Origin of the sequence: Rathayibacter sp. PhB127 (genome assembly GCF_003751665.1) — a bacterium.
Classification (GTDB): Bacteria; Actinomycetota; Actinomycetes; order Actinomycetales; family Microbacteriaceae; genus Rathayibacter; species Rathayibacter festucae.
The window spans coordinates 193,385-303,718 of sequence record NZ_RKHW01000003.1 but is presented as its reverse complement, the minus strand read 5'-3'; the positions used below and the strand labels follow the sequence as shown (position 1 = coordinate 303,718).

Here is a 110,334-nt window from a genome sequence, read left to right as displayed (position 1 = left end):
GCTCGCCGCGGGCCCGGCCCTGCTCGCCCACCTGCGCTGACGCCCCGCCGCCACTCCTGAGTGCCCGCCCACTCCTGAGTGCCCGTCCACTCCCGAGTGCCCGCCCACTCTCCAAAAGTTGTCGTACTCGAGCGCCCGATACGACAACTTTTGAGGTGTGGCCGAGGGGGCCGCGCGCCGGAGTTAACAGGATCGACCCACGCCCGAAAAGAACCGCGACCGAGCGCGCGGCAGGATCCGTGTCTATCAACCGATAGAAACACCCCGCCGCACCACCCAGCAGCTCGGAGCACGCATGATCATCCTCGGAGTGGGGATCACCGTCGTGGTGATCCTCGCCGTCGGCATCGCGGTCGCCCGCAAGATCGACGGCGACAGCGCCAACTACCTCGTCGCCGGACGCCGCCTCGGCATCCCGCTCGTCGCCGTCAGCCTCACCGCCGCCGCGGTCGACTCGAACGCCACCGTCGGCAACACCGACCTCACCTCGCAGTTCGGCTTCTGGGCGGGCGCCTCGCTCGCGATCGGCCTGGCGATCTGCCTCCTGATCACGGGCCTCTTCCTCGCCAAGCCGATGAACGCGATGAAGCTCTTCACCCTCGCCGACTTCTTCCGGATGCGCTACGACCGCACCACCGAGGTCGTCGCCTCGGTGATCATGGTCTTCTCCTTCACGATCCTGCTGGCCGGCAACCTGGTGGCCTGCGGCTTCCTGCTCGAGCGCTTCGCCGGCATCCCGTACGCCTGGGGCGTGATCCTCTCGGTCGCCCTCGTCCTCAGCTACACGATCGCCGGCGGCCTCTTCTCCGACGCCTACACCGCGGCCATCCAGACCGTGATCACCGTCGTCGCGGCGGTCTCGCTGCTGGTCTGGGTCGCGCTCGCCTACGGCATCGTCATCCCCGAGGGCATGGGGCCGTTCGACTTCGAGCAGCTCACCGACCCGGCGATGGGCGCCCCCGTCAACTGGGCCACCCTCGTCGCCCTCGGCATCGGCGACCTCGTCGCGATCGACTTCATGCAGCGGATCTTCGGCGCCAAGTCGCCCGAGGTCGCCCGCCGCGCCTGCTACGCCGCCGCCGTCGGCACCGCGGCGATCGGCTCGATCTTCGCGATCGTCGCCCTCAGCGCCACCGCCGTCCTGGGGCTCTCGGCCGCCGACGGCCCGGTGCTGTTCACGGTGCTCGACGACTACGCGCCGCCGGTCATCGCGATCCTGGTGCTCTCCGGAGTCGTCGCCGCGTCGTTCTCGACGGCGTCCGGCGCCATCCTCGCCACCTCGGCGATCGTCGTCCGCAACGTGCTCTCGGTCCGCCGCCACTCCGGCAGCGGCCCGGACCCGCTGCTGCGCTGGACCCGCGTCGCCATGGTGCCGATCGTGATCCTCGGCTCGTTCCTCGCGATCCGGGTCAGCCAGACCGGCATCCTGCTGACGCTCGCGTTCGACATCATGCTCGCCTGCCTGGCCGCGCCGTTCCTGCTCGGGGTGTTCTGGAAGCGCCCCGGAGTCGTCGCCGCGCTCACCGCCGCGGGCGTCGGCCTGGTCGTCCGCCTGGTCTTCCTGGCGCTCACCCCGACGCTCTACGGCGTGCCGAACGACATCCTCTACGTCCCGAACGACCTGATCGGCGCCGGCTTCGACGGCTACGCCACCCTCGTCGCCGCGGCGATCGGCTTCGGCACCTTCATCGTGGTCGGCCTCCTGGCCCCGCGCACCCCGCGCGAGCTCGCCGGCGAGCGCTCGGTCCGCACCGAGCTCGACCGCGAGCAGCAGGGAGCTCTGGAGCCCGCGGGAGTCTGACCCCCGCCGCGAGTCCGCCTCCTCCCGCGAGATGCCACTTGTGAGCGCTTTCCACGGCGTGTCGCGCTCATAAGTGGCATCTCGCGGGGAGGGGGTCACGGGAGGGGGAGCAGGACCGTCGGGGCGGGGGCGGCCTCGCGGCCCTCGAAGGCGACGGGCTGGCAGACCATCAGGTAGTCGCCGGGCTCGACCTGCGCGAGGTCCGCGTTCTCGAGGATCACGACGCCGGCGCCGCAGAGGATCACGTGCGTCGGCCACTCCTCGGTGTGCGCGGGCGCCTCCATCGTCATGTAGTCCAGGCCCGCGAAGAGCACGCCGTGCTCGACCAGCCAGCGCGCACCGCTCGGCGCCAGTCCGACCCAGGTCTTCGACTTCACCGCGCGGGTCAGCGCGTCGGTCGAGTTGCGCGTGCGGAACAGCACGCGCACGGCCCCCTCGGCACCGGCCGCGACGAGGTCCTCGTCCGTGATCTCCTCCGCGACGTGCCGCAGATCGAGCACCCGCACCGGTCCGACCACGCTCTCCAGCGCGATCTCGTCGACGGTCGCGCCGCCCGGCACGAAGTGCGACGGCGCGTCGACGTGCGTGCCGGTGTGCGCGCCGATCAGCCAGCGCGAGACGTCGGAGGGGTACCCGTCGACGATCTGCTCGACCATCTCGTAGGTCGGCCGACGGCCCCAGTGGAGCATCTCGGTGGTGATCGGGATGTTGATCGGGATGGCGCCGGTCATGCGAGCCCTCGTCTCGTGCGGAAGGATGGTCGTGGATTCATTCACAACTATATTGGATCCAATCCGAAGAGCTGCAGGAGGTTCCCGTGATCGCCGACGACTCCCCGACCGGCCTTCCGCTCGGCCGCCCCCGCCGCCTCGTCCCGCTCGTACTCGGCCACGAGCCGATCGCGGAGTCGATCTCGCTCCGCGGCGGCGACCCGGCGCGCTTCCTGCTCGAGCCGGTCACCGGCGCCGCGATCGACCTCGGCGACTCCTGGATCCTGATCGACGGCGGATTCCACCTCGACCGCGTCCGCGACCCCGCCCAGCGCGCCGCGCACTACGACTACGAGAGCTACACCGCCGTCGTCCCGCCGGGCGACGCGCTCGCCGAGCAGGTCGCGGCGGCCGGCCTGCGCTGGGAGGACCTCGCCCTCGTCGCCCTCTCGCACCTGCACCTCGACCACACCGGCGGGCTGCGCCTCGCTCCGGCCGGCACCCCGGTCGCCCTGCAGCGGCGCGAGTGGGAGTGGCTCGGCGAGGGCCTCGGCCGCCGCGAGACCGTCGTCCCGGCCGACCTTCTCGACGCCGACGTCCGGGTGGTGCTCCTCGACGGCGAGACCGAGCTGGCCCCCGGCGTCACCGCGCTCGACACCCGCGGGCACACCCCCGGCCACCAGTCGTTCCGGATCGACCTCGCCGACCGCTCGATCGTGCTCGCCTGCGACGCGGCGGACCTCCGCCGCAACCTCGACGAGCGCACCGCCTGCGGATGGACGGCGCGTTCCGGCGACGCCGAGGCGGCCCAGCGCTCGATCGAGCGCCTCGCCGACCTCGCGGCGGAGCCCGGCGTCGAGGTCTGGCCCGGTCACGACCCCGGCTGGCCCGCCTGGCGGCGCTGATCCTCGCGTCTCCCGCGCATCCGGTGCACAAAGAAGGCTGGATGCTCCGAATCCGGCGGTTTCGCTCCGATTCGGGGCGTTCAGCCTTGCTTGTGTACGCCCGCGACCCCGGTCAGCCCGCCCGGCGGGGTTTCCTCGAGGTTCGCTGAGACGCCCTTGCGATGACGCTCCCGCCGTTGTAAATACTTGTGTGTCACCGGCGAAAAGCCCGGTGGCGAGGCATTTCAGAACACGTGAGGAGACCATCATGCTTCTGCAGCAGGACCCGTTCCGCGACCTCGACCGCTTCAGCCGGCAGGTCTTCGGCACGGCCGCCCGACCGACCGTGATGCCCCTGGACGCCTGGCGCGAGGGCGACGACTTCGTCGTCGAGCTCGACCTGCCCGGCGTCCGGCCCGAGCGGATCGACATCGATGTCGAGAGGAACGTGCTGACCGTGCGCGCCGAGCGCACCGGCCACCTCCCCGAGGGCGCCGACCCCGTCGCCGCCGAGCGGCAGTGGGGCGTCTTCAGCCGCCAGCTCGTCCTCGGCGACTCCCTCGATACCGAGAGCGTGCACGCCGACTACACGGCGGGCGTGCTGACGCTGCGCATCCCGATCGCCGCGAAGGCGAAGCCGCGCCGGATCAGCCTCGCGTCGAGCGACGTGGGAGCGAGCGACGTGACGGTGACCGACGAGGGGTCGGCCGACGCGGTGGCGAGCCCCGACCCCGGCGCGCAGCGCACGATCGACGCCTGACCGGCGTCACTCCGCGGCGCGGCCCGAGTCCTCGATCAGCCGGACCTTCACGTTCACGGCGAGCGGGCCGGTCACCGACGGCTCGGCGTCGAGCAGGCGCCGCAGCTCCTCGCCGACCGCGCGCAGGGTCTCGGGCGCGGGCAGCGCCGCGGTCGCCGCGATGTGCGCGCTCACCGTGGTGAAGCCGTCCGAGCGGTCGATGTCGACCAGCACGTCCGGCTGCCGCAGGGCGAGCTTCACGGCCAGCGCATCGGCGGCCGCCTCGAGGATCGGCTGGGCCGGATAGACGCCGGTGACCCCCTCGGAGTCGCGGATCGCCGCGGTGAGGCGCTGCGAGAGCGCGGTGTCGTCGTTGGCGGGGTCGTCGCGGGCCGTGTCGTCCCGGGCGCTGTCGTCGAGAGCGCTGTCGTCGGTCCCGGTGCTGTCGGTCCCGGTGCTGTCGGTCGCAGTGCTGTCGGTCACGGCTGGTCCTCCCTGCTCGGGTACACGTCGTCCACGGTCACGTCGATCGCACCGATGACGAGCTCGGTGTGCCGCTCGAGGGCGTAGCGGATCCGCTCGCGCAGGCGGTCCGCGACCGTCGCGACGGGGATCCCGAACTCGAGCGCGAAGGTGACGTCGACCCGGATCACCGCGCCCGGGGTCCCGACGTCGCCGTCGAGGGTGCAGCGGCCCATGATGACGCCGCCCATGGTGTCGCCCGCGCGCCGGATCATCCCGCGCACGGCCGCCTCGGTGAGGGCGAGCCGCAGCGTCGGGTCGGGGTGGCGGATCGGCACGTCGCGCCCGGAGCGCACCTCGGACCGGATCGTGTCGAGCAGCCCGGCGATCCAGACCTCGTCGCGGTCCGGCTCCTCGTCGGCGCGGCGGCGCAGCGCGCTCGCCGACAGCTCGTTCAGGCGGGTGAGGTTCGCGAGCGCCAGGCGGCAGGCCGCGGAGCCCTCGATGGAGGGATCGACCGGGGTGCGCCCGCGGTCGAGGTACTCGCCGAGCTCCTCCAGCGTGTGGCCGTCGAGGTCGTCGTCGGGCGCGGCGTTCTCGGGCACGGCGTCGACCGGCACGGCGTTGTCGTCCGGCTCGGCGGTGGGCATGTCGTCGGTGGTCATCGCCATGCCTCCAGTTCGTGGAGCAGGAAGCGGCGGGCTCGGGCGAGCAGGCCGCGGACCGTCGAGACGGGGAGTTCGAGAGCGTCGGCGATCTCCTGGTAGCTGTAGCCGGCGGTCTCGCGGAGCAGCCAACAGCGTCGCTGATCGGGAGGCAATCGGTCCAGTGCCTCCCAGACGGCGTCCAGCTGGAGCCGCGCCTCGACGATCCGCTCGGGCGAGCTCTCGGCGGGCGCCGGCGGGTCCCAGTCGTCGATGTCGTCGTGGCGGCGCCGGACGCGGATCCGGTCGATCGCCTTGTGCGAGACGATCCGCATCAGCCAGTTGCGGATGTGCGCGGGGCTGTCGAGGTCGCCGAGGCGGCGCCAGCCGGTGAGGAACGCCTCCTGCACGATGTCGTCGGACTCCGCCTCGGAGCCGAGCAGCTTGGCGGCGTACACCCGCATCAGCGCGCCGTGGCGCCGGGCGAGCTGCTCGAACGCGGCGACGTCGCCGTCCACGGCCCGCGAGGCGAGCGTGGCGTCGGAGGCTCGGAGCAGCGGGTCGTCGGGCTGCGCGTCGTCGGGCCGGGCGTCATCGGGCTGGGCGTCATCGGGCTGGGCGTCGTCGGGCTGGGCGTCGTCGGGCTGCTCCGCGGGCAGTGCCTCCGCCACGATCGCCACCTCCCGCCGTTCCGCCGTCGTTGCGCGCCTGCGGGCGTTCTCCGCAGGCGCCGCTCCGAATGCCTATCAGCCTCCACCCTCCCCGGCGAATCCGCTGGCCGGATTGCGAGCACGCCCCGGATCCGTGACGTTTCCGGCCGTCGACCCGTCTGTATCTGTAGAGCCCCGAGGCCCACCCCCGTCCGCCTCTGATCTCCCAGACCCCCGAGAGAAGCCCGACCATGCACACCTCCCCTCCACCGACGGCACGCCCGGCCGTCCCCGGCTCGACCGCGACTCCCGGCTCGACCTTCACGATGGGCAGCCCCTTCGCCTCCGCCGGCGACCTCTCCGGCGGCACCGAGCGGCGCTTCGAGGCCGCCGGAGGCGACCCCGCCGAGGCGTCCGCGGTCTACGCCGAGGCGTACGGCGGCGGCTCGTTCCGCGTGGAGCCGGGCTCGCGCGGCTTCTCCTTCCGCTACGCCTACCGGGGGAGCGAGCGGGTCACCCTCCGCACCTCCGACTGCGCGGGCGCGCTGACCGGCGAGATCGCGCACCTGCGCGAGTACGTCGTCGGCTGGTTCCGCGCCGGCGGCGGCCAGCTCAACCTCCGCCCCTTCACCCGCACCGGAGCCGCGTCCGCGCCGTTCCTGCTGCCCGCCGAGCGCCAGTTCGGCCTGGCCTACCAGCCGCACCGCCAGAACCTCGTGCACTTCGCGCCCGGCTTCCTCGAGGACGTCGCGACCGAGTCGCACTCCGGCCCGCGCCAGCCCGTCTCCTTCGACCACGAGGCCGACGCCGACCCCGGAGTGCTCGCCCGCTGGCGGACCGCCGTGACCGACGCGACGGCGGCGCTCGCGAGCGCCGCGATCGCCCCGCTGGTGCGCTTCACCGCCGAGCTCAACCTCGCCCGCGCGCTGCTGCTGCTCTTCCCGTGGCGCGCCTGGGACGTCCCCGCCGTGCTGCGCCGCCCCTCCGCCTCGCGCACCCGCGTCGCCCTCGACTTCCTGCAGCACCACGCACACGAGCCGATCACCCCGGCCGACGCCGCCCGCGCCGCCGGCCTGCACACCCGCACCCTGCAGCAGGCCACCCAGCGCCACCTCGGCGTCTCGCCGTCGGTCTACCTGCGCGACGTCCGCCTCGACCGCGCCCACCACGACCTCGTCGAGGGCGACCCCTGCTCGACGACCGTCGCCGCCGTCGCCCGCGACTGGGGCTTCGGCAACCTCGGCCGCTTCGCGAGCGCCTACCAGACCCGCTTCCAGGAGCTGCCGAGCCACACGCTGCGCCACTGAGCGCGCGGCCGCCGCGCCGCGGACGTCACTGCCCGGCGATCATCGCGAGCGACGGCGCACGGCCTTTCTCGATGTGGGTGAAGGCGATCGACTCGGCGAGGCGGTCGTTGCCCGCGCGGATCGCGTCGAGAAGGCCGTGGTGCTCGTCGGACTGCTGGCGCTGGTCGCGAGCGCTGGTCAGGTAGAACAGCCAGGTCATCCGGCCGGTGACGGCGCGCATCAGCGAGGAGAGCAGGGCGCTGCCGGCCACCTCGACGATCGCCTCGTGCACGACGGTCGAGGTCTCGGCGACCTCCAGCCAGTCCTCGCTGTCGAGGGCGCGGTGCTCGGCGTCGATCGCGTCGAGCAGCGGAGCGAGGGAGGCGCCGCGGGCGACGGCCTGCGCCGCGAGGCGCGCGGCGAGCGTCTCGAGGCTCAGCCGGACGTCGAAGAGCTCGACCACGTCCTCGACGCTCCACTGCGCGACGCGGGTGGAGCGACGGGGCAGCATCCGCACGAAGCCCTCGTTGGCCAGCTGCGGCACGGCCTCGCGCACCGGCAGCCGCGAGACGTGCAGCTCGGCGGCCAGTGAGGCCTCGACGAGCCGCGACCCCTGCGGGTGCTGGCCGAGGATGATCTGCCGGCGCAGCGTCCGGTAGGTCTGGCTGGCGAGCGACTCCTCGGTGCTGGCGAGTGTCATGACGGTCCTCCTCGCGACGCCGGTGCGACCATTCAACACGCTCGGCCGACCCGGTGCGCTCGCCGTCCGGAGGCGCTCAGCCGCCGGGCCAGCTGCGCTCCTTCGGCAGCGGCCGGGCGTAGCTGTCGATCCGGCTGGTGCCGAGCCGCTGGCGGACGAGGGTCTCGACGAGCGCGGCCGCCGCGGCGACCCCGTCGACGACCGGCACCGGCAGCCGCGCGCCGACGTGCTCCTCGAGCCCCGCCATGCCCGCGCAGCCGAGGCAGATCACCTCGGCGCCGCGGGCGATCGCGCGCTCGCCGGCGGCGACGAAGGCATCGAGGGTGGCCTGCGGATCCTCCTCCAGCTCGAGGACGCCGAGCCCCGTGTCCTCGATCGCGGCGCAGTGCGCGATCAGGCCGGCGGTGGTGAGGCTGTCCTCGATCTGGCCGACCGCGCGGCGGACCGTGGTGACCACCCCGTAGCGGCGGCCGAGCAGCATCGCGAGATGCGCCGACGCCTCCGTGATGTCCACGACGGGCACGTCGAGCAGCTCGCGCGCGCCCTCGCGGCCGTGCTCGCCGAAGCCGGCCATCACGACGCCGTCGATGCCGGCCGGCAGCCGCTCCAGGGTGTGCAGGACGGCGGCGGCGCTGAGGAAGCTGTCGTACCAGCCCTCGGCCGAGGCGACGCCCCAGCTCGGCGTGATCGCGACGATCTCGGTGCCCGGCCCGACGGCGAGCCGGGCGCGGGCGGCGGCCGTCTCGGTCATCGACTCGGTCGTGTTGCAGTTGACGACGGCGATGCGCATCAGCGGCCCGCCGCCGCGGGGACGCCGGACAGCCGGACAGTGCTGCCCGCGTCCCGCAGCCGCGCCAGGTCGATCAGCGCGGCGGCGACGGCGAGGTCCTGCGCGGCGAGGCCGACGGAGTCGAACACGGTGATCTCCTCCGCGCGCGTGCGGCCGGGAGCGGTGCCGGCCACGACGTCACCGAGCTCGAGCAGCCCGGCCGCGGCGTCGAGGGCGCCCTCCGCGATCGCGAGGACGAGGTCGCCGGACTTCGCCCGCGCGGTGGCGGCGCTGTCGACGACGAGCGTGCCGATCGCCATCGCCGCGGAGTCGAGCTCGCGGTGCTCCGGCCGCGGGCGGGCGCCCACAGCGTTCACGTGCTGGCCGGCGTGCAGCCAGGCCCCGCGCACGATCGGCTCGACCGACGGCGTCAGCGTGCAGAGCACGTCGGAGCGCTCGGCGACGGCCCGCGGATTGGTGGCGCGGGTCACGGAGCGCCCCACCGCCTCCTCGAACCGGTCGAGCGTCGCGTCCGACCGCGACCAGACCACGATTTCGTCCAGGTCGCGCACCGCCTGCAGCGCGCGGACGTGCGCGACGGCGAGGTTGCCGGCGCCGATCAGCCCGAGGACCCGGCTGTCCGCCCGGGCGAGGTGCCGGGTGGCGACCGCGGAGGCGGCGGCGGTGCGGGCCCGGGTGATCAGCGCTCCGTCCAGGACGGCCACGCACTCCCCGGTGAGCAGCGAGGTGACCAGGATCGTCGAGCGCTGCGTCGGCAGCCCTCGCGCCGCATTGCCGGGCAGGTCGGCCATCAACTTCACGGCGGCCAGGCCCAGGGCGTCGGAGCGAACGGCCATCGGCAGGATCAGCCCGTCGTCCTCGCCCGCGAGGGCCGTCGGCGCGCCCTGGTGCAGCGCGCCGGAGCCGAGGTCCGCGAACACCTGCTCGACCGCGCCGAGCACATCGACGTCGGGGAGCAGTCCGGCGATCTGCTCGGAGGCGAGGACGAGCGTCATCAGCGCGCGCCGACCGTCGTGCGGCCGGTCAGCTCGGCGAGCGAGGGGGCGCGGGTGACGAGCCCGGCCTCCGCGAGGATCCGCATCCAGCGGTCGGAGGCGGCCTCGTCGATCACGGTCGTGTCCCAGACCCCGCCGGCGGCCATCTCCTCGGCGGCCTCGTGCAGCAGCACCGGGTCGCGGTCCGGCCAGCGGGCGGCGAGCACCGCGTCGATCTCGGCACCGGCCTGGCCCGCAGTGATCCGCTGCATCGCCGTCTCGATCGCGTCGACGAAGCGCTCGGTGCGGTCGGCGAGCTCCTCGACGCGCTCGGTGCGGGTGTAGTAGACGCTGTTGGGCATCACGCCCGCGTCGAGGTGGCGGAAGACGATCTGCCCGCCGCCGGCCGCGACGAGCTCCTTCGCCGAGAGCAGGTCGAGCACGATCGCGTCGCCGAGGCCGTCGCGGTAGAGCTCGAGCATCATCGCCGTGGACAGGTCGCGCGCCCAGCGGGTGGCGGAGACGTCGAGCCCGGCCTCGCGGATCAGGCCCGCGGTGAACTCGAACGGCGCGCTGCCGCCGGCGCCCGGGGCGAGGACGACCTTGCCGGCCAGCCAGTCGAGGCCGACCGGTCCGGAGCCGTCGCGGGCCACGATCGTCATCGGGAAGCGGTGGTTGAGCTGGCCGACGACGGTCAGCTCCCGGCTGGTGCCGGCGTACATCCCGGGGACCCAGAGCCCGCCGAGGGCGAGGTCGGCGGCGCCGGAGTCGAGGTCGTCGAGGACGCCGGTCCAGGGGTCGCAGGCGGTGGCGGTGACGGCGAGGCCGCGCTCGGCGAACAGGCCGCCGACGTCGGCGACGTACTCGGGGAGGTAGTTGAGTCCGTTGGCGGTGGCCGAGACGGTGAGGGTGTCCATGGTGCTCCTTGAGGTGCTGTCCGGTGGTGGGTCGCGCCCCCGGCGCCGGAGCGCCGGGGGCACGGGTGGGTCAGTGGGCGGCGGCGGCGATCGCGTTCTCGTTGACGTCCTCGAGCGAGCGTCCCCGGGTCTCCGGGGCGAAGCGGGAGGCGACGACGAGCACCGCGTACATCACGGCGGCGAGGCCGAAGACGCCGGCGAAGGCGAACGAGCCGTAGAGCGCGACGGCGAGGAACGGCATGACCGCTCCGGCGATGTTGCCGATGCCGTTGACGATCGAGGCGCCGGAGGCGCGGATCGCGGTCGGGAAGATCTCGGCGGTCCAGGTGGCGAGGGTCGTGTTGGTGACCATCGTGAAGAACTGGAAGAGCGCGCCGAGCACGAGGATCGCTCCGGTGCCGTTGCCGAAGCCGGCGAAGGCGAGCGCGGTGAGGCAGCCGAGGACTCCGGCGGCGCCGACGGCGGTGCGGCGGCCGACGCGACCGGCGATCAGGGCCGCGGTCGTCGCTCCGAGGAGCGAGCCGATGTTCATGATCATCGTGTAGAGCAGGCTCTCCGAGACGGAGTAGCCGCGCTCGACCAGCAGGGTCGGCATCAGGAAGTTCAGCGTGACCTGCGAGCCGAAGGCCATCCAGGACGCGATGCCGAGGGCGGCGGTGCGGCGGATCACCGGGCGGCTGAAGACGGCAGCGGGGGAGGCGGACATCCGCACGGGCGGCAGGTCGTCGGGCGAGAGCTCGACGGGCGGGCGGGCGGTGGTGGGGGTGAGCGAGTTCGAGGCGAGGATCGCGAGCGAGCGGTTCGCCTCCTCCGTGCGGCCCTGCGAGAGCAGCCAGCGCGGCGTCTCCGGCAGCTTGCGGCGGTAGAAGACGACCAGCAGTGCGGGGACCGCGAGGATCACGAACGACCAGCGCCACACCGAGTCGGGGCCGCCGAGCGGGGTCTCCAGCGGGCCGAGCAGCAGCAGGAACAGGCCGTAGGAGAGGAAGTTTCCCAGGCCGCCGGCGCCGACGTTGACGGCGCCGATCGCGGTGCCGCGGAAGCGGGTGGAGACCATCTCGGAGAGCATGACCAGGCCGATCATGAACTCGCCGCCGATGCCGATGCCGACGATCAGGCGGCTGACGAGCAGCATCTCGTAGTTCATCGCGACGGCGCTGAGCAGTCCGCCGAGCGTGTAGATCAGCAGGTTCAGGCTGAGCGAGAAGCGGCGGCCGTAGCGGTCGGCGAGGTAGCCGGCCAGCAGGCGGCCGATCAGTCCGCCGATGACCGTGGCGGTGTTGATCGTCGTGAGCTGGATGTCGCCGATCTGCAGCGTCTCCTTGATGTGGCTGCCCATGGCACCCACCGAGTTCTGCTCGAGCGTGTTGAAGAACTCCCCGGCGAGGATCAGCAGGAAGATCCAGAACTGCGCGCGGGTGAAGCCGATGGAGTCGAGGACGGAGGCGACCGTGTGTCCGGAGGCGGGCGGAGCGGTGGTGCGGGATACAGCTGACATGTGTAGCTCCCAGCAGGGCGAGGGGTGAGGCGGCTCCAGAGTGATGGTCACCGCGAGGACTCCTCTTTTGTATCCCAAACACCGTTTCGGGCAGGTTTCCACGATGCTACAACCTGCGCACGCGGGCGTCGAACCGGGCGAGAGGGCGCTTTCGGTGCGGTGATTCCGCACCTGCTGTATACAAAACGGGTCTGAACGCAGTGCGGAGCCCGCCCCGCGACTGCGCGGAGTCCGCCCGGAGCCCGCCCGAACGCTCGCACGGACGCCCGTGTCGCCGACAGCTGCCGCGCATCTCCCCGGCCTGTGGACGGCGCTGGCCGCAGAGCGCGTCGTCGCTCGACGTTTCCTGCGCACTGGCTGATCCGGCGGGACGATCCCGAAGCCGCGCACGTCTGATTCATGTGCGACGGATCGTCGTCACCGCGACCGAGTCGCGCATCACCTTCTACCAGGGAGAGCATCATGACCAACGTCACCCCCAGCACCCTCGCCACCACCTCGGCCAAGCACGGCACCGAGACCTCGACCGGCAAGAACACGATCGCCGACGGCGTCGTCGAGAAGGTCGCCGGCATCGCCGCCCGCCAGGTCGCCGGCGTCCACGACCTCGGTGGCGGAGCCGCCCGCGCCATCGGCGCCATCCGCAACGCGATCAACGCGCAGGACCGCGGCCAGGGCATCTCCGTCGAGGTCGGCGAGAAGCAGGTCGCCGCCGACATCACGGTCGTCGCCGAGTACCCCGTCGCGCTGCAGAAGCTCGCCGACAGCATCCGCTCCGCCGTCTCCGAGGCCATCTCCTCGGTCGTCGGCATGGAGGTCACCGAGGTCAACGTGACCATCGCCGACGTCTACATCCCCTCGGACGACAAGGACGAGGACACCGAGAGCCGCGTCAAGTGACTCCGTCCCACCTCGGCCTGATCCTGGGCGCCGTCCTCGCCGTCACCGGCCTGGTCTTCGGCTTCTGGGCACTCCTCTGGGTCGCCCTCGCCATGGCCGTCGGCTACGGCGTCGGCCGCGTCGTCGAGGGCAAGCTCGACCTGAGCTCGCTCGCCGACACCCTCCGCGGGCGGCGGTCCTCGTGACCGCGGCGGTGATGGCCGACCAGGCCCGCCACGGCCGCACGACGATCACCTCGCGCGCCGTGCGCAGGGTCGTGTCGGCCGTCACCGCGGAGGCGCTCGACGTCGACGCGTCGGACGTCTCGGTCGAGCTGGACGACGACGGGGGGAAGCTGCACGTCACCGCGCAGGCCCCCCTGCGCATCCGTCCGCTCGGCGAGGAGGACCGCCGCTCCGGCACCGTCCTCAGCCGTCTCAGCACGGCCCAGTCCACCATCCGCACCCGCTGCCTCGAGCTGACCGGGTCCACCATCGGGCGCGTCGACCTCCGGATCACCGGGGCCGACCTGCGCGAGCGAAGGAGAGTCTCGTGACGACCCCCGCAGCATCAGGGACCCGCTCCACGGGCGCGCTGTACCCCAGGCTCGTCCGGCGCGAGATCACCTCGTCCCGCTCCACCTCGGCGATCGTCCTCGCGGTCCTGCTCATCCTCGTCTTCGCGTGGATCGGCACGGAGGCGGTGCTCGCCGCCCTCGGGCAGCCCGCGCTGCTCGTCGCCCCACAGGACGGAGCGGCCGCGGTGCTCGGCGCCGCGAGCGCTCCCGTCCCGCTGATCGTGGCCGGCGGAGTGGTCGCCGCGCTGATCGGGCTCGTCCTGATCGTCGTGTCCTTCTCCCCGGGCCGTCGCGGCCGCCGCCGCGCCGCCGCCGACCGCACCGCGGCCGTCATCGACGACCGCGTGATCGCGCAGAGCCTCGCCCGCACCGCCGCCTACGCCGGCGACGTCGACCCCGACCAGGTGTCGGTGTCGATCGGCGGACGCACGGCCGGTGTCACCGTCGGCCGCACCTCCGGGCGCAGCCTCGACGTCGGCACCATCCGCGAGGCGGTCGACGCCGAGCTCGCCGGCTACGACATCAGCCCGAAGCTCACGGCCCGCGTGCGCCTGTCCGAGAAGGGGACGGTCCGATGACCACCACCAACCGGTTCCTCAACCGCCTCCTCCTGTTCGTCGTGGGCCTCGTGCTCCTGCTCGCCGGCGGTGCCGTCGCGGCGGGAGCGCTGTTCCCCGACATCCAGGAGACGGTCTCCACCGGCGCGGAGGACGCGACGCAGCCCACCACCGACGCCCTCTCCGGCGGGCAGCCCTGGATCCTCTGGGTCTCGGCCGTGGTCGCCCTCGTGCTGATCCTGCTGCTGATGCGCTTCATCGTGCGCCAGGGCCGGGGACGCACGTCGACCCTGCTGCGCGTGGGCTCCGGCTCCGGCGCGGGCACGCCGACCGGCGGCTCCGTCACCATCGACGCGAAGGTCGCCGAGCACGTCCTCGAGGAGGCGCTGTCGCACGATCCCTCGATCGTCGCGCTCGACGTCACCGCCTTCGAGGTCAAGCACCGCACCGTCCTCCGCGTCACCGCGCACACCCGCCGCGGCGTCTCGCCGATGCGGACCCGCCGCGCGATCGACGACGCGGTGAAGAGCTGGGACGCCGTGCTGGGCGAGGAGACCCCCGTGGTCATCCAGATCGTCAGCGGCCTCCGCACCAGGATGAGCAGCAGCGCCCGCGTGCAGTAGCGGCGTCCGCGCCGCCCCGTGCCGCGCACCCGCCGCACCGGACGATCCGGCCCTCCCGCTCGGGAGGGCCGGAAGACCACTGAGGAGTACCCCATGACCGACACCGTCGGAACGAACGACCTCCGCGCCATCGACGGCGCGCACCCGGAGGACGAGTCGATCGAGCGACTGCTCGCGACCGCCGCCGCGGAGACCACCGCCGGTGTCACCGGCGTCCACCACCTCGGCGGCACCGCCGCCCGCACCCTCGACCGCGCGACCCGCGCCGTCCTGGGCACCAGCACGAGCCCCGGCGTGAGCATCGCCCGCGTCGACGGCGCGCTCGTCCTCGACCTCGACCTGGTGTCGGAGTACCCGCGCCCCGTCCAGGAGGTCATCGATGCCGTCCGCGAGCAGGTCGGCAAGGCCGCTGCGCAGCTGACCCGCGAGCGCGTCGTCGTCAACGTCAACGTGACCGACGTGCACGGCCCCTTCGACCCGATCGAGGTGCCCGACTCGGAGCGCGAGGACGGCCCCTCGCTGGTCGAGAAGGCCGGCGACGCGATGGACTCCGCCCGCGAGAAGGGCGGCGCCGCCCTCGACTCCGCCCGCGAGAAGGGCGCGGCAGCGCTCGACACCGCCCGCGAGCGGACCGCCGACGCGCTCGACGACGCCTCGGACCGCCTCGACGAGGCCGCCGACCGCGCCGCCGCGTCGGACGCCACCGCGGACTCGCTGTCCGACGAGGTCGCGACCCGGCCGGCCCGCGTGGAGCGCTCCGCCGACGTCGACGCGGACTCCGACTCCGACGCCGTCGAGACCGTCGTCGTCACCGCCGATGCTCCCGCCGCCGAGTTCGTCGTCCGCGTCGAGGTCGAGCCGGTGGAGGCCGACACCTCGGCCACCGATGCTTCGGCCGCCGACACCTCTGCCGACGGCTCCGACGTCGCCGACGCCGAGCGCCGCGGGTCGGAGTAGGCCGTGCGCACCCGCTCCTACGGCTCGCGCCGGAAGCCGCGCGCGGCCTGGGCCGCCCTCGCCACCGGCGTCGTCGTCAGCTTCCTGATCGTCGTCGGCGTGCTGCTGCCGGTGCTCGGCCTGATCGGCGCGGCCGACGCGACGACCGCGGGCGTCCTCGACGTCCCGGTCGGCGCGATCACCCTCTCGATCGTGCTCAGCTACCTGGTCGCCCTGGCGTTCCTCGCGCTGGCTCTCGTCTCCCGCAACGCCGCCCTCGCCTGGGTCGCCGCGGTCGCCGCCGTGATCGCGACCCTCGTCGGCTCGCTCTGGCCGCTGCTCGCCACCGCCTTCGCGAGCGTCGACCAGGCCGGCGACGTCATCCCCTTCATCCAGGACCTGATCGCCCGCGTCACCGGCTGAGCCCGGCGCCGCATCCCGCCGGTCGAGGAGGCGGAGCCGCTTCGCGCCTCGGCGATGGGGAGTGGACCCTCCTGGTCGATCAGCCCCACAGGGGCATGTCGAGTCTCATGCTGGTCGATCAGGCACACAGGGGCATGTCGAGTCTCATGCTGGTCGAGTAGCCCCGAAGGGGCGTATCGAGACCCGCCGTCATCCGCACGGCAGTCTGCGGACTCGTCTTCCGACGCGAGCGGACCTCCACGTGCCCGCTGCGCATGCTGTGCGATCAGCAGAGAAGCCGCTCGAACGGCGTGGAGCGCTCGATCGCTGCAGAACATCAGCTGAGAAGGGGTGGCCTCCGCTGTCAGGGGAGGCCCCCTGCTCTCAGCTGATGTTGTGCGCACCCCTGCCGGTCGAGGAGCCAGCAGGGGTGTCTCGAGACCCGCCGTCACCAGCTCGGCGGCTCTGCAGACTCGTGTTCTGACATCGGAGGATCACCGGGAAGAGACGCCGGCGAACATGCTGGTCGAGTAGCCCCGCAGGGGCGTATCGAGACCCGCCGTCCTCAGAGCGGTGGGTCTGCAGACTCATGTTCTGACGTCGGTGGATCTCGATACGCCCGCTCCGCGGGCTACTCGATCAGCATGGGCACCCCGAGGCGATCTGCGCTCGCCGCCCGTAGCGTGGTGGGATGACCACCAGCACCGACCCCGACGACCTCCGTGCCCAGTACCTGCGCGTCTACGACGAGCAGCTCCGCACCGACGCCGAGACGCCGAGCGCCGTGGCGGTGACGCTCGTCGGCCCGCTCCGGCTGGTGACCTTCGCCGGCGGGCGCGGCTTCGTCACCTACCGCGACCTCGGCGGGGCGGACGAGGCGGCGATCGACGCCCTCGTCGCCGCGGCCCGCGCGCACTTCGACGCCGACCCGGAGATCCGGAAGGTCGAGTGGAAGACCCGCGGCCACGACCGCGCACCCGGCCTGCACGAGGCGCTGCTGCGGCACGGCTTCGCCGCCGAGGAGACCGAGTCGATCATGATCGGCCCGCTCGAGGCGCTGACCCGCGACGCCCCGGTGCCCGACGGCGCGACCCTGCGCCGCGTCGTCGACGAGCCGGACGTCCGCGCGTTCAGCGCGATGATCGACGCCGCCTTCGGCGAGGACGTCGACACGGACATCGCCGACGCGCTGGTCGCACGGCTGGCTCGCGGCGACGGCATGGAGCTGTGGGTCGCCGAGGTCGACGGCCGCATGGTCGGCGGCGGCCGGCTCGAGCCGGTCGCGGACTCCGACGTCATCGGCATCTGGGGCGGCGCCGTGCTCGAGGAGTACCGCGGCCGCGGCATCTACCGCACGCTGACGGCCGCGCGCGCCGCCTCCGCGCTCGAGTCGGGCCGCACCCTCGTGCACAGCGACTCGACCGAGTACTCCCGCCCCATCCTCGAGCGCTCTGGCCTCGTCAAAGTCTCGACGACGACCCCGTACCTCTGGCGCCGCCCGTGAGAGGCACGCCTTTCATGCTGATCGAGTAGCCCGCGAAGCGGGCGTATCGAGATCCACCGTCGTCCGATGGGTGGGTCTCGATACGCCCCTGCGGGGCTACTCGACCGGCATGCGCTGCGCTCAGCTCGGCGAGCTGATCTCCAGCGCGATGTTGTCGGGGTCGCGGAACTCGAGGATGCTCTGGCCGCCGGCGTCCTTGATCGGCTCGTGCGCGATGCCGAGCTCGTCGAGCGCGGCGGCGGCGGCCTTCAGGGCGTCGAGGTCGGCGACGGCGAAGCTGAGGTGGTCGAGGCCGATGCGGTCCTCGTCGAAGCGGTCGCCCGCGTCGGCGACCGGGCGCAGGCCCAGCAGTCCGCCCGGGAACTGGTAGATCACGCCACCGAAGAGGAACGCGAGCTGCTCCTTCTGCTCCTCGGGGGCGTCCGCGGGCGGCGCCTCGAAGGCGACGTCGAAGCCGAAGACGGAGTCGTAGAAGGCGCGCGACACGGCGATGTCGCGGACGGTCAGGCGGATGTGGGCGTAGTCGACAGCGGGGATCGGCACGGTGGTTCCTCTCGGGAGCGGAGGGCGGAGTCGCCCTGTCTTCATGATTCGGAGCGGGCGCCGCACCCGGTGAGGGCTGGCGCCGCGCCCCGGGATCGGGTAGCGCCGCTCACTCCAGCTCGGCGGGCCGCGCCGGCTCGGCCAGCAGCGCCCGCGCCGCCATCCCGATCACCGCGCTGTACGTCGGGTAGGCGAACCGCACGTTCGCGAGGGTCGCGACGTCGACGCCGGCCGCCATCGCGGTGGTCACCGACTGCACGACCTCGATCGCGTTCTCGCCGACGGCGTGCGCGCCGAGCAGCAGCTCGCGGCGGCGGTCGGCGATCAGCGTCAAGAACCCGCCCTCGCGGTCGTCGATCACGGCGCGGTCGACGCTCGAGAACGGCACCGAGGCAACGATGCACTGCGGGTCGCGCTCGCGCGCCTGCTCCTGGGTGAAGCCCACGCCCGCGTAGTCCGGGTCCGTGAAGCCGCCGGCCGGCAGCAGGAACTGCGGAGTGCGCCGGTTGGCGCCCAGCACCGCGTTCTCGGCCGCCGCCTCGGCCTCGAACTGCGCCGCCTGCACGAGCATGTCGCGCCCGTTCGCGTCGCCGACCGCGAAGACGTGCGGCACGACCGTCCGGAAGTACTGATCGGCCGGGATCGCCGAGCGGACGACCTCGATGCCGGCGTTCTCGAGCCCCAGGTCCTCGACGTCGGCGGGCCAGCCGGTCGCCATGATCACGGCGTCGACGCCCTCGGTGCGCGCGGAGCCGGCCTCGCGCCAGGTGATGTCGATCGAGCCGCCCTCCGCGCGCTCGAGGCGCTCGATCGTCTCGATGCCCAGGTGCACGCGCACGCCCTGGCGCTCGAAGGCGCCGGCGACGTGCTCCGAGATGCTCGCGTCCGAGGTGGTCAGGATCCGCGGCGCGACGTCGAGCAGCGTCACCTCCGACCCGAAGGCGTTGAACACCGTGACGAGCTGCGCGCCGGTGTTGCCGCCGCCGATGACCGCGACCCGGCGGGGGAGGGTCGGCAGCGCCAGCACGTCCTCGGGGACGGTGGCGAGCTCGGCGCCCGGGATCGGCAGGCGGCGCGAGTGGCCGCCGACGCAGATCAGGATCGAGCGGGCGCGGATCCGCCGACCGCTGTCCAGGACGAGGGTGCTCTCGTCGACGAAGCGCGCGCGGCCCTCGTGGATCAGCTCGACTCCCGCCTCCTCGAAGCGCTGCGCCTCGCGCTTGATCGAGCGGACCTTGTCGACCCGCGCGTGCACGTGGCGGACGGTCGCGGCCCAGTCGACGACGGGCGTGCCGACGTCGACGCCGTAGTCGCCGGCGGTGCGAGCCTCGCGGACGATGCGCGCGGTCTTCGCGAGCACGCGGGTGGGCACGCAGCCGGTGTTGACGCAGGTGCCGCCGACGCGGCCGGCCTCGAGCACGACCACCTTCGCGCCGAGCTCGGCGGCGCGGAGGGCGGCGGCGGTGCCGGCCGGGCCCGCGCCGATCACGGCGACGTCGTACTCCTGGGGCGCGGTGGTGCCGGGGTCGGTGGCGGCGGTGGCGTTCTGGGTGCTGGCGGGCACGGCGGGGCCTCTCGGGTCGGTGCTCGGCGGAGCGGGCGGTGTCCCCGCATCCTGGCGCCCGCGCCCTCGGTTTCTCTGAGCGCCCGCGCTGGCTTGACAGCGGCTCTGTCCGCTCGCGCCGTCAGGACCGCCGGGCGCGGAGGAGCAGCTCCCGGTGAGCGCGATCGGCGCCCTGGGCCTCCGTCGCCGAGATCGGCCGCGCCGAGTAGCCCGCCTTGGTCTTCAGCGAGAGGAGCCGCTCCAGGTGCTTGGCCGCCTCCGGATCGGCGCGACGGAGCAGCGCGACGGCCTCGGCGTGCGAGCCGGTGGGCGAGTAACGCCCGAGGCGGCGGATGCAGATCACGTCGCTCGCGGCGATCCCCGCGTGCACGGCCATCGTCGTGAACGCGTCGGTGCTCTCGATCGTGCCGTCCGAGCCGACGAAGACCGCAGCGGCGTCGGCGAACTCCTCCGCCTTCGAGAGGCGGCCTGCGGCGACGGCCGGGTCGGCGTCGCGATCCGCCGTCATCGCGCGCCCACGAGCCGGCGGAAGGCGAGGGGCGAGCCGATCAGAGGGATGCCCTCGTCGACGATGGATCGGAGCACCGGCTCGTCCGCGGCGGCGTCGCGCAGCTCGCCCTCGGACATCTCGAGGACGCGCGGGTCGTTCCCGGTCCAGGCCTTCGCGTCGCGCACGAGGGCGGACACCTGCTCGTGCCAGGCGTCCGTCGGTGCCGCGGGCTGCTGGAGGAAGAGGTCGAGGTCGCTGCCCGCCCGCATCTCCCCGCGGGCGGCGGAGCCGAACATCGCCGCGTAGTCCGGCTGGTGCGCCCAGCCCTCGAGGGTCGAGACGAGGCGCTCGTGCAGCGTCTCGTCGAGGCGCGCGAGCTCCATGATCGCGCCGGCGGCCAGATGGGAGCGATTGAGCCGGTAGATCGTCGTCCTGCCGACCGCCTGGCTCGTGACGATCCCCTCCTCGACGAGGCGGGTGAGCGTGCGTCGGATTCCTTCGAGTGAGCGGCCGCCGATCCGGCTGCGCAGCTCGCCGACGGTGAACCAGTCGTCGGCGCGCGCCAGAACGGTCAGGACGTCGCCGTCGACGGACGCGGTCACGACGGCGAGTGGGCTCTGCGTCCGCATGCGGCGCTCCTCACTCAGAAAAGTTGGTGACCACCAATAATAATACGCTTCCTGGGCCGAACAGCGAGCTCGAGCGTCGTGATGGCGCGATCTACGCCTCAGGCCCCGGCGTCGCGACCAGCTGGAAGCCGCCCTCGATGCTGCCGTCGGGGCGGAGGGTGACGCGCGTGTACACCGGGGTGTCGTCGCCGGTCACCGTGCCGACGACGTCGAGCGCGTCGCCGGCGAAGAAGGCCTCGAGGCCGGTGCAGCCGGCCGAGAGCGAGCCGTCGGGGCGCTCGAGGGCGAGGCAGATCCGGGTGGCGTCGGGCGCCGTGAGCAGCAGCCGGTCGTTCTGGGTGGTCTCGAAGGTCGGGCTGTAGACCTCGGCGTCGCCCGAGATCAGCGAGAGACCGGTGGGGATGTCGGTGGTGACGGCCCAGCGCTCGACGAGCGCGGCGAAGCGGTCGGTCGCGCGCGGGGTCGGGGTCCCGGTCGCCGTTGCGGGCCCGCTCGAGGACCGCTGCGGGACGGCCACGCCGATGACGGAGGCGGTGGCCGCGCCGATCGCGAGCCCGCCGACGAGCAGCCCGGCGCCGAGGAGGACGAGGCGCGACCGGGCGGGGGGTGCGGCGGGCGAGGGTCCGCTCGCCGTCCGCGCGGGTCCGGCGGCTCGTGGGGCGGGCTGCGCCTCCGCGGCGGCGGCGGCCACGAGTCGGCGCTGCGCCTCGGCCCGCTGCGCCTCGATCCGCTGCGCTTCGGCCCGCAGTGCTTCGTCGCGGTCGTCCCCGGTCGGGCGGGCGTAGAGCGCGCGCTCGAGATCCTGGCGCTCGTCGTCCTCGTCCTGCACGCCGTCAGTATGCCGGAGCGTCGCCCGGCCGGCGGGTCGATCGGCGCCTCAGGGCCCCATCGTCCCAGTGCCGGGCGTCCCGTCGACCCGCAGGTACTGCAGGCGCACGACTCCGCGCGGTGAGGTGACGGCCGGCCCGTCGAGCCGCAGGTTCGTCGGCACGGCACCGCCGCCGAAGACCGGCTTGCCGGAGCCCAGCAGGATCGGGTGCAGCCACAGGGTGAGCCGGTCGAAGAGCTGCTCCGCGAGCAGCGTCTGCACCAGGTCGAGGCTGCCGATCACGTGCACGGCGGAGTGGCGCTCGCGCACCTCGCGGACGGCGGCCGGCAGGTCGGCGCCGAGCTGCACCGAGCCGGACCAGGGGAGTGGCGGCGTGCCGCGGGAGGCGACGTACTTCGGGATCCGGTTGAACAGCTCCGCGATCGGCCCCTGCTGCTGCGGCCAGTAGCCCGCGAAGATCTCGTAGGTGCGCCGTCCGAGCAGCAGGGCGTCCATGCCGGCCATCCCGTCCAGGACCTGCTCGCCGACCGTCTCGTCGACCAGCGGCGCCTGCCAGCCGCCGAACGCGAAGCCGCCGCCCGGGTCCTCCTCCGGTCCGCCGGGCGCCTGCGCGACCCCGTCGACGGTGCTGAACAGATCGATGTCGAGGGTTCCCACGGTGCGCTCCTCTGCGTCGGCGGCTGCGGCTGCGGCCCACGGTCCCACTCGAGCGGGGGCGGGGCAAGAGGCCGCCGCGTCATCGTGGCCTCGGCCGCATCACGTGTCCGGGGACACCGGTGCAACGGCACGCAGTCCCCCGTTAGGGTGACAATCCGTCGATCCGCGCCCGGATCCCCGGCAGATCCGCGCCGGGCCGGCGATCGCGCCCTGTACTCCTGCTCAAGCCCGGGGCTACGGTTCGACTCCACTCACCTCGGGTGTCACGAGCCCACGCTGTCGTGGGCGGATCGCTGCGCAACGATGCCGCACGGAACTCCTTCCCACGTCCGACGAGACCGGGCCCGTTGGAAGGTGGGGATCGCGGCGTCGACCGGGATCCTGCTCCTGTCCGCGGGGCTCCTCTCCGCCACCGCCGCCCAGGCGGCCACGGCGCCGACCCTCGGGAGGGCCGGGCACTTCTCGGTCCTCGGCGGATCGACCGTCACCAACACCGGCGACACCCTCCTGCCGCTCGACCTCGGCGTGAGCCCCGGCACCGCGATCACCGGCTTCCCGCCCGGCGAGGTCCTCGGCGCGACGCACGCCGCGGACGCCGACGCGATCGGCGCGCAGTCCGACCTGGTCAAGGCCTACGACCAGCTGACCTCGCAGGCCACCACCGAGTCCGTCGCCGGCGACCTCGTCGGCCGCACCTTCACTCCCGGCGTCTACACCGCCTCCGGCCCGATCGGAGTCACGGGCACCGTGACCCTCGACGCCGAGGGCGCGAACGGCGCCGTCTTCGTCTTCAAGGCCGCCTCGACCCTCATCACGGGCTCCGGGAGCCGGATCGAGCTGATCAACGGCGCGCAGGCCTGCAACGTCTTCTGGCAGGTCGGCAGCTCCGCGACCCTCGGCACCTCCTCCGACTTCGCGGGCTCGATCCTCGCGCTGACCTCGATCACCGTGACCAACGCCGTCACCGTCGACGGCCGCGCCCTCGCCCGCAACGGCGCCGTGACCCTCGACGACGACACCTTCGTCTCGTCCTCCTGCACCCCGGCGACCACCGCCCCGCCGACGACCGCGCCGACCACGGCGCCGCCGACGACGCCGCCGACGACGCCGCCTACGACTCCGCCGACCACGCCGCCGACGACGCCGCCGACGACGCCTCCGACGACGCCGCCGACGACGCCGCCGACGACTCCGCCGACGACTCCGCCGACGACGCCGCCGACGACTCCGCCGACGACTCCGCCGACGACGCCTCCGACGACGCCTCCGACGACGCCTCCGACGACGCCGCCGACCACGCCGCCCACGACGCCGCCCACGACGCCGCCGACGACGCCTCCGACCACGCCGCCCACGACGCCGCCGACCACGCCTCCGACGACGCCGCCGACGACGCCGCCCGTCGTGACGCCGACCCCGACGCCCACGCCGACCCCGACGCCCACGCCGACCCCGACGCCCACGCCGACCCCGACGCCCACGCCGACGGTCCAGCCCACGCCCCGGGCCTCCACTCCGCCGGTGATCCCGGCGAAGTCCGGGACGCCGCCGACCAGCGGACTCGCCTCGACCGGAGTCGAGACCGGTGCGGGTCTGTCGCTCGCGTTCCTCGCCCTGGGTGGCGGCGCACTGCTGCTGCTCCAGCAGCGACGAGCACGACGCCGCAACCGCAGCTGATCGCCGCGACGCGGCGCTGTCGCTGAGAGGGGGAGCCGAGCCTCCCCCTCCCGGCCGGCGGGTGCCGTGGTGACAGCACCGCGGCACCCGCAGAACACAGGCTGAGAGCGCCGGATCCCCGACTAGCAGGGGGTCCGGCGCTCTCGGCCTTCTCTGCGCCGTGCGGCGCGCGCCCGGTTCAGCCGGACGGGTTCTCGACCGGGTCGCCCTCGGGGTCGGTCGCCGTCTCGGGGTCGACCTCGTCGGGCTCGACCGGCTGGGTGTCGGGGGTGCTCGTGTCCGTCATGGGATCCTCCTCATTGCTCCTTCCGCGGTCGGTCCTGCTCCCGCGGCTGTTCGGATCGTGCGTCGGCCACGCTACGGTCCGCCCGGTCCGCCGTGACCCCCGTTGACGCGAGCGGGGAGAGCGTGAGCGGGCCGTTCCGCGCGTGTCCCGCGCAGAGTCCGCGAGCGCGCGTGGCAGTCCGCCGCCTCCTCCGCAAGGCCTGGCTGCACTTCGGCGCGATTCGTAGGGTGAGGGCTCCCGAGTCGAGGAGCAGGCGCGCCAGATGATCCGAACCACCGTCACCATCGAGGGCAAGACCTACGGACTCTCCCAGGGGACGGACGTCGACGATCTCAAGGAGTCCGCGACCCGCGCGACCCAGGCCGGCGGTGGGCTCATCGACTTCGTCGTGGTCGGCAACCGCCAGGTCAGCGTGCTGATCTCCTCCGGCGTGCCGGTGATCTTCGAAGAGGTGCAGGTCCCCGATGACGACCGCGACACCGGCGACCTGCAGGAGCCGTGGGACGACATCGACTACCTCGACTGACCCCGACCTCCGCCCGGACGCCTCCCGAGGGAGCGCCGCCCCCGCGGTCTCAGACGCCTGAGGGGCGCCGCCGGCTGGACCCGGCGTCCCTCGGGCTCCTTCTCTCCTGCACCCGCCGCTGCGATCCGCGTGTCAGAGGGCGGCGGACTCGGCGTCCTCCGCGCCGGCGTCGGCCAGCTCGCCCGCGACGAGGATCGCCGCAGCGCTGCCGAGCGCCGAGCGCACCTGCTCGGCGCTGATCTCGAGGAGGTCGGCGATCACCGCGACGTCGTGCCCGCCGGTGTGGCGCAGCAGCCAGCACTGGCGCTCGAGGGCGGGCAGGCCGTGCAGGCGGCGGTGGAACGCGGAGCGGAGCAGGTCGTCCTCGCGGAGCCCGACCGGAGCGGACGCCGGAACGAGCGCAGCGCGGCGGCCGACGCTGTGACGGCCGATCTCCGTCCGTGCGATCTCGAGGGCCGACTGCTCGTCGACGACCCGCGGTGATCCCGAGCGGAGGGTGACCGCGGCCTGGTGCAGGGCGGCGGTGGCCATCGACTCCGAGAGCGTGAGCCGGTAGGCGTAGGCGTAGAGGCCGGCGGTGCGGTTCAGCGCGGGGGACTGCGCCTTCTCCGCTCTCGCGGGCTGGGCCGTCGCGGGCAGGGCCGTCGTGGGCAGGGCGTTCGCGCTCACGGGTCTCTCCTCGTCTCTGCGCGGCCGGGGCGGGCTCGCGTCGAAGCCGATGCTAGAGGTGTCGAGAACGATCGTTCTACCCTTGACTTTCTCAGGCGATCATCGATACATATGCATCTTCGCTCTCCGTCACTCGCGCGCGGAGAGGATGCAGAACTCGTTCCCCTCCGGATCCGCGAGCACCACCCACGACTGCTCGCCCTGGCCGACGTCGATCCGGGTGGCGCCCAGCGCGATCAGCCGGTCGACCTCCGCCGCCTGATCGTCGGGCACGAAGTCGAGGTGCAGGCGGTTCTTCACGGTCTTCCGCTCCGGCACGTCGAGGAAGAGGAGACTCGGGCCGCGGCCGGACGCGGGCAGCAACTCGATCCCCTCGTCGTCCTCATCGACGATGTCCCAGCCGAGCGCCTCCTGCCACCAGTGCCCCAGGGCGCGGAAGTCGGTGCAGTCGACGATGATCTCTTCGAAGCTCAGGCTCATGCCGCCGACGCTAATCGGCGTTCGCGGTGTCGCGGAAGGGGTCGCGGAGATCGGTGGAGAGAGCCCCGCACTCGGCGCCTGGGGAGGAGTCCGTGCCGAAGCGGCACGACGGCTGGCTCCGGAGCGCGCGGTCCGGCATCCTCGAGCGGAGCCGGACGCACGCGCCGCGCTCGCCGGAGGGAACGACATGAGCAGCGAGCACGAGCACCGCACCGAGCAGGACACCGAGCCCGGGACCGCCCGCGAGCACTGGGAGGCGCGCTACTCCGACTCCGACCGCGTCTGGTCGGGCCGGCCGAACGCGACCCTCGTCGAGCTCGTCGGCGACCTGACTCCCGGCCGCGCCCTCGACCTGGGCTGCGGCGAGGGCGGCGACGTCCTCTGGCTGGCGGCGCAGGGCTGGACCGTCACCGGCCTCGACCTCTCCGAGACCGCGCTCGAGCGCGCCCGGGCCGAGGCGCTCGCCCGGGGTCTCGTGATCGACGTCCGCCAGGCGGATCTCGGCGCCGACTGGCCGGTCGAGGGCGTCTTCGACCTGGTCGCGTCGAGCTTCCTGCACTCGATGGTGGAGTTGCCGCGGATCCCCATCCTGCGCCGTGCCGCCGAGCTCGTGGCGCCCGGCGGAGTCCTCGCGGTCGTCTCGCACGCGGCCGCGCCGCCCTGGTCCGCGCACGCGCACCGGCATGAGGGCGGACCCGTCCTCGCCTCGCCCGAGGAGGAGCTCGCCGCCCTCGCCCTCGATCCGGCGGAGTGGACGCCCCGGGTCGTCGAGACCCGCGAGCGGACGGCGACCGGCCCCGACGGCGAGGACACGGTCCTCCTGGACGGGGTCCTCCTCCTCGAGCGCGCGGCGCCTGCACGCTGAGGCGCCCGAGCCGCCGCTGACGCTCCTCCACAGGAGCTCCTTCGCGGAGTTGTCTGAGGGCTGATCGAAATCGCCCCGCGGCTGTCGGCGGTCCCTGATTTGATACCCGTATGGATGAGATCAGCGACGCGAGCAGCGCGGAGGAACCGACCGGGCCGGTCGCCGCGGTCGGCGCGGTGCTCGGCGTCGCCGCCGATCTCGGTGTCACGTCGGCGCGGTTCCTGCTCACGCGGGCCGAGGCCGTGCACCTGGCGTACCGCACGGCGCTCACCGCTCCCGAGGAGTTCGCGCGGGGCGGCGGCCTGTCCCGGAGTGAGGCGAGCAGCCTCGTCGAGCGGTCGATCCGAGCGCAGTTCGCGGTCGCGCTGCGCCTGTCGGAGCGGGCGGCGTCGAAGGTGATCGATCACGCGATCCTGCTGGTCGAGGAGCTGCCCCGCACGCGCGCTCTGCTGGCCGAGGGGCGGTTGCTGTGGGAGGCGGGCGAGGTGATCTCCGCGATAGCCGCGACCCTGCCTCCGACGTCGCGTGCCGCGTTCGACGAGCGCGCGGCCGAGGTCGCTCCGGAGGTGACGCCGACGCAGCTGAGGAGGATCGTCGGCCGCTTGCGTGATGAGCTGCACGAGGAGCCACTCGTCCAGCGCCATGCCCGCGCCCGCGAGGACCGCGCCGTCTGGATCACGCCCGACGTCGATGGAATGGCCACGCTCTGCGCGCTCCTCCCCGCGCCGGACGCGATGGGCATCGGGGATCGTCTCGACCGCATCGCCCGCTCCCTCCGGGAGGGCGGCGACGAGCGCACCCTGGCGCAGCTGAAGGCCGACGCCCTCACCGATCTGCTCAGCGACGGCGACATCGCCGGTACCACTCCCGCGAGCGACGGGCCTCAGCTGTCCGCGTCGTACGTGCCCGGGATTCACGCGGAGGTGCGGCTCACGCTCGCCGCGTCGACCGCCGCCGGTCTCGACGACGCACCCGCGGACCTCGACGGCTACGGCCTCATCCCGGCCGACCTCGCCCGCGCGCTGGTCGAGACCGGCGCCTCCTTCACCCGCGTCCTCACAGATCCGGACACCCGCGCGGTCGTCTCCGTCGGCCGCACCTACCGGGTCCCGCCCCCGCAGATGCGCCTGCATCTGCAGCTCCGAGACCAGACCTGCCGCTTCCCCGGCTGCACCCGCTCCGCATCGAGGTCGGAGGCGGACCACACGATCGAGTGGCGCAACGGCGGCGAGACGTCCCTGGAGAACCTCGTCTCCCTCTGCACATCGCACCACCACGTGCGCCACGGCGATCGGTGGTCCTACGTCCCCCGCCCCGACGGCGGCATCGTCTGGACGACCCCGACCGGCCGCACCGTCACGATCCGCCCGCCCGCCCTGGCCGGGGCGCCGCCGGGCCCCCGCTTCGAGGACGTCCCGCCGCCGTTCTGACGCGCGAGTCTCGATACGCGCTGCGCGCTACTCGACCAGCATGGTCCGCCCCGCGGACACCGGGCTGGAGAGATCCATGCTGATCGAGTAGCCCTCGGAGAGGGCGTATCGAGATCCACCGTTCTGCAGAGGGCGGGTCTCGATACGTGCTGCGCGCTACCCGACCCGCATGGGTGATCCATGCTGTTCGAGCAGCCCTCGGAGAGGGCGTCTCGAGGTCCACCCTCCGGCAGAACGCTGGCTACCGTGGTCTCCGTATCCCGCACCCTCCAGGAGGCACCGTTGCCGCTCGATCCCTACCTCGCCGCCCGCCTGCCGCTGCTCGACGGGGTCGCCTACCCGCTCGACGCGGCGCAGGCGGCAAAGGTCGCCGAGTTCGAGGAGGACCCCGGCCCGTGGACGCTCCCCGAGGGCGTCACCGTCTCCGACGCCGCGATCGACGGCCCGCACGGCCCGATCCCGCTCCGGGTCTACGCGTCCGCAGAGCCCGCTGCCCCCGCCCTGCTCTGGGTGCACGGCGGCGGCTTCCAGGCCGGCGACCTCGAGATGCGCGAGTCGCACGTCGTCTCCGCCGAGCTCGCCGCCCGCGCCGGCGCTCGCGTCGTGTCGGTCGGCTACCGCCTCGCCAGCGCCGAGGTCCGCTTCCCCGTCCCGCTCGACGACGTGCAGGCCGCCTGGCGCCACCTCCGCGCGGAGACCCCCGACGCGCTGCCCGTCGCGATCGGCGGCGCCAGCGCCGGCGCCGCCCTGGCCCTCGCCGCGACGCTCCGCGAGCGCGACGCCGGCGCCCGCCTCCCGGACCACGTGCTGCTCGCCTACCCGTTCGCGCACTTCCCGAACCCGGCACTCGACGACTCCGTGATCCGCGAGCTGCTCCCGCTCCCGCCGCTGCTGCGCTTCCCGACCGCCGGGATCGAGGACATGGTCCGCACCTACGTCGGGCGACTCTCCGACCTGCCCCCGCACGCGCTCCCCGGCGCGGCGCCGCTGCACGGACTGCCGCCGACCTCGGTCCTCGTCAACGAGTTCGACGAGCTCCGCGGCTCGGCCGAGCTCCTGCTCCGCCAGCTCGCGGAGGCGGGCGTCGCCGCGACCGGCTACCTCGCGCAGGGCATGCCGCACGGGCACCTCAACCGCACGCCCGCGCTGCCCGAGGTCGACCGCTCGCTCGCCTTCTTCGCGGCCCAGCTGCGCGCGCTGACGCAGGACAGGCGGTGAGGTCCCCGAACCCGCCCTCGGCGCCCCGGCCAGCACGTGGTGATGAGATGTCCTGTCTGCGCGGTCACCGGTCGTCGGTGCTGGGCTGTGAGTGATGGCCGGAGCCGTACGCTGCCCACCGCGTGACAGTGGGCCGGATTGACCGCCGGCCCGACGGTGTGTGCTCGCTCCGGTGCGCCTACCGACTCACCGCCCGACCGCGCCCCGCAGGGCGCTCCGGCTCACTCCTGCAGCAGATCGACCTCCCAGTTGGTGCGCTGGATCGCCGCGTCCAGGTCGCGCAGCTCACGGGCGAGCACGTCGGCCCGCGCGCGCAGCTCGCGCACCGGCAGCGCCGGCAGCCGCCGCAGCTCGCTGCGCAGCTGCCGGTAGCCGCGATCGCCCGCCGCCGCGTCGGCCGCGCGCACGACGATGCTGTGCTGCGACCGGAGCGACTCGCGCCGGGCGAGCGCCGCGGTCAGCCGCACGCCGTCGGGCGTGGTCGCCGTCGTGTTCGTCAGATTGACCGCGGTCACCAGCCGCTCCAGCGCGTCCAGCGCGCGCAGGCACTCGGCCAGCAGCTCCGACGGGTCCTCCGTCGGCTCCTCGCCCTCCTGGTAGGAGGCGTTCGCGACGATCCGCGACTGGAGGGCCTCGATCCGCTTCTGCAGATCGGCCCGCTCGAGGAGTGCTTCGGCAAGCTTCATGCCCCCAGGCAACCACACGCGCGGCGTCCTCGCTGCCCGTCTAGGCTGCCGATCGTGCCGCTGCAGAATCACCCGGGAGACGTCGAGTTCCCCGTGCGCTCCCGCCTGCGCTACGCGCGTGCCGCGGACGCGCACCGGCGCGCTCCCGGCGGCGGGATCGGCCGCCGCGCCCTGCTGGTCACGGCCGTCGCCGCTCCGCTCGGGATCGTCGGCTTCGTGCTCGGTCTCGCGAGCGCGGACGGCAGCACCGGACTGCCGATCTTCACCTTCGGCATCGGCCTCGTCCTCGGGCTGGCCCTCGCGTCGATCACCTTCCAGATCCGCGACGCCGGAGCGCCCCGCCGGCAGCAGCTCGCCTACCGCGCCGAGGCGCGGACGCCCGCGCCGACCCTGCGCCAGCAGCAGCTGCTCGCCCTCGACGCCGTCAGCGACTTCTCCTTCGGCGGCTGGAACTCCTCGCTCGCCTTCCAGCCCACCTGGGCCGAGCTGCCCGCCGAGCTGCGCGCCCGCTTCGCCGACGGCGCCAAGGGCTCGCCCTGGCCGGAGCTGCCGATGCCCGCGCTCACCGAGCAGCGCGGCGCGCTCGACCGCGACTTCCGCATCGCCTCCGCGGAGGACGTCGAGCTGTTCGTCGCCGACGTCCTCGCCCGCGGTCCGCTGTCGACGCGCTTCGCCGAGGTCTCCGCGTCGGAGGACGCCGAGCGGATGCGCTCCCGCATCGCCGCCCTCACCGGCGAGAGCGAGTTCCACCTCCTCGAGCGCGCGCAGCCGGTCGGCGGCCGCCCGCCCGTGCTGCTGCTCGCCGGCGACGCCGAGCGCACGATCGGAGCGATCCGCTACGCCTACGTCGCCGGCTACCTGACCGCCGACCGGGCCTGGGAGCTGCTGGAGAGCATCGGCTCCCGCGTCTTCGCGCAGTACAGCGGCTGGGAGGGCTACTGGCGCGACGCCGCCGTCGCGATCGCGTTCCGCACCGACTCGCTCAGCGCCGTGCAGCAGTACCACCGGCTGCGCGGCGAGCTGCTGGCCTCGGACTGGCCGGCGGCGAGCACGCCGTATCCGGAGAGCGCATCGTGACCGAGTCGCGTCACGATCGAGACGCCCACGATCCCGACGTCCCCGACGACCGCGATCCCGCCCAGCAGGCGCTCGAGGCGATCCAGCGGATCAGCAGCGGAGGCGATCCCGCCGCGGCGGCCTTCGCGCTGTCCAACGCGTGGACCGACCGGCAGGTCGACCGGCTCAAGGCCTTCTGGCGGCGTTCGCGCCGGGACACCAGCGGCTCCTGACATCGGAGGCTCATAGGCGACGCAAAGGGTCCCGCCTGCCGCGCCGGTCACTCTGGGGTTCCCCGAGCCCCCCGAGTGACAAGGATCCCCCGATGTCCCGCATCCCCGAGCCCGACCGCACCCCCGACGGCCTCCGCTACGAGGGCCGCGCCCTCGTCCGCCCCGACGACGAGGTCGTCGACCAGGGCCTCTCCTTCGACGTCGGCACCCTGCTGAGCCGCCGGATGTTCGATCGCCGCCGCGTGCTCGGCCTGATCGGGGTCGGCGCCGCCACCACGGCGCTGGCCGCGTGCTCGGCCGTCGCGGGCAGCGCCTCCGGAACCGCGACGAGCAGCGCGAGCAGCAGCGCCGCCGCGACCACCGGCGAGATCCCCGACGAGACCGCCGGTCCCTACCCCGGCGACGGCTCGAACGGCCCCGACGTGCTGAGCGACTCCGGCATCGTCCGCAGCGACATCCGCTCGAGCATCGACGGCGGCGCCACCGCGGCCGGCGTGCCGCTCGCCTTCACCCTGACGATCCTCGACACTGCGAACGGCGGCGTCCCGTTCGAGAACGCCGCTGTCTACGTCTGGCACTGCGACGCGTCCGGCGGCTACTCGATGTACTCCGACGGCATCACCGAGGAGACCTACCTCCGCGGCGTGCAGGTCGCCGACGCGAACGGCGAGGTCACGTACACCTCGATCTTCCCGGCCTGCTACTCCGGCCGCTGGCCGCACATCCACTTCGAGGTCTACCCCGACGTCGACTCGATCAGCGACTCCGGCAACGCGATCGCGACCTCGCAGCTGGCCGTCCCCGAGGACGCCTGCACCGCGGTCTACGCGCTCAGCGGCTACGAGGGCTCGAGCGAGAACCTCGCCCAGGTGAGCCTCGACGACGACAACGTCTTCGGCGACGACGGCGGTGAGCTGCAGCTGCCGACCGCGACCGGCGACGCCACCTCCGGCTACCGCTTCGCCCTCACGGTCCGCGTCGACACGACGACGGAGCCGACCGGCGGGTCGGTGCCCTCGGGCGGCGGCGGCGCGGGCGGGGGACGTCCGCCCTCGGCCTGACGGCGCTCGGCGTGCCAGGCTTGCCGCATGGCTGTCGAGGTGGGTGCGGATCTCGAGGTGTCCGCGCGCCTGACGATCCCCGCGTCCGAGCTGCAGTGGCGGTTCTCCCGCTCCTCCGGCCCGGGCGGGCAGCACGTCAACACGTCCGACAGCCGCGTGCAGCTCACCTGGAGCGTCGCGGAGTCCGCCGCGCTCACGGACGAGCAGGGGGAGCGCCTCCTCCAGCGGCTCGCCCAGCGCCTTGTCTCCGGAGCGATCACCGTCACGGTCTCGCAGGAGCGCTCGCAGCTGCGCAACCGCGAGGTCGCCCGCACGACCCTCCGCGACCTCGTCGCCGCGGCCCTCGCCCCGCCCGCCGCCGCGCGCCGGCCGACCCGCCCCACCCGCGGCTCCGGCCGCCGCCACCTCGCGAGCAAGCAGCAGCGCTCCGCCACGAAGCAGCAGCGCCGCCGCCCGACCGGCGACTCGTGACCGAGGCGGATTCATGAGCGAGGCGGAGGTGCGCGACGCCTACGGCGCCCGGGCGGACGAGTACACCGCCCTGCTCGGCTCCGTCGACGACGCCGACCCGCGCGACCGCGCGCTGATCGACGGCTGGGCCGCCGGGTTGACCGGTCCGGTCCTCGACGCGGGCTGCGGTCCCGGCCACTGGACCGCGTTCCTTCGGCAGCGCGGTCTCGAGGCGGAGGGCGTCGACCTCGTACCGGAGTTCGTCGCGGTCGCACGACGGCGCTTCCCCGGTGTTCCGTTCCGGACGGGCACCCTGCGCGAGCCGGGAGCCGCCGCCTCACTCGGCGGGATCCTCGCCTGGTACTCGCTCATCCATCTCCCGCCCGCCGAGCTGCCCGAGGTCCTCGGCGGCTTCGCCCGCGCGCTGCGGCCCGGCGGCGGACTGCTGATCGGCTTCTTCGAGGGCGCCCCGCAGCGGGAGTTCGCGCATGCGGTCCTGCCGGCCTGGTTCCACCCGCTCGCGAGCATGCGGGCCGCCGTTGCGGACGCGGGCTTCGAGGTCGTCGCGGCGGCGGCGCGCACGAGCCCGGGCGTCCGCGACCACGGCGAGATCGTCGCCCGGAAGCTCTAGGAGCGGCCGGCCGGGACGGCGGCGCTAGAGCCGGTCGCTCCGCCACTCCGCCGCGAGCTCCTCGCCGCGGGCGAAGGCCTGCTCCTCGCGCTCGCGCAGCTCGACGCGGCGGATCTTGCCCGAGATGGTCTTGGGCAGCTCGTGGAACTCGATCCGGCGCACCCGCTCGAAGGACGAGAGCAGCTCGTCGGTGTGGCGGAAGATCGCCGCGGCGGTCTCGGCGGTCGGCTCCCAGCCGTCCGCCAGCGCGACGTAGGCCTTGACCACGCTGTGCCGGGTCGGGTCGGGCGCCGGGACGACCGCGGACTCGGCGACGGCCGGGTGCTGCAGCAGCACGCTCTCGACCTCGAAGGGCGAGATCTTGAAGTCGGACGACTTGAAGATGTCGTCGGTCCGGCCGAGGAAGGTGATGGTGCCGTCGACGGCGCGGACGGCGACGTCGCCGGTGTGGAAGTAGCCGTCGGCCCGCGCGCGGGAGGTGCGCTCGTCGTCGCCGTGGTAGCCGGACATCAGGTTGACGGGTTCTGTGGACAGGTCGAGGCAGATCTCGCCGGTGGCGGAGGACTCGCCGGTGACCGGGTCGATCAGCGCGATCGCGACGCCCGGCAGCGGCCGGCCCATTGCTCCGGAGACGACCGCGGCGCCGGGCGGGTTGGCGATGATCGCCGTGGTCTCGGTCTGGCCGTAGCCGTCGCGGATGGTGAGGCCCCAGTCGCGTTCGACGGTCGCGATCACCTCGGGGTTCAGCGGCTCGCCGGCCGAGAGGATCTCGCTGAGAGCACGCGGGCGGGCACCGAGGTCGGACTGGATCAGCATCCGCCAGACCGTCGGCGGCGCGCAGAAGGTGGTGACGCCCGCGCGGTCCAGCTGCTCGCGCAGCGCGACCGGCGAGAACCGCGAGTAGTTGTAGACGAACACGGTCGCCTCGGCGTTCCACGGCGCGAAGAAGCAGCTCCAGGCGTGCTTGCCCCAGCCGGGCGAGCTGATCGCCGAGTGCACGTCGCCCGGCTGCACGCCGAGCCAGTACATCGTGCTGAGGTGCCCGACCGGGTAGGACTCGTGGGTGTGCACGACCATCTTCGGCTTCGAGGTGGTCCCCGAGGTGAAGTAGATCAGGCAGGCGTCGGTGCTGTCGACGACGACGCTCGGGGCGATTCCCGGGGCCTCGATCGAGTCGGCGTAGTCGAGCCAGCCGTCGGGCACGGCGCCGCCGGGGCCGCCGACCGCGATCAGTCCGACGTCCTCCGTGAGGCCCTCGAACTTCGCGGTCTCGGTCGCGTCCGCGATCACGTGCGCGACCTCGCCGCGCTCGAGGCGGTCGGCGAGGTCCGCGGGGGAGAGGAGCGTCGTGGTGGGCAGGATGACCGCGCCGAGCTTCATGATCGCGAGCATCGACTCCCACAGCTCGAGCCGGTTGCCGAGCATGAGCATCACGTGGTCGCCCTGCTCGACGCCGACGGAGTGCAGCCAGGCGGCGACCTCGTCGGAGCGCCAGCGCATCTCGTCGAAGGAGACCTTCGTCTCCGAGCCGTCCTCCTCGACGATCCAGAGGGCGGTCTTCTCGTTGCCGATGGCGATCTCGTCGAACCAGTCGACGGCCCAGTTGAAGTGCGGGCCGACGTCCGGCCAGCGGAAGGCGTCCGTGGCGGCCGCCGCGTCGGTGCGGTGCTCGAGCAGGGTGTCGCGCGCGGCGCGGAGGCGCCCGGTGGGGTTCATCCGACCATCCTCTCGCGCCGCGGCGGCTTCGAGGTGAGGGCTCAGTACTTGATCGACTGCCCGCCGTCGATCGGCAGCACGACCGCGTTGATGTAGGAGGCGTCGTCCGAGAGCAGGAAGGCGACGACCGAGGCGATCTCGGCGGCCTCGCCGTAGCGCTTGGTCGGGTTCACCTGGATGAACTCCTCGGCGGCCTTGCGCGGGTTCTCGGCGTCGAGCTGCTTCATCGAGTTCTCGACCATCGGCGTCCAGATGGCGCCCGGGGCGATCGCGTTGATGCGGATGCCGTACTGCCCGTACTCGATGCCGGAGTTGCGGGTGAGGCCGACGACGCCGTGCTTCGCGGCCGCGTAGCCGGACTGGTTGCCGATGCCGGTGATGCCGCCGACGCTCGCGGTGTTGACGACCATGCCCGAGCCCTGCTCGCGCATCACCTTCAGCACCTTCTCGAGGCCGAGGAACACGCCGCGGAGGTTGATCGCGACGACCTTGTCGAACTCGTCGGCGGTGAAGTCCTCGGTGAGGTTCTGGCGGCCCTCGATGCCGGCGTTGTTGAAGAAGCCGTCGATGCGGCCGAAGCGCGCGAGGGTCTGCGCGACGTAGTCGTCGACGTCGGACGCCTTCGACACGTCCGCGATCACGGTGAGCGACTCGGTGCCCTCGGGGAGCGCCTCGACGGTCGCGGCGAGTCCCTGCTCGGAGACGTCGACGAGGGCGAGCTTCGCGCCCTCCGCGGCGAGGCGGACGGCGGTGGCGCGGCCGAGGCCGGAGCCGCCGCCGGTGATGAGGACGACGCGGTCGGTGAAGCGGGTGCTGCTGATATCCATAGGTGCACTATATACCTAGTGGTACTCGGGAATCTGGGCGCCGGCTCCGTGGATCGACGGCTCGGATCCGCCGCGTCCGGTTCTCCGTCTCCCTGGCAACCGCCGCAGAGACCGTCCCGCTCGGCGACCGTCTCGGGTAGACCGGAGGGGCCGACACGACCGCCGACACGAGCAGGGGGAGCCGTGAAGAGCAGGAGAAGAACGATGACCACCGGCGCCGCGCTGGCCCTCACCGGGCTGGCGCTGGCCGCCTGCACCGCCCCGGCGGAGAGCGGAGCGGAGGCGTCGCCGACCGTCTCGGAGGCGCCCGCGGCCTCCTCGACCGCCTCCGCCTCCGCCTCGCCGGGTGACCGCCCGATCGGACCCGTCCGGCTGCCCGAGGGGGCGACCGCCGCCGTCGAGTGGGTCGACGAGATCGGCGCCGTCGAGCCGCAGACCGTGCGTATCACCGGCGAGCCGCTCTACGTGACCGTCTCGGTCGCCTGCGACACCGCCGACGCCGAGGTGACCGTCGAGGTCGAGGGCCTGATGACCACCGGCTCGTCCTGCGTCTACGACCCGGGCACCACCCGGACGACGAGCAACGGCGGCGGCAACACCGGCTCGATGGAGATCGCCGTCGACCAGGACGCGCGCATCACCGTGACGACCGACCCCGCCGACGCCCACTGGTCCGGCGCGGTCTCGACCGGCCCGCGCACCGTGCCGCTGGGCTGACGCGCAGTCCGGCTCGGCTCTAGCCCAGGGGCACGCCCAGCGCGGCCATGAACGGCACGGCGTCGACCGCCTCGCCGTCGACGCGGGTCTCGAAGTGCAGGTGGCAGCCGGTGGAGGCGCCGGTCGAGCCGCGGGTCGCGATGACCTCGCCCGCGACGACGGTGTCCCCGACGTCGACGAGCAGGTCGGTGTTGTGCGCGTAGCCGGTCTCGATGCCGTCGCCGTTGTCGAGCAGGATCCAGTTGCCGTAGCTGCCGGAGTAGGCCGCCTCCTCGACGGTGCCGCTCGCGGCCGCGAGGACCGGGGTCCCGCAGGCGCCGGCGAGGTCGGTGCCCTTGTGGAAGAGGTTCACGCCGGCGACCGGCTGGTCCGGGCGGGGGCCGTAGCTGCTGCTGATGTGGCCGGCGATCGGGAGCACCCAGGTGCCGGAGACCCCGGCGGCCGCGGCGGTCGACTCGCCCGCGCCGACGGTGATCGCGTCGAGGGAGGCGGTGGGCACGAGGACCTCGGGCTTGGCCTCGGCGGCGAAGGCGTCGCGGGTGACGCTCTGCTGCACGACGCCCGCGGCGACGAAGCTCTGCGGGCGGGCCGCGGCGACGGCGTTCGCGGTGTCGGTCGCGACGGCGGACTCCGGGGTGTCGCCGACGGCGAAGGCGGGCATCGTCGAGGTGACGGCCAGGCCGACCACGAAGGTCATCGCGGCGAAGGCGGACACGCGGCGCGTCGAGGGGCGGCGGACGGCGGTGCTCCGGGCCGCGCTGCGCGCGGCGGCGGTGCGGGCGGCGGCGGTGCGGGCGACGCCGCGCGCGGCGACCTGCTCGGCCTCGCGCTGCTCGCGCAGCTGCCGGCGGGTCGGGAGGGCCTGCGCGGTCGCGGCGGAGACGGGGGCCGGGGCGTGGTCGGAGTGGTGCATGCAGTCGTGATTTCCGGGTCGTTCGCCGCGAGGGAACGGGGGCGCGGCAGGGCGGGTCGGGGCGGCGGAGCGCTCAGCAGCGCTCAGCAGGTGGTGCTCAGGGGGGTGTCAGCCGGGGCTCAGGGGACCGCGCGGCGACCCTCCAGAGTACCTGCGCAGCTCCGGAACGCCACTGGGAGAATGCCGAGCGGTGCACGGTATCGACGTCTCGCGCTCAGGCGAGCGCCTCCGCGCAGTGGCGGAGCAGGGCGTGCAGCTCGCGGATCCGCGCCCCGTCCAGCCCCGTCAGCATGCGCTCCTCGACCGCTCGGACGGCCGCGCTCGCCTCGCCGAGGAGCTCCTCGCCGGACGCCGTGAGCCGGATCGGCAGCGCCCGACCGCTCGGCGCCGTCTCGGCCCGGATCAGGTGACCGTCGCGCTCGAGCGACTGCAGCAGCACGTGCATCGACTGCCGGGTCACGAACGCGCCCCGCGCCAGCTCGGAGCTGGACAGCCCCGGCCGGTGCGCCAGCAGCTCCAGGCAGGAGTAGGCGGTGACCGTGATCCCGAGCGGCCGCAGCGCCGCCTCCATCGCGACGCGCAGGGCGCTCGACGCCTCCTTCAGCACGTAGCCGACGGAGGTGTCCAGCTCGATCCGTGCCGTGCTCTCGCCGTGTTGACTCATGTCAGTAGTCTGACATACGCTCGATGTAAGGAAACTGACACCCACCCCGACGAAAGGCGCTCTCATGGCGATCACCGGCCCCGACTTCCTCTCCCTCCAGGTCCGCGACCTCGAGCGCTCCGCCGAGTTCTACGAGACCCGCCTCGGCCTCTCCCGCCGCCCCGGCCCGCCGCACGCCGTCGTCTTCGACACCGCGCCGATCCCCTTCGCGATCCGCACTGTGCTCATTCCCTTCGCGTCCCGCGACAACCTCCCCGGCACCGAGCTCCCCGCCGAGCCCGGCCGCGGCGTCGCACTCTGGCTGCACGCCACCGAGGTGGCCGCCCTGCACGACGACCTCGCCGCCGCCGGCGTCCCGATCACGTCGGCCCCCGCCGAGGGCCCCTTCGGCCTCACCTTCACCTTCGCCGACCCGGACGGCTACCTGATCACCCTTCACGACCGCGCCTGACGCGCGGTGCCGTCCGGGTGCGCCGGGCGGCTAGGCGTCCGCGCCCGCCGGCTGCCAGAGCTGCAGGCGGTTGCCCTCGGGGTCGTGCAGGTCGGCGAAGCGGCCGTTCGGGTAGGTCTCGGGGTGGATCTCGACGGTGATGCCCGCGGCGCGGAGCTGGGCGACGAGCGCGTCGAGCGAGTGGACGCGGAGGTTCAGGGTCCAGCCGGCGGGGCCGAGCGGCTCGGAGCCGGCCGGCATCGGGGCGAGGACGGTGGTGCCGGCGTCCTGACGCCACGAGGGGGCGCCGTACTCGGTCGGCACCTCGTCGATGCCGAGGTGCTCGGCGTACCAGCGCGCCAGCGCCTCCGGGTCGCGCGCGGCGAAGAAGAAGCCGCCGATGCCCGTGACCCTCTCGCGCGACACGATCAGTACCGGCCGCTCGTGAAGACCAGCAGGGCGATCAGGCCCGCGACGGTCGCGGCGACGCCGGAGCCCAGGCGCCACCACATCCAGCGGTCGCGCTTGGGGCCGCGCATCGGGCGGCGCAGGGCGTTCCGGCCGGGGTAGCCGCCGGGGTTCGGAGTGAAGACCATGACTCCAGCCTGCCTCACGAGGCGCGCCGGGTCACGGCCTCACGCGCTCCACTCGCTGTCGTCCCGCCAGGGCGCGAGATCGACCTCGTTGCCCTCCGGGTCCGCGAGGGTCCACCACTCCGGCGCGTTCGAGTCGTCGACGACGCGGCCGCCCGCGGCGAGGGCCGCGGCGAGGCGGGCGTCGACGACGTCGCGCGGCAGGTAGAGGTCGAGGTGGATCGTGTTGCGCTCCGGGCGCGGGCCCTCTATCCGCTGGATCCAGAGGTTCGGGCCGAGGGCGCGCGGGTCGGCGAGGTCGGCGTCCTCGACGGGGGAGTAGCCGAGCACGGCCCGCCAGAAGGCGCGGACGGCGGCGACGTCGACGGCGTCGATGGCGATCTGCAGGCTCTGCACCGCGGCCGGCTCGGCGGCGAGGCCGAGTTCGCGGGCGGCGGCGGAGATCTCGCGAGCGAGGGCCAGGTCGCGCTCGCTGATGTCGCCGACGTCGTGGCTGATCAGGCGCACGCCGACGCCGCCGTAGCGCAGATCGACGTCGGGGTGGTGGCCGGCTTCCTCGGCGAGGGCGGCGATCGCGGTGACCAGGGCGGCTCCCGCGGCGAAGGAGCCGGCCCCGAGACCGCCCGTGCGGAAGTAGGCGCGGGCGCCGTCGCCGACGACCCGCCAGTCGGCGGTGCCGGGGGCGGCGCGGAAGTCGCGCGGGGAGATCGCATCGGTCATGCGGCAGTTGTACTCCCCGGCCGGCCGTTCTGCCCAGGCCCGGCTGCCCAGGCCCCGTGCGGTGCCCGCTCGCTACGGTGGACCCACGACCGATCGGGTCGACGAGTGTGAGGAGCCAGCATGGCGCAGAAGAAGAAGTCGGATTCGAAGAAGTCGTCGCAGAAGACCGACGACAAGGCCGCGCAGAAGCGCGCGAAGAAGGCCCTCGCCAAGGCGGAGAAGTCGGTCCGTGCGGCCCACGACGCCGTCCGCGACTCCAGCAAGAAGCTGCGCAAGAAGGCCCGCAAGCTCGCCGAGCAGACCGACAAGCTCAAGCGCCGGCAGGAGAAGGCCGCGAAGAAGGCCGCCCAGGCCGAGAAGCGCAGCGCGCCCTCCGCGCCCAAGCACGTGGTCGAGCGCGAGCGCGTCGCCGTCGGCGCGGCCGACCCGTCGGTCACGCCCGACTTCACGCCGCCGCTGCCGAGCGCGGCGCACGACGAGCAGGACCAGGAGCAGGCTCCCGAGGAGCAGGCCGAGGAGCAGGCCGAGGAGCAGCCCGAACAGCAGCCCGACGCCGACCCCGAGCACGTGCCGGACCTCACGCCGCCGCTGCCGCACTCCTCGCACTGAGCGGGCCCCGCGGGACGCCCCTACCCTGAGAAACCGCACAGGGTAGCCCGGCGCGCCGCTCGGAGAGGTGAACAGCCGGTGAACGCCCCGGCGAACCCTTCCGAGCGGCCTGCGCGGGCGGGAGGATCTCCTCCGTGGATCCCTTCATCCTTCTCGCGCTCGTCATCGTCACCGCTCTGGCGTTCGATTTCACCAACGGCTTCCACGACACGGCGAACGCGATGGCCACATCCATCGCGACCGGCGCGTTGAAGCCGAAGGTGGCCGTCACGCTCTCCGCCGTCCTCAATCTGGTCGGCGCGTTCCTCAGCATCGAGGTGGCGCTGACCGTCACCAACGCGGTCGTCAAGATCCAGGACTCCACCGGCGCGCCTGACCCGGCGCTGCTCGAGGGCGGCGGCTCGGCGCTCCTGCTGATCGTGCTCGCCGGCCTCATCGGCGGCATCGTCTGGAACCTCCTCACCTGGCTGCTCGGTCTGCCCTCCAGCTCGTCACACGCCCTCTTCGGTGGCCTGATCGGCTCGGCGCTCGCCGGCCTCGGCCTCAACGGCGTCAACTGGGCCGGCGACGGCTCGAAGCTCGACGGCGTCGTCGGCAAGGTGATCCTGCCCGCACTGATGTCGCCGGTGCTCGCCGGTGCGGTCGCCGCGATCGGCACCTGGCTCGTCTTCCGCGTGATCGGGAACCTCGCCGACCGCCGCATCCACCGCGGCTTCCGGATCGGCCAGATCGGCAGCGCCTCGCTCGTCTCGCTCGCGCACGGCACCAACGACGCGCAGAAGACCATGGGCGTCATCACCCTCGCGCTGATCGCCGCGGGCGGCTGGAGCGACACCGAGTCCGTCCCGTTCTGGGTCAAGCTCAGCTGCGCGCTCGCCATCTCGCTCGGCACCTACATCGGCGGCTGGCGCATCATCCGCACCGTCGGCAAGGGCCTCGTCGAGATCGACACCCCGCAGGGCATGGCCGCCGAGAGCGCCTCCGCCGCGGTCATCCTCGCCTCCAGCCACCTCGGCTTCGCCCTCTCGACCACGCACGTCGCGACCGGCTCGATCCTCGGCTCCGGCGTCGGCCGCCCCGGCGCGCAGGTCCGCTGGCGCGTGGCGCTGCGGATGGTGATCGCCTGGGTGATCACGCTTCCCGCCGCCGCCCTGATGGGCGCCGTGATGTGGTGGATCGGTCACCTGGTCGGCGGAGCCGCCGGCGGCATCCTGATGACCGCCGTCCTCGTCGCCGTCGCGATCGTCATCTACGTCCGCTCGCGCCGCGACAGCATCGGCGCGCACAACGTCAACGACGAGTGGTCGGACGCGGGCACCGCGGCCGAGCAGCCCGCCGGCGCCCTGCGCTGACCCCTCTCCACTCCAGCGACTGAAAGGACCGACCCGTGCTCTCCCTCTTCTTCGGTGCCGCCGGCCAGGTGGCGCTCATCGCCGTGCTCCTCGGAGCGGGCCTGCCCGTGCTCTTCGCCGTCGGCGTCCGCTCGTTCGCCCTCGCCGGCGGTGACGGATCAACCGGAGCAGCGGTCTCGACCGCGCAGGCTCCCGGCCTCCCCGCGCCGCTGCTGCGCGCACTCGGCGTGCTCTGCTTCGTGATCGTGGTCGCCGCCGTGGCGGTGGGCCTCAGCATCATCATCGCGACCGGCCTCGGCCAGGCCGTGAGCTTCGAGCACGTCTTCCCGACGTTCGTCCCCAAGGGCTGAGCATGGCGGCGACCGGCCCGGCGGCGCCCGACGCGGCGGCTCCCGCTCAGGCGGACGGCGTCGTCGCGCGGGTGGTCAGCTGGCTCCGTGCGGGCTACCCGACCGGGGTCCCCGAGACCGACTACCTGCCGTTGCTGGGCATCCTCCAGCGCAGCCTCACCCGGGACGAGCTGGAGCAGGTCGTCCGCGAGCTGCTCTCCGACGCCGTCCGCGCCGATGCGGCCGGCGAGGAGCTCTCGGCGGCCCGGATGCGCGCGCGCATCGAGGAGACGCTCCTCGGACCCGCGCTGCCCGAGGACCTCGTCCGGGTGTCGGCGCGGCTCGCGAGCGCGGGCTGGCCGCTCGCCCGCCCGGAGGAGCTCGCCGAGCCGGAGCGCCCGGCCTCGGAGCGCGCCGGACTCGTCACGCGCGTCGTCCGCTGGCTGCGCGCGGGCTACCCCGCGGGGCTGCCCGAGCAGGACTTCGTGCCGCTGATCGCGCTGCTGCGCCGCCGGCTCTCCGACGAGGAGGTCGCCGAGGTCGCGACGCGCCTGGCCGCCGAGGGCGGGCTGCCGGCCAGCCGCGTCGACGTCGGCACGGCGATCGCCGCGGTCACCTCGGAGCTGCCGTCGGACGCCGACATCGAGCGGGTCCGGCTCTCGCTGGCCGAGCACGACCGGCCGGAGGAGTTCGCGAGCTGAGCGCGCCGGTGCAGCCGGCTCAGGCCAGCAGCACGCGCTCCGGGTAGGGGTCGTGGCTGAAGCACAGCGTGATCCCCGCGGCCTCGAGGCGCTCCAGCTCGAGCGACGTGCGGTGGTGCGCCTCCGCGTCGTGGCTGATCAGCCGGGGGAGGAAGCGCAGCCGGTCCGACCAGATCAGGAACTCGCGGCCCCAGGCCGCGTCGCCGGCCAGCAGCACGCGGCCCTCGATCAGCGCGCCGAGGTGGCCGCTCGCGTGCCCGGGCAGCGGGGTGATCACGAAGCGGCCGTCGCCGAAGAGGTCGTAGCCGGCGACGCCGCTGGGAGTGGTCGCCACCGGCTGGTCGTCGACGAGCGTCGCCGTGTCCGCCCGGGTCGGGATCAGCGCCGCGAAGACGCCGTCGGTGATCCGGCTCCGCTCGATCGTCTCGAGCTGGCCGCGCGAGAGCACGAGCGTCGCGTCCGGGAACCAGCGCAGGCCCCCGACGTGGTCGGGGTGCAGGTGCGAGAGCGCGACCGTGTCGATGTCGGACGGCGCGAGGTCGACGGCCGCGAGCCGCCGGTCGATCGTCTCGTCGGCGCCGACGCGCGCCGGGAGGATCCGCCGGTAGAGCGCGCCGACGGCCCCCGTGCCGCGCAGGGTCGGCGGGTAGCCGGTGTCGAAGAGCACGCGCCGGCCGCTCGGGTGCGTGTAGAGGAAGACGGCAGAAGGGAAGGTGCGCCGCGCGGGGCTCCCGCCGCGGAAGACGCGGGAGAGCGGGAAGCTCGTCTCGCCGCAGGCGAAGACCTGGAGGGCCGGCCCGTGCTCACTCATGGGTCCTCCGGTAGTGCTCGCCGACCCTCCGCAGGCCCTCCGCGAGCGGCACCCGCGGCGCGTAGCCGAGCTCGGCGCGCGCCCGCGAGATGTCGAGGGTCTGCGCGTAGGCGAGGGTGGCGACCGTGTAGCGGGTGAACGGCGGCTCCGCGCCGCCGGGGAGCGCGGAGTACACGCGCTCGAGGACGACCGCGAGCGCGCTGAGTACCCGCAGATCCACCGTCAGGTAGCGCGGCTCCTCGCCCATCGCGGCGAAGAAGCGGTCCAGCAGGTCGCCGAGCGGAGCCGGCTCGCCGTTGGTGATGTTGTAGACGCCGCCGGCCGCGACCGGGGCGTCGGCGGCGAGGCGGAGTGCGAGGGCCGCGTTCTCGACGCAGGTGATGTCGACCGGGTTCCGGCCGCCGTCGAAGAGCGGGACGCCGCGGCGACGGCTCGCGGCGACGAAGCGGGGGATGAGGCTCGGGTCGCCGACGCCGATCAGTCCGCGCGGGCGCAGGATCACCAGCTCCGGGATCCGGCCGGCGGCGTGCGCCTCCTGCAGCAGCCGCTCGGCGGCGATCTTGCTCCGGATGTAGAGGCTCATCCGGCTGCGGTTGTCGACGTCCTCCTCGCGGATGCCGAGCCGGTGGCGCCGGGCCGAGTAGATGCTCGGCGAGGAGACGAAGACGATCCGGCGGATCCCGCAGCGCTCGGCGAGGTCGATCATCGCCGCGGTGCCCGCGACGTTCGCCGCGTGGAACTCGCGCCAGCGGCCCCAGGGGCTGGAGAGGGCGGCGGCGTGCACGAGCACGTCGGCGCGGACGTCGCGCGTCGCGAGCTCGGCGAGGTCGGCCGCGATCGTCTCGGCGCCCGTCGCGCGCAGGCGGGCGAGCGCGTCGGCGTTCCGGCCGGTCGCGATCACCTCGTCGCCCGCGGCCAGGAACTCGGCGACAGTGTGGCCGCCGAGGAAGCCGGTGGCCCCGGTGACCAGGACCCGGCGGGGCCCGGGCTGCTCAGCGGACTCCCGCGCGTCAGCGGACATCGACGACCTCCGCGACGCCCGCGCGGCCCCAGCGCTTGCGACCCCAGTACCAGAGCAGGATCCCGAGGTAGCCGAGCGCCTTGCCCTTGCGGATCGACATCCGCACGACCGCCTTCCGGTCGAGCCGGGCCTGCGCCCGCGGGATCACCCGGCAGACCTTCAGGTGCAGCTCCAGGTCCTCGTCGGTGTCGTCGATGCTCGAGCGCGGGAAGCCGCCGACCTCGAGGTAGAGCGCGGCGTCGATCGCGAGGTTCGAGCCGGCCGCCATGAACATCCGGTAGCGCTGGCCGGGCCGGCGGTAGAAGACTCCGGGAGCGTGCTCCATCAGGCGGATCATCGCGGTGCCGATCACGCCGTCATACCAGCGGTAGACCGGCTCGTCGGTGCGCGGCACGAGCCGGCCGCCGACGAAGCGGGCGCCGTCGGCGGCGTCCGCTTTCAGCCGCGCCACCCAGTCGGGCGCGGGCAGGCAGTCCGCGTCGGTGCGCGCGACCGTCGTGGCGCCGTGCGCGATGGCGTGGCGGAAGCCGGTGTCCGAGGCGGCTCCGGTGCCCTTCTGCGGCTCGTCGATCACGACGAGCGGGCGGTCGGGGCGCCGGGCCCGGAACGCGTCGATCACCGCGCGGGAGCGGTCGGTGCTGCCGTTGTCGACGAGCAGCAGGGTGAAGCCGGGGTCGGTCTGGTCGGCGAGGGCGTCGAGGGCGCCGCCGAGCAGCTTCTCCTCGTCGTAGAAGGGCACGACCACCCAGAACGCGCCACTCGTCGACTCGGTCACGCCGGACCCCCCTTCCGTCCCGCCGGAGCCTAGCGCGAGCGGGCACGGGCTCATCGGCGCTATACAGGACCGTGGCCGACGCGCTCCCGCTCCTGCTGCCCGTCCGTGTCCTCGGCACCGGCGAGGCACTGCCGTCGCGCGTCGTGCCGACCGCCGAGGTCGCCGCGCTCTGCGGCATCGACGCGGAGGAGGCCGCGCGCCGCTCCGGAGTGCTGACCCGGCACTGGCTCGCCGACGACGAGGACCCGCTCGAGCTCGGCCTGCTCGCCGCCCGGCGGGCGCTGGCTGCGGCGGGCATCGACGCGCGCGACGTCGACGTCGTGCTGAACGCCTCCGGGACCCAGCTGCAGGCGATCCCCGACGGCGGGGCGCTGATCGCCGCAGGCCTCGGCCTCGAGGACGTCTCCGCCTACAGCCTGAACGCGACCTGCCTCTCGTTCCTCTTCGCGCTGCAGGAGGCCGGCTTCCTGCTCGCGACCGGCCGCGCCGAGCGGGTGCTCGTCGTCTCGACCGAGGGCGGCAGCCGCGGCATCGACGTCCGGCAGCCCGAGAGCGCGCTGCTCTTCGGCGACGCGGCGGCCGCCGTCGTCCTCGGCCGTGCCGAGCGCCCGGACCAGGGCATCGTCACCTCGCGCTTCGAGACCCGGCCGAGCGGCGTCCGGCACGCCGAGATCCGCGGCTTCGGCTCGCGCATCCGGATCGAGGACGCCCCGGGCCGGCTCGACGACTTCCGCTTCGACATGCACGGCGGCGCGCTGCTCGTGGACGCGCTCCGGCACTTCCCGGCCTTCCTCGAGCGGGTGCGGCCGGGCCTCGGCACCGGCCTGCCGGGCATCGACCGCGTCGTGCCGCACCAGACCAGCAAGGCCGGCCTCGACGGCATGGCCCGGCTCTGGGGCCGCGAGCGGATGGTGATCACCCTCCCCGAGGTCGGCAACACCATCGGCGCGGCGATCCCGCTCGCTCTGCACCGCGCCCGTGTGCAGCAGGGCGAGTCGGTGCTGCTGGTCGGCACCGGCGCGGGGACGCACTACGGCGCGGTGATCCTGCAGGCCTGAGGCCCGTCGGATCGAGCGCTCACCAGGTGCTGACGGTCGTGCGGGTGATCACCCACTCGTCGCCGACCGGCACCAGCCGGCTGGTGAGCTGCAGCCGCCAGGTGGCGTGCAGCGAGCCGATCGTCGCCTCGGTCAGGGTGCGCGAGACGAGCACCGGGTGCGCGGCCGTGCCGGAGACCGCGCTCTCGACGTGGTCGATGGCGTGGTACTCCTTCAGGCACTCGGCGATGTCGTCCATCCAGTCGAGCTTCGACTGCACGAGCCCGGTCGGGTGCTCGATCACGAAGCGGGTGTCGAGCAGCGCGTCGAGCACGGGGAGGTCGACGAACACCAGCGCGTCGAAGAGCTCGTCGTGCGCGTCGCGGGGCTCGGCCCCGCCCTCGCCCGGTGTCAGGTCGTCCGGTGTCAGCGCGTCCGGCATCAGGGTGTCCTCCGCATCGAGGGCGGCGCGGTCGTCGCGCGCCGCACCAGCTGGGTCGGCAGCTGCACGTGCAGCGAGGCGGGGGTGCCGCCCGCCATCAGCGTGATCAGCATCTCGGCGGCCGTCGCGCCGAGCGTCTGCATCGGCTGCCGGATCGTGGTCAGCGGCGGATCGAAGCGGGCCGCCTCGGGCACGTCGTCGAAGCCGACCACCGAGAGGTCCCGCGGCACGTCGAGCCCGAGGTGCGCGGCCGTCTCGATGATCGCCAGGGCGGAGACGTCGTTCGCGGCGAAGACGGCGGTCGGCCGGTCGGCCAGCGAGAGCATCGTCGAGGCCGGAAGACGCGCCGTGTCGTGGTGGTAGCTGCCCACCCGGAGCAGCCGCTCGTCGAAGGCGATCCCCGCCTCCGAGAGCCCGGCGCGGTAGCCGGCCTCGCGCAGCCGGGCGGAGCGGAGGTCGACGCGGCCGGCGACGAAGCCGATGCGCCGGTGGCCGAGGGCGACGAGGTGGCGCACGGCCTGGAGGGCGCCGCCGAAGCTGTCGGACTCGACGGTCGGCACGTCGGCGCGGCCCGTGTGCGGGTCGACGGCGACCAGCGGGATGTCCGACGGCGTGCTCACCACCGAGGGCGTCACCACGATCGCTCCGTCGATCAGGGTGCCGCTGAGCCGGCTGAGCGAGCGCCGCTCCCAGCCCTCCTGCTCGCCCTCGTGCGAGCCGCTGTAGGCGAGCAGGTCGAACCGCGACCGGCGCAGCACCGAGCCGACGCCCTTCAGGATCTCCGCGCTGAACGGCTCGAAGCCGGCCACCAGCACGCCGATCACCCCGGTGCGCCGGGAGCGCATGCTGCTGGCGACCAGGCTCGACTCGTAGCCGAGCTCGCGCACGATCTCGAGCACGCGGTTCGCCGTCGCGGGCGCGATGCCGTAGCGGCCGTTCATCGCCTTCGACACGGTCGCGACCGAGACGCCGGCGGCGGCGGCGACGTCGTGGATGGTCGGGCGGAGGGACATGCGGTCGACCCTAGACCCCGGAAGCGCGCCGGTGAGAGCGCGATCCGGATCCGGAGCCCCGCGCATGGAAAATGGTTTCGAAAACGTTTGCCGATCCTTTCGGCCGCTCTGAGACTGATCGGGCCCGTCCTGGACGGGCGCACCCCGGCGCCGCTCTCCCTGGCGGCGCCTCTCAGCGAAGAGAACGGTTCGAACGATGAAGTTCACGAGAACAGCATTCAGGAAGACGGCGGTGGCCACCGTGGCCCTGCTCGGCGCGGCGGCGGCCCTCAGCGGCTGCTCCGCCCAGGACGCGGGATCCTCCGACGGCACTGTCGCGATGACCCTGTGGCAGAACTCCACCACCGGCCCCGGCCAGGAGTTCTGGGAGAAGACGATCGCCGACTTCGAGGCCGCCAACCCGGGCGTCACCATCGAGTCGCAGGCCATCCAGAACGAGGACCTGGACGGCAAGCTGCAGACGGCGCTCAACTCGGGCGACGCCCCGGACATCTTCCTCCAGCGCGGCGGCGGCAAGCTCGCCGCGATGGTCGCGGGCGGCCTGGTCAAGGACCTCACCGGCGGCATCTCGGACCAGGCGCGCAGCGAGATCCCCGAGGGCTCGTTCCTGGCGAACACGCTCGACGACAAGGTCTGGGCGATGCCCGTGGCCGTGCTCCCCGGCGGCCTCTTCTACAGCCAGGACCTCTTCACCGAGGCCGGCATCACCGAGACGCCGAAGACCCTCGACGAGCTCGACTCCGCGGTCACCGCGCTCAAGAGCGCCGGAGCGCAGCCGATCGCGCTCGGCGCGAAGGACGCCTGGCCCGCCGCGCACTGGTTCTACTTCTTCGCCCTGCGCGAGTGCAGCGCGGACACCATGGCCGAGGCGGCCGACTCCAAGGACTTCTCGGACGACTGCTGGCTGAAGGCGGGCGAGGACCTGCAGTCCTTCGCCGGCACCGAGCCGTTCAACGAGGGCTTCCTCACCACCGCCGCCCAGCAGGGCGCCGGATCCTCGGCCGGACTCCTGGCCAACCACCAGGCCGGCATGGAGCTGATGGGCGCCTGGAACCCCGGCGTCATCGCCTCGCTCACTCCCGACGAGAAGCCCCTGCCCGACCTCGGCTGGTTCCCCTTCCCCGAGGTGGACGGCGGCGCCGGCGCGCCCGGCTCGATCATGGGCGGCGTCGACGGCTACTCCTGCTCCACCGCGGCGCCCGACGAGTGCGTCGACTTCCTGAACTACCTCGCCACCTCCGACGTGCAGAAGGAGTACTACGCCGCCTTCAACGCGCCGCCGGTGAACACCGTCGCGCAGGAGGCCGTCACCGAGCCGTACCTGAAGGACATCCTCGCCGCGTACAACTCGGCGCCCTACGTCTCGCAGTGGCTCGACACCGTCTACGGCCAGAACGTCGGCAACGCGCTGAACGTCGCCGTCGTCGACCTGCTCGCCGGCAAGAGCGACCCGGAGCAGCTCGTCGAGGCTGTCAACGCGGCCGCGGCCAAGGCCTGACCGTGACGACCACAGCGCTCCGCGAGGATGCGCGCCAGGAGGTCCCGGTGGTGCGACGCCGCCGCCGGGGCCTCGGCTGGTCCGGCCGCCTCGAGGTCGCGATCCTCGTCGGCCCGGCGCTGATCGTCTTCCTCGCCTTCGTGATCTTCCCGGTCGTGATGGCGGCCTACTACGGCTTCTTCAGCTGGCAGGGCTACGGCGTCCCGACCGACTTCGTCGGCTTCAAGAACTACCTGACGATCCTGCAGGACCCCACCTTCCACGAGGCGCTCAGCCACAACGGCACGATCGTGGTGCTCTCGCTCGTCCTGCAGGGGCCGGCCGCGATCCTGATCGCGCTGCTGCTCAACCGCAAGCTGCGCGGGCAGTCGATCATCCGCGTCCTGATCTTCGTGCCCTACGTGATCTCCGAGGTCGTCGTCGGCACCGGCTGGAGCCTCATGCTCCAGACCAGCGGCGCCGTCAACGGCTTCCTCGAGAAGGTCGGGCTCGGCGCACTGAAGCAGGACTGGCTCTCGGACCCCTCGATCGCCCTCTGGACCCTGATGCTGATCATCACGTGGAAGTACATCGGCTTCGCCGTGATCCTCTTCCTCGCGGGCCTCCAGGGCATCCCGGAGGAGCTGTCCGAGGCCGCGTCGATCGACGGAGCGTCCTACTGGCAGGTGCAGCGGCGGATCACCCTGCCGCTGCTCGCGCCGACGCTGCGGATCTGGGCGTTCCTGTCGATCATCGGCGCGCTGCAGCTGTTCGACCTCGTCTACATCATCTGGGGACAGTACGTGTCCTCGACCGCCGGCACCTCGACCATGGCGACGTACCTCGTCACCAACGGCCGCAACGCCGGCAACTACGGCTACGGCAACGCGGTCGCCGTGGTCCTGTTCCTCGTCTCGCTGATCGTCGCGCTGCTCTACCAGCGCTTCGTGCTGCGGCGGGACACCGAAGGTGCCCTCACGGGAGACACGAGGAAGGCCGGAGCCAAGAGATGACGACCCTGACAGCAGTGCCCCCGGGCACGAAGCCGCCCACCGCGACCACGCCGCTCTCGCCGCGGCCGCCCAAGCCCCGCCGCCGACCGCTGGGGCGCGGCACGATCATCGCCTACGTCGTCGCGATCGTCGTGATCGCCCTGATGCTCGCGCCGGTGGCGTACATCATCATCGGCGGGTTCCGCACGAACGCGCAGATCACCACCGACCCGTCCGGGTTCCCCGCGCCGTGGAACGTGCAGAACTACCTCGACGTGATCACCGGCGGCATCTTCTGGCGCGAGGTCGGCAACTCCGCCATCGCGGCCGGAGCGACCACGCTCGGCGTCGTCGTGCTGGGTCTGATGGCGAGCTACGTGCTCGCCCGCTACAGCTTCAGCGGCCGCGGCGTGTTCTACGCGCTCTTCGCGGCCGGACTGATGTTCCCGATGACCGTCGCGATCACCCCGCTCTACCTGGTGATCAAGAGCCTCGGCCTGATGAACTCGCTCGCCGGCGTCGTGCTCCCGCAGATCGCGTTCGGCCTGCCGACGACGATCATCATCCTGGTGCCGTTCCTGCGGGCGATCCCCGACGAGATCCAGGAGGCGGCCTTCATCGACGGCTGCAGCCGGATCGGGTTCTTCTGGCGGATGGTCGTCCGCCTGGCGATGCCGGGCGTGATCACGACGGGCATCCTCGCCTTCATCGCGAGCTGGAACAGCTACCTGCTGCCGCTGTTCATCCTCAGCGACGAGTCGAGCTTCACCCTGCCGCTGGGCGTGCAGGCCTTCTCGTCGCAGTACTCCGTCGACACCGCGAAGGTGCTCGCCTTCGTGTCGCTGTCGATGATCCCGGCGCTGATCTTCTTCAGCGTCTTCGAGCGCCGCATCGTCGGCGGACTCACCGGAGCGGTGAAGGGATGACCCCCATGACCCACAGGACCGACAAGAACGAGAGCCCGACCACCGAGACACAGGCCCCCTCCGCCCGCGTCGCCGACCTGATCGGCCGGATGACGCTGGAGGAGAAGCTGACCCAGCTGGTCGGCTACTGGGTCGATCAGGGCGGCGAGGTCGTCGCGCCGCTGGCCGGCGAGATGGCCACCTCCACCGGCTACGCCGACGCGACCCGCGAGGGCATCGGCCAGCTCACCCGCGTCTACGGCACCCGCCCGGTCGACCCGGTCGAGCGCGCGCAGTGGCTGTGGGCCGAGCAGCGCCGGCTGGTCGAGGAGACCCGGCTGGGCATCCCGGCGATCGTGCACGAGGAGTGCCTGACCGGCCTCGCGGCGTGGAAGGCGGCGACCTTCCCCACTCCGCTGGCCTGGGGCGCCTCGTTCGACCCCGAGCTGGTCGAGGAGATGGCCGCGGCCATCGGCGGCTCGATGCGCGAGCTCGGCATCCACCAGGGCCTCGCGCCCGTGCTCGACGTGATCCGCGACCCCCGCTGGGGCCGGGTGGACGAGTGCATCGCCGAGGACCCGTACGTGGTCGGCACGATCGGCACCGCCTACGTGCGCGGACTGCAGTCGGCGGGTGTCGACGCGACACTCAAGCACTTCATCGGCTACTCCGCCTCGCGCGGCGGCCGCAACCACGCGCCGGTGCACGCCGGACCGCGCGAGATCGCCGACGTGCTGCTGCCGCCGTTCGAGATGGCGATCCGCGACGGCGGCGCCCGCTCGGTGATGAACTCCTACGCGGAGATCGACGGCGACCCGGTCGGCGCGACGCCGGCCCACCTCACCGGCGTGCTCCGCGAGCGCTGGGGGTTCGACGGCGTGGTGGTGGCCGACTACTTCGCGGTCGCCTTCCTGCACCTGATGCACGCCGTCGCCGCCGACCTCGGCGAGGCCGCGCAGCTGGCGCTCGAGGCCGGCATCGACGTGGAGCTGCCGACCGGCGACGCCTTCCTCGCGCCGCTCGCCGAGCGGATCCGCTCCGGCGGCGCCGACGAGGCGATCGTCGACCGCGCGCTGCTGCGGGTGCTCGCCCAGAAGGAGCGGCTCGGCCTGCTCGACGCCCGCTTCGACGACCCGCCCGAGTCGATCGACCTGGACTCGCCCGCGCACCGCGACCTCGCCCGCCGCCTGGCCGAGGAGTCGCTCGTGCTGCTGACGAACGACGGGCGACTGCCGCTCGCCCAGCCGCGCCGGATCGCCCTGATCGGCCCGAACGCCGACAGCGCGCCCGCCCTGATGGGCTGCTACTCCTTCGCCAACCACGTGCTGGCGCACCACGAGGGCGTGCCGCTCGGCTTCGAGATCCGCACGGTGCGCGAGGCGCTCGCCGCCGAGTTCCCGGGGAGCGAGCTGCTCCTCGCCGAGGGCTGCTCGGTGGAGGGCGACGACCCCTCCGCCGACAGCGCCTCCGACGACACCGCAGGGATCGCCGAGGCCGTCGAGGCCGCCCGCGACGCGGAGATCGCCGTGGTCGTCGTCGGCGACCGCGCCGGGCTCTTCGGCCGCGGCACCGTCGGCGAGGGCAACGACGTCGAGAGCCTCGAGCTGCCCGGCCGTCAGCGCGAGCTGGTCGAGGCGGTCGTCGCCACCGGCACGCCGGTCGCCCTGGTGCTGCTCACCGGCCGCCCCTACGCGATCGACTGGGCGATCCGCGGCGCCTCCGCCCCCGCGGCGGTGCTGCAGGCGTTCTTCCCGGGGGAGGAGGGGGCCGGCGCGATCACGGGCGTCCTCTCGGGCCGCGTCGCGCCGTCCGGCCGGCTGCCGGTCTCGCTGCCGCGCTCGGCCGGCGCGCAGCCGTTCTCCTACCTGCACCCGATCCTCGGCGGGCCCTCCGACGTGACCAGCGCCGACAGCACGCCCGTCCTGCCGTTCGGGCACGGGCTGGCGTACACGACGTTCAGCCGGTCGGAGCTGGCGCTCGAGTCGACCGATCTCGGAACAGGCGAGGCACCCACCGACGGCGCCTTCACCGCGACCGTGCGGGTGCGCAACACGGGCGAGCGCGACGGCGTCGACGTCGTGCAGCTCTACGCGCGCGACGTGGTCGCCTCGGTCACCCGCCCGGTCGCGCAGCTCCTCGGCTACGCGCGGGTCGAGCTCGCGGCGGGGGAGGAGGCGCTCGTGCGCTTCGACGTCCCCTCCGCGCGGCTCGCCTTCACCGACCGGCGCGGCGTGCGCTCGGTCGAGCCGGGACTCGTCGAGCTCTGGGTGGGCCCGGACTGCGCCACAAAGGAGGCGACCGCCGAGGTCGTGCTGACCGGCGAGGTGTCGCCCGTCGGCGCCGAGACCCGGCGCACCGTGCTGACCGAGGTCGTGCGCGAGGACGCGCGGGTGGCGGTGCTCTGACAGCCGGGCCAGGCTGGAGCGATGAGCAGTGATCAGAGCCCCGTGGATCAGAAAGCCACTCTCCTCCGCTACCTGCAGGAGGGCCGCGACGCCCTCCTGCAGAAGCTCGACGGCCTGGGCGAGTACGACCTCCGCCGGCCGCTGGTACCCACCGGCACCAACCTGCTCGGCCTGGTGAAGCACGTCTCGGGGACGGAGGCCGGCTACCTCGGCGCCGTCTTCGGCCGGCCGTTCCCCGAGCCGATGCCCTGGATGGAGGACGAATCCGAGCCGAACTCCGACATGTGGGCGACGGCGGACGAGTCGCGCGAGCAGGTGGTGGAGCAGTACCGCCGGGTCTGGGCGCACTCCGACGCGACGGTGGCCGCGCTCGACCTCGACGCGCCGGGCGTCGTGCCGTGGTGGACGAACCGCGACGTGACGCTGCACCGGATCCTCGTGCACCTCACCGCCGAGACCCACCGGCACGCGGGGCACGCCGACATCGTCCGCGAGCTGATCGACGGCCGGGTCGGGCTGCGCACGCCGGGCGACAATTTGCCGCCGGTCCCCGCCGAGTGGTGGCCGGAGCACGTCGCCCGCCTGGAGGCGGTGGCGCGCGCGGCGGAGCAGTAGCGCTCCCGGCGGGGCTCCCGCGCCACCTCCCCCGTAGGGGTGGCATCCGGACTGAGAGGGCTCGCAGGGACTCGGCTGGCCATCAGGTGTCGGTTAGCGTGAGCGAGTGTCCCCGGAAGGGGGACGCACCGCGCCGACGTCCGGAGACGACATGACCACCGCCCCCTCCCGCCGCACCATCACATCCAGCGCCATCCCCCGCCGCACCGTCACGACCGCCGCCGCCTGGAGCGTCCCGATCGTCGCGGTCGCCGCCGCCGCCCCGCTCGCCGCGGCCTCGGCCACGCCGCCGCCCGCGCCGTCGGTCCGCTCGGTCGAGTACACCTCCTTCACCGCCGAGAGCTTCCGCGAGGAGCAGATCAACGTCAACCGCCCGCTCGCGATCGCGATCACCGGGCAGCTCACCGCCGGCGAGCTCGTCACCCTGAGCGTCGCGCCGCGGATGACCCGCTCCGGCTCCGGCGACTCGCGCGCGACTCCGCTGCGCATCACCGCCGCCGACGGCCCCAACTTCTCGGTCGTCTCCTCGAGCGTCGGCTCCGACGGCTCGCAGACGCTCCTGCTGCGCACCAACCGCGACCTCGCCGACGGCTCGTACCGCAAGACCATCGCCTGGGTCCCGGTCGACGGCCGGACCCAGGAGCAGACCGCCGACCTGCTGCTGACCTGGCCGCTCGGCACCTACACGGCGCCCATCACGGTGATCGTCGCGGGCGTGGCCGGCAGCGAGCAGGCCTACACCCTCAACCGCACGCCCGTCGGCGGCGCGGAGGAGTAGCGGGAAGGGAGTTCTCGGGCCCTCCGTCAAGGGGGTGGGAGCTCTCAGCGCCGCGTTCTAGCGTCGGATCTCGGCGCGGTCGTGCGCGCGAGAGGGGAAGACGATGCAGAAGCTGTACTACGCGAGCGGATTCGTGCTGCTGGGGGACGCGGTGTGCACCGCGGTCGTCGAGTACGCCCAGGCCCTGGCGAACGTCGGGAAGTCCGACCTCGTCGTCGTCCCGGGGCTCTCCGACGAGGGGCTGCGCGGCGAGACCCGCCTGCTGCTCGGGCCCGCCAGCCAGCTCTTCACCAGCCCGGCACTCGACCGCGGGATCGACCTCGACGACGACGAGGCGGTCGAGTCCATGCGCGACAGGACGCGGCGGCTGCTGCCGGCCCGGCCCACCACGGAGGCCCGCGCGAGCGAGGACCACGACACCGGCGGGGACTTCTTCTAGGCTCCCGTCACTTCTCGAGCGTCGTGCTCGGCCGCTCACCGAAGCGGTGCGCGTACGACGCCGAGAAGCGGCCGAGGTGCGCGAAGCCCCAGCGGTGCGCCACCTCGGTCACGCTGACCTCGCCCGAGGCCTTGGCGCGCAGCTCCTTGCGCACGGCGTCGAGCCGGATGCGGCGCAGGTAGTCGACGGCGGTGAAGCCGAACTCGCGGCGGAACTCCGACTGCAGAGTGCGCAGGCCGACGCCGCAGGCCTCGGCGATGGTCTCGGTGCGGATCGGCTCGTGCGCATGGGCGTACATGAACTCGATCGCGGTGCGCAGGCGCCCGCTGCGCGGCACGGCGAGGTCGGTCGGCGCCGCGAGCGACTCGTGCGGGAACGTCTCGAGCAGCGCGACGGCGACGGCGCGGTCGGCCTCCTGGCGCAGGAGCGCGGAGCTGTCGACGTCGTAGATCACCCGGGCGACCGCGGCGACCGTGGCCGACCAGCGGCGCAGCGCCTCGCCCTCGGGGCGCGCGGTGGTGTCGAACAGCAGTGGTCCACCCGCCGTGCCCTCCACCTCCTGGGCGACGCCCTCGAGGTAGCCGCCGTCGAAATGGATGAGGTTCTGCCGGTAGTCGTGGAACTCGAAGGCGTTCGGCCGGCCGGTCACGAAGATCGCGGGGCGGCCGTAGATCTGGCGCATCGGCGCCTGGTCGAGGTCGGTGACGCCCTCGCCCGCGGTGAGCCAGGAGACGACGTACTCGCCGTCGGTCTGGATCCGGCCCTCGATCGAGCCGGCGAACTGGCTGCCGCGGAGCGTGACGTCGCTGTCGCCGACCGAGGTGTAGCGGTAGGAGAAGTCCTCGCCCGGCTCCACCGAGAAGCGGTGCCCGTTGTACACCGACTCGAGCAGTGCGCGTGCCTGCTCGAAGTCCCGCCCGCCGATGTCGGAGCGGATGACCTCGCCGTTCGAGTCGTCCATCGCCCCCAGCGTCGCATGCGTGCGCATCGAGGTCGAGAGCAGCAGCGCGAAAGTTCGCTGGGCGGATACGGCCTGCGGAGACGGCCTAGGCGGCGGCGCGGCGCTTCCGCGGCCCGAAGGCCTGCGTCATGGCGACCACCGTGGCGCCGCGGAACTGCGAGAGCAGCACGACCGAGTGCCGGGCCCCGGATTCGACGGCGAGCGAGAACGTGCCGCCCGTCGAGGTGTCCCACCAGGAGCGGATGTCGAGCGCCCGCAGCCGGACGGTCGGCTGCGTGCCGCCCAGGACCAGCAGTCCCTCGGTGACGCAGAGCGAGCCGGTGACGCCGTCGAGCGTCGTCGAGCAGGCGAAGTCCGCGTCGTGGTGCGCCGGCCCGGCGAGCCGGAGGAAGTCGGGGGCCCAGTGCTCGGTTCCGTGCATCATCGTCTCCCCGCCCCCCGCCTGCGTGACGGGATCAGGCCGCGGCGGTGGCGACGGCGGAGTCCGGCTGCTGCGCCGGCTCGGGCACGATGCGCAGCCCGCGGCCGCTGTTGGCCTCCTCCATCAGCGCGCGCACCCAGGCGCCGTTGATGGCGGGGACGCGGCTGCCGTGGAAGGAGAACTGCAGCGGGATGGTCGGGTGCAGCCAGAGCGTCTGGCGGCCGGTGCCGTGTGCGCTCGAGGCGTCCAGCTGGAAGGCGAAGGCCTCGTTGCGGCGGAACTTGTTGATCATCACGATCTGCAGGTGCGCGAGTGCGCGGTCGTCGATCTCGTGGGAGGTGGCCGGAGTGCCGTAGAGGAGAGCGCCCATGTGCGGAGCCGCCGTTCTGTGTGGGAGTCGCGGTGTCGGCCGCGACGGGACGTGGGGGAACCGGCGGAGCGCCGGGACGTCGTGCGAGTCGGAGGAGGCCGACCCACCGCCGGGCTCGAAGGGCCCTGGCGGCGACTCCCTCTGCCGGGTGCCGGGCGGAGGGGGGAGTCGAGCGAGTGGTCGCAGGAACGACCGTTCTCCGAAGATACGGGGAGCGGCCCTGGAACGGGGGCCGCTATCCGCTTTGCGAAGCAGCGCCCGGATGCCGCGGGCGGACTCCCAGGAACGCGATGCCGCGTGCTCAGAACGCGTAGCGGACGCGGCAGTAGGGCAGGCGCTCGGCGAGGAGGGCGAGGAAGCGGTCGAGGGCGGCGCGCTTGAGGTCGCGGCGGTAGCGGATGTTGACGGCGCCGTTCTCGGAGACCTTCGACTCCTGCATCCGGGGCGCCCAGAGCAGGTCCTCGGCCTTCGGGTGCCAGCCGAGGTTGACCTCGTGCAGGCCCGCGTTGTGGGTGAGCAGGATCACCTCGGCGGCCAGCTGCGCCTTCGCCCGCGGGTGCAGGGCCGCGTCGAGCTGCTCGAAGAGCTCGGTCCAGTCGCGCTGCCAGGTCTCGGTGAGGATCACCGGGGAGAAGTTGACGTGCACCTCGTAGCCGGCGTCGACGAAGTCGTTGATCGCGGCGATCCGCTCGGCCATCGGCGACGTGCGCACGTCGGTGACCTTCGCCGTCTCGGCGGGCATCAGCGAGAAGCGGATGCGGGTGCGGCCGAGCGGGTCCCACTCGAGCAGCTCGCGGTTGACGTACTTGGTGGCGAACGAGGCCTTGGTGGTCGGCGACATCCGGAAGAGGTCGCAGAGGTCGCGGACGTTGTCGCTCAGCAGCGCGTCCACCGAGCAGTCGCTGTTCTCGCCGATGTCGTAGACCCAGGCCTCGGGGTCGCACTGGTTCGCCTCGGCCTTCACGCCCTGCTTCGCGATGTGGCGGGCGAGGTGGCGCTGGATCTGCTCGATGTTCGCGAAGACCGTGATCGGGTTGCTGTAGCCCTTCCGCCGCGGCACGTAGCAGTAGACGCAGGCCATCGCGCAGCCGTTGGCGGAGGAGGGGGCGATGAAGTCGGCGGAGCGGCCGTTGGGGCGGGTGACCAGCGACTTCTTGACGCCCACGACGAGCGCCTCCGTCTTGATCCGCACCCAGCGCGCGACGTTCGCCTCGTCGCCGTGCACCTCCGGGATGTTCCAGTGCGAGTCGACCGGCACGATCTCGGCCGCGGGCCAGCGCTCGACGATCTCCTGCCCGCGGGGCAGCTCGAGCGCGGCCGGCTCGGCGTAGATGCGCCGGACGTCGAGGAGGGTGCGCTGACGGATGCCGGACATGCGTCCGTTCTACCGGCGACCACCGACAGTGCAGCCCACCGACGGTGCGGGTGACCTCGGGAGTAGAGTCCCGCGCATGGACGCCGCCGCCTCCTCCGCCATCGGCGCCGCCGCCGTCACCGAGCTGCCGCCCGACTTCGTGCTCGCCCTCGGGGCCGTCGGCGAGGCGCTCGCCGCGATGGCCGCGGGCGATGCGGAGCCGTACCGCCGCTGCTGGGCCGACACCGCGGACTCGACCCTCTACGGCGCGTTCGGCACGATCGAGCGGGGCCGCCCGGCGATCGACGAGACGCTCGGCTGGGTCGCGAGCCGGTTCGCTGGCGGCGGGCTGACGCCTCACTACGACCTGATCCATGTCGCCGGCGATCTGGCCTACACGGTGGGCCGCGAGCTCGGCGCGACGCGGATCGACGGGCGCGAGGCGACGCCGCTCGTCATCCGGGTCACCCACGTCTACCGCCGCATCGACGGCCAGGGCTGGCGGATCGTGCATCGGCACGGCGACCACCCGCCGCACCTGGAGCGCTGAGCGGGTCGTCGCGGCAGGTGGGGCATCGCGGAGGATGGAGGCATGGAGCCGACCGCCGACCGCTACCGCCGCGCCGCCGCCGAGCTGGCGCAGACCTCCGAGCTGCAGGTCGAGTGGGCGCTCGCCGTCGCCGGCGACGAGGCGCTGCTGGCGCTGATCGACGAGCTGCCGCCGGCCCACCGGCAGCCGTCGCTGCTGTTATCGGTGGCGCGGCTGCTCGGGGCGCCCTCGGTGGACGGCCCGGGCTTCGCGGAGTGGCTGCGGCGGGAGTGGCCGCGGGTCGCGCCGGTGGCGGCGGAGCGCCTCACCCAGACGAACGAGGCGCTGCGCTGCGTCCCGCTGGTCGCGGCGCTGGAGCGGATCACGGAGCCGGGGGAGCCGGTCGCGCTGATCGAGATCGGCGCATCGGCCGGGCTGTGCCTGGCGCCGGAGCGGTACTCGTACGCGTTCACGGGGGCGGAGGGGACGACTCGGCTGGGGCGGGGCGAGCCGGGGCGGGGCGGGCCGGTGCTCGAGTGCGCGGTGACCGGGGGAGCGGCGCCCTCGCGGCTCCCCGTCGTGGCCTGGCGGCGCGGGCTGGACCTGCGTCCGCTCGACGTCGGGTCCGCCGAGGACCGCGCCTGGCTGGAGGCGCTGCTGCCGCCGGACCGGCCGGAGCGCACCGAGCGGCTCCGGGCCGCCGTGGCGACGCTGCGGGAGGACCCGCCGGAGATCGTCGCGGGTGACGCGGCGGAGGCGCTGCCGGAGGTGCTCGCCGCGGTGCCGCGTGGGCTGCGGACGGTCGTGGTGTCGCTCGGGACGCTGGTGTACCTGCCGTGGGCCGCGCGGGAGCGGGTGCTGGCGGCGGTCGCCGAGTCGGGCGCGAGCCTGGTGACGCTCGAGGCGGAGGCGCTGCTGCCGTCGCTCCGGGAGCGGGCCGCCGCGCTGACGGCGTCCGAGCGCACGCCCTTCCTGCTCGCGGCGGACGACGCACCGCTCGCCTTCGCGGCGCCGCACGGCGGCCGCCTCTCCTGGCTGAGCTGACGCCGACCGCTGCATGTTGATCGAGTAGCCCGCGGAGCGGGCGTATCGAGATCCACCACCGTCAGAACGCGAGTCTGCAGACCCGCCCTGCTGGTGGTGGCGGGTCTCGATACGCCCCTGCGGGGCTACTCGACCACCATGGCGCGGCGCCGCCGCGTCCTTTCCCTCACCACCGAGACGAGAAGCGGCTTCGCGGCTCGATACGCGCTGCGCGCTGCTCGACCGGAAGGGGGTCCGCACAACATCAGCTGAGAGCAGGGTCCCTCCCCTGACAGCCGAGGCCACCCCTTCTCAGCTGATGTTCTGCAGCGCCCGAGCGCTCTCCCTCGCCACTGAGCCGCGCCGCTACAGGGCGTCGACGAAGAGCTGGGTGGCCTGGGGGACGTAGGAGGTGTTCGTCGACGGGTCCCAGCCGACGAGGGCGACGACGTCGCCGCCGACGCGGGTGGTGATGCCGACGAGGGTGAAGGGGGCGCCGCCGACGTCGCCGGTGACGGTCCAGCCGACGGCCTCGTCGGTGCCGGTGATCGTCGGCTCGGTCTGCTCGACGGTGGTCTGCACGGGGGTGCCCTGCAGGGCGAACAGCTCGGAGCCGTCGGCGCAGCGCTCGAGCGCGTCCTCGGCGGAGGCGACGAGGGCGGAGGCGGTGTCCGCGTCGCCGGTGCTCGCGACGACCGAGGTCATCGAGCGGTCGGCGCTCGTGCCGTAGGCGAGACCGGCGTCGGTGAGCGTGTCGTCCGCGTCCCAGCCGACGCCGAACGGCGCGAGGCAGGAGGCGTCCGTCGCGGTGAGCCCCGGGTAGACCGAGCCGAGCATCTCCTCGGTGCTGGTGAACTCCGCGGGCACGAACTGGATGTCGTCGAAGATCGTCGCCAGCTCGGCGTCGGTGTGCTGCGGCAGCGCCTCGGCGGTCGGCTCGGGCTCGGCGGCGGCGGTGCAGCCGGTCAGCGCGAGCAGCAGGGCGCCCGCGAGGGCGACTCCGGCTCGGGCGACTCCGGCTCGGGCGGCGGTGGTGTGCGTCATGGTGGTTCCCCCTCTGCTCCGCCGTGCGTCCGGGCGGAGGCGGCCCGAGGCTAGCAGAGGCCTCGGACACCGCCCCGCCGCTAGACCTCCGTGTGCCCCAGGTCCGCGTGCGCGAGCAGCCGGATCTCCGGCTCCGCGATCGACTCGAACTCCAGCACGACCACCTCGTTGCGACCCACCCGGGTGACCGGCGACGGCACGATCAGCGTGCGCTGCGGCCCGCGCCGCCAGTATCGGCCGAGCAGGAAGCCGTTCACCCAGACCAGGCCCTTGCCCCAGTGCAGCGTGTCGAGGTGCAGGTCGGCCTGCGCGTCGAGCTCGAAGGAGCCGGAGGCGAGCCCCGGTCCGGCCGCGAACGACCCGCTCCCGGGCACCCGGCCGCACTCGGGCAGGCACTCCAGCGCGAGCGGCCGGGCGACCCAGCCGCCCAGCTCCGCGCCGTCGAGCCGCACGCCGCCGATCAGCCCCTTGTGCTCGCCGATCCGCTCGCCGTAGTTCACCCGGCCCTGGTCCTCGACCAGGACCGCCAGCTCGCCGGTGCCGCGGGGCAGGGTGATCGCCCGCTCGTGGTCGTCGCGCGCGAGCACGCCGACCGGGACGCCGTCGAGCAGCACCCAGGCGCGGTCGCGCACCTCCTCGCCGACGACCAGCCGGGCGGGAGCAGTCCCGGCGTCGAGCGTCGTCGTGAACAGCACGAAGCCGTCGCCCTGCCCGAGGTCGTCGAAGGTCGCCATCGTCTCCAGGCGCGTCGCCGGCCCGAAGACCGCGTCGAGCCCGAGCAGCGCGGGCCCCGGCACGAGCGGCGCGGTCAGCACCGGCGCCGGCGGGGACACCGCGGGCACCTCCTCCGGCACCGGCGCGTAGCGCGCGATGACCTCGCGGAAGGCCCAGTACTTGGCAGTCGGGTCGCCGCTCTCGTTCAGCGGGGCGTCGTAGTCGTAGCTCGTGGTGATCGCGGCGTAGCGGCCCTTGTCGTTCGCGCCGCTGGTCAGGCCGAAGTTGGTGCCGCCGTGGAACATGTAGATGTTGACGGAGCCGCCGACCGCGAGCAGCGCGTCGAGCTCGCTCGCGGAGGCCGCCGCGTCCGTGGTGTGGTGCTGGGTGCCCCAGTCGTCGAACCAGCCGCACCAGAACTCCATGCACATCAGCGGTCCGGTCGGCTGGAACTCGCGCAGCGTCGCGAGGCGCTCGGCCGTCCGCGAGCCGAAGGAGCCGGTCAGGTGCAGGCCGGGCAGGCTGCCGTCGGCGAGCATCTGCGGGGTCGGCTGGTCGATCGTCGTGAGCGGCACCGTGATGCCGCTGTCGCGGGTGACGCGGACCAGCTCGGCGAGGTACTCCTTGTCGGAGCCGTACGCGCCGTACTCGTTCTCGATCTGCACGAGCACGACGGGCCCGCCGTTGTCGATCTGGCGCGGTGCCACGATCGCGGAGATCCGCCGGAGGTACTCGCTCACCGCCGCGAGGTAGTGCGGCTCGGAGCGGCGCACGCCCACCTCGGGGTCGCGGAGGAGCCAGGCGGGCAGGCCGCCGTTGCTCCACTCCGCGCAGATGTAGGGGCCGGGGCGCACGATCGCGTGCAGGCCCTCGGCGGCGACCAGGTCGAGGAAGCGGCCGAGGTCGAGCCCGGCGTCCTCGCGCCACGCGCCGCGCTGGGGCTCGTGCGCGTTCCAGGCGACGTAGGTCTCGATGGTGTTCAGGCCCATCAGGCGGGCCTTGCGGATCCGGTCGGCCCAGAGGTCCGGGTGGATCCGGAAGTAGTGCAGCGCTCCCGACAGGATGCGGTGCGGCCTGCCGTCGAGCTCGAAGTCGGTCGCGCCGATGGCGAAGCGGCTCTCGGGCGCAGTGGTCGGCGCAGCGGTCGGCACGTTGGTCGACGCAGTGGAGTCGGGAGCGGTGGTCATGCGGGATCCCCCTCAGGATCATGAGACGGGTCGAGGCCGGCCGGAGCGATCCGACCGGCCTCGAACGCCGCCAGTGCTACTTGAGAACAGTGCTACTCGGAGACCTTGAAGCCCTGAGCGTTGCCGTACTCGACGAGCTTGCTCTGCCAGGCGGCGATGCCGTCGTCGAGGCTCGACTTGTTGGCGTAGGCCTGGCCGACGGTGTCGCCGAAGACGCTGTTCGCGTAGACCTGGAAGGGCAGGTACGACCAGCCGGGACGGACGTCCGTCGAGGCCTGGGTCAGCACCTCGTTGATCTTCTGACCGCCGAAGTACTCGGACTCGGCGCCGGTGAAGTCCGGGCTGCTGAGGTCGGCCGAGGTCGACGGGAATCCGCCGCTCTCGAGGAAGACGTCGACCGAGGCCTCGTCGCTGTTCAGCCAGCGCAGGAACGCGGCGGCCAGCGCCGGGTTCTCGCTCTGCTTGGTGACGGACTGGCCGCCGCCGCCGTTCTCGGCGCTGACGGCGGTGCCGTCGTAGGTCGGGATGGGCGCGACGGCCCAGTCACCGGAGGCGTCGGGGACGCTGGACTCGAGCACGCCGGGCATCCAGGCGCCGGTGATCAGCGAGGCGATCGAGCCGTCGCCGAGGCCCTTGTACCACTCGTCGCCCCACGCGGGGGTGTCGGAGAGGAGGCCGCCCTCGACGAGCTGGTTCCAGACGCCGGTCCACTTCTCGGTGCCCTCGTCCTTGAGGTTCACGGTGACGTTCGTGCCGTCGGTCGTGAAGGGCTCGCCGCCCGCCTGCCAGATCATGCTGGTCGCGAAGCCGGCGTCGCCGGTGTCGGCGGTGATGAACTTCGACGGGTCGGCCGCCTGGAGCGACTTCGCCGCGGCGATGTACTCGTCCCAGGTGGTCGGCACGGCGATGCCGTACTGGTCGAAGACCTTCTTGTTGTAGAACATCGCCATGGGGCCCGAGTCCTGCGGGAGGCCGACGAGCTTGCCGTCGATGTTGACGCTGCCCCAGGTGGACGCCGAGAACTTGTCCTCGAGGTCGCCCATGCCGTACTGCGAGAGGTCGAGCAGCGAGTCCGACAGCGCGAACTGCGGCATGGCGTAGTACTCGATCTGGACGACGTCGGGGGCGCCCGAGCCGGCCTTGATCGCGTTCTCGAGCTTGGTGTACTCGTCCTTGTTCGTGCCGGCGTTGACCAGCTCGACGTCGACCTTCGGGTACGCCTTCTCGAACGCGGCGACCTGGGCCTCGGCGCTGGGGGTCCAGCTCCAGTAGGTGATCTTCCCGCCGGTCTCGAGCGCGGCGTCGAGGTCGGCCGCGGTGCCGGAGGCGGTCGTGCCGCCGCCGGTGGTGCCGCCGGACGAGCAGGCGGCGAGCGAGCCCGCGGCGAGTGCTGCGGCCGCGACGACCGTCAGGGTCCGCCGGAGGGCGGAGTGGGCGATCTTCATGGTGATTCCCTTCACTTCTTCGTGCTGTGGGGTGGTGCGGGTGGAGTGGTGCGGGGCAGGACGCTCCGACCGGGGAGTGGGTACGTGGGGAGGGCCTAGCCCTTGACGCTGCCGGCGCTCAGGCCGGACTGCCAGAAGCGCTGGAGGCCGAGGAACGCGACGACGATCGGGATGATCGTCAGCAGCGAGCCGGTGATCACCAGGTTGTAGATCGGCTGGGCGCTGACGCCGGTGGCCTGCGCGTTCCACTGGTTGAGGCCGACGGTGAGCGGGTACCACTGCGGGTCGCTCAGCATGATCAGCGGGAGGAAGTAGTTGTTCCAGGTCGCGACGACCGAGAACAGCAGCACGGTGACGATGCCGGGGGCGAGCAGGCGGATCGAGATGGTGAAGAAGGTGCGGAACTCGCCCGCGCCGTCCATCCGCGCCGCCTCGAGCAGCTCCGTCGGCACCGACTCCACCGCGTAGACCCAGACCAGGTAGAGGCCGAAGGGGCTGATCAGCGAGGGGATGATGATCGCCCACGGGGTGTTGGTGAGGCCGAGCTGGCTGAACATCAGGAAGGTCGGGACGGCGAGCGCGGTGCCGGGGACGGCGATCGCGCCGAGGACGACCGCGAAGACCGCCTTGCGCCCGGCGAAGCGGAACTTCGCGAGGCCGTAGCCGGCGAGCGTGGCGAGCAGGGTCGCTCCGCCCGCGCCGACCACCACGTAGAGCAGCGTGTTGCCGAGCCAGCGGAGGAAGATGCCGTCGCGGTAGGTGAGCGTCTCGGCGATGTTCTGGAAGAGGACGAAGTCGCCGTCGAACCAGAGGCCGAAGCTCGAGAACAGGCCGGCCTGGGTCTTGGTCGCGTTGATCACGAGCCAGGCGAGCGGCACGAGGCTGTAGAGGATGAACGCCGACATCAGCAGCGTGAAGGCGATCGACTTCTTCGGGGCGACCGAGGAGCCGCGGCGGGCGGGGCGCTTGGCCGGAGCGGTCTTCGTGGGACGGGGTGCGGTTGCGATGGCCATCAGTTCTCCTTGCGCGCGCCGCGGAGCTGCACGACGTAGGCGATCACCGCGGTGATCACGCCCATGACGATGGCGACCGTGGCCGACGCGTTGTACTGCTGACCCGCGAAGGACAGGTTGTAGGCGTACATGTTCGGCGTGAAGTAGGTGGTGATGATGTTCGGCGCGAGCGTCCGGAGGATGTTCGGCTCGTTGAACAGCTGGAAGCTGCCGATGATCGAGAAGATCGAGGCGATGACGATCGCGCCGCGCAGGGCGGGCAGCTTGATCGAGCGGATGACGCGCAGCGGGCCGGCGCCGTCGATCTCGGCGGCCTCGTAGAGCTCGCCGGGGATGGTCTTCAGCGCGGAGTAGAAGATCAGCATGTTGTAGCCGACGAACTCCCACGTGACGATGTTGCCGATCGAGACCAGGATCCAGTCGCGCGAGAACGGCGCGATCAGGTCGGAGCCGAGCAGGTCGTTGACGTTGGCGGTGAGGCCGAAGTTGTCGCCGTAGATGAAGCCCCACATCAGGACCGCGACGACCGCGGGGACCGCGTAGGGGAGGAAGACGACGATGCGGAAGAAGCCGGTGCCGTGCAGCCGGCCGCTGTCGATCGCGAGGGCCGCGACGAGCGCGAGCACGAGCATCACCGGGACCTGGACGACCAGGAACAGCAGGACGCGGCCGAAGCCCTCCCAGAAGTTCGGGTCGCGGAAGATCGCCAGGTAGTTCTCGAAGCCCACGAAGGCGTTGCCGCCGATGAGCTGCTCGCGGAACAGGCTGAGGTAGATCGAGTAGATGACCGGCGCGATGAAGACGAGCAGGAACACCACGAGGAAGGGGGCCACGAAGGCCAGGCCCTTCCACTCGCTCTTCGCGCGACTGCGCGGAACGGCGAGGGGTGCGGCCGGAGGGGTGACCTCGCGCAGCGGGACAGGGGGAGACGTCGTCGTCATCGAGGAGATTCCGTTCGGGGTCGGTTCCGACATGTTCACGTCAACATGGCAGGACGCCACCGTAGCATGGCGACGTCAACACGCGCACGATCCGTTAGGTTTCGATGGGGAAACGATGTTCCGCCACCGGCGCGGGACTCGTGGAGGGACGGCATGGCCATCAAGACGAACGCGGCGACCGCCGTCCCACGCCGACGGAGCGTGTCGATGGCCGACGTCGCGCGACGCGCGAACGTGTCCGGGCAGACCGTCTCGCGGGTGTCCAACGGCAAGCAGAACGTCGACACCGAGACGCGCGAGCGCGTGCTCGAGGCGATGCGCGCCCTCGGCTACCGGCCCAACAGCGCCGCGCGGGCCCTGCGCACCGGCCGCTTCCACAGCATCGGCGTGATCATGTTCACGCTGTCCTCCTTCGGCAACATGCGCACCCTGGACGCCATCGCGGTCGCCGCGGCCGATGCGGGGTACTCGATCACCCTCATCCCCGTGCCGCACCCGACGCAGGGCGAGGTGTCCGTCGCCTTCCACCGCCTGAGCGAGGAGGCGGTCGACGGCGTCATCATCGTCATGGAGGCGCACCTGCTCGACGAGGCCGACATCGTGCTGCCGCCCGATCTGCCCGTCGTGGTCGTCGACTCGGCCGGCGGCGACCGCTACCCGGTCGTCGACACCGACCAGGTCTCGGGCGCGCGCCAGGCCGTCGAGCACCTGCTCGGGCTCGGCCACCGCACCGTCCACCACATCGCCGGGCCGGAGCGCTCCTACTCGGCCGAGCGGCGCCGGGAGGCGTGGGAGTCGACGCTGCGCGCGCAGGGCGCCCCCGTGCCCGAGGCGCTCGTCGGCGACTGGTCGAGCGCGTCGGGGTACCGGATCGGCCGGGAGCTGGCCGCGGATCCGGCCGTGACGGCGGTCTTCGCCGCGAACGACCAGATGGCGCTCGGCGTGCTGCGCGCCCTGCACGACGCGGGCAAGGCGGTGCCGGGCGAGGTCAGCGTCGTCGGCTTCGACGACATGGAGGAGTCGGCGAGCTTCTGGCCGCCGCTGACCACCGTGCACCAGTCGTTCGGCGACACCGGGCGCCGCTCGGTCGACATCCTGCTGCGCGAGCTGGAGTCGGGCGAGCGCTCGGGCGTGACGCTGACGCCGACGGAGCTCGTCGTGCGGGAGAGCACGGGGCCGGCGCCGCGCTGAGGTGCCCGGGCCGCCCGGGCCGCTCGAAGGTGTCGACTGCGGGCGATACTGTGAGGCTTCTCACCCGTCCTCGCTAAGGAGCACCCATGTCGGTCGGCCTGCTCGCCGTCGTCGATGACATCCTCACCGCCGCCCTGAAGGCGAGCGCGAAGACGGCCGGTGTCGTCATCGACGACGCGGCCGTCACTCCGCAGTACGTCCAGGGGCTGACCCCGGCGCGCGAGCTGCCCGTGGTCGGGCGGATCGCGCTCGGCAGCCTCGTCAACAAGTTCGTGATCATCATCCCGATCGCGCTGCTGCTCTCCTCGTTCGCGCCCTGGGTGCTGCCCTACCTGCTGATCGTCGGCGGCGCCTTCCTCTGCTTCGAGGGTGCGGAGAAGGTGCTCGAGTGGTTCGGCGTGCACCACGCGGCGGGCGAGACGGAGGCGCGCGACGAGAAGAAGCTCGTGTTCGGCGCCGTCCGCACCGACCTCATCCTCAGCACCGAGATCATGCTGATCGCCCTCGACGGGCTCGACACCGACCTCGGCTTCGGCGGGACGCTCGGGGCGCTCGCCGTGGTCGGCCTCGGCATGACGCTGCTCGTCTACGGCGCGGTCGCTCTGCTGGTCAAGATCGACGACGTCGGGCTGCGGCTGATGAAGAACGCGGCTCGCGGCGTCCGGCGCTTCGGCGTGCGCATCGTCGCCTCGATGCCGGCCGTCTTCCGCACCATCAGCATCATCGGCACGCTGGCGATGCTCTGGGTCGGCGGGCACCTCGTCACCGCGAACCTGGCCGAGACCTTCTGGCACGGCCCCTACGACCTCGTGCACTTCGTCACCCACGCGGTCGAGGGCGCCGGCCCGGTCGTCGTCTGGATCGCCGACACCTTCGTCTCGATGATCTTCGGCCTCGTGCTCGGCCTGATCGTCGTCGCCGCCGTCACGGGCGTCCGCCGTGTCCTGAAGCGCGGCGAGCCGGCCGAGGCGCACTGACGGGTCGGGTCTCGATACGCCGCTCCGCGGCTACTCGACCAGCATGGGTGGGCCCGCGGCTCTTGCATGCTGCGCCCTCCGACAGGCGGGCCTTCCATGGTGATCGAGTAGCCCCGCAGGGGCGTATCGAGATCCCGCCCCGTCAGACCTCCAGGTGCGAGTACTCCGGCAGCTCGATCGCATCAGCAGGCGGCGTGAAGAACCGCCCCATCGTCCGCCCGATCACCGGCGTCGCCGCGACCTTCACCGCGAGCCCGAACGCCGCCACTCCGAGCCGCGAGACCGGGTTCGCGACCCGCGGCACGCCCGGCGGCAGCGCCTGCGCCTGCTTGACGTAGGGCCGCATGATCCGCTCGTACCCCGCGAAGCCGTCGCGCGGATCCACGTGCGCCGCGAGCTCGCCGGCGAGCACGTACGCGCCCGCGAGCGACAGGCTCGTCCCCATCCCGCTCACCGGGGAGGCGCAGTACGCGGCGTCGCCGACCAGCGCGACCCGCCCGCTCGACCAGCGCGGGGCGTGCACCTGGCCGATCTGCTCGTAGTAGAGGTCGTCGGCCTCGTCGAGCCCGCGGAGGACGCGCTGCGCCTCCCAGCCGGCGTCGCCGAAGACCGCGCGGAGGTGGGCGCGCTGCTCGTCGAGCGAGCGTCGCTCGGTACTCGCGCGGTCGAGGCGGCGGTCGATCACCTGGGAGAGCGCGACGCGGAGGGTGCCGTGCGGGTCCGGACGGAGGGTGATGCTGCGCCCGCCGGCCGCGCTGTACCAGCGCCACCAGTCGTCGTCCGAGGCGGTCCGCGGGACGGTGGCGTAGGAGGTCTCGAGGCCGAGCGAGCGGATCTCCGGCTCCGCGCCGAAGACGAGCCGGCGGGTGCTCGAGCCGATGCCGTCGGCAGCGACGACGAGGTCGAAGCGCTCGTCGGGGGCGTGCTCGAAGGAGACGGTGACGGCGGCTCGGCCGCTGACGTCATTGTCGTCGTCGAGGCCGGTGATGCGGTCGCCGTAGCGGTACTCGGTGTGCTCGACGGTGCGGTCGACGAGGAGCTGCGCGAGGTCGCCGCGGAGGATCTCGAGCTCGGCCGTCGCGCCGCCGCTGTCGGAGGTGCCGGCTGGGAACTCGGCGAGGGTGCGCCCGCCGCGGCCGAGGAAGCGGGTGCCGACCTCGCCGGTCGTCGCGGCGCGGATGTCGTCCTCGAGGCCCATCCGGCGGGCGACCTCGCGGCCGGCGCCGCGGACGTCGACGTTCTGCCCGCCGAGCCGGAGGGCGGGGGCGCGCTCGACGATGGTCGTCTCGACGCCGTAGCGGTGCAGCCAGAACGCGAGGGCGGGTCCGGCGATGCTGGCGCCGGAGATCAGGACACGGGTCATGGTTGCCGCCTTCGTTGATAATCAATGAGATTGGCAATGTACACGAGTACCCTGGCGTGATGACCTCCGAAGTGCCCGATCTCGGCATCCGCACCCGCGTGCGGCAGGTGACGGAGCGGCAGCGGCTCTTCGAGCAGTCGCTGACCCGCGCGCTCGCGGTCGACGCCGTCGGGCTCGACGCGATGACGCACCTGATGTCCGCCGGGCCGCTGACGCCGACCGAGCTCGCGGGGCGCCTCGGCGTCTCGACGGCGGCGACGACCCTGGTGCTGAACCGCCTCGAAGCGGCCGGGCACGTCCGCCGCGACCGGCACCCGACCGATGGCCGCAAGCTGATCGTGACCGCGTCGGAGGAGTCGGCGCGGCGCGCGCAGGAGCGCGTCGCCCCGCTGATCGCGGGCGTCGAGGCGGTCGTCGCCGACCTCGACGAGGCCGAGCGCGCGACGGTGCAGGCCTTCCTCGACCGCCTGCTCGCGGTCTACGACGCGGCGACGGACTGACGCCCGGCGTCCTGGCTGCGGCGGGTCTCGATACGCCGCTGCGCGGCTCCTCGACCAGCATGGGAGGGCGCCGCTGGTCCAGCAGCTGGATCGGGCCCCGGCTTCTCCCGGGTGCTCGCGGACTCATGCTGATCGAGTAGCGCGCGGAGCGCGCGTATCGAGATCCACCTGCGTCAGAACAGGAGTCTGCAGACCCGCCGTGCTGAGGAGGGTGGGTCTCGATACGCCGCTGCGCGGCTACTCGACCAGCATGAAAGGGGCGCTGGTCCTCTGGCATGGATCGCGCCCGGATCCGCGGGCGGAATCATGCTGATCGAGTAGGCCGCGGAGCGGGCGTATCGAGATCCACGTGTTCGGCGGGTGGGTCTCGATACGCCGCTGCGCGGCTACTCGACCAGCATGAGCGCGCCGCTGCGCGGCTGCTCGGACGGCACGCGAATCAGCAGGTGCGGGCTCCGTACGCCGCCGGGATCACCGTGGTGACGGGCTTGCCGTCGACGGTGGCGGTCGCGGTGACGGTGGCCTGGCCGGCGGGCACCGAGGCGGCGCGCGTCGAGAAGGCGGCGGAGGCGTTCTTGCCGGGGAGGATGCCGGTGAACTCCTTCGAGCCGTAGGCGGAGGCGACGGTCATCGAGACGGGGACGGTCGCGTTGTTCTGCGCCGTGACCGTCAGGGTGACCTTGCCGGCGATGCAGCGGGTCGTGGCCGTCGCCGCGACGGCGAGGGCGGCGGGCGCCTTCAGCGTCACGGTCACGGTCGTCGTCTGCGAGACGGTGCCGTCGGCCGACGTGATCGCGATCGTGCCGACTCCGCCGTTCGCGGTGGTCGGCTGCGTGACCCGCACGCGGGCCGCCGAGTCGGTGGCCACCGCGGTGAGCACCGGCATCGTCGTGCCGTCGACGGTCACGGCGTAGGAGCCGCGGGCCGGCTCGAAGCCGGCGACGCCGACTCCGTTCACGCGCAGGGCGCCGAGGGTGGCGACCGCGGCGGGCGAGGCCACCGACTCGTACAGCTTCGTCTCGGAGACGATGAGGTGCGTGTTGGCGTAGGCGTTCATCACGATGCGGAAGGCCTTGGCCGTCACCGGCGCGAAGGTCGCGGTCAGCGTCGGCGCGGTGCCGTCGGCGGGCGCCGCCAGGGCGACCGCGGACTCGTAGCCGGGGACCGCGGTCCACGTGCTGCTCGAGGCGCCCTGGTACTGCAGCTGGTAGCTCTGCGCCCAGCTGGTGCCGCCGTCGCGCTGGAACTGCACCGACGCCTGCTGCACCTGGCGGGTGGCGGGGAAGGTGTAGGTCAGGCTGCTCTGCGCGGCCTTGGTGCCGCTCGTCCAGTTGGACCAGCCCTTGTCGCCGTCGACGCCGTTGCGGGTGCGCTCCGGTCCGTAGCCCGACTCGGACGAGGTCGCGGTCGCGACGATGCCCGCATCGGGGTTGAAGTTCCGCAGCGTGCCCGCGGTGACCAGCACCGTGAGCGTCGCGGGGAGGGTCTGGCCGTCGGCCGTCGCGGTGCCGGAGATCGTCACCGATCCGGGCGCCGCGAGCGAGGCGGTGGTCAGCGGCGTCCAGTCCCAGGTGACCGGCACCGCGAAGGTGCTGGTCGAGGCGCCGACGCGGGTCGGCACGGTGGCGGGGGCCGCGGCCTGCACCGCCGCGACGGAGGCTCCGGCGGCGACGGTGAGCGACGCCGGGTCGGTGGCGGTGAGGCCGCCGACGTCGACGAGCGCGGTGACGGGGATCGACTGGCCGAAGAGGTCGGTCGCGGTGCCGGTCACCTCGACGCGGCCGGCGGCGGCGTAGGCCGAGTCGGCCGGGCGCTGCCAGGTGACGGCGATCGGTGCTCCGGCGCCCCAGGCGTACTGCGGGGCGACCGAGGCGGGCAGGGTCGGCGCGACGCCGACGGTGGTGCGGACGGCGACCGTCTGCGCGGCGGACGGGGCGAGGTCGCGCAGCGTCCAGGACTGGTTCGCTCCGCCGTTCGAGCCGTAGACGCCGACCGTGGTGTTCTCGGTGCTGGACTGGCCGTTGACGTCGAGCGAGAGTCCGATCGACTCGTTGACCAGTGTGTAGGCGGTGCCGTCGGTGGTGCTGACGATCCAGCGGGTGGCGGCGTCGGCCTTGGCGGCGTCGACCGAGAGCGTGCGCAGGTCGGTGCCGGCGCTCGTGGCGCCGAGCACGCGGCCGTCGCTGCTCTGCAGCACGACGCGGCGGGTGGCCTCGCGCTCGCCGGGGGCGACCTCGCGGACGGTCCAGCTCTGCTTGGCGGCGGCGGTGGAGTCGGTGGCGAGGGTGGTGATCGTGGTCGCGGCGCCGGTGGGGTTGCCGGTCAGCGCCTTGCCGCTCTGCGTGCCGACCAGCTGGTAGCGGTGGCCGTCGCGCAGGGCCGGGGCGGAGTCGGCGACGCCGGAGACGCCGTCGATCGAGAAGGAGGTGACCGACTTGGCGGGCACCGTGACGGTCGCGGTGCGCGACTCCCGGTCGATGGTCACCGCGGGCTTCGCGACGAGCGCGTTGCCGGTGGGCGCGGCGGCCGAGGCGGCCTGCGTCGTGACGTAGGGGGTGACCGTCGCGCCGGCGGCGATGCTGCCGAAGCGGGAGAGGTCGAGCACGACGGTCTTCGCGGTCGCGCCGGTGTTGGTGTGCACCACGGTCGCGCCGCTGCCGTCGCCGCGGACGGCGGCGGTGGAGGAGGTGTCGTTCGTGGGCATCAGGTGGTCGCCCTCGTGGACGAACTTGGTGAAGTTGCGGATCGTGTTGAACTTCGAGTTCGTCTCGACGCCGCAGACCGGGGCCTTGGTGGAGTCGCCGCCGGCGTCCGCGACGCGGCGCGCCGACTTCCAGACCTCGGCGCCGCCCTCCTGGTACGGCTTGCAGTCGAGGTCGATGAAGATCGAGCCCCAGTTGAGGTTCTCGCCCTTCGGGCTCATGTTGTAGAGGTCCTCGACCGGCTGCCAGAGCACCCAGGCCTTCGGCTCGAGCTCGCGCAGGTCGTCGTTGATGCGCCCGGCGATGCCGAGGCCGTTCTCGATGTTGACCGGGTCGTAGCCGGCGACCCAGTTGCCCTCGATCTCGCTCATCCAGAGGTCCTTGTCGGCCTGCTTGGCGAGGTCGCGGACGGCGAGGCGGTCGGAGGTGCCGTAGGTGTGCACGTTCATCCGGTCCACCTCGGCGCGGACGGCGGCGGAGTAGGCGGCCCAGTTGGTCTTGAAGATGCTGGGGTTGGTCTCGTCCATTGCGGCGATGCCCGCGTCGCTCGAGGAGGCGTCGAGGGCGGCCGCCACGTCGGGGATCAGGTCGGCCTGGCGGGTCGGGCCCATGTGCATGCCCTCCTGCCGTCCGCCGGTGGGGACGCCGTTGCTGAGCTGGGTGCCCCAGTAGTTGGTGTTCGGCTCGTTGAAGGGGTCGAGGGTGTCGAACTCGATGCCGTACTCGTCCTCCATGTGCGCGGTGACGGTCGCGAGGTACTGCGCGAACTTCGCCTCCGCGGCGGGCTTCAGCTGCTCGCTCGAGGCGTTGAAGCCGCCGGAGACGTAGCCGCTCTCGGTCATGAAGTAGGGGGCGGAGTTGGCGAACGCCTCCCAGTGCGAGATCTGCTTCTCCTCGGCGAGCTTCTCGACCCACCAGCGCTGCGTCTCGTCGCTCGTCCAGTCGTAGGAGGAGGCGTCGCCCGCGTTCCACTTGGCCAGGAGCGCGTCGCGGTCGGCGTAGTTCGTGCTCGTGCCGCCGTAGGTCGCGGCGTCACCGGCCGGGTTCTGCTTCCACCAGCCCTCGACCGCGCCGCCGGGGCGGAGGTAGTCCTTCACGTCGGAGGCGTTGCCGCCGCCGATGTTGTAGCGGGCGATGTTGAGATCGAGGCCGTCGTCGCCGAAGACCTTCTGGTAGAGCTCCTCGCGGAGGGCCTCGGGGTAGTTGCCGGTGGCGTTCGCGAACCAGACGAGGCTCGTGCCCCAGCCCTCGAACGACTCGCCCGCCGCGGCGGGGTTGGGGGTGATGCGGAAGGCGTCGGCGGCCTGCGCGGGGGCGGCGGCCGCGGGGAGCGCGAGCAGCGCTCCGGCGGCGAGGGCGGCGCTCGTGGCGAGCGCGGCGATCCGGCCCGCCTTCCGGCGAGTGCGTCTGGCAGTGGACATCGACATCGATGCGTCTCTCTTTCAACTCTGAAAGGGGAGCTGTTCACGTGAACACGCCCGTGGCCTCCGACTGTACATGTTGACGTCAACAGGCGGAAGGGTCGCGGGCGTGCTCGCGACTCCGCAGAAGTTGTCGTAGTGGGGCGCCGAGTACGACAACTTTTGAGGAGTGGTGGCGGGCAAAGGGGCGGCGCTCAGATCGCGTGCGGGCGCTCCGGGAACGCCTCGGGCTCGCACTGGATGGTGGCGTGGTCGATGCCGTGGTCCTCGCGCAGGACGGCGAGCACGCCGGCGAGGGCCTCGCGGTAGTCGGCGTCGGGGGCGACGACGATGTGGCCGGTCGCGCTCTCCATGCCGGAGGTGATGGTCCAGACGTGCAGGTCGTGCAGCGCGAGCACGCCGGGGACGGCGCGGACGTCGCGCTCGACGGCGGCGAGGTCGACGTGCGCGGGCGCCGACTCCATCAGGATCCCGAGGGCCTGGCGGGTCAGCGACCAGGTGCGCGGCAGGATGAGCAGGCCGATCAGCACGCCGACGATCGGGTCGGCCCAGGCACAGCCGGTGGTCAGCAGCACGATCGCGGCGAGGATCACGCCGATCGAGCCGAGGGCGTCGCCGAGCACCTCGAGCGACGCCCCGCGCAGGGTGATGCTCTCCTTCGCGCCGGCCGAGAGCAGGCGCAGGCTGACCAGGTTGACGGCCAGGCCGATGATCGCGGTGATCAGGAGCGGTGCGCCGGGCACCGCGGGCGGCTCGGCGAAGCGGCGGACCGCCTCCACGATCACGAAGCCGGCGACGCCGAAGAGCAGCACGCCGTTGGCGAGCGCGGCGAGCACCTCGAGCCGGTAGGAGCCGTAGGTGCGGGCCTTCGCGGCGGGGCGGGCGGCGAGCGAGATCGCGGCGATCGACATCCCGAGCGCGATCACGTCGGTGCCCATGTGCGCGGCGTCGGAGATCAGCGCGAGCGAGCCGGTGGTCAGGCCGACGACGAACTCGACGACCGCGAAGGCGGCGGTGAGCGCGAAGGCGATGACGAGGGGGCGCCGGTGGCGGGCGGCGGCGGAGCCGGCGTGCCCGTGGTCGTGTCCCATGCGACTCCCTGTGCTCCGCTCGCCGCGACGACCGCGGACGTATTGTCGTATGCACACCCTTGCACATATCGGCTCGGATGCGAAGGGTGCCCGCGCCGATCCGTTTGCGAGACTGGGGAGGTGCCGTCCTCCCGCTCGCTCCGCACCCTCCGCGGTGTCGTGGCGGCGACGGTCGCGACCCTCACGGCTCTGTTCTCGCACGTCGCGGGTGGCGGCGAGGTGCCGGGCCTGCTCGGACTCGCGGTGCCGCTCGTGCTCTCGGTGCCGGTCTGCGTCGCGCTCGCCGGCCGCGGGCTCTCGCTCGCGCGCCTGGCCGCCTCGGTCGGAGTGAGCCAGCTGCTCTTCCACGCGCTCTTCGAGATCGGCGCCGTGGCCGGGCCGGCCGGTGCGGCGCACGCTCACGGCGGCCCGATCGACGTCGGCGCCGCGACGGCCCACGCGGGCGGGCACGACTCCTCGATGGGGATCGCGCACCTGCTCGCGGCGGTCGTCACGATCGCGGTCCTGCACCGGGGCGAGGCGCTGCTGATCGCGGTCGCCGCGACGACGGTCCACGCGGCGGCGCGACTCGTGCGGGTGCCGGCCGTCCCGGTCCTCGCGGCGGCGACCGGGCGCCGCTCGTCGTCCGCGCCGCGCGCGATCCTCCCGGTCGTGGCGGACGTGCTCGCCGACGCCGTGCCCCGCCGCGGGCCGCCCGCCGCCCCCGCCTCCTGATCCTCGACGCGCGCTGCGCGTCCTCATCGACCCCTGCCCGCGGGCGGGGTCTGTGCGCGATGCCCCGTCCCTCCGGACCGGCCGCGCGAAGGGAGCCACTGCTGTGGCGCACGCACCGTCCTCCACACCCCTCGGCCACGACGACCACGGCCCCGGCGGCCCCGGCGGTCCCGGCGGTCAAGGCCCCGACGACGACCTCCTCCCGCCCGGGCGACCGGCCGTCGCTCCGCTCCGCGCGGCGGAGGCGGCCCTGCTGCTCGCCGTCCCCGCGGCGGTCGCGGTCGCGCTCGCCGGGCTGACGTGGACCGGCGCGTTTTCGACCGAGACGCGCCTGATCGACCCCGGCGAGCTGGTCACTCGCGGGCTGCCGATCGCGCGGGTCGTGCACGACACCGCCGCGTCGCTGACCATCGGCCTGCTCACGGCCGCGACGTTCCTCCTGCCCGGGCAGCGCATCGCACCCGGCGTCGTCTCCTACTCGCAGAACCGGGCGCTCCGCTGGGCGACCTGGTCCGCGGCCGTCTGGGTCGCGTCGGCGCTCGCCGTGCTCGTCTTCACCGCGGCGAACGCGATCGGGCAGCCGCTGGACGCGCCGGGCTTCCGGACCCAGCTCGTCTTCTACGCCACGCAGCTCGAGCTGGGGCAGACCCTCGTCGCCTCGACCGCGTGCGCGACGGCGGTGCTGCTGCTCACCCTCTTCTCCCGGCGGCTCGGCTGGGTGGCGGCGGCGACCGCGATCGCCGTGCTGGCGCTCCTGCCGCTCTCGCTCTCCGGGCACGCGGCCGGCGCGGACGAGCACGCGAACGCGGTGAACAGCCTCGCGGTGCACCTGATCGGAGTGACGGCCTGGGTGGGCGGGCTCGCTGCGGTGATCCTGCTGCGGCGCACCGTCGGCCGCGAGATCGGCACGGTCGTCGCGCGCTACTCCGTGCTGGCGGGCTGGGCGTTCGGCGCCGTCGCCTTCTCCGGGCTGGTCAACGCGTCGCTGCGGATCGAGGGGCTGGACGACCTCGGCACGCCCTACGGGCAGCTGCTGATCGTGAAGGCCGTGGCGCTGCTGGCGCTCGGCGGCGCGGGAGCGTGGCACCGGCTGCGGCTGATCCCGCGGCTGCGCGCGGATCCCGCCGATCGCCGGGCGTTCATGGCGGTCGCGGTCGGCGAGGTGCTGGTGATGGCGCTGACCATCGGCGTCTCGGTGGCGCTCTCGAACAGCGCGCCGCCGGTCTCGCAGGACCCGGTGAGCGGTGACGCCAGGCGCAGTCTGCTCGGCTTCCGCTACCCGCCCGAGGTGACGCCCGAGCGGATGCTCGACCAGTGGCACCTCGACGCCGTCTGGCTCGGGATCGCCGTCGTCGGCGCCGCCCTCTACGTGCACGCGGTGCTGAAGCTCCGGCGCCGCGGCGACGCCTGGCCGCTCGGCCGCACGCTCGCCTGGGTGGCCGGCTGCGCCGCCCTCGCCTACACGACCAGCGGCGGGCCGGGCGTGTACGGGCAGGTGCACTTCAGCACGCACATGATCCAGCACATGCTGCTGATGATGGTCGTGCCGCCGCTGCTGGTGCTCGGCGGGCCGGTGCTGCTCGCGCTGCGGGTGCTGCCGGTGCGCCGCGACGGCGGGCGGGGGCTTCGAGAGTGGATCCTCGCGGTCGTGCACTCGCGCTACCTCGCCGTGCTGTCGAAGGCGCCGGTCGCCGCGGTGCTCTTCGCGGGCAGCCTCGTCGCGTTCTACTACACCGGCTGGTTCGAGTGGGCGATGTTCAGCCACCAGGGCCACGTGCTGATGACCCTGCACTTCCTCGCGACCGGCTACCTCTTCTTCTGGGTCCTGATCGGCGTCGACCCGGGGCCGGATCGCCCGGGGCACGTGCTGCGGCTGCTGGTGATGCTCGCGACGCTGGCCTTCCACGCCTTCTTCGGCCTGGCGATCATGTCGCAGACCACCGTCCTCGCCGCGCCCTGGTGGACGGCGCTCGGGTACACCGACACGGACGCGCTGCTCGCGGATCAGGGCGTCGGCGGCGGGATCGCCTGGTCGGCGGGCGAGATCCCGATGGTGCTGATCGCGCTGGTCGTGGTGTCGCAGTGGGTGCGCTCGGAGGAGCGGACGGCCAAGCGCTACGACCGCCGGGCCGACCGGGACGGCGAGGCCGAGCTCGCGGCGTACAACGCGCGGCTGGACCGGCTCGACCGCCGGGGGTCCTGAGCGGCGGGGTGCCCTGAGCGGCGGGGGTCCTGAGCGGCGGGGCGACCGGCCCCGCCGGCGCGCGTCAGTGGCGCGAGGCGGAGTCCGCGTCCCAGAGTGCCTCGAGAGGGTCGTCGGCGTCCTCGCCGGCGAGGAGCTCGGCGTGCCGGCGCTCGGCCTCCTCGGCGGAGATCTCGCCGAGGTCGATCGAGGCGCGCAGGGCCGCGGCCCGGCCGCCCTCGCGGGTGAGGAACGGGTCGGCGGGGGTGGCGTGCCGGACGCCGTCGCGGGCGTCGAACGCGGAGGCGGTGATGCCCGTCACCGCGGGGGAGGAGGCGAGCAGGGCCATCGCGACCCGGTCGGCCGCCTGCCAGGCCGAGGCCGACGAGCCGCGCTCGGCGATGATCGGGCCGTCGGGGGTGCCGATGGTGAGCCGCTCGATGTCGGGGAGGAGGCGGAGGATGCGCGCCGCGGCGTCGAGCGCCTCGGCGGGCACGGAGTCGACGGGTCCGGAGAACAGCGGGGTCCAGTCCTCGATCGGGAGACGGTGCCTCCAGGTGTCCATCCCCGCTCCATCCGTGATCGTTCACGGCGACGTCGGGCCGTGCAACTCCCAGAAGGGTAGGACGGCGCTCCCGCGCGGGTCGACCCCCGAATCGGGTGAGTGCGTTTTCGGGATCAGACCGCTACCGGCGCCCCCGCGATCGGCGGCGAGGCCGTCCCTCCGGGCGACCTGTCGAGCTGTGCGGGCGCTGTGCCGCGCGAAGCGCGGGTGGGTGCCTGCGGCGTGATGCCTGGTCGATCCACGTGCCCCGGGGTGACCCCGGAGAGGACGGAGCAGCGCGTGCCCCGTCCGCCTCGCCCGGAGGGGCGGTGCCGCCCAGCCTAGGCTGGAGCGCACGAGGCGGGGGGTCGTCGTGCACGGACGGGATGCGGTGGTCGAGGCGCTCGCGCACGCGTTCCTCGGCGCGGAGTGGACCCCGGCCGGGCTGCGCGCCGCGGCCGCCGACTCCCTCGGCGCCCGCCGCCGCTGGATCGGCCCGCTGGTCACCGCCGTGCTCGTCGCCTTCCCGCATCCGCCGCCCGACGCGCCGCGCGAGCTCGCGCAGGTGGTCGCGGGGCTGCTCCCGGAGCGCGCGCAGCCGGTGGTCGCGCATCTCGCGCCCGTTCCCGCGCGGGCCGTGCCCTCCTCCTCGCCGGTGCCCGCGATCGACGGCCGGGACGACCTCGCGCGGCTGCTCGGGCTCGCGCCGGCGCAGCTGGACGGGTTCGCCGACCTCGGGCAGTGGAACCGCCGGACGCCGCACGGTGCTTCGAACCCCGGCGCTCTCCAGAACTACGACCACGTCTGGCGCTCGCGGCCGGGCCGGGCACCGCGGCTGCTCGAGGTGCCGCGCACGCGGCTGCGCGCGGTGCAGCGGAGCGTCCTCGACGAGATCGTCGGCCTGGCTCCCGTGCACCCGGCCGCGCACGGCTTCGTCCCGGGCCGCAGCGCGATCACCGGGGCGGCCGTGCACGCAGGCTCGGCGATGCTGGTCACCCTCGATCTGCAGCGCTTCTTCGCGCAGGTCACCGCGGCGCGGGTCTTCCGGCTGCTGCGCGGCGAGGGGCTTCCGGAGGCGGTCGCCTTCGCGCTGACCGGGCTGTGCACCCACGCGGTGCCGGTCGCCGCGATCCACCGGATGCCCGCGGGCGGCGAGCCGGAGGAGCGGGCCGCGCTCCGCCGCTCCCTCGCCCTCGCGCACCTGCCGCAGGGCGCGCCGACCTCGCCCGCGCTGGCGAACCTGGCGCTGCGCCGCCTCGACGCCCGGCTGACCGGCTACGCCGAGGCGGCCGGCGCCCGCTACACCCGCTACGCCGACGACCTCGCCTTCAGCGGCGGCACGCGCTTCGCCCGGCGGGCGGAGGCCTTCGCCCGCGGGGCCGCGCGGATCGTGGAGGACGCGGGCTACGCCGTGAACCCGCGGAAGACGCGGCTGCGGCCCGCCTCGACGCGGCAGAGCGTGACCGGGATCGTGGTCAACGCGCACCCCGCCGTCAGGCGCGCCGACATCGACCGGCTGCACGCGATCCTGCACAACTGCGCCGTGCACGGGCCGGCCGGGCAGAACCGGGCGGGGGTGCCCGACCTCCGGGCGCACCTCCTCGGCCGGATCGCCTGGGTGAGCGCGGTGCATCCCGGCCGCGGAGCGAAGCTGAGGGCGGTCTTCGAGCGGATCCCGTGGCCGGAGCCCTCGGGGGCCTCCCCGTCCCTCGATCCCGCGGGGCCGCGCCCGTAGGATTCAGCGGTGCCCGTCACCCTCCCCGCTCCGCGAACGATCGACCCCGCCTCCGTCCCCGCCCTGCGCTGGGGAGTGATCGGCACGGGCATCGCCGACGCCTTCGTCGCGGCGATCCACTCCCGCTCGGTGCAGCGCGCCGTCGCCGTCACCGCGCGCGACGCCGAGAAGACCCGGGCCTTCGCGGACAAGCACGGCATCGCGACGGTGCACGCGACGGTCGAGGAGCTGGTCGCCGACTCCGGTATCGACGCCGTCTACATCGCGACCCCGCACCCGCTGCACCGCGCGCAGGCGCTCGCCGCGATCGCGGCCGGCAAGCACGTGCTGATCGAGAAGCCGATCGCGATGTCCGCGGACGAGGCGCGCGAGATCACCGACGCGGGCCGGGCCGCCGGCGTGCTGGTGATGGAGGCGATGTGGGCGCGCTACCTGCCGCAGGCCGACGTGATCCGCCAGGTCGTCGAGAGCGGGGTGCTCGGCGAGCTCCGCCTGGTCACCGCCGACTTCGGCTTCTCCGTCCCCGTCGATCCGACCGGGCGGCTCTGGGCGAAGGAGCTCGGCGGCGGCGCGCTGCTCGACGCCGGCGTGTACCCGATCTCGTTCGCGTCCTCGGTGCTCGGCGCGCCCGTCTCCGTCGTCGCCTCCGGCACCGTCGACCCGGGCACCGGCGTCGACGCGAGCGCCGACCTGCTGCTCACCACCGGCTCCGGCGCCCGCGCGCTGCTGTCGACCTCGCTCCAGACGTCGCTGCCGGTCGAGGCGATGGTCCTGGGCTCGGAGGGGCGGCTCGCGGTGCACAGCCCGTTCTTCGGGCCGAGCGGCGTGACGCTGACGCTCGGCAGCATGAGCTCGGGGCAGGACTCGGAGGTCTGGACCGACGAGGGGCCGTGGCCGTACGGTGCGCTGTCCTTCCAGGCGACGGCGTTCGCCTCCTACGTCGCCGCGGGGCTCGTGGAGTCGCCGGTGCACCCGCACCACGAGGTCGTCTCGGTGCTGGCGACGATCGACGAGGCGCGGCGGCAGGTCGCGGCGCAGTCGGCGTCCCGCTCCGCTCCGGCCACGGCGCCCACTCCGGCCGCGTCTCCCGCTCCGGCCCTCTGATGCGCATCCTCACCTGCCTGCACACGATGGAGGTCGGCGGCAGCCAGATCAACGGGATCGAGCTGGCGGGGCGGATGGCCGCGCTCGGCCACGAGGCGGTGGTCTACGGGCCGGACGGCGACCTGCGCCCGCTCGTCGCCGAGCTCGGGCTGGAGTGGGAGGAAGCGCCCGAGAAGGGGCCGCGCCTGTCGTTCCGGAGCATGGCGCGGCTGCGGCGGATCGTCCGCGAGCGGCGGATCGACCTCATCCACGCCTACGAGTGGGCGCCGACGATGGACGCCGCCTTCGGTCCGCACCTGATCGACGGCGTGCCCGTGGTGACCACGGTGCTCTCGCCGGAGGTGCCCGACTTCGTGCCGGCCGCGTTCCCGATGATCGTCGGCGTCGTCGAGCTGCTCGAGGAGGAGTCGCGGCGCAGGCCGGTGCTGCACCTGATCGAGCCGCCGGTGGACACCGAGCTGAACGCGCCGGTCGCGGACGCGGCGCGGACGGCGGAGCTGCGGGAGCGCTTCGACGTGCAGGACGGCGAGATCGCGGTCGTCACGGTGGCGCGGCTGGTCGTCGATCTCAAGCGCGAGGGGATCCTCGCGGCGATCGAGGCGGTCGGGCGGCTCGACGCCGAGCGGGGTTCCGAGGGGCCGCGGCTCCGGTTGATCGTCGTCGGCGACGGTCCGGTCCGCGGCGAGCTGCAGGCCGCGGCGGACCGGGTGAACGCGAGGCGCTCGCGCGAGCTGGTGACGCTGACCGGGCAGATGCTCGACCCGCGCGACGCCTACGCGGTCGCCGACATCGTGCTCGGCATGGGCAGCTCCGCACTGCGGGGGATGGCGTTCGCGAAGCCGCTGGTCGTGCAGGGCGAGAAGGCGTTCTGGCGGCTGCTGACGCCGGAGTCGCTGCCGTTCTTCCTCGACGGCGGCTGGTACTCGCTCGGCGACGGCGTCGACGGGCCGGGGCGTCTCGCCGGGATCCTGGCGCCGCTGGCTGCCGATGCGGAGCTGCGGGAGCGGCTCGGCGCGCTCGGGCGCGAGGTGGTCGTCGAGCGCTTCAGCCTCGCGGCGGCGGCGCGCACCCAGGCGGCGATCTACGCGGAGGCGGTCGCCGCGCGGAGCACGCTGCCGCGGCGGCTGCGCGCGCTGGCCCACCCGGCGGTGCGGTACACGGCGTACCGGCTGCACCCGCTCAAGCGGCGCGTCCTGGGGCTGCTCGGGCGCTGATCCGGGCGCTCCCCGACAGCTGTTGCCCACGCCGGCGGATCCGTCAAGGGTCTCCTCCTGGCCGCTGAGCGCGTCCTACAGTCCTGTCATCCGGCCGCATCCGGAGACTCCGTCGTCCCGCGACGGCGGCGGGCGCGGCCCCGACGACGGGGAGGACCAGATGTCCAGAGACGATGTGATGCCGGGCCGGTTCGCCCGCTTCGTGAAGTGGGTGCACCGTGCCGACGGCTGGGAGCCGCAGTACCTGCGCGGCCGCGTGCTGGCGAAGACCGACGGCGCGTGGATCGTCGCCGTGAACGGCGAGGAGACCCGCGTGATGAAGAAGGAGTGGAGCGTGTACCGCTGAGACTGCCCGATCGCCGGATGCCGGAGATCCGGGAGACCGATCCCGGCGTGTTCGTCCTCGAGCTGCGCCGCACCCGCCGCCGGCCGGCCGAGGAGCTCGGCCTGCTGCTGCGCGACCGCGGCCGCTGGATCGCGATCGGCCCGGAGGGCGTGCTCGCCTCCGCGGAGAGCTTCGACGAGGCGCTCGCGACCCTGCAGCCCCCCTGCTGATCGAGCAGGTCGCGGAGAGGGCGCATCGAGATCCGGCGGCGCCGAGAGGTGGGGTCTGCCGGCTTGCCTACCGGGACACGGTGGGTCTCGATACGCCCCTGTCGGGGCTATTCGACCGGCAGGGGGCGTGCAGGCGGTGGTGGGCGTCGCAGAACATCAGCTGAGGCGGGTGGGCCTCCTCTGTCAGCGGAGGGCACCCCTTCTCAGCTGATGTTGTGCGGAGCTCGCGTCCCTCCATGCTGATCGAGTAGCCCGCGGAGCGGGCGTATCGAGATCCGGCGGCGCCTGGAGTGGGGTCGCCGGGCCCGCCGTGCTGGGGAGGGTGGGTCTCGATACGCCCCTGTCGGGGCTACTCGACCAGCATGGGCGGCGGCGGCGGCGCCTCCGAGGAGACCCGGCGCCGGCCGGGGCGGCGGCGTCAGCGGTGCTTGCCGGGGGCCTGGACGCCGAGGACGGCGAGGGTCAGGGTGCCGGAGGTGCTCTGCGCGGCGGACGGGGACGACTCCGGGAGCCGCAGGGTGAGGCGGAGGTGATCCGTCGCTCCGATGGCGAAGGCGGGGGAGGCGGGCAGGTCGATGCGGGCCGTGGCGGGGCGGTCGGCCGCGACGGTGGTCGTGGTGCCGGGGCAGGTCGCGGCGTCGGCCGACCAGGCCACCGAGCAGCGCTCGAGGGCGAGCTGCAGGCCGTCGGAGGCGCTCGCGCCGACGGTCGTGGCGGCGGACTCGAGCTGCAGGGCGCCCATCGAGACGGTGCCGGCGTTGGTGAGGTCGACGAGGCGCCGGGCGGTGCCGCCGGGCAGCAGATCCGCGACGGGGACCTGCACGGTGGTGACTCCCGTGGCGTCGAACTCCGCGACGACGGTGCCCGCGCCGACCTGGGCGCCGGCGGTCGCGCGGTCGAGGAAGAGCGCGGAGGCCGAGGCACCGGCGCCGAGCACCAGCGCGATCGCCGCGGCGAGGGCGAGCGGTGCGCGGAAGCGGCGGCGGGCCGGTGCCGCGCGCCGACGTCCGTGCGCGCGGGCCGTAGGCGCGCCGCTCACGACCGAGCCGCTCACGACCGCGCCTCCGCCGGTCGGCGCCAGATGACGACGAGCACCGCGCCGACGACGAGCGCCCCGCCGATCGCGAAGAACGCGAAGCGCGCCTGGGGCTGCGCGAGCGCGATGCTCGGCCAGCCCAGCAGCGGCACGACCGACTCCTCGCGCCAGATCCGCTGATCCGCGATGGTGACGATCCACGGGTCCGCCTGCGGATTGTTGTCACCCTTGGTGGTCAGCGCGAGGAGCCCCGGCGACCAGCCGCGCAGCTCGGCGGCCTCGGCCTCGGAGTAGACGCGCGTGACGCGGTGGATCACCCGGCGCTCGGGCACGTCGGGGTCGGTGAAGACGATCACGTCGCCGGCGCGCACCGCGGCCTGGTCGACGGGGAGGGTGACGGCGAGCGAGCCGACGGGCATGTCCGGCGCCATCGAGTTCGAGAGCACGGGCACGAGGCGCACGACGCCGAGGGCGGACGCGACGAAGACGGCGACGCCGGCGATCGCGACGAGCGCGACGACCAGGCCGAGGAGGCGGCGGAGGCCCGTGACGACCGGTCCGCTCGCGACGGGGTTGCTCATGACCGAGCCTCCTTCCGGCGGCGGCCGGTGGCGGCGAGCAGCAGCCCGGCGCCGAGGGCGAGCAGGCCGCCGAGCAGCGCGGCGCCGACGTCGCGGCCGGTGACGGCGAGGCCGTTCCCCGGTCCGCCGTTCCCGAGGGCGCCGTTCCCCGAGGCGCCCTCGCCGACTGCGCCGTTCCCGGAAGGGCCGTCCCCGGGAGCGCCGGAGTCGTCGATCGCCCCGGTCTCGCGGACGAGCACGCGCAGGGCGGCCGACGTGCTCTCGAGCGCGTTGCCGGAGCCGCTCGGGAAGCTCACGCGGACTCGCACGCCGACGGTCTCGCCGCGGTCGAGCGCCCGGGACCCGTCGAGCCGGCCGAGCGACGCGGCCGGTCCGGTGCCCATCGGCTCGACGCCCTCGGGGCAGCGGTAGCGCTCGACGGAGCGGCCGTCGGCGACCAGGACGTCGTCGATCGTGAAGGCGGAGGGGCAGAGGTCGACGACCAGCTGGAGCCCGGCGCGCGGGTCCGTGGCGAGCGCGTCGCCGCCGTCGACCGCGAAGGCGACCGAGACCTGGTGCGCCGAGGCGCCGACGTTGGTGACCTCGGCGGCCCACTCGGTGGTGTCGCCGGGGGCGAGGCCGGTGAGGGCGGCGGGAGCCGTCAGCTCGCGCACGTCGAGCAGCGCGGCGGTCGGAGCGACCGACGCCGCGGACACCGCGGGCGCGAGGAGGACCGCCGCGAGGGCGGCGCCGATCGCGCGCAGGGCTGGCATGGGGCTCCGAAAGGAAGAAAGGAGGGGGAGGAAGAGGAGGAGGAGCTCCCGCCCCGGCCGCGCGTGCGGGCGGGCACGGCGCCGGGGCGGGAGCGGTCGGCTACTTCTGGATGCCGGCGCGCTGGATGGCGGCGGCGGTGAAGGTGATCTGCGCGGCGGCGTTCTCGTAGTCGTTGTCGGCCGCGGTGGGCAGCACGAGCTCGATCAGCGTGTTCAGCGAGACGTCGCCGGCGTCCGACGGGAAGGTGCCGGTCGCCGTGGGGGTGAGGCCGAAGTTCGCCGGCGTGAAGTTCGCGGCGTTGGCGACTCCGCCGATGGTCGACAGCTTGCCGCTGCCGGTCGTCGTCGTGGTCCCGGCGCAGGTGTACGGGCCGTTCACCGCGGGGGCGGTCGCGGCGGTCGTCCACGCCACCGTGCAGGTCAGCAGGCGGTAGTTGAGGCCGTCCGTGCCGGTGACGAGCGACTCGCCGGGGCCGGCGAGCAGCGGGTCGTCGGTGCCGGCGGTCTCCGAGGTGACGTCCTGGTAGAAGCGCACGGTGGAGACGAGGTCGCCGTCGTTGGTCGCGTTCGGGAGCACGAGGGTCAGCTGGCGCTGGATCGTGTCGCCGGGGGCGATGTCGGTGACGGTGAACGCTCCGGTGACGTTGATGTCGGTCTGGCCGGCGTCGACGTTGCCGACCGCGGTGCCGGAGTCGGTGAAGACGGCGAAGGCGCCGGCGCCGGCGAGGGCGCCCGCGGCGAGGAGGACACCGCCGGTGAGGGCGATCCTCTTCCAGGGGGCGCGCTTGCGGGAGTCGTTCTCGGTGGAGGCTGTGGCGGTCATGACGGTTCCTTTCAGATGGGTGCCCGGTGCGGGCCTGGTCTCCCTCACGCGGGCGTGTGCAGGACGGGTGGGAGGGTTCGTGGGGCGAGGCGGCCGTGGCATCAGCAGCCCCTCGCGGTGGTGACGGCCGGCTGCGCGACGGCGGTCGAGGGGGCCGACGCGACGCCGAGCCAGCGCTGCAGGTCGGGTCGGACCCGCCACTGGTAGCTGCGGCCCTCGCCGAGTCGGTCATCGGTGAAGGAGGTGGCGCTCGCCGCGGGCGTCGCGACGACGGTCCAGGCGCCGGGCGTCGCTCCGGCCAGGCGGCGCTCGAGGGTCCAGCCGGTGGCGCCGGGCGCGGCGGACCAGCTCACGAGCGTGCTCGGGCGGTTCGCGGTGCAGCTCGCGACGGGGGTGGCGACGACGGAGGAGCGGGTCCACGCGCCGAGGCCGATCGCTCCGCTCGTCGTGTCGGTGTCGGTGAAGCCGCGGGGGACCAGCGGGGCGGGGTCGACGAAGACCGTGATCGTGCTGCTCGCGGTGAGTGCGCCGTCGCTCGCGGTGTAGGAGATCGGCACGGTGCCGGTGAAGGTCGCCGCCGGCGTGTAGCTGCAGGTCGCGCCCGTGCAGGAGAAGGTGCCGCTGCTCGCGCTGCCGACGGCGCTCAGGGTCAGCGTCGTGCCGGCGTCCTCGTCGGTGTCGTTGGCGAGCGGCGAGACCGTGACGGCGGGGCCGCCGGCGGTCGCGACGGCGCGGTCCGGGCGGGCGATCGGCGCGTGGTTGAGGGCGGTCACGGTGATCGTGACGCGGACGTTCCAGGTGCCGTAGGTGCCCGAGAGCGCGTAGTCGAAGACGTCGGTGCCGACGAAGGCCGCGATCGGACGGTAGGTGCACTGCCCGCGGGTGGCGCCGCTGTCGACGCAGGTGACCGAGCCGAAGACCGGGGTCGCGGGGGCGGGGGTGGCGGCACCTCCGACGACCTTGGGGGTCGCCGAGAGCTGGGCCCGGGAGAAGGTGGCGCCGGTCGCCGCGGCGCCGTCGTTGGCGAGCACGTCGACGACGACCGAGCCGCCCTGCACGACCGTCGCCGCGTCGGGCAGCGGGTCGGGGATCACCGAGATCGTGACGGAGGCGGTGCGGGTGATCGCGGAGCCGGTCGGCGGTGTCGCGGTGGCGGTCGCGGTGTTCGAGATCGTGCCGGCCGTCACGTCCGCCGCGGTGGTCGTGTAGGTGGCGGTGGCGCTGACGACCTGGCCGGGGGTGAGCCGGCCGGCGGTGCCGGGCCAGGTGAAGGTGAGGGCGGAGAGGCCGGACTTGGGGTCGGTGATCCCGACGCTCGTCAGGGTCGTGTTGCCGGTGTTGGTGGCGCGGAAGGTGTACGTGACGACGGTGCCGGCGGTGCTGATGAAGGCGGGGTTCGCGGTCTTGGTGAACGCGAGGTCGGCGGCCCGGGTGAGCGTGATCGTCCGGGTGGCCGTGGTGGTGACGGCGGCGCCGGTGGGCGGGGTGCCCGTCGCGGTGGCGGTGTTGACGACCGAGCCGGCGTCGACGTCGGCCTGGGTGAGCGTGTAGGTCGCGGTCGCGGTGACCGTCTGGCCGATGCCGAGCTGGCCCGCGGTGCCGGGCCAGGCTCCGTAGACCACGGTCGCCTTGGGGTCGGTGATCGCGACGGACGTCAGCGGCACGTTGCCGGAGTTCGTGAGGGAGAAGGAGTAGGTGATCGTCGAGCCGACCGCGGCGGCGCCGTTGAGCGCGCCGGTCTTGGTGAGCGCGAGGGCCGGGGCGTAGCGGATGGGCGTGGTGGTGCTCGAGGTCGCCGTGACGATCGTGGGGCTGGCCGCGAGGGTGCGGCCGGTGACCGTCGCCGTGTTGGGGATCGCGGTGCCGCTGTTGATGTCGGCCTGGGTCACCGTGTACGCGGCGGAGGTGAAGACGGCCTGCGCGCCGGGGGCGATCGTCGCGGTCGCCGGGGTGATCGAGGCGACCTTCGTGTCGGTGACGGCGACGTTCTGCAGCGTGACGTTGCCGGTGTTGGTGGCGCGGAAGGTGTAGACGATCTGCTCGCCGACGTCGGCCTGCGCGTTGCCGTTGGTGTCGGTCAGGGCGCCGGACTTGACCAGGGTGATCGCGGGGGCGGGGGTGGTGATGGGGGCGGTGACGGTCGAGCTGTTGCTCGTGAGCGTGGTCGTGCCGCTGAGCGCCGTGGCGGTCGCGGTGTTCACGAAGGTGGTGGCGAGAGCCTCCGCCGCGGTCACCCGATGGGTCGCCGTGCAGGTGACGGACGCGAGTGGCGCCAGCGTGGTGGCGGGGCAGGACATCCCGGTCGCGCCGGGATCGGTCACCGCGACATTCGAGACCGACGCGAGCGCCGACGTGTTGGTGACGACGAACTGGTAGGGGATCGTCGAGCCCTCGCCGTAGCTCGCCGGCTGCGCGGTGGTGCGGTCGATCTGCTTGATCAGGCTGAGAGCGCCGAGATCATTGATCGTCGAGACCTTCACGTTGCGGATGAGGTGCGTGTCGCTCGATCCGCCCGTCGACGCGGTGAAGCCCAGCTTGAAGGTCGACGGAGCGTCCGTCGTCATGGTGAACGACAGGAGCGGGGTGAGGCTCGCCGCGTCCATGCCGGCCGAGTTGCCCCAGTAGACGGTGACCAGGGGCCGCACGGCCGGTGAGACGGTGATGCGGACCGTACGGCCGTACGCAGTCGTCGGATTCTGCGCGTCGGCGAGGACGAGCGTCGTGCGCACGGGACCGAGCAGAGGCGCCGCCGCATTGGCGATGTAGCAGTAGTTCGCCCGGTCCTGGCCCGGGCCGCGAGCGACGATGCGATTGGCCTGCTGCCCGGGCGGCGCAGGACTGGCGGGGCAGCCGGTGCCGAGTCCGCCGACCTGGGCCGCCGTGTTCGAGAAGTTGCCGAACGCATCGAGCCCGATGCCGAGGTAGCCGCCGTTGACGCCGTTCGCCGCGGTGGCACCGGACGTGTTCTGCCCGTAGCCGAGAGCGCCGCCGGCGGCGCCTGCCGCGGTCAGGGTCTTCGAGCCGTCGGTGAGGAAGAAGCCGATCCCGTCCGCACCGGTGCCGAGGCCGACCGTCCCGTACTGGTACTGGTCGAACTGCACGTCGAGCCCGCCGGTCGCCGGGATGGGCCGGTTGAAGACCGCACCGCCCTTCAGATTGGTGCGGTTGTCAGTGAGCTGAAGGAAGCCCAGGGAGGAGGTCGCCAGCGGGGCGCCCGTGCGGTTCGCGCAGACGCCGAGGTTGGACGAGCCCGAGGGGGGTGCGGATGCCGCCTTGGTGAGACAGGCCTGATCGAGGGCCTGCCAGGCGGGATCGGGGACGCTCGTGGTGCCGAAGGACTCCTGCACGAGGACGGTCCCCGCCTCAGCGCGCGGCGCGGGCAGCACGACGAGCACAGCCGAGGCCAGGACGAGGATCAGCATCAGCGCGAGCGAGCGGTGCGGGGCGTGCGGGGTCGGGCGACGGTGGCGGGCGAGCGCGCGCACTTCCGTCATGATCTGATCCCTCCGGGCTGCTCCGGCGGGCGGTCCGGGTGGAGCAGGCATCAAGATACGTTTGGGGTCGACGCGTCTTGCCCCCCGGACTGGGCACGCGCGGGCCCAATCCAGTGACGTGCTCTCAGGCGGCGTGCAGGGTGCGCTCAGCGGGGAGTGGTTGCCGGTGGCGACGCGCGGCGGCGGCGGCGCGCGGGCTGGGCGACGGGCGCACTGCGAGCGGGCGCGGATGGTGGCGGCGGACCGCGGGATCAGCGTGTCGTCGCGGTCACCGCGGGGGAGCGGCGGGGGACGGGCCGCGACAGCGGGCGGCGGGCGAGGCGGTGGCGCTCCGGTGCGGAGCGGCGGGCGCAAGCCCCGGCACTGGCGGGGATGCGCAGATGACTGGCGCGACGACGCGGTCGGCCCGGGCGGGGCGCGCGCCGCGCGTCCGTCATCCTGCGCCGAGCGGGGTCTCGATACGCGCTGCGCGCTACTCGACCAGCATGTCTGCCGGTGCGCTTCATGCTGATCGAGTAGCCCGCGCAGCGGGCGCATCGAGATCCGCCCCTCATGCTGATCGAGTAGCCCGCGCAGCGGGCGTATCGAGATCGGCCCCCTGCAACCGCCGTGCGTCTACCCGCGCCGCCGGATCCGCCAGGGCAGCGCCAGCCAGATGCCGGCGATCAGCACCGCCGTGATCGACGCCATCGTGATCGCCAACGGCCGCGTCGTGACGACGTCGAAGATCAGCAGCACGGTCCCCACGAGCACCAGCGCCACCGCCATGAGCGTCAGCCGCAGCAGGACGTCGGCCGCGCGCACCAGCGTCCGCTTCGCCCGGCGTCGGAACAGCTCGCGGTGCAGGCTGACCGGCGCGAGCCCGAGCAGGGTCGCGAGCACCGAGCCGCTGATCAGCACCAGGTAGACGTCGGTCTGGAAGAGGTCGAGGTCCTCGAAGCGCTGCTGGAAGGCGATCGCCAGCAGGAATCCGGTGAGGATCTGCGTCCCGGTCTGGATGACCCGCAGCTCCTGCAGGATCTCGCTCCAGTTGCGGTCGAGCCGCTCGTTCTCGGTCTCGTCGCGGCCGTCGCCGGGCAGGTCGTCGCGCGGATCGGCGGCGGGATCCGGCTGCGGATCCGGGCGCGGGTCGGCGGAGGTGGGCGGCACCGTCCCATTGTGCCCGGCGACGTCCGTTCATCCCGCGTTCGCCCGAGCGCGGCCTCCCGCACTGGCGAGACGGGCGCCCGCGAGGCACCCTGGTCGCATGACGAGGCGATGGTGGCTCCCCCTGGCGGCGGTCGCCGCGGCCGGTCTCGCGGTCGGCGGGGCGACCCTGTTCAGCTGGACGATCAGCGAGACGCCGTTCGACCGCCCCGACCCGGGCTTCGACCGTCTGACCGCGCAGCTCGCGAGCGTCCCCGGAGTCGAGGTGCGGGAGTCCGCCCGCTGGGTCGAGGCGCCGGTCTTCCTCGACCCGACGTCCCGCCTCGTCCTCGACGTCGACGAGGCGAGCCTCCCCGCCGTGCTCGAGACCGCCTGCTCCACCGAGTACGCCGACCACGTCGCCTGGACGTTCCGCGTGCTGACCGACGGCGGCAACGCGGTCTCCGTGCACGGCCCGTGGGAGGGCCCCGGAGGCGCGAGCCGCTGCCCCGAGCTCGACGTCGATCCCGCCGGCCTGCTCGGCCCCCTCGACGACGTCGTCAGCGGACTCGATCTGCAGGCCGCCGTCTGGGACGGCACCGACGGCCGGACCGGCCGGTTCTCCCTTCTGGCGATCGAGGACCCCGAGGACCCCGACGCCCTCCTGCCGCTCGTCGCCCACGCCGAGGACCTCGCCGCCGCCGGGGTCGCCGGTGACCGCCCGATCGAGATCAGCGGCTCCCGGATCAGCGCGCTGGTCCGGTCCGGGGAGCAGGAGCGCTACGCCGCCCTGCTCGCCGAGCTGCTGGAGCGGCACGGCGTGACGGGCTTCTTCGACAGCAGCGACGGCACGCAGACGGACGGCGTCGACAAGGTCCAGGTCACCGCCCCCGAGAGCGAGCACGCCGCCGTCGAGGAGGCGCTGCGCGAGTCGGGGCTGTCCATCGCGGACCTGCCGGTGCGGTTCCTGCCCGAGTCCTGAGCGCGGGTCCCTCCGCGTGCCCCGCTACAGGTGCAGGAGGCTCCAGTCGATGATGACGGCGAGCGCGGTGAACAGCGCCGCGACCGCCCCGACCGCCTTGCCGGCCCGGTCGAGGTCGCTGCGGGGGCCGGGCCGCATGTCGGCGACGACGCGCAGCAGCGCCCCGAGCAGCGCGATGACGGTGACGGCCAGTATCCAGACCTTGAGCGAGACGTGCGAGTCGACGTCGAGCAGGGTGAGGGTCACCACCGGCACGAGCACGGCGAGGACCGACACGACGACCAGCAGGACGCCGCGCCGCGTGAGATCGGTGGGGCCGTAGGACCCCTGGCTCAGCCAGACGCGGAGCGGGCGGCGGGCTGCGGCGGCGGTCTCGGCGCTCTCGGTCTTCGAGGTCTCGGTCGCGGCGGAGGCCTGGGGTGCGCTCGTGCTCACGGGCGGGCTCCTGAAGTGGATGCGGGAGTGGCGCTGCCGCGGACGCAGAGGGGATCGGTCGAGTCTGACGCCGCGCGGCCGCTCGCGGAAGAGCCGCTTGCGGACGTGTCCGGAAGCGGACAGGAGGGTCAGGGTGCGCCGATGGGGCTGCGCCCTAATCGACTTGCTTCGACGTTGGTCCTCCCTCGACCGTGTCGGTCCCGCTTCCCGCCCGTCGTCGAAGCGCACCCTCAGCGAGGCGGAGCGAGAGCTTGTCGGCCATCGCGCGTCCACGACCAGCGGTCTCGTCTCCGAGGCGGCGTGCGGCGCCAATGCCCTCAGCGCCGGTTTCCAGTATCTTGTCGCGAACGTCGTTCGCCGCGGCGAGCCAGCCGCGTGCGTTCGCCGACTCTCTCAGTCGCTCGAGTCCGAGGTGGACCTGGAAGACAACGACATCGCTCGCCAGATCGTTGCTCGAATCGACGACGGCGCGGGCGTTCAGGGGGTTGAGGAGCACCTTGGCATTCGCATTACTGACGGCGGCGTCCATCCGAGTGATGAGGCGCTCAGTGCTGCGACCGATGAGCTCGAGCCGGTTCTTGCGAGCCGCCTGAAGACCGAGACGATGGTGATCGAGATCGTCCGCGGAAGAGTCGAGAACCCGATCCAGCTCGAGCACCGCGCTTGCCTCCTAAGGTTGGAAGCAACGGGCGAGCACAGCGAGCCACTCCCGCACTTTCGGCTCGGCCTCGCGGGTGGCTTTGGCCACGTCGCCAAGCTTCGTAGTTCTTTCGATCTTCTCGGCGAGGACATCGAGTTGCAGAAGTGCGTAGGCCTGGGTTCGCGCAAGAGCGAGGGAGGTCGATTGCACCTTCGACCACGTCACATCCGAAACCCGACCGGTAGTTTCGCGGATGGTCATTGCTTCGTCGATGACCAGATCGACCCCGATCATGTCGGCGAGCACAGAGTCTTTCTGGCCGCGCACCAGGTCGTCGACCTTCTCATCGATTACTGCTAGATAATCGTTGATCTCGTCGATGGACTTCTGCATCGAGGCTTGCGCCATCATTCCGGCCACGCTGCTCAGAGCGGCTGGATTGGTCAAGAGCGCCGCAGGGCCAGTGGTGGCGAACTGGACGATTCCCTTGATGCGCCCGTCCGCGCCCTGCACCACTCCCATGCCGAGGCCGGTCTTGGTGCTCATCATCTGGCCGTGCCGACGGATTGCGGTAGCCGACTGCTCGGTCAGTTTAACCCAACGGCCTGAGCCCGCCGCAATGGCGGAGGCTGCCTGGGCCGCTGAGGATGCGGCACCGAGCGCAGGCCGGAGACGATCGAGCCGAAGATCGCTGGATGTCAGCCCCTCGGAGTGAAGGAAACGCTCGACTGCCGAAGGCTCCCCGATGACGGCGATCCCGTCAGCGTCCTCGATCAACTGAATCTCGTCATCCACCATCGGCTCCTATCGGATCGGGAGAGTGCTCCCTGTGTAGGAGTGATCACATCTCATCACACGTCGAGTAGCGCGTAGAAGATGATGCTTGCCCCCTTGCGTCTAACCGCCGCTTGGCGCCGCGCCACCGACAGCTCCACCGCGCTCAGCAACGCCTACAACGCGTCGGCGACGGCGCCGACGACTATGGCCTCGGCCCGGCCCACCATTGCGGTGGTCAGGTCGGTCCTTTTCAGCGAGCAACGGATGGAGCCCTTTGCATCTTGCCGTTCGGAGAACCTGACTCGCCCGAGAAGGCTCCTTCTCGGGGTGGAGAACGAGCCTTCTCGGGCGAGTGAACGGCCGAGTGGGCGGCGGGTGGCTAGCGGCAGGCCGTCAGGCTCGCCACTCCGTCCGACAGGGTGCCGGTGCCGCCCAGGAGCACGACGCTGGTGGCGCCGAGGCTCCTGATGTCGTCGAGGACGGGCTGGGGGACGCAGTCGGGCTTCACCGTGTAGAACGGGTTGCGGGTGGAGCGGGCGGCGGCCGCTCCGGAGAGGGCGTCGGGAAACTTCTCGCCGGTGGCGAGGTGGACCGTCGACGCGGCCGTGAAGGCGGCGCGGTTGAGCTGCACCGAGGTGTCGTAGCGGTCGACGCCGCCGATACGGATCGGCGTGATGCGGAACGAGTTCTCGAAGCCGGTGCTGACCGAGAGCGGGTCGCCCGCGATGGTCAGATTCTCGACGCCGAGGCTCTGCACCAGGGAGCGGGTGGTGCCGTCGACGGAGCTGAGTCCGCCGTTCACCAGCCTGACGCTCCTGCATCCCGGAGCGACTGACTCGCCCGAGAAGGCTCGTTCTCGGGGGTGGGAACGAGCCTTCTCGGGCGACTCAGCGGCGGGAAGGCGCTAGGCGGGCGGCGCGGGCGCGTCCAGCGCCAGTGCGCGGCCGCGGCGGAGCCGCGCGCGCAGGGCGTCGGCGCCGGGCTGCGGTGCCCGCCCCGTCAGGTGGACGAGGTCGTCGAACGGTCCGTCGATCGATTCCGCGACGAGGTACGCGGCGAGGTGGACGTAGGAGGACGCCCCCGCGATGCGCTCGTTGGACGCGTCCTCGAAGAAGGTCACCGGCCCCTGCTGCGCGAGGGCGCGGACCTGGGCGGCTGCGGCCTCCCGCTCGGCGGCGGTGAGCAGCGCGACCTCGGCGACGACCGCCGTGCGGTGCGTCCGCCGCGGCGGCGCGACCGCCTCGTCGAGCACGGTCCGGTAGACGGCGATCGTCGCCTCGGCGATGCCGTCCCAGGTGGTGGGGATCGTGCCGGACAGCGCCCGCAGCTCGGAGCGCAGCGCCTCGTCCTCGAGGCCGCGGCGGATGGCCGCGGCGATCGAGGCGTCGTCGTGGGGATCGAACCTGGCGGCGTCGATCGGCACGAGGTCGATCAGAGAGGAGTTGTCGGACACGACGGCCGGCGCGCCGCTGACGAGCGCCTCGGCGACGGGCAGCCCGTAGCCCTCGTAGAAGGAGGGGAACACGAACAGCTGCGTGCTCCGGTACAGCGCCGCGAGAGTCTCGGACTCGACGTACCCGGTGAGGAGCACGTCGTCCTCGATCCCCAGCTCGGCCGCCATCGTCCGGTAGTGGTGCCGGGTCGGAGCATCGAGGCGGCAGACGACGCAGAGCTGGTGCGCCCGCCGGGTGTCCCTCGGCAGCAGTGCGTAGGCGCGCAGGAGTCCCGAGATGTTCTTCCGCAGGTCGCTGCCGCCCGTGTACATCAGGAAGCGCGCGCGGAGCCCCTCGACGTCGGCCGCCGCGCGCTCCCACGCGGTCTCGGCGGGGACGTCGGAGGCGAAGTGCTCCTCGACGGCGATCCCCGTCACGACGACGCGGTCGGGGTCCAGCCCGAGGCGCTCGATCGCCTCGTCCGCCGCCGCCTGCGAGATGCACAGCACGCGATCCGCCTGGCGCACCAGCTCCACGTGCGCCAGGTAGCGCGCCCGGGCCGACGGCAGGCGGAGGTACTCGTCGTCGAACACGAACGGGATGATGTCGAAGAGCGACACGACGTACGGGACGCGTCGCGGGTTCAGGATCCGGAACGGGTCGTGAGAGGTGTCGAAGGGCGACGGGATGTGCCAGAGCCGTGCGTCCGGCAGCTCGCCGGGCTCCGTCGTCACGACGCGACCGGACTCCTGCAGCCCGGCCGGCAGCGGGGGAGTGCCCGCGCCCGGGGCGAGCACGAACGCCTCGACGACTCCCGGCTCGAGCGCCTCGATCGCGGCGAAGAGGCCCCGGGTGTAGACCGCGATCCCGCGCTCGGAGTGCAGCGGATCCTGCGTCGGGGTCAGGTCGACGAAGACGCCGCTGCTCACCGGCCCGCCCCGTCGTCCGTCGCCGCGGACGAGACGGCGCGCCCGAGGAGAGCGATGGAGTCGATGAGGGCCCGGTGGACCTCGGTGCTCTCGCGCGCGGTCGACGTGATCAGGTCCTCGAGGTGCCGTGCGCTCCCCTCGGTCGCCTCGGTGATCTCGGACAGCCGAGCGCTCCGACGGTCGTCGCCGGCCTCGATCTCGGCGATCCGGCCCTGCAGCGCCTCGACGGCGGTGGTCACCTCGGCGAGCTGACGCGTCACCTGGGCGAGCTGGTCGAGGACCAGCCGGGAGCGGGCCTCCTCCGCCTCGTCCCGGGACGCGCGCTCCTCCTCGGCCCGCTGCGAGCTCGGGCGGCTCGCGACGTCGTAGAGACGGCCGAGACCGCGTCCCACGAGCCGGCGGCCGCGGCCCAGGCCCCTGCCCAGGGGCGACCCGGGGTCCGGGCGTCCCGCGGTCATCGTCCGCTCCGGTCGTCGGGTCGCGGGGACCGGTCGGTCGTGCGGCCGTCCCGATGCGGGAGGCAGTGCTTCCGCTCAGGAGAGCAGCGGTTCTGGTTCGGAGAGGAGGACATCGTCGGGGTCACGGTTCTCGCAGTCTGGTCGGGCTGGTGGTGCACGCCGACGAGCGGCGCCCGGTCTGCGCTCACGTGGGACGACGGAGCGCCCACTTTTCGCGCCGGAACATGATCACACGGTCCGGGTGCGAGAAGCTGGGCGGTCCGTCATCGACGTCGGCGTCAGCGGGACACGATCCGCGCCGCACAGGCCCGGATGAGCGACCGCCGGCCCGGATCAGCCCCTGCTGGCCCAGATCGCGCGGCCGTCCCGCGAGTAGAGCACGAGGTTGCCGTCGTTCTGCATGACCAGCCTTGCGCCGGGGTTCCCGCCGGTGTTCGTCGCCCACCGGGAGGAGCCGGAGGTGGTGTAGACGACGGCGTTGCCGTCCGACTGCATCTCGAGGCGGTTGCCCGCCCCCGTCGTGCCGGTCGCCCAGCGGGGGGTGCCGCGGGTGACGACCACGAGGTTGCCGTCGGTCTGCATGACCGCCTCGCTGGTCCCGTCGCTCGAGCGCAGCTTCTGGCCGGCGGTCAGGCGGCTGCCGGCGGCCAGCGTGTCGCCGCTCGCGGGCTTCGGGGCGGAGTCGCTCGCCCACAGGGCGCGGCCCGAGGTGGAGTAGACGACGAGGTTGCCGTCGTTCTGCATGACCAGCCGCGCACCCGGCTGTCCCGCGGTCTCGGACGCCCAGACCGCCCGGCCGGAGGCCGTGTAGACGACGGCGTTGCCGTCCGTCTGCATGACGAGGCGGTCGCCGTCGGGCTGCGTGCCCGCCGCCCAGCGCACGCCGGTGCGCGAGTAGACCGCGAGGTTGCCGTCGCCCTGCATCGCCGCCCGGGAGGCCCCGTCGGCGGAGGTCAGCTGCTGGCCCCGGCGCAGTTCGCCGCCGGCGGTGAGGACGTCGCGGCTGGTGCTGCTCCCGCCCTGGTACTGCACGGAGGAGCAGCCGAGGTCCTTCGAGCCCGGACCGCGGGAGTCGCCCGTGCCGACCCAGCGGTTCCAGTCGACGGAGGCGGCGCTCGCGCAGACCGTGTAGGTGCCGGTCGCCGAGGCGGGGGCCGTGGCCGTGTAGCCGTGGCGGCGGCCGGCCGCCGGGTAGTCCCGGGCGGAGATGTCGCCGCGGTCGCCGTCGGCGGTCACGGTGCGCACGGTGCGCGACCCGTTGGGAGCGGTGATCGTGACGGTGACGCGGAGCGCGGCCTGCTGCGTGGTCGGGTCGACGGTCCAGCCGTTGGCGGTGAGGGTGTTGTTGGAGATCTGCGGTCCGTCGACCTGGCCGACCGGCGCGATGCCCGCGTTGGCGAGGGTGCCCGCGGGGTTCCACTCGCTGAAGAGGAACCAGAAGTTGATGTTGCCGTAGGTCGCGCAGGAGGCGTCGCCCTGCCCGGTCAGCGCGTAGCGGTTGGGCTGGTACGGCGTGTAGTAGTAGAGGTCCGAGGTGGCCTGGTTGCGCACGGTGACGGGCGAGGAGCCGCAGCGGGACTCGGGGTAGTAGGCGATGGACGGCGTCCGGCCGGGCGCGTACGTCGTGAAGTTCGAGCCGGATCCGGGCGGGTTCGCGTAGCGCTTGAACTGGCGCGCCGCGCTGTACACCTGGGTGAAGAAGCCGGCCGAGCCCGGGTCGCAGGCGGCGGTGTCGGGGCAGTTGAACCCGGTCGCCTTGTTGTAGTCGTTCGCGGTCGGCGTCGTCGTGGTGACGAGGCTGCGCTCCTTCTGCACCAGCACGACGAGCACCAGCGGATTGATGCCGCAGGCCGCGCCGACGCGGGTGAAGATCGACGCCGCGCTCTCGTTCGCCGCTCCGGCGTAGGCGCTGCACATCGCGTCCGCGGGCTTGGAGCTCGTGCGCTGCGAGAAGTTCTTCAGGCAGGGGACGTCCACACCGGTCGTGCAGCTGCTCCCCTTGTCGTTCAGCAGGTTCTGCACCTGCTGGGTCGTCATCGCGTCGCTGTCGAAGAAGTTCGCGTCGCTCACGATGAAGTCGGCGCGGAAGCTCTTCGTCTGGCTCTCGCTGTAGACCTGGGTCGACTGCGGCGGCAGCCCCTGGTCGGCACGGTCGAGCGACGGATCGAGTGCCCCCGTCTCGACCGACTGCGTCGACTGCGTCGAGGTCGTGGCGTCGTCCGCGGCGGTGGCCGCGGTGACGGGGACGAGGGCCCCTCCGACCCCGACGGCGGCGGCGAGCAGCGCGGTGAGCAGGCGGGACGAGCGTCGATGATTCCCCATGGTGGTGCAGCCTACAAGCGGCCTGCGCCCCCGGCAGGGCCGCCCGACGCCCCCCGTCCGGCGGGCACGCGCCCCCCCACCCCTGTCCTGTCGCGAAGTGCCGCACGACCGGGCGGGTCCGCTCCGTTACCCGGAGCGACGGCGAGGTGTCCGGCCTGCCCCCGGCCGCGCAGCCTCCCGCTGTCCGCGCAGCTGATCGGCGCGCACGGCGACGACCTCGCGACCCTCGGCGCGGCCCGGCTGCTGGCGGCCGAGGGCCTGGTGCCGCAGACGCTGCGGGCGCCCGAGACGGCCTGACCCGCCGTCCACCAGGCGGGACAAAGAGAAAACCCGGCCCCAGAGGGGCCGGGTGGTATCCGGAAAGCATAGCCGAACGCCGCCTGCGGGCGGCGACGTGGCGCCGGATTGTCACCAACCGTCTGGTCGGGAGAGCCTGTCGATCCGCTCGGGAAGCTGCGAACTCCGAAGGTCGTGGTCGGTCAGCTCGTACCACCAGTGACCGCCCGCACCCTCGCCGGGTTCTCCCGCGAGCGCGCCGGCGCGGTAGGCGGGAGTGGGGTTGACCACCCCGACCGGCACGCGACGACGCGCTTCGCGGATGGGGAACTCGAGATCGCTGTCGTTGCTGATGACGACGGCGGCGTCGACCGAGCGCTCCAGCACATCGATCAGGAGGTGCGAGGCGACGTTCACGTCGGATCCCTTCTCCTCCCGTCGGGCGATCGAGGCCATGAAGGTGGCTCGTGGGGCGTCGGCTCCGTCCCGGTCCCTGATCATCAGCGGCCAGGAGGGGGTGCTGAGGACCGGTCACCCGCGTCGGTCCGGCGTCGCGAGTGGAGCGGTCGCTACCCGCGAGACGTAGCTCCCGAGAGCGAGGACGTCGATGGATCCATGCCGCTGCAGTGCACGGAGGTAGGTGTCCTGATCGCGTTGCCCCTGCGGATGAGAGGCCCCGCTGACGCGTGCGGTGCAGAAGACGATGCGCGTGCTCGTTACCGCACCCCATCCCGCGCCGGGACCGGTGAGGAGGCTCGCGGCGAGCGCGCGAAGGTCGAGCCAGCGCCACCCCGTCGTGCCGCGGCCGCAGATCCGGCGCGCTCCGTAGTAGAGGTTGAACCCATCGATGTAGACGCCCACTCGCATGGACGGACGATAGACGCGTCGATGTCCGACCGCAGTCCGGTGGCGCCTGATCCGCGCCGCGCTTCACCCGCGCCGCTTCACCATCCGCCAATTCACGAGCTCCACGCCCGCGCGCACCGGGTGCTGCTCGGCGACCGCGACGAAGCCGTGGTGCTCGAAGAAGGGGCGCGCGGTGATGCTCACGTCGGCCGACAGCTCCGGTGCAGCCGGCGCCTGCGACTCCGCCTCGGCGAGCAGGCGGGTCGCGACGCCGCGGCGGAGGAAGCGCGGGGCGACGAACATCATGTCGATGTACCCGGTGGCGCTGACGTCCGAGAAGCCGGCGAGCTCGCCGTCGATGATCGCGACGAAGGCGTTCCGCGCCAGCATGGCGGCATGCCAGGTCGGCACGTCGCGCTCGCCTGCCCAGGCGCGGATCTGCTCGGGGGAGTAGTCGGCGGCGGCCGTCTCGGTGACGGCGGCGAGGAAGACGGCCAGGGTACCGGCGGCGTCGGACGCGGCGTACGGGAGGATCGCGATCGGAGGCACCTCGACACCCTCCGCGCGAGATGCCACTTATGAGCTCGACACGCCGACGAACGCCGTCATAAGTGGCATCTCGCGGAGGGGGGTCAGCGTCCCAGCACCCGCGCGTACACGCGGAGGTAGTCGTCGACCATCCGCTCGACGGCGAAGCGGCGGACGGCCGTCTCGCGGACCCGTGCGCGGTCGAGCCGGCGGGCCCGCGGCACCGCGGCGACCGCCTCCGCCGCCGAGTCGACGACGAAGCCGCTCACGCCCTCGTCGACGATCTCGGGCATGGATCCGCGCCGGTAGGCGATCACGGGGGTGCCGCAGGCCATCGCCTCGACCACCGAGAGGCCGAACGGCTCGTCGAAGCCGATCGGGTGCAGCAGCGCGACCGCCGAGCCGAGCAGGGCCGCGCGCTCGGCCGGCCCGACGGAGCCGGCGTAGACCACCCGGTCGCCGTCGACGTGCGGCTCGACCTCCTCGCGCCAGTAGCGCTCGTCCTGCACGATGCCCGCGATCACGAGGCGCAGGCCCGCAGCGGCGGCGATGCGCACCGCCTCCGCCGTGCCCTTGTCGGGGTGGATGCGGCCGAGGACCACCAGGTCGTCGGAGCCGGGCTGCGCCGAGAACGGCAGCTCCGACAGGTCGATCCCGTGGTGCACCGTGGCGACGTAGTCGAGCTCGGGCGAGCGGTCGCTCTCCGAGATCGAGACCAGGTTCGCGGTCAGCGGGTGCCGCAGCGCCTCGCGGTACGCGGGCAGGATGCCCGGGCCGGAGAAGCCGTGCACCGTCGTCACCAGCGGCACCGGCCACTGCGCGGCGAGCGCGAGCGGCAGCCAGTCGAGGTGGTTGTGCACGAGGTCGAACTCCCGCGAGCGGGCGAGCGCGTGCGCGATGTGCAGCGACTCCTGCACCCGCCCGTCGGCACCGGACTCGGCGTAGCCCTCCGGCACGACGCTCGAGAGCCGACCGGCGGTCGCGGAGTCGCCGGTCGCGAACAGCGTCACGTCCACCCCGCGGCGCACCAGGCCCTCGGTGAGCAGGCTCGCGACCCGCTCCCACGGCCCGTAGTGCCGCGGCGGTGTGCGCCAGGCGACGGGCGCGAGCATCCCGACGCGCAGTCCGCTCAGCACGGGCGTCACGCCGCGGCCGACTGCGCGAGCTCCGCGCGGCGGACGACGAGCGAGGTGTGCAGGGCGGCGATGGTCGACTCCGCGCCCCGGTTCTCGTTGCGGCCGGTCGGCGTCAGGCCGTCGTAGCCGGCACCGGTGAGCGGGTCGATCATCACGGTCCCGGAGTCGTTCACCCCGCGGAACCAGGCCCAGCACGCGGCCAGGCCGTCGCGCCAGAGCGGGTCCTCCTCGATCGTCAGCGCGCGGGCGCAGGCGGCCGCGAGCGCCGCGACCTCGATCGGCTGCTGGTCGAAGAGCGCGCCCGTCTCGCCGGGGCCGCGGCCCGCGACTCCGCAGACCGACAGGCCGTTCTCTCCGGACTCGAGCGCGAGCAGGAACGCCAGCTGGTGGAAGCCGCGGGTGAGCAGCACGGGGTCGCCGAGCGCCACGCCGGCCGCGAGCAGCGCCTCCGGGACGCAGCCGTTCGCGTAGCGCAGCCGCGGCTCGGGCCAGGGCCAGTCGGCCTCGGTGATCGTCAGCAGCGGCGTGATCGGGAGCAGCGGCGCCTGGTGCAGCAGCGCCGAGCCGTCCGCGACGAGCTGCGCGGCGGCGGCGTTCTCGGGATGCGCCGCGAGCACCTCGACGGCGCCGAGCACGGCCGAGGTCATCGCGCGCAGGTGCGGCGAGCGCCGGGCGGCGAGGCGCAGGAACAGCCGCAGCCCGCGGTGCCGGCTGAGCGGCAGCTCCGCCCGCGCCGCGACGACGCCCGCGGCCCAGACGGCGCGGCCCCACCAGTCGCCGAGCGACGGCTCCTCCGGGGAGTCGCCCTCGGCCGAGACGCGGTTGCGCACCGTGCCGTCCGCGGCACTCGCCCGCTCGAGGAAGCGCAGGTACTGCTCGGTCAGCCGCCGCGTCACCTCGGACTGCTCCGGCTCCTGCGCCACCACGATCAGCGCGCGCGCCACGTCGTCGACGCAGTAGCCGTGCTCGCGCCGCGGCACGTCGAGCAGCGCGTGCTCGAAGAGCCCGCCCGCGTCGGTGAGCGCGTCGAGGTGGGAGTAGGGGAGTGCGGTCGAGAGGACCGGCGCCGTGCCGTCCGCTCGGGAGGTCACGCCGCGCGCTCCACCCGGAGGCGCTCGACCAGGTCCAGGTAGCGGCCGGCCGCGGCGGGCCAGGACAGCGCCTCCGAGGACAGGCCAGTGGCGGGCAGCTCCGTGGCGGACGGCCCCGTGGCGTCGGACGCGGCCCCCGCGACCCCGGCGAGCACCTCCCGCAGCGCGTCGGCCATCGCCGCCGGGTCCTCGTGCGCGACGGTGCGGCCGCGCGGCGCGGTCAGCAGCTCGAGCGCGTGCGGGAACGCGGTCGCGACGACCGGGCGCCCCGCGGCGAGCGCCTCCACCAGCACGCCGGAGGTGACCTGGTTGCGGGAGTCGTAGGGGAGCAGCACCGCGTCGGCCTCCGCGACCGCGGCGGCGAGCTGGGCCGGGTCGAGGTAGCGGCCGTCGAGGACGACCCGGTCGCCGAGATCGAGCTCGGCGACGAGCGCCGCGAGCGACTCGCGGTACGCCTCCCCGTGCGAGGCGACGACCTTCGGGTGCGTCTGCCCGTAGACCGTGTAGCGGGCGTCCACGCCGGCGTCGCGCAGGAGCGCCGTGGCGCGGATCCCCCACTCGATGCCCTTGCCTGGGCCGATCAGGCCCCAGGTGATGATCTGCGGGGTGGCGCCGGAGCCGGCGTGCGGCGCGGTGCGCTCGGCGCCGCCCGTCCAGACCGGCACGCCGTGGGTGATGACGCCGACCTTGCGGGTGTCGACGGAGTAGCGGCGCTCGAGGATCTCGGCGGCGACGGCCGTCATCACCACGACCGCGTCGGCGAGGTCGGCGACCCGCTCCAGCACCGAGCGCTGGGAGTCGCTGGGCGTCTCGATGACGGTGTGCAGGACGACGATCGCCGGGACCGTGAGCCGCTCCATCAGCGCGAGGACCTCGTCGCCGTCCGGGCCGCCGTAGATGCCGTACTCGTGCTGGACCACGGCGACGTCGCTGCGGCTGAGCTCCGCCGCGGCGTGCGCGATGCTCGCCGGGTCGCCCGCGACGAGCTCGGCGACGACACTGCGGCCGACGGCCGAGCCGGGGACGGCGAGCTCGTCCATCACCCGGACGGTGCGGATCGTCGCGCCGTGCTCCGCGGCCAGCGCGTCGCCGAGCGACTGGGCGAAGGTGGCGAGGCCGCAGCGGGTCGGCGGGAAGGTCGAGAGCATCCCGACGACGGCGCCGCCGCCGTGCGCGAAGGGGAGGTGCTGCGTGGGGGTGAGGGGGTGCGCCATGTTGACTCCAGCCGCGGTCGTGCGGCCTCGGGGGAGCGACCGCGAACGGGCGAGGCGACTGCCGGCCGGCACCCCTCGCGGGATCGCGGCGTGCGGATCCGGTCCATCGCCGGCGGACCGGTCCTGAGTGTCGTCACCCTAGAGGGGGTGGATGAACATCCGGGGTCGACGTCGTTCTCCGGCCATCGAGATGCCACTTGTGCACGCCTTCCACGGCGTGTCGCGTGCACAAGTGGCATCTCGCGGCGGGGGTCAGACCCGCGCGGGCGTCAGGGCGGTGGCCACCAGGGCGGCGCAGAGGAGGGCGATCGCCGTCAGAACCGCGGCGACGCCGAGAGGTGCGGCCAGGAGGGGGGTCGCCAGCACCGCGAGAGCAGCGGGCAGGACGAGGGCGGCGCGGAGCGGGCGGCCCTCGGCGAGCGGCAGGTGCACGGCCCACAGCATCACCAGGAAGGCGGCGACCGGCACGGCGACCGCGGCGCCGATCACGGTGTCGCTCGCCTCCAGGTGCCCGGCCGTCGCCGCGACCGCCGACTCGAGGCCGGCGCCCAGGCCGCCGAGCGCCGCGAAGATCACGAAGTGCGCGTACCCCCAGCGGAAGGAGAGGTCGCGCCGCCGCTCGAGCAGCTCGCCCGACGGGTGCAGGAACGACAGCCACCACAGCGCGAAGACGATCACCAGCGCGCAGGCCGCCACGATCACGAGCGAGAGGCTCACCCCCGACTCCGTCACCGCCTGCTGCACCCCGGTCACGGCCGCGAGCACGCCCTCGCCGAGCAGGATGATCGTGAACAGCCCGTAGCGCTCGGCGATGTGGTGCGGATGCCAGCTCGACTCGCCCGCCCGCAGCGCCCACAGCGGCACCGCCAGCTCGAGCGCCGCCAGCACGACGAAGCTCACCACTCCGTACTGCTCCGGCAGCAGGAGCCTCAGCAGCCAGCCGACCTGCACCAGCGAGAACCCGCCCGCGCTGCGCAGCGCCGAGACCCGCTGGCTCGGCGTCGACACGGCGACCCGCAGCCACTGGCTCACCAGCGCGAACCGCATGATCGCGTAGCCGACGGTGATCGCCGTGAAGTCGCCCTCCTCGAACGCCGTCGGCACGCCCGCCGCGAGCACGAGCACCCCGCCCATCTGCGCGAGCGTGAGCAGGCGGTAGGGCACGTCGTCGGTGTCGTAGCCGGAGGCGAACCAGGTGAAGTTCATCCAGGCCCACCAGATCGCGAAGAACACCATCGCGAACGGGAGGACCGTCTCGCCGAGGTGCCCCTCCTCCGTCGCGTGCGCGAGCTGCGCGGCGATCTGCGCGATCGCGACGACGAAGGTCAGGTCCACGAGCAGCTCGAGCGGCGACGACACCCGGTGCGGCTCGTCGACGGCGCGCGGGCGCATCCGGACGCGGAGGAGGGTCATGCGCTCATCCTGCACCCGCGTGCCCCGCCGCCGCGCTGCCGTACTCTGCTGCCATGCATCGAGGGGCGGCCGTGCGGTGGGGGCGCGCCTACTTCGCCGTGCAGGCGCTCGGCGGGGCGGCCTGGTGGCTGGCGGTCGCGCTCGTCCCGGCGGTGCGGCTGGCGACGCTCGGGCCGCTCGATCCGGTGCCGGTCGCCGTGCTCGATCTGCCGCTGTTCGTCGGCGCCTCCGCCCTCGCGGCGCTCGGACTCCGCTGGGCGGCATGGACCGCGACCGTCTGGACCCTGCTCGTCACCGTCGCGCTCGCCGTCGTCGCGACGGTCACCGGCGAGGCCGGCTGGGGCGTCCTCCTGATGCTCGCCGCGTCCGGCGGCTCGGTCGCGGCGCTCTGCCTGCTGACGCTCGGGCGCATCCCGACGCGCTGGCTCGCCTCCGGGCCGTTCGCCTTCCGGCTCGCCGCCCGCGGCCGGACGCCGCTCGCGCACCTCGCGGCGACGCTCGGGCAGATCGCGGTGCTCTGGGGCGGCGCGCTCGTCGTGATCCCGCTGGTCGTCGCGGCGCTGGAGTCGCGCTGGGGGCTCGCCGTCACGTTCCCGGAGCCGCTGCGCGCCGCCGGTCTCGTCCTCCTCGTGCTCGCGAGCGCGCTCGGGCTGTGGTCGGGGGCGACGATGTCGCTGCTCGGCGACGGCACCCCGCTGCCTGTCGCGATGACGAACCGCCTCGTGATCGCCGGCCCCTACCGCTGGGTGCGCAACCCGATGGCGGTCGCGGGGATCGGCCAGGGCGTCGCGGTCGGGCTGCTGCTGTCCTCCTGGCTGGTCGTCGTCTACGCGCTGCTGGGCGCGCTGGTCTGGAATCTCGCGGTGCGCCCGCTCGAGGAGGCGGACCTCGAGGCGCGGTTCGGCGCCGAGTTCCGGCGCTACCGCGACGCCGTGCGGTGCTGGCTGCCGGGGCGTCCGGTGCCCGGCGCGCGCAACATCAGCTGAGAGCAGGGGGCCTCCCCTGAGGGGCGAGGGACCCTCTTCTCAGCTGATGTCGTGCGGCGACCAGCCCGCCTACGATGGTCCGGATGACGATCGACAGGGCGACCGCCACCTCCGAGCGCGGAACGACTCCGCCCGGAAGCGACCGCCCCGTCCTCGCCCGCCGCGCTGTCCTCCTCCGCCGGATCGGCCTCGGCCTCGCGCTCGTCGCGGCCGCCGCGCTCCTCCGCGTCCTCTCGCCCGACGCCGCCGGCGACGTCCTCTCCGACGCCGTCCGCGACTTCCTGACCCTCGCGATCAGCGTCGTCATCGAGTCGCTGCCGTTCGTCTTCCTCGGCATCGTGCTCTCGATCGCCGTGCAGCTCTGGGTGCCGGAGGCGGTGCTGCTGAAGATCCTGCCCAAGCGCGCCCTGCCGCGCCGCCTGGTGATCTCGCTGCTCGGCGTGCTGCTGCCGGTCTGCGAGTGCGGCAACGTGCCCCTCGCCCGCGGCCTGATCGTGAAGGGCCTGTCCGTCTCCGAGTCGATGACCTTCCTGCTCGCGGCGCCGATCGTGAACCCGATCACGATCATCACGACCTACCAGGCCTTCGGCTGGGCCGACGGGATCCTGGTCTGGCGCATCGTCGGCGGCTTCGTCATCGCGAACCTGGTCGGCTGGATCTTCAGCCGGCACACCGACCCGATGGCGCTGCTGACCCCCCGGTTCCGCGCGGCCTGCGAGGCGGGCGAGCGGCCCTCCCGCACCGTGCGCGCCAAGGCCCGCCGCAGCGTGCTGCTCTTCGCGGAGGAGACCGGCGCGATGCTGCCGGCGCTGTTCGTCGGCGCGGCCATCGCCGGGCTCATCCAGGTCGGCGTCTCGCGCGACGTGCTGACCACCCTCGGCGGCGACCCGCTCTGGTCGGTGCTCGCGCTGATGGTCCTCGCGTTCGTGATCTCGATCTGCTCCAACGTCGACGCGTTCTTCGTGCTCTCCTTCGGCTCGACGTTCCTGCCCGGCGGCATCATCGCCTTCCTCGTCTTCGGCCCGATGATCGACATCAAGATGCTCGCGCTGCTGCGCACCACCTTCTCCGCGCGCACGCTCGTGCGGATCACCGCGCTGGTCGGCCTCTGCGCCGCGGTCCTCGGCCTGGCGGTGAACCATGCGCTCTGAGCGACTGCTGGCCCGCTGGAAGGGCGTCGTCCTCAGCCTGATCGGCGTCGTCTCGACGCTCTGGCTCGCGGCGACCGGCCGCCTCGGCCTCTACATCCACCCGCGCTACTTCGAGTTCTCGGTGGTCCTCGCGGCGGTCGCGGCGGTGCTGCTGATCTGCGCGTTCGCGATCGTGCCGGGGGCGGAGGAGGACGACGGGCACGCGGAGGACCACCTCCACGAGCACGCCCCGCGCCGGCGCTGGCGCGCCGGGCTCGCCGCGCTCGGGAGCCTCGCGGTGATCGCCTGCGCCGCCGTCGCGCTGCTCGTCGTGCCGCCCGCCGCGCTGACCGCCTCGACCGCGACCCAGCGCGAGGTCAACACCAGCGCGGTCGACGCCTCGGTCACCGCGCAGGCGCCCACCGGCGACACCGCGTCCTTCACCGTCCGCGACTGGGCGACGCTCCTGCGCCAGGGGGCGAGCGAGCAGTTCCTGGCCGGCCGCACCGCGACGGTCAGCGGCTTCGTCACCCCCGACGCGAGCGACCCCGAGAACGTCTTCTACGTCGCCCGCTTCATCGTCACCTGCTGCGCCGTCGACGCCCAGCCGGTCGGCGTGCCCATCCACCAGCCGGGCTGGGCCGACACCTGGACCGAGGGCGAGTGGCTGGAGGTGACCGGCGGCTTCGGCGCGAACCCGAGCGTCACCAGCGCCGAGGCGGTCGTCCTCGAGCCCGACGTCGTGACGCCGATCGACGAGCCGGCGATGCCCTATGTCTACTGAGCGCCGGGGCGGGGAGCGCGCGTTCTCCCGCGTCTTCTGGAGCGCCACCGCCGTCCTCGTCCTCGCCGTCGGCGGCCTCACCGCCGCCACGATCGCCAAGGGCCCGCGCGTCGCCTCGCTCGAGGTGAGCACCTCCGGCGTCGTCGAGCGCGACGGCGGCCGCGCCCGCGTGCACCTCGACCAGCCGATCGAGCCCGACGCCCTCGACCGGGTGCGCGTCACTCCGGAGACCCCGCACACCGCCGAGCTCGAGGGCGGCGTGCTCACCGTCACCTTCGACGACACGCTCCGCTACGCGACCGAGTACGAGATCGCGATCGACGGCGCGCAGGGCACCGCGACCGGCGCCGAGTCCGACCTCTCCGCCGCCTTCACCACCAAGGACCCCGACCTCTACACGCTCGACCGCACCGCCGAGGACCCCGCCCAGCCCGACGCGATCCGCGTGCGCCCGCTCTCCGGCGGCGACACCCGCGTCCTCTACACGGCGGACCGGATCCAGGACTACGCCGTCGTCGGCCCCGTGCTCGTCGTCGTGACGCTCGAGCCCGACGACACCACCCTCATCCGCACGCTCACCCTCGACACCGGCTCGGAGGGCGTGATCCCGCTGCCCGGCCCCGGCGTCGTCCGCGAGCTGCACGCCTCGCCCGAGAAGGGCGTGCTCGGCTGGACCTTCACCGGCTCCGCGCCCACCGGCCCGCTCGACCGCGCGCTCTACGCCTACGACCTCACCGACCAGAAGGCGGAGGCCGTGCCGATCACCGGCATCGACGGCGGCCCGCTGCGCGCGACCGACTGGATGTTCGTGCCCGGCACCACCTCCGTCGTCTCCCACTCGCTCGACGACACCGTGCTGCTCGTCGACCTGCTGACCCCCGGCACCATCAGCCCGCTCGGCCAGCACGCCGAGCTGCGCGGCTTCGTCCCCGGAGCGAACCGGCTGGTCGTCGCCGACCCCGACTCCGGCTCCGTGATCGACCTCGCCGACGGCTCCGTCGAGACGCTCGCCCTGCCGCCCGCCGACGTCGGCCCGACCACCTCGCCCGTGCAG

The 110,334-nt window shown here is 73.3% G+C and carries 116 protein-coding genes (2 of these 116 only partly in view); 54 read left to right on the top strand and 62 right to left on the bottom strand.

Annotation, left to right across the window (positions count from 1 at the left end; translation table 11 throughout):
• Positions 1-40, top strand: partial view of a TetR/AcrR family transcriptional regulator gene (locus EDF22_RS16040; RefSeq protein ID WP_123705859.1) — the final stretch only. It extends 614 nt beyond the left edge of the window; the window shows 40 of its 654 coding nt (coding positions 615-654); its start codon lies beyond the left edge, outside the window; its stop codon occupies positions 38-40.
• 255 nt (positions 41-295) lie between these two features.
• Positions 296-1,801: a sodium:solute symporter family protein gene (locus tag EDF22_RS16035; RefSeq protein WP_123705858.1), complete on the top strand. Its 1,506-nt coding sequence runs from the start codon at positions 296-298 to the stop codon at positions 1,799-1,801.
• Between the two features lie 95 nt (positions 1,802-1,896).
• Here the strand turns inward: EDF22_RS16035 and EDF22_RS16030 are convergent, their stop codons facing one another.
• Positions 1,897-2,532, bottom strand: coding sequence for a cyclase family protein (locus tag EDF22_RS16030; protein WP_123705857.1), 636 nt, complete (start codon positions 2,530-2,532; stop codon positions 1,897-1,899).
• An 86-nt stretch (positions 2,533-2,618) separates the two neighbouring features.
• Here EDF22_RS16030 and EDF22_RS16025 point away from each other — a divergent pair, with 86 nt between their 5' ends.
• Together EDF22_RS16025 and EDF22_RS16020 are read left to right on the top strand one after the other, a co-directional pair.
• Positions 2,619-3,416, top strand: a complete 798-nt coding sequence (locus EDF22_RS16025; RefSeq protein WP_185039014.1) for an N-acyl homoserine lactonase family protein — start codon at positions 2,619-2,621, stop codon at positions 3,414-3,416.
• 247 nt (positions 3,417-3,663) lie between these two features.
• Positions 3,664-4,155, top strand: coding sequence for an Hsp20/alpha crystallin family protein (locus EDF22_RS16020; RefSeq protein WP_123705855.1), 492 nt, complete (start codon positions 3,664-3,666; stop codon positions 4,153-4,155).
• A 6-nt stretch (positions 4,156-4,161) separates the two neighbouring features.
• On the opposite strand, the gene EDF22_RS16015 is transcribed toward EDF22_RS16020, so the two are convergent.
• The 3 genes from EDF22_RS16015 to EDF22_RS16005 are packed head-to-tail and all read right to left on the bottom strand — an operon-like array spanning position 4,162 to position 5,911.
• Complete coding sequence (locus tag EDF22_RS16015; RefSeq protein WP_123705854.1) at positions 4,162-4,617, bottom strand: hypothetical protein; 456 nt, start codon at positions 4,615-4,617, stop codon at positions 4,162-4,164.
• A complete protein-coding gene (locus EDF22_RS16010) occupies positions 4,614-5,261 on the bottom strand; it encodes an Asp23/Gls24 family envelope stress response protein (protein WP_148059214.1) in 648 nt (215 codons plus the stop codon). The genes EDF22_RS16015 and EDF22_RS16010 overlap by 4 nt, the downstream gene beginning before the upstream one ends.
• Positions 5,258-5,911 (bottom strand): RNA polymerase sigma factor, encoded by a 654-nt coding sequence (locus EDF22_RS16005; RefSeq protein ID WP_311316359.1) that lies wholly within the window; start codon positions 5,909-5,911, stop codon positions 5,258-5,260. The genes EDF22_RS16010 and EDF22_RS16005 overlap by 4 nt, the downstream gene beginning before the upstream one ends.
• A 230-nt stretch (positions 5,912-6,141) precedes the next feature.
• On the opposite strand from EDF22_RS16005, the gene EDF22_RS16000 reads away from it, so the two are divergent.
• Complete coding sequence (locus EDF22_RS16000; RefSeq protein ID WP_123705852.1) at positions 6,142-7,197, top strand: helix-turn-helix domain-containing protein; 1,056 nt, start codon at positions 6,142-6,144, stop codon at positions 7,195-7,197.
• A 25-nt stretch (positions 7,198-7,222) separates the two neighbouring features.
• On the opposite strand, the gene EDF22_RS15995 is transcribed toward EDF22_RS16000, so the two are convergent.
• From EDF22_RS15995 to EDF22_RS15975, 5 genes are all read right to left on the bottom strand, one after another.
• On the bottom strand, positions 7,223-7,876 hold the full coding sequence (locus tag EDF22_RS15995) for a GntR family transcriptional regulator (protein WP_123705851.1): 654 nt from the start codon (positions 7,874-7,876) through the stop codon (positions 7,223-7,225).
• A gap of 76 nt (positions 7,877-7,952) precedes the next feature.
• Positions 7,953-8,666 carry an aspartate/glutamate racemase family protein gene (locus EDF22_RS15990; protein WP_104226500.1) on the bottom strand — a complete coding sequence of 238 codons (714 nt, stop codon included), beginning with the start codon at positions 8,664-8,666 and terminating at the stop codon, positions 7,953-7,955.
• A complete protein-coding gene (locus EDF22_RS15985) occupies positions 8,666-9,661 on the bottom strand; it encodes an ornithine cyclodeaminase family protein (RefSeq protein WP_123705850.1) in 996 nt (331 codons plus the stop codon). The genes EDF22_RS15990 and EDF22_RS15985 overlap by 1 nt, the downstream gene beginning before the upstream one ends.
• A complete protein-coding gene (locus EDF22_RS15980) occupies positions 9,661-10,557 on the bottom strand; it encodes an ABC transporter substrate-binding protein (protein ID WP_123705849.1) in 897 nt (298 codons plus the stop codon). The genes EDF22_RS15985 and EDF22_RS15980 overlap by 1 nt, the downstream gene beginning before the upstream one ends.
• 70 nt (positions 10,558-10,627) lie before the next feature.
• Positions 10,628-12,055 (bottom strand): MFS transporter, encoded by a 1,428-nt coding sequence (locus EDF22_RS15975; RefSeq protein WP_243581528.1) that lies wholly within the window; start codon positions 12,053-12,055, stop codon positions 10,628-10,630.
• A gap of 462 nt (positions 12,056-12,517) precedes the next feature.
• Between EDF22_RS15975 and EDF22_RS15970 the strand changes: the two genes are divergently transcribed.
• The 8 genes from EDF22_RS15970 (at position 12,518) to EDF22_RS15935 (ending at position 17,533) form a co-directional block, all read left to right on the top strand.
• Positions 12,518-12,955: an Asp23/Gls24 family envelope stress response protein gene (locus EDF22_RS15970; protein WP_123705848.1), complete on the top strand. Its 438-nt coding sequence runs from the start codon at positions 12,518-12,520 to the stop codon at positions 12,953-12,955.
• On the top strand, positions 12,952-13,140 hold the full coding sequence (locus EDF22_RS15965; RefSeq protein WP_123447468.1) for a DUF2273 domain-containing protein: 189 nt from the start codon (positions 12,952-12,954) through the stop codon (positions 13,138-13,140). Before EDF22_RS15970 ends, EDF22_RS15965 begins: the two co-directional genes overlap by 4 nt.
• Entirely contained in the window at positions 13,137-13,490 is a 354-nt protein-coding gene (locus tag EDF22_RS15960) for a hypothetical protein (RefSeq protein ID WP_243839852.1), read from the top strand. The genes EDF22_RS15965 and EDF22_RS15960 overlap by 4 nt, the downstream gene beginning before the upstream one ends.
• Entirely contained in the window at positions 13,487-14,089 is a 603-nt protein-coding gene (locus tag EDF22_RS15955) for a DUF6286 domain-containing protein (protein ID WP_123705847.1), read from the top strand. Before EDF22_RS15960 ends, EDF22_RS15955 begins: the two co-directional genes overlap by 4 nt.
• Positions 14,086-14,691 carry a hypothetical protein gene (locus EDF22_RS15950; protein WP_123705846.1) on the top strand — a complete coding sequence of 202 codons (606 nt, stop codon included), beginning with the start codon at positions 14,086-14,088 and terminating at the stop codon, positions 14,689-14,691. Before EDF22_RS15955 ends, EDF22_RS15950 begins: the two co-directional genes overlap by 4 nt.
• Before the next feature lie 93 nt (positions 14,692-14,784).
• A complete protein-coding gene (locus tag EDF22_RS15945) occupies positions 14,785-15,648 on the top strand; it encodes an Asp23/Gls24 family envelope stress response protein (protein WP_123705845.1) in 864 nt (287 codons plus the stop codon).
• Between the two features lie 3 nt (positions 15,649-15,651).
• On the top strand, positions 15,652-16,050 hold the full coding sequence (locus tag EDF22_RS15940) for a hypothetical protein (RefSeq protein ID WP_123705844.1): 399 nt from the start codon (positions 15,652-15,654) through the stop codon (positions 16,048-16,050).
• Between the two features lie 670 nt (positions 16,051-16,720).
• The gene (locus EDF22_RS15935; protein WP_123705843.1) at positions 16,721-17,533 is read left to right on the top strand and encodes a GNAT family N-acetyltransferase; all 813 of its coding nucleotides are present in this window, start codon (positions 16,721-16,723) and stop codon (positions 17,531-17,533) included.
• 120 nt (positions 17,534-17,653) lie between these two features.
• Here the strand turns inward: EDF22_RS15935 and EDF22_RS15930 are convergent, their stop codons facing one another.
• From EDF22_RS15930 to EDF22_RS15905, 6 genes are all read right to left on the bottom strand, one after another.
• Positions 17,654-18,076 carry a VOC family protein gene (locus EDF22_RS15930; protein WP_123447474.1) on the bottom strand — a complete coding sequence of 141 codons (423 nt, stop codon included), beginning with the start codon at positions 18,074-18,076 and terminating at the stop codon, positions 17,654-17,656.
• A 109-nt stretch (positions 18,077-18,185) separates the two neighbouring features.
• Positions 18,186-19,640, bottom strand: coding sequence for an NAD(P)/FAD-dependent oxidoreductase (locus EDF22_RS15925; protein ID WP_123705842.1), 1,455 nt, complete (start codon positions 19,638-19,640; stop codon positions 18,186-18,188).
• Between the two features lie 121 nt (positions 19,641-19,761).
• The gene (locus EDF22_RS15920) at positions 19,762-20,148 is read right to left on the bottom strand and encodes a hypothetical protein (RefSeq protein WP_123705841.1); all 387 of its coding nucleotides are present in this window, start codon (positions 20,146-20,148) and stop codon (positions 19,762-19,764) included.
• On the bottom strand, positions 20,145-20,759 hold the full coding sequence (locus EDF22_RS15915; protein WP_123705840.1) for a nucleotidyltransferase domain-containing protein: 615 nt from the start codon (positions 20,757-20,759) through the stop codon (positions 20,145-20,147). The genes EDF22_RS15920 and EDF22_RS15915 overlap by 4 nt, the downstream gene beginning before the upstream one ends.
• A gap of 91 nt (positions 20,760-20,850) precedes the next feature.
• Positions 20,851-21,588, bottom strand: coding sequence for a hypothetical protein (locus EDF22_RS15910; protein ID WP_123705839.1), 738 nt, complete (start codon positions 21,586-21,588; stop codon positions 20,851-20,853).
• Between the two features lie 48 nt (positions 21,589-21,636).
• Positions 21,637-22,245, bottom strand: a complete 609-nt coding sequence (locus tag EDF22_RS15905) for a dihydrofolate reductase family protein (protein WP_123705838.1) — start codon at positions 22,243-22,245, stop codon at positions 21,637-21,639.
• A gap of 354 nt (positions 22,246-22,599) precedes the next feature.
• Here EDF22_RS15905 and EDF22_RS15900 point away from each other — a divergent pair, with 354 nt between their 5' ends.
• Both EDF22_RS15900 and EDF22_RS15895 read left to right on the top strand, forming a co-directional pair.
• Positions 22,600-23,922, top strand: a complete 1,323-nt coding sequence (locus EDF22_RS15900) for an ice-binding family protein (protein ID WP_260303508.1) — start codon at positions 22,600-22,602, stop codon at positions 23,920-23,922.
• 548 nt (positions 23,923-24,470) lie between these two features.
• A complete protein-coding gene (locus tag EDF22_RS15895; RefSeq protein WP_123447479.1) occupies positions 24,471-24,734 on the top strand; it encodes a hypothetical protein in 264 nt (87 codons plus the stop codon).
• Between the two features lie 132 nt (positions 24,735-24,866).
• Here EDF22_RS15895 and EDF22_RS15890 read toward each other — a convergent pair whose 3' ends face one another.
• Both EDF22_RS15890 and EDF22_RS15885 read right to left on the bottom strand, forming a co-directional pair.
• Positions 24,867-25,403: an RNA polymerase sigma factor gene (locus tag EDF22_RS15890; protein ID WP_123705836.1), complete on the bottom strand. Its 537-nt coding sequence runs from the start codon at positions 25,401-25,403 to the stop codon at positions 24,867-24,869.
• Between the two features lie 129 nt (positions 25,404-25,532).
• Positions 25,533-25,883 carry a VOC family protein gene (locus tag EDF22_RS15885; protein ID WP_123447481.1) on the bottom strand — a complete coding sequence of 117 codons (351 nt, stop codon included), beginning with the start codon at positions 25,881-25,883 and terminating at the stop codon, positions 25,533-25,535.
• Between the two features lie 187 nt (positions 25,884-26,070).
• On the opposite strand from EDF22_RS15885, the gene EDF22_RS15880 reads away from it, so the two are divergent.
• The 3 genes from EDF22_RS15880 (at position 26,071) to EDF22_RS15870 (ending at position 29,396) form a co-directional block, all read left to right on the top strand.
• Positions 26,071-26,748: a cyclopropane-fatty-acyl-phospholipid synthase family protein gene (locus tag EDF22_RS15880; protein WP_123705835.1), complete on the top strand. Its 678-nt coding sequence runs from the start codon at positions 26,071-26,073 to the stop codon at positions 26,746-26,748.
• Between the two features lie 110 nt (positions 26,749-26,858).
• Positions 26,859-28,178, top strand: a complete 1,320-nt coding sequence (locus tag EDF22_RS15875; RefSeq protein ID WP_123705834.1) for an HNH endonuclease signature motif containing protein — start codon at positions 26,859-26,861, stop codon at positions 28,176-28,178.
• Between the two features lie 282 nt (positions 28,179-28,460).
• Positions 28,461-29,396, top strand: a complete 936-nt coding sequence (locus tag EDF22_RS15870) for an alpha/beta hydrolase (RefSeq protein ID WP_123705833.1) — start codon at positions 28,461-28,463, stop codon at positions 29,394-29,396.
• Between the two features lie 221 nt (positions 29,397-29,617).
• On the opposite strand, the gene EDF22_RS15865 is transcribed toward EDF22_RS15870, so the two are convergent.
• Positions 29,618-30,082 carry a DIP1984 family protein gene (locus EDF22_RS15865; protein ID WP_123705832.1) on the bottom strand — a complete coding sequence of 155 codons (465 nt, stop codon included), beginning with the start codon at positions 30,080-30,082 and terminating at the stop codon, positions 29,618-29,620.
• A 54-nt stretch (positions 30,083-30,136) separates the two neighbouring features.
• Here EDF22_RS15865 and EDF22_RS15860 point away from each other — a divergent pair, with 54 nt between their 5' ends.
• From EDF22_RS15860 to EDF22_RS15840, 5 genes are all read left to right on the top strand, one after another.
• On the top strand, positions 30,137-31,159 hold the full coding sequence (locus EDF22_RS15860) for a DUF1266 domain-containing protein (RefSeq protein ID WP_123705831.1): 1,023 nt from the start codon (positions 30,137-30,139) through the stop codon (positions 31,157-31,159).
• A complete protein-coding gene (locus tag EDF22_RS15855; protein ID WP_123705830.1) occupies positions 31,156-31,371 on the top strand; it encodes a hypothetical protein in 216 nt (71 codons plus the stop codon). Before EDF22_RS15860 ends, EDF22_RS15855 begins: the two co-directional genes overlap by 4 nt.
• A gap of 92 nt (positions 31,372-31,463) precedes the next feature.
• A complete protein-coding gene (locus EDF22_RS15850; RefSeq protein WP_123705829.1) occupies positions 31,464-32,432 on the top strand; it encodes an intradiol ring-cleavage dioxygenase in 969 nt (322 codons plus the stop codon).
• A gap of 27 nt (positions 32,433-32,459) precedes the next feature.
• Positions 32,460-32,903, top strand: coding sequence for an alternative ribosome rescue aminoacyl-tRNA hydrolase ArfB (gene arfB / locus EDF22_RS15845; protein ID WP_123705828.1), 444 nt, complete (start codon positions 32,460-32,462; stop codon positions 32,901-32,903).
• A 13-nt stretch (positions 32,904-32,916) separates the two neighbouring features.
• Entirely contained in the window at positions 32,917-33,513 is a 597-nt protein-coding gene (locus tag EDF22_RS15840) for a class I SAM-dependent methyltransferase (protein WP_123705827.1), read from the top strand.
• A gap of 24 nt (positions 33,514-33,537) precedes the next feature.
• Here EDF22_RS15840 and EDF22_RS15835 read toward each other — a convergent pair whose 3' ends face one another.
• Positions 33,538-35,229, bottom strand: coding sequence for an AMP-binding protein (locus EDF22_RS15835; RefSeq protein WP_123705826.1), 1,692 nt, complete (start codon positions 35,227-35,229; stop codon positions 33,538-33,540).
• Positions 35,230-35,270: 41 nt separating this feature from the next.
• Entirely contained in the window at positions 35,271-36,056 is a 786-nt protein-coding gene (locus EDF22_RS15830) for a glucose 1-dehydrogenase (protein WP_123447493.1), read from the bottom strand.
• Between the two features lie 204 nt (positions 36,057-36,260).
• On the opposite strand from EDF22_RS15830, the gene EDF22_RS15825 reads away from it, so the two are divergent.
• Positions 36,261-36,773 (top strand): hypothetical protein, encoded by a 513-nt coding sequence (locus tag EDF22_RS15825; RefSeq protein WP_123705825.1) that lies wholly within the window; start codon positions 36,261-36,263, stop codon positions 36,771-36,773.
• Between the two features lie 19 nt (positions 36,774-36,792).
• On the opposite strand, the gene EDF22_RS15820 is transcribed toward EDF22_RS15825, so the two are convergent.
• Together EDF22_RS15820 and EDF22_RS15815 are read right to left on the bottom strand one after the other, a co-directional pair.
• Positions 36,793-37,686: a M23 family metallopeptidase gene (locus EDF22_RS15820; protein WP_123705824.1), complete on the bottom strand. Its 894-nt coding sequence runs from the start codon at positions 37,684-37,686 to the stop codon at positions 36,793-36,795.
• Between the two features lie 214 nt (positions 37,687-37,900).
• Positions 37,901-38,350: a MarR family winged helix-turn-helix transcriptional regulator gene (locus tag EDF22_RS15815; RefSeq protein WP_123705823.1), complete on the bottom strand. Its 450-nt coding sequence runs from the start codon at positions 38,348-38,350 to the stop codon at positions 37,901-37,903.
• A gap of 64 nt (positions 38,351-38,414) precedes the next feature.
• Here EDF22_RS15815 and EDF22_RS15810 point away from each other — a divergent pair, with 64 nt between their 5' ends.
• Positions 38,415-38,801 (top strand): VOC family protein, encoded by a 387-nt coding sequence (locus tag EDF22_RS15810; protein WP_123705822.1) that lies wholly within the window; start codon positions 38,415-38,417, stop codon positions 38,799-38,801.
• Positions 38,802-38,831: 30 nt separating this feature from the next.
• Here the strand turns inward: EDF22_RS15810 and EDF22_RS15805 are convergent, their stop codons facing one another.
• The 3 genes from EDF22_RS15805 to EDF22_RS15800 are packed head-to-tail and all read right to left on the bottom strand — an operon-like array spanning position 38,832 to position 40,093.
• Positions 38,832-39,206 carry a VOC family protein gene (locus tag EDF22_RS15805; protein WP_123705821.1) on the bottom strand — a complete coding sequence of 125 codons (375 nt, stop codon included), beginning with the start codon at positions 39,204-39,206 and terminating at the stop codon, positions 38,832-38,834.
• A 2-nt stretch (positions 39,207-39,208) separates the two neighbouring features.
• Complete coding sequence (locus EDF22_RS20935; protein WP_185039008.1) at positions 39,209-39,376, bottom strand: hypothetical protein; 168 nt, start codon at positions 39,374-39,376, stop codon at positions 39,209-39,211.
• A gap of 39 nt (positions 39,377-39,415) precedes the next feature.
• Entirely contained in the window at positions 39,416-40,093 is a 678-nt protein-coding gene (locus EDF22_RS15800) for a VOC family protein (RefSeq protein WP_123705820.1), read from the bottom strand.
• A 120-nt stretch (positions 40,094-40,213) separates the two neighbouring features.
• On the opposite strand from EDF22_RS15800, the gene EDF22_RS15795 reads away from it, so the two are divergent.
• From EDF22_RS15795 to EDF22_RS15780, 4 genes are all read left to right on the top strand, one after another.
• Positions 40,214-40,702, top strand: coding sequence for a hypothetical protein (locus EDF22_RS15795; protein ID WP_123705819.1), 489 nt, complete (start codon positions 40,214-40,216; stop codon positions 40,700-40,702).
• Between the two features lie 134 nt (positions 40,703-40,836).
• Complete coding sequence (locus EDF22_RS15790) at positions 40,837-42,054, top strand: inorganic phosphate transporter (RefSeq protein ID WP_123705818.1); 1,218 nt, start codon at positions 40,837-40,839, stop codon at positions 42,052-42,054.
• A gap of 35 nt (positions 42,055-42,089) precedes the next feature.
• Positions 42,090-42,404, top strand: coding sequence for a hypothetical protein (locus EDF22_RS15785; RefSeq protein ID WP_123705817.1), 315 nt, complete (start codon positions 42,090-42,092; stop codon positions 42,402-42,404).
• 2 nt (positions 42,405-42,406) lie between these two features.
• Positions 42,407-43,084: a DUF3349 domain-containing protein gene (locus tag EDF22_RS15780; RefSeq protein WP_123705816.1), complete on the top strand. Its 678-nt coding sequence runs from the start codon at positions 42,407-42,409 to the stop codon at positions 43,082-43,084.
• Between the two features lie 19 nt (positions 43,085-43,103).
• Here the strand turns inward: EDF22_RS15780 and EDF22_RS15775 are convergent, their stop codons facing one another.
• Genes EDF22_RS15775 through EDF22_RS15765 form a run of 3 tightly spaced genes read right to left on the bottom strand, consistent with a single transcriptional unit; the run spans position 43,104 to position 45,691 of the window.
• The gene (locus EDF22_RS15775) at positions 43,104-43,895 is read right to left on the bottom strand and encodes an MBL fold metallo-hydrolase (protein ID WP_123705815.1); all 792 of its coding nucleotides are present in this window, start codon (positions 43,893-43,895) and stop codon (positions 43,104-43,106) included.
• The gene (locus EDF22_RS15770) at positions 43,888-44,916 is read right to left on the bottom strand and encodes an NAD(P)-dependent oxidoreductase (protein WP_123705814.1); all 1,029 of its coding nucleotides are present in this window, start codon (positions 44,914-44,916) and stop codon (positions 43,888-43,890) included. Before EDF22_RS15770 ends, EDF22_RS15775 begins: the two co-directional genes overlap by 8 nt.
• On the bottom strand, positions 44,906-45,691 hold the full coding sequence (locus EDF22_RS15765) for a glycosyltransferase family A protein (RefSeq protein WP_185039005.1): 786 nt from the start codon (positions 45,689-45,691) through the stop codon (positions 44,906-44,908). The genes EDF22_RS15770 and EDF22_RS15765 overlap by 11 nt, the downstream gene beginning before the upstream one ends.
• Before the next feature lie 71 nt (positions 45,692-45,762).
• Here EDF22_RS15765 and EDF22_RS15760 point away from each other — a divergent pair, with 71 nt between their 5' ends.
• Complete coding sequence (locus EDF22_RS15760) at positions 45,763-46,749, top strand: 3-oxoacyl-ACP synthase III family protein (RefSeq protein ID WP_123705812.1); 987 nt, start codon at positions 45,763-45,765, stop codon at positions 46,747-46,749.
• Between the two features lie 19 nt (positions 46,750-46,768).
• Here EDF22_RS15760 and EDF22_RS15755 read toward each other — a convergent pair whose 3' ends face one another.
• Entirely contained in the window at positions 46,769-47,170 is a 402-nt protein-coding gene (locus tag EDF22_RS15755; RefSeq protein WP_123705811.1) for a nuclear transport factor 2 family protein, read from the bottom strand.
• On the bottom strand, positions 47,170-48,183 hold the full coding sequence (locus EDF22_RS15750; RefSeq protein ID WP_123705810.1) for a LacI family DNA-binding transcriptional regulator: 1,014 nt from the start codon (positions 48,181-48,183) through the stop codon (positions 47,170-47,172). The genes EDF22_RS15755 and EDF22_RS15750 overlap by 1 nt, the downstream gene beginning before the upstream one ends.
• A gap of 196 nt (positions 48,184-48,379) precedes the next feature.
• Between EDF22_RS15750 and EDF22_RS15745 the strand changes: the two genes are divergently transcribed.
• The 7 genes from EDF22_RS15745 (at position 48,380) to EDF22_RS15715 (ending at position 55,794) form a co-directional block, all read left to right on the top strand.
• Positions 48,380-49,681 carry an extracellular solute-binding protein gene (locus EDF22_RS15745; RefSeq protein ID WP_123705809.1) on the top strand — a complete coding sequence of 434 codons (1,302 nt, stop codon included), beginning with the start codon at positions 48,380-48,382 and terminating at the stop codon, positions 49,679-49,681.
• A 2-nt stretch (positions 49,682-49,683) separates the two neighbouring features.
• Entirely contained in the window at positions 49,684-50,673 is a 990-nt protein-coding gene (locus tag EDF22_RS15740; RefSeq protein ID WP_260303506.1) for a carbohydrate ABC transporter permease, read from the top strand.
• Positions 50,670-51,578 carry a carbohydrate ABC transporter permease gene (locus tag EDF22_RS15735; protein WP_123705808.1) on the top strand — a complete coding sequence of 303 codons (909 nt, stop codon included), beginning with the start codon at positions 50,670-50,672 and terminating at the stop codon, positions 51,576-51,578. Before EDF22_RS15740 ends, EDF22_RS15735 begins: the two co-directional genes overlap by 4 nt.
• A gap of 5 nt (positions 51,579-51,583) precedes the next feature.
• Positions 51,584-53,962, top strand: a complete 2,379-nt coding sequence (locus EDF22_RS15730) for a glycoside hydrolase family 3 N-terminal domain-containing protein (protein ID WP_260303505.1) — start codon at positions 51,584-51,586, stop codon at positions 53,960-53,962.
• Positions 53,963-53,983: 21 nt separating this feature from the next.
• Positions 53,984-54,577, top strand: a complete 594-nt coding sequence (locus tag EDF22_RS15725) for a DinB family protein (protein ID WP_123705806.1) — start codon at positions 53,984-53,986, stop codon at positions 54,575-54,577.
• Between the two features lie 151 nt (positions 54,578-54,728).
• Positions 54,729-55,355, top strand: coding sequence for a hypothetical protein (locus EDF22_RS15720; RefSeq protein WP_123705805.1), 627 nt, complete (start codon positions 54,729-54,731; stop codon positions 55,353-55,355).
• 103 nt (positions 55,356-55,458) lie between these two features.
• Complete coding sequence (locus tag EDF22_RS15715) at positions 55,459-55,794, top strand: hypothetical protein (protein WP_123705804.1); 336 nt, start codon at positions 55,459-55,461, stop codon at positions 55,792-55,794.
• Positions 55,795-55,801: 7 nt separating this feature from the next.
• Here the strand turns inward: EDF22_RS15715 and EDF22_RS15710 are convergent, their stop codons facing one another.
• From EDF22_RS15710 to EDF22_RS15695, 4 genes are all read right to left on the bottom strand, one after another.
• Positions 55,802-56,755, bottom strand: a complete 954-nt coding sequence (locus EDF22_RS15710) for an AraC family transcriptional regulator (protein ID WP_166649706.1) — start codon at positions 56,753-56,755, stop codon at positions 55,802-55,804.
• Positions 56,756-56,840: 85 nt separating this feature from the next.
• The gene (locus EDF22_RS15705) at positions 56,841-57,179 is read right to left on the bottom strand and encodes a hypothetical protein (RefSeq protein WP_123447515.1); all 339 of its coding nucleotides are present in this window, start codon (positions 57,177-57,179) and stop codon (positions 56,841-56,843) included.
• A gap of 31 nt (positions 57,180-57,210) precedes the next feature.
• Positions 57,211-57,546, bottom strand: coding sequence for an ATP-dependent DNA ligase (locus EDF22_RS15700; RefSeq protein ID WP_123705802.1), 336 nt, complete (start codon positions 57,544-57,546; stop codon positions 57,211-57,213).
• A 301-nt stretch (positions 57,547-57,847) separates the two neighbouring features.
• Entirely contained in the window at positions 57,848-58,912 is a 1,065-nt protein-coding gene (locus tag EDF22_RS15695; protein ID WP_397460172.1) for a spore photoproduct lyase family protein, read from the bottom strand.
• An 85-nt stretch (positions 58,913-58,997) separates the two neighbouring features.
• Between EDF22_RS15695 and EDF22_RS15690 the strand changes: the two genes are divergently transcribed.
• Positions 58,998-59,450: a DUF4440 domain-containing protein gene (locus tag EDF22_RS15690; RefSeq protein WP_185038985.1), complete on the top strand. Its 453-nt coding sequence runs from the start codon at positions 58,998-59,000 to the stop codon at positions 59,448-59,450.
• 42 nt (positions 59,451-59,492) lie between these two features.
• Entirely contained in the window at positions 59,493-60,473 is a 981-nt protein-coding gene (locus tag EDF22_RS15685) for a DUF2332 domain-containing protein (protein WP_123705800.1), read from the top strand.
• A gap of 345 nt (positions 60,474-60,818) precedes the next feature.
• On the opposite strand, the gene EDF22_RS15680 is transcribed toward EDF22_RS15685, so the two are convergent.
• The 5 genes from EDF22_RS15680 to EDF22_RS15660 all read right to left on the bottom strand — a co-directional run bounded on the left by EDF22_RS15680 (position 60,819) and on the right by EDF22_RS15660 (position 66,796).
• Entirely contained in the window at positions 60,819-61,496 is a 678-nt protein-coding gene (locus tag EDF22_RS15680; protein ID WP_123705799.1) for a hypothetical protein, read from the bottom strand.
• Positions 61,497-61,576: 80 nt separating this feature from the next.
• The gene (locus EDF22_RS15675; RefSeq protein ID WP_123705798.1) at positions 61,577-63,397 is read right to left on the bottom strand and encodes a beta-galactosidase family protein; all 1,821 of its coding nucleotides are present in this window, start codon (positions 63,395-63,397) and stop codon (positions 61,577-61,579) included.
• A 92-nt stretch (positions 63,398-63,489) separates the two neighbouring features.
• A complete protein-coding gene (locus EDF22_RS15670) occupies positions 63,490-64,842 on the bottom strand; it encodes a sugar ABC transporter substrate-binding protein (protein ID WP_123705954.1) in 1,353 nt (450 codons plus the stop codon).
• 95 nt (positions 64,843-64,937) lie between these two features.
• A complete protein-coding gene (locus EDF22_RS15665; RefSeq protein ID WP_123705797.1) occupies positions 64,938-65,855 on the bottom strand; it encodes a carbohydrate ABC transporter permease in 918 nt (305 codons plus the stop codon).
• On the bottom strand, positions 65,855-66,796 hold the full coding sequence (locus tag EDF22_RS15660; RefSeq protein ID WP_123444496.1) for a carbohydrate ABC transporter permease: 942 nt from the start codon (positions 66,794-66,796) through the stop codon (positions 65,855-65,857). Before EDF22_RS15660 ends, EDF22_RS15665 begins: the two co-directional genes overlap by 1 nt.
• Before the next feature lie 153 nt (positions 66,797-66,949).
• Here EDF22_RS15660 and EDF22_RS15655 point away from each other — a divergent pair, with 153 nt between their 5' ends.
• Both EDF22_RS15655 and EDF22_RS15650 read left to right on the top strand, forming a co-directional pair.
• Complete coding sequence (locus EDF22_RS15655; RefSeq protein ID WP_123705796.1) at positions 66,950-67,987, top strand: LacI family DNA-binding transcriptional regulator; 1,038 nt, start codon at positions 66,950-66,952, stop codon at positions 67,985-67,987.
• Positions 67,988-68,073: 86 nt separating this feature from the next.
• Positions 68,074-68,964: a DUF808 domain-containing protein gene (locus EDF22_RS15650; RefSeq protein WP_123705795.1), complete on the top strand. Its 891-nt coding sequence runs from the start codon at positions 68,074-68,076 to the stop codon at positions 68,962-68,964.
• 142 nt (positions 68,965-69,106) lie between these two features.
• Here EDF22_RS15650 and EDF22_RS15645 read toward each other — a convergent pair whose 3' ends face one another.
• Positions 69,107-70,327, bottom strand: coding sequence for an FAD-dependent monooxygenase (locus EDF22_RS15645; RefSeq protein WP_123705794.1), 1,221 nt, complete (start codon positions 70,325-70,327; stop codon positions 69,107-69,109).
• Between the two features lie 59 nt (positions 70,328-70,386).
• Between EDF22_RS15645 and EDF22_RS15640 the strand changes: the two genes are divergently transcribed.
• On the top strand, positions 70,387-70,827 hold the full coding sequence (locus EDF22_RS15640) for a MarR family winged helix-turn-helix transcriptional regulator (RefSeq protein ID WP_123705793.1): 441 nt from the start codon (positions 70,387-70,389) through the stop codon (positions 70,825-70,827).
• 439 nt (positions 70,828-71,266) lie between these two features.
• Here the strand turns inward: EDF22_RS15640 and EDF22_RS15635 are convergent, their stop codons facing one another.
• Positions 71,267-74,950 (bottom strand): discoidin domain-containing protein, encoded by a 3,684-nt coding sequence (locus tag EDF22_RS15635; RefSeq protein ID WP_123705792.1) that lies wholly within the window; start codon positions 74,948-74,950, stop codon positions 71,267-71,269.
• Positions 74,951-75,144: 194 nt separating this feature from the next.
• Positions 75,145-76,041, bottom strand: a complete 897-nt coding sequence (locus EDF22_RS15630) for a cation diffusion facilitator family transporter (RefSeq protein WP_123705791.1) — start codon at positions 76,039-76,041, stop codon at positions 75,145-75,147.
• Between the two features lie 120 nt (positions 76,042-76,161).
• Here EDF22_RS15630 and EDF22_RS15625 point away from each other — a divergent pair, with 120 nt between their 5' ends.
• Positions 76,162-76,755: a hypothetical protein gene (locus tag EDF22_RS15625; protein WP_123705790.1), complete on the top strand. Its 594-nt coding sequence runs from the start codon at positions 76,162-76,164 to the stop codon at positions 76,753-76,755.
• Positions 76,756-76,858: 103 nt separating this feature from the next.
• Entirely contained in the window at positions 76,859-78,958 is a 2,100-nt protein-coding gene (locus EDF22_RS15620; RefSeq protein WP_123705789.1) for a cytochrome c oxidase assembly protein, read from the top strand.
• A gap of 64 nt (positions 78,959-79,022) precedes the next feature.
• Here EDF22_RS15620 and EDF22_RS15615 read toward each other — a convergent pair whose 3' ends face one another.
• A complete protein-coding gene (locus EDF22_RS15615) occupies positions 79,023-79,502 on the bottom strand; it encodes a hypothetical protein (RefSeq protein WP_123444444.1) in 480 nt (159 codons plus the stop codon).
• A gap of 352 nt (positions 79,503-79,854) precedes the next feature.
• On the opposite strand from EDF22_RS15615, the gene EDF22_RS15610 reads away from it, so the two are divergent.
• From EDF22_RS15610 to EDF22_RS15595, 5 genes are all read left to right on the top strand, one after another.
• Entirely contained in the window at positions 79,855-81,216 is a 1,362-nt protein-coding gene (locus EDF22_RS15610; protein ID WP_148059212.1) for a reverse transcriptase family protein, read from the top strand.
• Positions 81,217-81,225: 9 nt separating this feature from the next.
• Positions 81,226-82,320, top strand: a complete 1,095-nt coding sequence (locus tag EDF22_RS15605) for a Gfo/Idh/MocA family protein (protein ID WP_123705787.1) — start codon at positions 81,226-81,228, stop codon at positions 82,318-82,320.
• On the top strand, positions 82,320-83,534 hold the full coding sequence (locus EDF22_RS15600) for a glycosyltransferase family 4 protein (RefSeq protein WP_123705786.1): 1,215 nt from the start codon (positions 82,320-82,322) through the stop codon (positions 83,532-83,534). Before EDF22_RS15605 ends, EDF22_RS15600 begins: the two co-directional genes overlap by 1 nt.
• Before the next feature lie 160 nt (positions 83,535-83,694).
• Positions 83,695-83,880 (top strand): hypothetical protein, encoded by a 186-nt coding sequence (locus EDF22_RS20530; RefSeq protein WP_148059211.1) that lies wholly within the window; start codon positions 83,695-83,697, stop codon positions 83,878-83,880.
• A gap of 17 nt (positions 83,881-83,897) precedes the next feature.
• Positions 83,898-84,089, top strand: coding sequence for a hypothetical protein (locus EDF22_RS15595; RefSeq protein ID WP_123705785.1), 192 nt, complete (start codon positions 83,898-83,900; stop codon positions 84,087-84,089).
• Positions 84,090-84,507: 418 nt separating this feature from the next.
• Here EDF22_RS15595 and EDF22_RS15590 read toward each other — a convergent pair whose 3' ends face one another.
• From EDF22_RS15590 to EDF22_RS15565, 6 genes are all read right to left on the bottom strand, one after another.
• On the bottom strand, positions 84,508-85,143 hold the full coding sequence (locus EDF22_RS15590) for a peptidase (RefSeq protein WP_123705784.1): 636 nt from the start codon (positions 85,141-85,143) through the stop codon (positions 84,508-84,510).
• On the bottom strand, positions 85,140-85,706 hold the full coding sequence (locus EDF22_RS15585; RefSeq protein ID WP_123705783.1) for a signal peptidase I: 567 nt from the start codon (positions 85,704-85,706) through the stop codon (positions 85,140-85,142). Before EDF22_RS15585 ends, EDF22_RS15590 begins: the two co-directional genes overlap by 4 nt.
• Positions 85,703-86,458, bottom strand: coding sequence for a sortase (locus EDF22_RS15580; RefSeq protein ID WP_123705782.1), 756 nt, complete (start codon positions 86,456-86,458; stop codon positions 85,703-85,705). The genes EDF22_RS15585 and EDF22_RS15580 overlap by 4 nt, the downstream gene beginning before the upstream one ends.
• Positions 86,459-86,558: 100 nt before the next feature.
• The gene (locus EDF22_RS15575) at positions 86,559-87,281 is read right to left on the bottom strand and encodes a TasA family protein (RefSeq protein WP_123705781.1); all 723 of its coding nucleotides are present in this window, start codon (positions 87,279-87,281) and stop codon (positions 86,559-86,561) included.
• A 101-nt stretch (positions 87,282-87,382) separates the two neighbouring features.
• Positions 87,383-90,775 carry an Ig-like domain-containing protein gene (locus EDF22_RS15570; RefSeq protein ID WP_185038983.1) on the bottom strand — a complete coding sequence of 1,131 codons (3,393 nt, stop codon included), beginning with the start codon at positions 90,773-90,775 and terminating at the stop codon, positions 87,383-87,385.
• Positions 90,776-91,390: 615 nt separating this feature from the next.
• Positions 91,391-91,924 (bottom strand): DUF6328 family protein, encoded by a 534-nt coding sequence (locus tag EDF22_RS15565; RefSeq protein WP_260303504.1) that lies wholly within the window; start codon positions 91,922-91,924, stop codon positions 91,391-91,393.
• A 97-nt stretch (positions 91,925-92,021) separates the two neighbouring features.
• Here EDF22_RS15565 and EDF22_RS15560 point away from each other — a divergent pair, with 97 nt between their 5' ends.
• Complete coding sequence (locus tag EDF22_RS15560) at positions 92,022-92,882, top strand: hypothetical protein (RefSeq protein ID WP_123705779.1); 861 nt, start codon at positions 92,022-92,024, stop codon at positions 92,880-92,882.
• A gap of 24 nt (positions 92,883-92,906) precedes the next feature.
• Here the strand turns inward: EDF22_RS15560 and EDF22_RS15555 are convergent, their stop codons facing one another.
• From EDF22_RS15555 to EDF22_RS15500, 13 genes are all read right to left on the bottom strand, one after another.
• Complete coding sequence (locus EDF22_RS15555) at positions 92,907-93,317, bottom strand: hypothetical protein (protein ID WP_123705778.1); 411 nt, start codon at positions 93,315-93,317, stop codon at positions 92,907-92,909.
• Between the two features lie 154 nt (positions 93,318-93,471).
• Entirely contained in the window at positions 93,472-93,975 is a 504-nt protein-coding gene (locus EDF22_RS21365) for a hypothetical protein (RefSeq protein ID WP_260303503.1), read from the bottom strand.
• 12 nt (positions 93,976-93,987) lie between these two features.
• A complete protein-coding gene (locus EDF22_RS21360; RefSeq protein ID WP_260303502.1) occupies positions 93,988-94,752 on the bottom strand; it encodes a hypothetical protein in 765 nt (254 codons plus the stop codon).
• Between the two features lie 361 nt (positions 94,753-95,113).
• Positions 95,114-95,536, bottom strand: coding sequence for a cell wall-binding repeat-containing protein (locus EDF22_RS15545; protein ID WP_185038981.1), 423 nt, complete (start codon positions 95,534-95,536; stop codon positions 95,114-95,116).
• 102 nt (positions 95,537-95,638) lie between these two features.
• Positions 95,639-97,096, bottom strand: a complete 1,458-nt coding sequence (locus EDF22_RS15540; protein WP_123705776.1) for a glycosyltransferase family 1 protein — start codon at positions 97,094-97,096, stop codon at positions 95,639-95,641.
• Positions 97,093-97,554 carry a hypothetical protein gene (locus EDF22_RS15535; protein ID WP_123705775.1) on the bottom strand — a complete coding sequence of 154 codons (462 nt, stop codon included), beginning with the start codon at positions 97,552-97,554 and terminating at the stop codon, positions 97,093-97,095. Before EDF22_RS15535 ends, EDF22_RS15540 begins: the two co-directional genes overlap by 4 nt.
• Positions 97,555-97,887: 333 nt before the next feature.
• Positions 97,888-99,876: a hypothetical protein gene (locus EDF22_RS15530; protein WP_123705774.1), complete on the bottom strand. Its 1,989-nt coding sequence runs from the start codon at positions 99,874-99,876 to the stop codon at positions 97,888-97,890.
• Positions 99,877-100,284: 408 nt separating this feature from the next.
• A complete protein-coding gene (locus EDF22_RS21355) occupies positions 100,285-100,569 on the bottom strand; it encodes a hypothetical protein (RefSeq protein WP_260303500.1) in 285 nt (94 codons plus the stop codon).
• 513 nt (positions 100,570-101,082) lie between these two features.
• Positions 101,083-101,547 (bottom strand): GNAT family N-acetyltransferase, encoded by a 465-nt coding sequence (locus EDF22_RS15520; RefSeq protein WP_123705773.1) that lies wholly within the window; start codon positions 101,545-101,547, stop codon positions 101,083-101,085.
• 83 nt (positions 101,548-101,630) lie between these two features.
• Positions 101,631-102,671, bottom strand: coding sequence for a glycosyltransferase family 4 protein (locus tag EDF22_RS15515; RefSeq protein WP_260303499.1), 1,041 nt, complete (start codon positions 102,669-102,671; stop codon positions 101,631-101,633).
• On the bottom strand, positions 102,668-103,753 hold the full coding sequence (locus tag EDF22_RS15510) for a glycosyltransferase (RefSeq protein ID WP_123705772.1): 1,086 nt from the start codon (positions 103,751-103,753) through the stop codon (positions 102,668-102,670). The genes EDF22_RS15515 and EDF22_RS15510 overlap by 4 nt, the downstream gene beginning before the upstream one ends.
• Positions 103,750-104,967 (bottom strand): glycosyltransferase, encoded by a 1,218-nt coding sequence (locus EDF22_RS15505; protein WP_123705771.1) that lies wholly within the window; start codon positions 104,965-104,967, stop codon positions 103,750-103,752. Before EDF22_RS15505 ends, EDF22_RS15510 begins: the two co-directional genes overlap by 4 nt.
• A gap of 252 nt (positions 104,968-105,219) precedes the next feature.
• Positions 105,220-106,380 carry a low temperature requirement protein A gene (locus EDF22_RS15500; RefSeq protein WP_221180950.1) on the bottom strand — a complete coding sequence of 387 codons (1,161 nt, stop codon included), beginning with the start codon at positions 106,378-106,380 and terminating at the stop codon, positions 105,220-105,222.
• Positions 106,381-106,433: 53 nt separating this feature from the next.
• On the opposite strand from EDF22_RS15500, the gene EDF22_RS15495 reads away from it, so the two are divergent.
• From EDF22_RS15495 to EDF22_RS15480, 4 genes are all read left to right on the top strand, one after another.
• The gene (locus EDF22_RS15495; protein WP_123705770.1) at positions 106,434-107,366 is read left to right on the top strand and encodes an isoprenylcysteine carboxylmethyltransferase family protein; all 933 of its coding nucleotides are present in this window, start codon (positions 106,434-106,436) and stop codon (positions 107,364-107,366) included.
• Between the two features lie 83 nt (positions 107,367-107,449).
• A complete protein-coding gene (locus EDF22_RS15490; protein ID WP_123705769.1) occupies positions 107,450-108,517 on the top strand; it encodes a permease in 1,068 nt (355 codons plus the stop codon).
• Positions 108,507-109,280 carry a TIGR03943 family putative permease subunit gene (locus tag EDF22_RS15485; RefSeq protein ID WP_123705768.1) on the top strand — a complete coding sequence of 258 codons (774 nt, stop codon included), beginning with the start codon at positions 108,507-108,509 and terminating at the stop codon, positions 109,278-109,280. Before EDF22_RS15490 ends, EDF22_RS15485 begins: the two co-directional genes overlap by 11 nt.
• On the top strand, positions 109,270-110,334 hold the 5' portion of the coding sequence (locus tag EDF22_RS15480; RefSeq protein WP_123705767.1) for a hypothetical protein. It continues 324 nt past the right edge of the window; only the first 1,065 of its 1,389 coding nucleotides appear in the window; its start codon is at positions 109,270-109,272; its stop codon lies off the right edge, out of view. Before EDF22_RS15485 ends, EDF22_RS15480 begins: the two co-directional genes overlap by 11 nt.

Excerpts from the sequence above, each read along its gene's own strand:
- EDF22_RS15505 (WP_123705771.1), bottom strand. The coding sequence starts at position 104,967 with ATGGCGCACCCCCTCACCCCCACGCAGCACCTCCCCTTCGCGCACGGC.
- EDF22_RS15985 (WP_123705850.1), bottom strand. The coding sequence starts at position 9,661 with ATGACGCTCGTCCTCGCCTCCGAGCAGATCGCCGGACTGCTCCCCGAC.
- EDF22_RS15685 (WP_123705800.1), top strand. The coding sequence starts at position 59,493 with ATGGAGCCGACCGCCGACCGCTACCGCCGCGCCGCCGCCGAGCTGGCG.
- EDF22_RS15775 (WP_123705815.1), bottom strand. The coding sequence starts at position 43,895 with ATGAGTGAGCACGGGCCGGCCCTCCAGGTCTTCGCCTGCGGCGAGACG.
- EDF22_RS15970 (WP_123705848.1), top strand. The coding sequence starts at position 12,518 with ATGACCAACGTCACCCCCAGCACCCTCGCCACCACCTCGGCCAAGCAC.
- EDF22_RS15920 (WP_123705841.1), bottom strand. The coding sequence starts at position 20,148 with ATGACGGCGGATCGCGACGCCGACCCGGCCGTCGCCGCAGGCCGCCTC.
- EDF22_RS15795 (WP_123705819.1), top strand. The coding sequence starts at position 40,214 with ATGGCGCAGAAGAAGAAGTCGGATTCGAAGAAGTCGTCGCAGAAGACC.
- EDF22_RS15835 (WP_123705826.1), bottom strand. The coding sequence starts at position 35,229 with ATGAACCCCACCGGGCGCCTCCGCGCCGCGCGCGACACCCTGCTCGAG.
- EDF22_RS15705 (WP_123447515.1), bottom strand. The coding sequence starts at position 57,179 with ATGATGCACGGAACCGAGCACTGGGCCCCCGACTTCCTCCGGCTCGCC.
- EDF22_RS15690 (WP_185038985.1), top strand. The coding sequence starts at position 58,998 with ATGGACGCCGCCGCCTCCTCCGCCATCGGCGCCGCCGCCGTCACCGAG.
- EDF22_RS15815 (WP_123705823.1), bottom strand. The coding sequence starts at position 38,350 with ATGAGTCAACACGGCGAGAGCACGGCACGGATCGAGCTGGACACCTCC.
- EDF22_RS15720 (WP_123705805.1), top strand. The coding sequence starts at position 54,729 with ATGACCACCGCCCCCTCCCGCCGCACCATCACATCCAGCGCCATCCCC.
- EDF22_RS15975 (WP_243581528.1), bottom strand. The coding sequence starts at position 12,055 with ATGTCAGCTGTATCCCGCACCACCGCTCCGCCCGCCTCCGGACACACG.
- EDF22_RS15990 (WP_104226500.1), bottom strand. The coding sequence starts at position 8,666 with ATGCGCATCGCCGTCGTCAACTGCAACACGACCGAGTCGATGACCGAG.
- EDF22_RS15640 (WP_123705793.1), top strand. The coding sequence starts at position 70,387 with ATGACCTCCGAAGTGCCCGATCTCGGCATCCGCACCCGCGTGCGGCAG.
- EDF22_RS15945 (WP_123705845.1), top strand. The coding sequence starts at position 14,785 with ATGACCGACACCGTCGGAACGAACGACCTCCGCGCCATCGACGGCGCG.
- EDF22_RS15585 (WP_123705783.1), bottom strand. The coding sequence starts at position 85,706 with ATGAGCAACCCCGTCGCGAGCGGACCGGTCGTCACGGGCCTCCGCCGC.
- EDF22_RS15935 (WP_123705843.1), top strand. The coding sequence starts at position 16,721 with ATGACCACCAGCACCGACCCCGACGACCTCCGTGCCCAGTACCTGCGC.
- EDF22_RS15895 (WP_123447479.1), top strand. The coding sequence starts at position 24,471 with ATGATCCGAACCACCGTCACCATCGAGGGCAAGACCTACGGACTCTCC.
- EDF22_RS16020 (WP_123705855.1), top strand. The coding sequence starts at position 3,664 with ATGCTTCTGCAGCAGGACCCGTTCCGCGACCTCGACCGCTTCAGCCGG.
- EDF22_RS15750 (WP_123705810.1), bottom strand. The coding sequence starts at position 48,183 with ATGTCCCTCCGCCCGACCATCCACGACGTCGCCGCCGCCGCCGGCGTC.
- EDF22_RS15670 (WP_123705954.1), bottom strand. The coding sequence starts at position 64,842 with ATGAAGATCGCCCACTCCGCCCTCCGGCGGACCCTGACGGTCGTCGCG.
- EDF22_RS15715 (WP_123705804.1), top strand. The coding sequence starts at position 55,459 with ATGCAGAAGCTGTACTACGCGAGCGGATTCGTGCTGCTGGGGGACGCG.
- EDF22_RS15820 (WP_123705824.1), bottom strand. The coding sequence starts at position 37,686 with ATGCACCACTCCGACCACGCCCCGGCCCCCGTCTCCGCCGCGACCGCG.
- EDF22_RS15490 (WP_123705769.1), top strand. The coding sequence starts at position 107,450 with ATGACGATCGACAGGGCGACCGCCACCTCCGAGCGCGGAACGACTCCG.
- EDF22_RS15825 (WP_123705825.1), top strand. The coding sequence starts at position 36,261 with ATGACCACCGGCGCCGCGCTGGCCCTCACCGGGCTGGCGCTGGCCGCC.
- EDF22_RS15725 (WP_123705806.1), top strand. The coding sequence starts at position 53,984 with ATGAGCAGTGATCAGAGCCCCGTGGATCAGAAAGCCACTCTCCTCCGC.
- EDF22_RS15615 (WP_123444444.1), bottom strand. The coding sequence starts at position 79,502 with ATGGACACCTGGAGGCACCGTCTCCCGATCGAGGACTGGACCCCGCTG.
- EDF22_RS15850 (WP_123705829.1), top strand. The coding sequence starts at position 31,464 with ATGTCCCGCATCCCCGAGCCCGACCGCACCCCCGACGGCCTCCGCTAC.
- EDF22_RS16030 (WP_123705857.1), bottom strand. The coding sequence starts at position 2,532 with ATGACCGGCGCCATCCCGATCAACATCCCGATCACCACCGAGATGCTC.
- arfB (WP_123705828.1), top strand. The coding sequence starts at position 32,460 with ATGGCTGTCGAGGTGGGTGCGGATCTCGAGGTGTCCGCGCGCCTGACG.
- EDF22_RS15745 (WP_123705809.1), top strand. The coding sequence starts at position 48,380 with ATGAAGTTCACGAGAACAGCATTCAGGAAGACGGCGGTGGCCACCGTG.
- EDF22_RS15675 (WP_123705798.1), bottom strand. The coding sequence starts at position 63,397 with ATGACCACCGCTCCCGACTCCACTGCGTCGACCAACGTGCCGACCGCT.
- EDF22_RS15630 (WP_123705791.1), bottom strand. The coding sequence starts at position 76,041 with ATGGGACACGACCACGGGCACGCCGGCTCCGCCGCCGCCCGCCACCGG.
- EDF22_RS15700 (WP_123705802.1), bottom strand. The coding sequence starts at position 57,546 with ATGGGCGCTCTCCTCTACGGCACTCCGGCCACCTCCCACGAGATCGAC.
- EDF22_RS16010 (WP_148059214.1), bottom strand. The coding sequence starts at position 5,261 with ATGACCACCGACGACATGCCCACCGCCGAGCCGGACGACAACGCCGTG.
- EDF22_RS15780 (WP_123705816.1), top strand. The coding sequence starts at position 42,407 with ATGGCGGCGACCGGCCCGGCGGCGCCCGACGCGGCGGCTCCCGCTCAG.
- EDF22_RS15530 (WP_123705774.1), bottom strand. The coding sequence starts at position 99,876 with ATGGGGAATCATCGACGCTCGTCCCGCCTGCTCACCGCGCTGCTCGCC.
- EDF22_RS15575 (WP_123705781.1), bottom strand. The coding sequence starts at position 87,281 with ATGACCGCCACAGCCTCCACCGAGAACGACTCCCGCAAGCGCGCCCCC.
- EDF22_RS15560 (WP_123705779.1), top strand. The coding sequence starts at position 92,022 with ATGACGAGGCGATGGTGGCTCCCCCTGGCGGCGGTCGCCGCGGCCGGT.
- EDF22_RS15995 (WP_123705851.1), bottom strand. The coding sequence starts at position 7,876 with ATGACACTCGCCAGCACCGAGGAGTCGCTCGCCAGCCAGACCTACCGG.
- EDF22_RS15495 (WP_123705770.1), top strand. The coding sequence starts at position 106,434 with ATGCATCGAGGGGCGGCCGTGCGGTGGGGGCGCGCCTACTTCGCCGTG.
- EDF22_RS15800 (WP_123705820.1), bottom strand. The coding sequence starts at position 40,093 with ATGACCGATGCGATCTCCCCGCGCGACTTCCGCGCCGCCCCCGGCACC.
- EDF22_RS15680 (WP_123705799.1), bottom strand. The coding sequence starts at position 61,496 with ATGACGCACACCACCGCCGCCCGAGCCGGAGTCGCCCGAGCCGGAGTC.
- EDF22_RS15710 (WP_166649706.1), bottom strand. The coding sequence starts at position 56,755 with ATGGACGACTCGAACGGCGAGGTCATCCGCTCCGACATCGGCGGGCGG.
- EDF22_RS15915 (WP_123705840.1), bottom strand. The coding sequence starts at position 20,759 with ATGCGGACGCAGAGCCCACTCGCCGTCGTGACCGCGTCCGTCGACGGC.
- EDF22_RS15830 (WP_123447493.1), bottom strand. The coding sequence starts at position 36,056 with ATGGATATCAGCAGCACCCGCTTCACCGACCGCGTCGTCCTCATCACC.
- EDF22_RS15950 (WP_123705846.1), top strand. The coding sequence starts at position 14,086 with ATGACCACCACCAACCGGTTCCTCAACCGCCTCCTCCTGTTCGTCGTG.
- EDF22_RS15645 (WP_123705794.1), bottom strand. The coding sequence starts at position 70,327 with ATGACCCGTGTCCTGATCTCCGGCGCCAGCATCGCCGGACCCGCCCTC.
- EDF22_RS15660 (WP_123444496.1), bottom strand. The coding sequence starts at position 66,796 with ATGACGACGACGTCTCCCCCTGTCCCGCTGCGCGAGGTCACCCCTCCG.
- EDF22_RS15500 (WP_221180950.1), bottom strand. The coding sequence starts at position 106,380 with ATGACCCTCCTCCGCGTCCGGATGCGCCCGCGCGCCGTCGACGAGCCG.
- EDF22_RS20935 (WP_185039008.1), bottom strand. The coding sequence starts at position 39,376 with ATGGTCTTCACTCCGAACCCCGGCGGCTACCCCGGCCGGAACGCCCTG.
- EDF22_RS15885 (WP_123447481.1), bottom strand. The coding sequence starts at position 25,883 with ATGAGCCTGAGCTTCGAAGAGATCATCGTCGACTGCACCGACTTCCGC.
- EDF22_RS15665 (WP_123705797.1), bottom strand. The coding sequence starts at position 65,855 with ATGGCCATCGCAACCGCACCCCGTCCCACGAAGACCGCTCCGGCCAAG.
- EDF22_RS15875 (WP_123705834.1), top strand. The coding sequence starts at position 26,859 with ATGGATGAGATCAGCGACGCGAGCAGCGCGGAGGAACCGACCGGGCCG.
- EDF22_RS15485 (WP_123705768.1), top strand. The coding sequence starts at position 108,507 with ATGCGCTCTGAGCGACTGCTGGCCCGCTGGAAGGGCGTCGTCCTCAGC.
- EDF22_RS20530 (WP_148059211.1), top strand. The coding sequence starts at position 83,695 with ATGTCCAGAGACGATGTGATGCCGGGCCGGTTCGCCCGCTTCGTGAAG.
- EDF22_RS15865 (WP_123705832.1), bottom strand. The coding sequence starts at position 30,082 with ATGAAGCTTGCCGAAGCACTCCTCGAGCGGGCCGATCTGCAGAAGCGG.
- EDF22_RS15755 (WP_123705811.1), bottom strand. The coding sequence starts at position 47,170 with ATGCCGGACGCGCTGACACCGGACGACCTGACACCGGGCGAGGGCGGG.
- EDF22_RS15770 (WP_123705814.1), bottom strand. The coding sequence starts at position 44,916 with ATGTCCGCTGACGCGCGGGAGTCCGCTGAGCAGCCCGGGCCCCGCCGG.
- EDF22_RS15880 (WP_123705835.1), top strand. The coding sequence starts at position 26,071 with ATGAGCAGCGAGCACGAGCACCGCACCGAGCAGGACACCGAGCCCGGG.
- EDF22_RS15595 (WP_123705785.1), top strand. The coding sequence starts at position 83,898 with ATGCCGGAGATCCGGGAGACCGATCCCGGCGTGTTCGTCCTCGAGCTG.
- EDF22_RS15730 (WP_260303505.1), top strand. The coding sequence starts at position 51,584 with ATGACCCACAGGACCGACAAGAACGAGAGCCCGACCACCGAGACACAG.
- EDF22_RS15580 (WP_123705782.1), bottom strand. The coding sequence starts at position 86,458 with ATGCCAGCCCTGCGCGCGATCGGCGCCGCCCTCGCGGCGGTCCTCCTC.
- EDF22_RS15810 (WP_123705822.1), top strand. The coding sequence starts at position 38,415 with ATGGCGATCACCGGCCCCGACTTCCTCTCCCTCCAGGTCCGCGACCTC.
- EDF22_RS15570 (WP_185038983.1), bottom strand. The coding sequence starts at position 90,775 with ATGACGGAAGTGCGCGCGCTCGCCCGCCACCGTCGCCCGACCCCGCAC.
- EDF22_RS15635 (WP_123705792.1), bottom strand. The coding sequence starts at position 74,950 with ATGTCCACTGCCAGACGCACTCGCCGGAAGGCGGGCCGGATCGCCGCG.
- EDF22_RS15655 (WP_123705796.1), top strand. The coding sequence starts at position 66,950 with ATGGCCATCAAGACGAACGCGGCGACCGCCGTCCCACGCCGACGGAGC.
- EDF22_RS15650 (WP_123705795.1), top strand. The coding sequence starts at position 68,074 with ATGTCGGTCGGCCTGCTCGCCGTCGTCGATGACATCCTCACCGCCGCC.
- EDF22_RS16035 (WP_123705858.1), top strand. The coding sequence starts at position 296 with ATGATCATCCTCGGAGTGGGGATCACCGTCGTGGTGATCCTCGCCGTC.
- EDF22_RS15735 (WP_123705808.1), top strand. The coding sequence starts at position 50,670 with ATGACGACCCTGACAGCAGTGCCCCCGGGCACGAAGCCGCCCACCGCG.
- EDF22_RS15535 (WP_123705775.1), bottom strand. The coding sequence starts at position 97,554 with ATGACCGCGGGACGCCCGGACCCCGGGTCGCCCCTGGGCAGGGGCCTG.
- EDF22_RS15840 (WP_123705827.1), top strand. The coding sequence starts at position 32,917 with ATGAGCGAGGCGGAGGTGCGCGACGCCTACGGCGCCCGGGCGGACGAG.
- EDF22_RS15600 (WP_123705786.1), top strand. The coding sequence starts at position 82,320 with ATGCGCATCCTCACCTGCCTGCACACGATGGAGGTCGGCGGCAGCCAG.
- EDF22_RS15980 (WP_123705849.1), bottom strand. The coding sequence starts at position 10,557 with ATGGACACCCTCACCGTCTCGGCCACCGCCAACGGACTCAACTACCTC.
- EDF22_RS16000 (WP_123705852.1), top strand. The coding sequence starts at position 6,142 with ATGCACACCTCCCCTCCACCGACGGCACGCCCGGCCGTCCCCGGCTCG.